Source organism: Pseudomonadota bacterium, assembly GCA_039028935.1.
GTDB lineage: Bacteria > Pseudomonadota > Gammaproteobacteria > Steroidobacterales > SZUA-146 > SZUA-146.
Genome location: JBCCHD010000011.1, coordinates 1 through 115,343, shown reverse-complemented (window position 1 = coordinate 115,343; position 115,343 = coordinate 1). Strand labels below are relative to the sequence as shown.

Sequence of the window (115,343 nt, the reverse complement as noted above, 5' to 3'; positions counted from 1 at the left end):
GCCCGAAATCGGTAGTCGGGCACCCGAACTCAGACTGACGAATACAGAGCTGCGTGATGTCGGGCTTACAGAATGGTCGGGTAAACGCAAACTGCTCAGTATTTTTCCTAGCATCGATACGGGCGTGTGTGCGCTATCAACACGGACCTTTAACGACTATGCACGCGAGAACGACGACATCGTGATGCTCATGATCTCCGGTGATTTGCCCTTCGCACACGAGCGTTTTTGCGGTACCGAAGACATTCAAAACGTCATTCCTCTATCGACGATGCGCAACCAAAATTTTGCCAAGGACTATGGTGTGCTAATGGAGGACGGCCCGCTCGAGGGGCTCACAGCGCGAGCGATTGTGGTGCTCGATGAACACAACACGGTTGTGCATACAGAGCTTGTCGACGAAATTTCCGCCGAACCTAACTATCAGGCTGCGCTACGGGCGCTAGGCATCACGGTCAGCGCATCGGAAACCTAACGGTCGTCGTTCGACTTAGGTTTCACGCCGAACTGACGTTCAGTAAATCAGGCTGTGCAGCCGTGCACGGTCATTAATCGGGAGTATTCACATGGCAGCATTGGTCTGCGGCTCAATGGCGTACGACACTATTATGGTGTTTGAGGGCAAGTTCACCGACCACATTCTCGCCGACAAAATTCATATGTTAAATGTTTCGTTCCTTGTGCCGAATATGAGACGTGAGTTCGGGGGATGTGCCGGCAACATTGTGTATAACATGCATCTACTTGGCGTCGAAGGACACGCAATGGGTGTAGTGGGCCACGATTTTGGTCCCTATCGGGACTGGATGAAGAAATTTTCACTGAGTGAACGCCATGTGTTGGAGCTCGGTGACGAATTTACCGCGCAGGCCTATATCACAACCGATCTAGACGACAATCAGATCACTGCCTTTCACCCTGGCGCAATGAATCAATCCGCGACTGTGCATGTACCGAACGATGGGTCCATTTCGGTTGGCATTGTGGCACCCGATGGACGCGATGGCATGATTCAACATGCCCGCGAGTTCAAGGAAGCCGGCATTCCCTTTATCTTTGACCCCGGCCAGGCCTTGCCGCTTTTTGATAGCGATGACCTCAAGCGGTTTATCGAACAAGCGACTTGGGTCACGGTCAATGATTACGAAATGCAGCTAGTGCAGGAGCGCACCGGATGGTCACCTGGCGAGCTTGCCGACAAAGTGGATGCGCTGATTGTCACGCGTGGATCGAAAGGATCGCACATTTACACGGGCGGCCGCCGTATCGAAATTCCGACTGCCAAGGTTGCTGCGATCTCTGATCCCACGGGTTGTGGGGATGCCTACCGGGCTGGACTGTTATACGGCATCATGCGGGAACTTGATTGGGAGCGCACCGGTCGAATCGCATCGTTACTCGGTGCAATAAAGATCGAGAAACATGGCACGCAAAACCATTATTTCACACAGTCAGAGTTTGCCGAGCGCTATCTCGATAGCTTTGGTGAGGAGATTGATATTTGATTAGCTCGCCGCAGTGTATTCACGTCGGCCGACGGCGACAGCGTTTTGCGCCTGGACGCCACTGGCTGACCGTGCTGCTTGCCGTCGGTGTTCTCGCCGCACCGGTTACTCGGGGCGACACCGATGTTACGCAGTGGAGCCAAACGCTTGAGAAGATTTCGTCGGGTGTGGTGTCGATCCGGGTGGACGTCACTCGCGCGTTCGACACCGAATGGAGTCAATCCACCCAAGCGACCGGCTTTGTGGTGGACGCCAAACGCGGCCTGATCTTGACCAACCGCCATGTGGTAACGGCCAGTCCAGTGGTGGCGCAAGCGGTGTTTCTGAATCACGAAGAAGTCGAATTGCTACCGGTGTATCGAGATCCGGTGCACGACTTTGGGTTTTATCGATACGACCCTGAGCAGCTTCGGTATATTGAACCCTATGAGTTCACGCTCAAAAAAGAGAACGCACGGATCGGCCGCGAAATTCGGGTAGTGGGTAACGACGCTGGTGAGCAATTGTCGATACTGGCGGGCACCATTGCCAAGCTCGACCGCGAGGCACCCGATTACGGCGCCGGAAAATACAACGACTTCAATACGTTTTATTTACAAGCCGCGTCCGGCACGTCAGGTGGCTCCTCTGGATCACCGGTTATCGATATTAATGGGGACGTTGTGGCGCTAAATGCGGGCGCGAACTCCGCGGCCGCGAGCAGTTTCTTTTTGCCCCTCGACCGCATCGAACGGGCGCTCGCGTTGCTACAGGCCGATGAGCCGATTACCCGCGGAACGCTGCAGACGGTTTTTGTACACAAACCGTTTGATGAGCTTCGCCGGCTCGGTCTGTCGGATAACAGTGAGCGTTTGGCCCGGCAGCTTGACCATCATTACAATGGCATGCTCGTAGTGGATCAGGTTGTGCCCGGCGCACTGGCGGCGGACGTCTTACAGTCGGGCGATATTCTGCTTGAGCTTAACGGCGAACCACTCGCATCGTTTATTCCGCTCGAAAAAGTGCTTGACGCGGAAGTGGGCAACGACGTGACGCTCACGATGGAACGTGGCGGTGAGACACTCACGCACACGATTAGAGTGCAAGATCTGCACGCCATATCCCCCAGTGAGTTTATTCAAGTGGGTGACGCGATTCTCCATCGGTTGTCGTATCAGCAGGCGCGACACTTCAATATGCCGCCCGAGGGTGTTTATGTGGCGGACCCCGGCTACATCTTTTCCACTGCGGCCATCCCACGTGCGGCGGTGATCACCGAAGTTGATGGCGAGCCAACGCCCGATGTGGATGCGTTGGGCGATGTGCTGGCGCAGCTGGCCGATGGCGACCGCGCACAGGTGCGTTACTACACCTACGCCGATCCGGCCAATAGTGTTGTGGGCGTAGTGCGCATGGATCGTAAGTGGTTTCCCGCCGCGCACTGTGTGCGCAATGATTCATTGGGCTTTTGGCCTTGCCAAGCGCTCGACCCGGGGCCAGCCAACAGTCAACCGGTTTCTGCCGCCTCCGCGACCTTTCCTGAGAGTGACGATGCCCGAGCAGAACGGCTTGCGCCGAGCCTTGTGCGGGTGAACTTCGATATGCCGTACACCGCTTCGGGAGTCGGCGATCTGCATTATCATGGCACCGGCGTTATTGTCGACGCCGAACGAGGGCTGGTGGTGGTTGACCGCAACACCGTGCCGGTCGCGCTGGGGGATGTCAAAATCACGGTGGCCGGCTCCATCGAGATTCCAGCACGCGTTCGCTATATTCATCCGCTGCATAACCTGTCGGTTATCTCATACGACCCGGATTTACTTGGGGACACGCCTGTCAAGGCTGCGACGTTTGATGTGCGGCCGGTTAAACCCGGCGACAAGCTGTGGGTGGTTGGCTTGAAGATTGACGACAGTGTGCGCAGTGTTGCGACGGAAGTCGCATCGCTCGACCCGGTGTCGTTTCCGTTGTCTCGCACCTTTCGGTTTCGCGACACCAATCTTGAAACCGTATCAGTCGTCAATGCCGCCAACAATGTCGATGGCGTATTGGCCGACAAACGGGGGCGTGTTGTGTCGCTTTGGTCCAGTTTTGCGTATCAGGGCGGACAATCGATCAGTCAGACCAATATGGGCGTGCCGGCCGAAGTGGTGGTGGATCTGGTTGATCACGTGGTCACTGGCGAACCGATTTATTCGCTTGAGGCCGAGTTTGTCAAGATTCCTCTGTCGGCTGCACGTCGACTCGATTTGCCCGATGACTGGGTATCCAAGCTGGAGGGGCACAATCCTCAAAAACGTCAGGTGCTCAAGGTGCAGCGTACGGTAGCCGGATCGGATGCTTCGCGCTTACTGCGCCCGGGCGATCTGATACTTTCGGTCAATGGCAAGATCGTCAATCAGTTTCGCGAAGTGGAGAAAGCCACGCAACGGCCGAGCGTCTCGGTCAGTATCTGGCGAGGGGATGACGTGATGCGCTTCGATGTGCAAACCGCGACGCCAGATACGATCGGCATTCAGAGGGCGTTGCTCTGGGCGGGTGCGTTACTGCAAGAGCCGCATCGAGCGCTTGCCGCGCAGCGCGGTATCGAACCCGACGGCGTCTACGTGGCGTACTTTTCGTATGGATCGCCGTCCACGCGCTACGGTTTATGGGGTGGTCGACGTATCACCGCGGTTGATGGCATGCGTATTGAAAACCTTGACAGCTTCATCGATGCGATTGAGGACAAACAGGACCGCGATTCTGTGCGGCTCAAGACCGTCACTTGGAACAATGTGGTCGAGGTGATCACTCTCAAGCTCGACCACAAATATTGGCCAACGTTTGAGGTCTTTTTTGATGGCGAAACGTGGCAGCGACGACCGTTGAGTGCGGATGCGATGATGCCCGAGGATCGCGTCGTGCGGCAAAAAGAAGGCGGTGATACTACAGCGGGCGGGGCGCCCTGATCGCCACTGACCGTTGGGCTAATCCACTGTGCGCGCGAACTCGCCATCACCACGGGCACTCACCCGAGTTTTTTCACGGCTTGAGCAAGCGTCGCTGGTGATGTAATGGGCGCACTGCAGTGTGTGCCTTCACAAATGTAGGCGACGCCCCCGTCGCGAGCAACGCGCACGCCGATGGCCTCGGGCAAGTTGTCAGCGTCATCCGGAATACCAAAACACAATCGACCCGGTGCGTAGGTGGATTGCACGACCGGCAACCATTGAGCAAGTTCGGACTTCGGTGCGCGAACAATTACACAGGTTACTGGCGTGAGGTGCTCATCCAGCGCGTCGAGAAGCGTGCAATGCCCGTGCGGCACACTGTTGATCGTCGACCAGGCCAGTCGAATAGTGCGCTCGGCTGCTTCGAGGTAACGCGTGTCGGCCAGCATATGACCGAGTCGGTTGAGCGCTTTGGCCGCCACGCCATTGCCGTTTGGAATGGCTTCATCCGCGAACGGTTTCATTCGGTGAATGAGCGTCTCGTGATCATCCGCCGTAAAGAAAAAACCACCATCCAGCGTATCGTAGAATTGTTCAAGCATGGCGTCGGCTAGTTCAACCGCGAAATGTAGCCACGAGGAACGCCAGTTTAGCTGCAAGAGTTCGAGGACGGCATCGAGCAAAAACGCGTAGTCATTGAGGTAGCCACCCAGCGACGGTGAGCCGTCGCTTGAACTTGCGAACAATCGCCCATCCTGCCAGTGCGTCGCGCGCAAAAAGTCGAGTGCATCGGCGGCCGCTTGGCCAAGATCATCGCGCTCCAAATGGCGCGACGCCAGGGCAAGGCCACGAATCGCAAGCGCATTCGACGCGGTGAGACTCTTCGTGTCGCAAAAAGGCGCCTGACGTTGATGGCGTTGATCGAACAGTAACGCCCGGGCGGCGGTCAATTGGTTGCGTAGGTCAGCTGGTGTCTGGTCTAACTCGTTGCTGAGTTGATCGATACTCCGATTGAGATACAAATGCCATGTACCCTCAAAATTGGCATCGTGGTCGAGACCGAAACGCTTGGCAAACACCGTGTAATCGAGTTCGTTGTCCGCCAACGCAATTCGGACGTCTTCGGCGTCCCACGTGTAAAACGCGCCCTCTCGACCATCGGAATCGGCGTCTAGCGCGGTAAAGAAACCACCTCGTGCCGACCGCATTTCTCGCAGCATCCAATCGGCGGTTTCGTGTGCGACTCGGCCGAACAGCCCTTCCCCGGTGGCGCGCCAAGCCTCGCTGTACAAGGCGAGCAGCAACGCACTGTCGTTGAGCATCTTCTCAAAATGGGGAATGCGCCAGGCGTCGTCCACCGCGTAGCGGAAGAATCCGCCGCCAAGCTGATCGTAAAGGCCTCCGCGTGCCATTTGAGTGAGCGTTTGGGTGGCGGCAAAAAGGCTCTGCAAGTCGGGTTTCGGCTCAAAGGCGCTGCGACGCCAAGTCCGCAAGAGGCGCTCGAGGCACGGCGTTTGCGGAAATTTTGGGGCCTGACCGAAACCGCCTTTTTGCGCATCAAACACGCCCAGCAGCGCTCGCGATGCACCGTGTAGGGGCGCGGCAGTGAGCTCAAATTCCCCCTCAGGCTGTGGACTCGAATCGCGAAAGACCTGCATAAGCGAGGCATTCTGTTCGTCAAGTTGCTCGCGCTGTTCATGATAGAACGCGGCCACGCGCTCGAGCAGCTGGGCAAAACCCGGTAGTCCGTGTGCGGGTTTAGGCGGAAAGTAGGTGCCCCCAAAAAACGGCATGTGAGAGGGCGTCAGGAACATGGTGAGTGGCCAGCCGCCGTTGCGTTGCGTAAGCATCTGATGCGCCAACTGATAGATCTGATCAAGATCGGGGCGCTCCTCACGATCGACTTTAATATTGATAAAGTGCTCATTCATCACCGCCGCGATGTCGGGATCGTCGAATGACTCGTGTGCCATGACGTGACACCAATGGCACGCCGAATAGCCGATTGAGAGCAGAATGGGTTTATCCAGCTGTACAGCTAGATCCAGCGCCTGGGGATCCCAGGGTTGCCAATGCACGGGATTATCCGCGTGCTGAAGTAGGTACGGACTGGTTTGTTCGCGAAGGCGGTTTTGCATGTTTGGATCGGAGGTTTGAGCGAGTCCGAACTATAGCAAACCCGCTTCGATCCAGCGACGCGCAATCGCTGGTTCACCGCAACTTTTCCACGCGCTATTGCGGTCACAGTGCTACACTTTGCACCATGGAATTTCCAAATTTCGACCCAAATATTTTCAGTATTGGGCGCTTTGCTATTCGCTGGTACAGCCTCATGTATGTGATCGGCTTCGCGACCGCATGGTGGCTGTTGATACGGCGCGCCGGCCGCACCGACCAAGCCCAATCGTTTCGGTCGTGGAAACGTGCAGACATTGAAGATTTGATTTTCTTTGCGGCGCTCGGCGTGATCATAGGTGGCCGCATCGGCTATGTCTTTTTCTACGCGTTTGATCGGTTCATCGATAGCCCGATTTATCTCTTCAAGATTTATGAAGGCGGCATGTCGTTTCACGGCGGCCTCATCGGCGTCATTCTGGGCATGGCCTATTTTGCCTTGTCACGCGGACGCCACTGGCTTGACGTGACTGACTTTTTGGCGCCGGCGGCACCACTGGGTCTGTTTTTTGGTCGAGTGGGTAACTTCATCAATGGCGAGCTGTGGGGCAAACCTACTGACTTACCCTGGGGCTTTATCGTTGAGGGCGTCAAACGCCATCCCTCTCAGCTGTACGAGGGCATTCTTGAGGGGCTGGTGTTGTTTGTCGTGCTGTGGTGGTTCAGCCGTTCCACGCGACCACGAATGGCGGTGTCCGGGTTATTCTTGCTTGGCTACGGGGCATTTCGATTTCTGGTGGAGTTTGTGCGTCTACCCGACGCGGACAAAGGCTATCTGCTCTTCGACTGGGTGACCATGGGTCAGATCTTGTCGACGCCTATGATTCTGATTGGGCTACTGCTGCTGGTGTTGGCTTATCGACAAAACGTGATTGGTGGTGAGGTGAAACGAATTAAATGAATCAGTACCTGAAGTTAGTTCAGCACATTTTGGAATCGGGCAGCGTAAAGACCGACCGCACGGGCACAGGCACGCGCAGCGTGTTTGGCCATCAAATGCGTTTTGATCTCGACCAAGGTTTTCCACTCGTCACCACCAAGAAACTGCACATTCGATCAATCATTTATGAACTACTGTGGTTTTTAAACGGCGACACCAATATTCGCTATCTGAACGACAATGGCGTAACCATCTGGGATGAATGGGCAGACGAACAAGGTGATCTCGGTCCCGTTTATGGCGCGCAGTGGCGTTCGTGGCCGGCCCGGGATGGTGGCACGATTGATCAAATTAGTGCGGTGGTCGAGCAGCTTAAAACGCAACCTGATTCTCGACGGATCATTGTCAACGCGTGGAATGTCGCCGATCTGGATCGTATGGCATTGTCGCCGTGTCACACCTTATTTCAGTTTTACGTGGCAGACGACAAACTGTCGTGCCAGCTTTATCAACGCAGTGCCGACGTTTTTTTGGGGGTCCCGTTTAACATCGCATCCTACGCGTTGCTCACGCACATGATGGCACAGCAGTGTGATTTGTCGCCGGGTGATTTTGTCTGGACGGGCGGCGATTGTCATTTGTATTCCAATCACTTCGAACAGGCGCGACTGCAGCTTGAACGAACGCCGTTGACACTGCCGAAGCTGGTATTGCGTCGCCATCCTTCTTCATTGTTCGACTATGAATATGACGATTTCGATATCGTCGGCTATGAGCATCACGCGCCGATTAAGGCGCCGGTCGCCGTATGACCGCCAGGGTAATGCGCACGGCGGAGCTAGCGGTGATTGTGGCGGTCTCCAAAAATGGCGTAATTGGTCGTAACAACGCGTTGCCATGGCAGTTGCGCGCCGACCTCAAATGGTTCAAACAGGTCACCACGGGTAATACCATTGTCATGGGGCGTAAAACCTATGAGTCGATCGGCCGTCCATTGCCCAATCGAGACAATATTGTGCTTAGTCGTCGCGGCGGCGAGATTGAAGGTTGCCGTGTGTGCCAGACGCTCGATTCGGCGGTGGCGCAGGCGTCGCGCGGTGACGTGTTTGTCATTGGTGGCGCGCAAATTTATCGATACGCCTTACCTATGGCGACTCGATTGTTTCTGACGGTCGTGGACGCGCAGGTAGAGGGCGATACGTGGTTGCCGTTTATCGATTTGGAGGATTGGGAGCGTGTGGCCGTGCAGTCGGTAGAGGCGGACGCCGAGAATGAGTTCGCGTGTGAGCTTCGCGAGTATCGACGTCGGCGAGTCGATTCACCTGCACGATGAAAATCGCGCGAGTGGATGTTTTCCAACGCGAACTATCCTATGCGGGTGGTACGTATACGATTTCCGGCAAGCGCCACTACACGTCGTTCGATGCGACGTTCGTTCGCATCACAACGGACTGTGGCGTGACTGGATGGGGCGAGTCGACGCCATTCGGATCGACGTATATCGCCGAACACGCTGGCGGAGTGCGGGCAGCCCTGCAAATTGTGGCCCCCTCGCTATTGGGACTCGATCCTCGAACACCGCAGATCATCAACGTTGCAATGGACCAGGTGCTTAAGGGGCATCAAGGGGCCAAAGCGGCACTGGATGTCGCGTGTTGGGACATCTTTGGTCAATACGCGGATATGCCCGTGTGCGCGTTATTGGGTGGGTCGACCGGTGAGATCCTACCCCTTATTTCATCGATTCCCAGCGCGGAGCCAGAGGTCATGCGGAAGAGTGTGGCCGCGTTTCGTGAGCAGGGATACCGTGGGCACTCGATAAAAATTGGTCATAGCGAGGCAGAGGGTGGGCCGTTGTTGGATGCCGAATGCGTAAGGGCATGCCTTAGCGACCGGCTTGCAGGAGAGTTTTTTCTGGTAGATGCCAATGGAGGACTGTCGGTTGAACATGCGCTGCGCTTTTTAACGCTGTTGGGTCCGGCGGATATCGTTTTGGAGGCGCCGTGCGCAACGTGGGCTGAGACGCTGCGTCTGAGGCCTCAGTGTCGCGTGCCGATCTTGCTGGATGAACTGATTGTCGATGATGCCGACGTCGCAATGCTGATTCGCCATGACGCGGCAGACGGCGTAGGCCTAAAGATCACCAAAGCGGGCGGTCTCACCGCTGCTCGACGTCAAGTCGATTTGTGTCGTGCCGCAGGTTTGACGCTCAGTGTACAGGATACAGTGGGATCCGATATTGCATTTGCCGCGATCGTCCACTGCGGACAGACCGTACCCAATCGACTGTTGCGTTGCATTCTTGATACGCGCGATATGGTCTCGATCACGACGGCGTCGGTCGATGTCGAACGGTTCGATGATGGGGTGCGCACAGGTACGGCGCCCGGTCTTGGCCTCACGGTGGATGAGGCGGCAATGGGCGAGCCGATCGCGTCGTTTGTGTAACGGGACCGTCTGACCACGGGGCGGATGCGCAACGTGTGGTTGAGTCGATGAGTCACACGCTTAATTCACGCTTGTACAGACAAGAAATTGCGTTGTCGTGTGCCACAGTCAGGTTCGTTTGAGATCACGACAAGCGTTGATCGACCAAATCTAGAATTGGGTGCAGTAACGTTTAACGTGCTGTTCTGGTTATAAAAAGAAGAACAGAACCGATCGGTCCTAAGAGGCTCACCCGCTGTCATTAACGGATTCGTCCGTCGCCGCATTGCGCCGCGGTCGGTTGGTTGCCGTGGTATCAGTATTTTCCCTGAGTTCGTCTTAGAGGCGTTCCATTATTATGTCACGTTGAGACGCGCTGTCGTTCATGCGCCCGCTCAAGCCAAGCATAGGAACGGATTTCGATGAGTGAAGATCTAGTATCGGCACCGAAACACGCCAGGACGGGCGAGAAAAAATCCTCCGACACAATCCTTCCTGGCGCCGGGTTTCCCGTCGTTGCGATCGGCGCCTCGGCGGGTGGATCGGCGTCGATTGAGCAGTTCTTCCGATCTATTAGTGCACCGCCGGGTGCCGCGTTTGTCGTGATTCAACACCCATCCCCGGGTTCCAAGCGTGTCACGCCCGAGAGTCTGGCCAATACGACGTGTCTAACCGTAACCACCGCCGTGAATGAACGGCGAATTGAGCCCAACACCATCTACTTACCGCCGCCGCGCTCCTTCGTCACCATCAACAAGCAGGTGCTAACGTTCGTCGATACAACGCAGCTGCTCAAACCCCGTCAACCGATCGACGTGTTTTTTACGTCTCTTGCCCAGGACGTCAAAGAATGGGCGACAGCTGTTGTGTTGTCCAACACTGGATCGGATGGCGTCAGCGGCCTTCGCGCGATTGCCGAACACGGTGGGTGTGTTTACGTTGAATCGCCGCAAAACGCAGAGTTCGGTGTCAGGCCAAACGCGGCAAGCGCTACCGAGCTGAGTCATGGCCACGGGTCTCCAGCCGACATCGCGGTGGCGATCTTCGGTGAGCGTATTGCGGGTGGCGTCGAGTCATCCGTTGAGCACGGCCGACCACCGGATGATCACGACGGGCGCGACCGAATTTTTAAAGCCATCGAAGATCGGTATGGCGTTGACTTCTCGCGGTACAACATTGCGACGGTGAATCGACGTATTGATCGACGGTTAACCGAATTAAATCTGGCCGCCATTTGGGAATATTGGATGTATATCCAAGACCATCCGGCGGAAGTGACGACACTCTATTACGAGATTCTCATCGGAGTGACCAAATTTTTTCGTGACCGCGAAGCATTCGAGTCAGTCCGACGTGAGGTCGCGCGCATTATCGACGAAAAACAACCCGGAGACGAGGTGCGCGTATGGAGTGCAGGGTGCGCCTCCGGCGAAGAGACGTATTCGCTTGCGATACTATTCTCGGAGGAGATTAAGCGGTCGGGTAAGCGACTTGAACTTAAGCTGTTCGCCACCGACATTGATGACGAGATGTTGACAGCCGCTGCGGCGGGTGCGTACCGCAAAGAACAAATGGCTGACGTATCCGACCACTACTCAGCACGCTATTTTAAACAAAGCAACGGCGTCTATCGGGTCGTACCGAGTCTACGATCGCTCGTGGTGTTTGCGCGCCACAATGTAATGAACGATCCGCCATTCACGAATCTTGACTTGATCGCCTGTCGAAATTTGCTGATCTATCTCGATGGTGACACTCAGCGGCAAGTCTTAAGTTTGTTTTATTTCAGTCTTAATCCGCGCGCGGTGTTGTTTCTTGGTCCCAGCGAGTCGCTGGGCAGCCACGAAACCGGCTACGATGCCGTTCACTCAAAATGGAGAATATACTCTAAATCCACCCTTGATATCCCCCAGGCGAATCGTGTTATGCCCACGGCCAGTGAGAACGAGACACGTCCTGCACCCGTTCACCCGTCGCTCAAACAATCGGCTCAAGAGCGTGAAACGCCCACCCAGGCTGATGTCGACCGTGTACACCATGCGTTGCTCGAACAATACGTGCCATCCGGTCTCCTGGTGGATGAGCAACAACGGCTGATCCATGTTTATGGCGAACCGCCATTTGATATGGCATTCAGTCCCGGAAAAGTCAGTAACAAATTGAACGCGCTTATGGACAAAAATCTATGCGCGGCTATCTCTGTGTGTATGGAGTGTGTAAAACGCGAGCGTAGACCGGTGGGGTATTCCAATTATCGAATGGAGTACGGTGGGCAGAACCGTTCAATCAGTTTTACAGTGACGCCGGTGCTTCCCGATGCGACAGGCCCAATAACGTTCTTTTTGGTGAGTGTTGGTCATAAAGATTCGGTCAAATCCGAAGGTGGACAGGACCGCATTCTGAGTGATGAGGTTGTCAACATTGAGCAAGTGTCGGTGCTTGAAGACGAATTGCAGGTCACTAAGGAGCGTTTGCAGGTCACAATAAAGGAGCTTGAGAGAACCAACGAAGCGCTACAGTCAGCAAATGAAATGCTGCTTTTCTCGAATGAAGATCTGCAGACGACCAACGAGAAATTGCATGCTGTTAATCAAGAGCTGTATTCCGTTAATGCTGAGTACCAAACTAAGATTTCAGAGCTTAATCGGCTCTCATTGGATGAAGCGCACCTGTTTAGCAGCACGGGCGTTGGAACCATTTTTATTGATGACGAGTTGTGCGTACGCAAATTTACACCCGCTGCGGCCGAACGATTTAACTTACTCGACCAAGATCACGGGCGACCATTCAGTCACGTCACGCATAAATTTGAGGGGGTAAACTTTAACCAGCTCGTCGAGCAATGCCTGCTGTCGAAAGAAGTAATCGAGGCGGAAGTTAAAACAACGGACGGTGAGTCGCACATTGTTAAACTTTCACCATACGAAAACGACGCCACCGAATTTGAGGGAGTCGTGATCTCATTTGTCAGTATTCAAGCGGTCAAACAGGCTGAGCGTTTATACGAGGACATGTTCCACAGTTCACCGGTGGGTATCGTGAGTCTAACCGCCAACCAAGATATTCTGTCGATCAATCCCTCGTTACGGCGTCTTCTCGGCTATACGCACCGGGAGCTTATCGGTCAACCGCTGTCACGCCTATTCACCGCTTCCCAAGAAACGGTGACCTCTGAGGCGGTAGCGTCTTACCTTGATTCTGATATCGCGCCGAACGAGTTCGAGCAAATTGCGACCACGGTTGTGCGCAAAGACGGTGCGGAGATTCCGGTCGAGATCAGTATCACGCTGGTACCGTCTAATAGCGGCATACTCATGCATCTGTTTATTACCGATATGACGGATCGTCAGGCCTATTTGAATGCGGTCGAAGTGCATCGTGATGAACTTGAGCAGCTCGTCGACGCGCGAACGAAGGAGTTGAAACAACGCGATGCTCAATATGAAGACCTCTATGAGCATTCGCCAGTCATGCATGCAACGATTGATGCGGTGACCATGCAGTTAACGCAGTGCAATGCCCGCCTAGCATTGCTAACCGGCTATAGCAAAGACGAGTTAGTGGGCATGTCGTTGTCCGCTTTGTATCACGACGATAGCCGCGGTGAGGCTGAACGAATTTTTCGGGTCACTGAAGAAGCGGGTCAGATTAAGTCGCAACAAACGCAGTTGCGGAGCAAGAATGGCGAGCGCATACCCGTTCTGCTCAATATGGACGCGGTATACGATGACCACCATCGTTTTGTTTACAGCCGTTGCACATGGATCGATGTCCGTGATGTGTGCTTTTTACAAAAAGAGAATCAAACGCTGGTGATGGCAACGCACGGCTCACAGATCGGTGTTTGGGATTGGCATTTTGATACTAACGAACAAACCTGGTCACGCAAGTTTCATGAACTATTAGGATATGATGAAGGCGATACGGTAAATGTGTCGTTTGATTCTAGAGTTGTTCATCCGAATGATCGAATCGCCTTGGCCAACTTATTTCGCGAGCATTTTTCAGGTCAAAAGCGATTTGATGCGCAGGTGAGGCTCGAGACCAAAGGCGGTGAGTACCGCTGGTTTCGACTGCAGGGGAAGGCGGTACGTGACCGAGAGGGAAGAGTCGTGCGTATGGTGGGCACCGCGCAAGATGTGCACGCGGCGCGAACAGCGCAGGAAGAGCTGAAGAGCAACACCGACATTTTGAGTTTTATCAGCCAAGAAACGAATGACGGCTGGTGGGATTGGCGTTTGCAAGACGATCACGAGTACATTTCTCCGCGCTTCTGGGAGACATTCGGTTATGACCCAAAAACCAAACGCCATCACCCGTCAGAATGGCAAGCCATTATTCACCCCAACGATCTGCAGCCCGCCTTGGATGGTTTACGCAAGCATATCCAAACCGGTGGAGAGCATCCGTATTTACAAGAATTGCGCTATCAGCATGCGGATGGGCATTGGGTCACGGTGTTGTGCCGAGGAAGAGTCATTGAGTGGGATGCTAAGGGCGACCCGGTTCGTATGGTCGGTGTACACACGGATTTGTCGCAAATACGGGTTCAGGAGCAGCAGCTTAAGAAAATAAATGAGCAACTCGCGCGCAGCAATCAGGATCTAGAGCAATTTGCCTACATTACGTCTCACGATCTCAAAGCGCCACTACGAGGCATTACAACGCTGGTTGACTTGATCGAGGAGGATCTGTTGCACCTCTCAGCTGAACACAGTCCGGCGTTACTATCAGCTAAAAGCAATCTGCAGCGCGTATCTCGTCAAGCGGCGCGTATGGAGGAACTCATTCGAGGCGTGCTGGATTATTCGCGGGTTGATTCTGTCGATACCAGTGCGGCCGAAGAAGTCAATGTTCGAGAACTGCTGATGGATATGGCGATTGACTACCGACTTGATGTCGGTAGCCAACTCGTGCTCGGCGAACGGCTGCCGATACTGCATACCAACTCAATCATGATTGAACAAGTGTTTGGTAACCTCATTTCCAATTCGATTAAGCATCACTCTGATCCCGACCATTTGGTGATTGATATCGATGCGCGGCAGCAAGGGGGTTTCTATCGATTCTCGGTCCGAGACAATGGTCCTGGTATCGATCCAAAACACCACAAGCGCATTTTCGATATGTTTCAAACCGTGCACAACAAGGATAGCTATGAGAGTACGGGTATTGGCTTGACGATGGTCAAGCGTATTATCGAAAAATTTGATGGGACGATTCGCGTCGATTCGACAGAGGGGAATGGGTCCACGTTTCGATTCGATTGGCCTCTTAGCTAACGTGGGCGAGCGTCGCTTATCCGATTGCGCTATAGCTGGCTGAGAGATCGCGGAACGCCTTTGCGTTGATTCAAACGGTTGGTCGACTGGCCAGAATCGGCACGCCGATTTACTTACGCCAAAGGCGAATACAAGCGTTAGGCGAGAATCATTGAGCGCTGGGCCTTTGTTGGCTTAAGGCATCGACGTCAACCGAAATGTCTAATTCGTGCCCCAGCATACGATCGCCGTCAAAAAGATAGCGGCCATCAAAGGTCTCCTTGGCCAGCAGCAGCGGTAACCATAACCGGTCGTCCTCCCACATTTCGTCGTAGGGTATCGCATCCACGTGTGTCCAAAGCGGAACGGCCTCATCGGTTTCGATAGCTAGGCCCTGGAATTGCGTTGCATAGTAAACATAGACTTCAAGCGCATAGCCATCGGTGAATTGAAATTGATGACGCCCGGACAACACCGGGTTATGGGCCGTAACGCCCAGTTCTTCGTGTGTTTCGCGTATGGCGCACTCAGCTAAACTCTCTCCATGTTCGCGACGTCCACCCGGGCCGTTCACTTTGCCCTCACCAAGGCCGCGCTTTTTACGGATCAGTAGAATTTGATCGCCATCGATTACAAACAAAAGGGTAGCTTGTTCTGTGGGTGTCCACGCCGACCAGTCGATGGCGCTAAAGCTACTCCCCATGCGGCACCTCACCGAGCTCACTCTGGAGTCGCTGCTGGGCAATAGCAAAGTCGATATGAGCTAATGATTCGTGATCGCCGATGAGTTCATCCAACAAGCGTTCTTGGATATGACCTCGTTCGAGTGCTGCCGAGTAGGGCACATGATGGAACATGACCATGGAGTAACGCGGAATAAACAACGTTGGAAATCGTCGTTCGAGCTCCCAGGACAGCTCTTTTTTTAAGTGGAAGCGCGGGTCGCGGACGCTCGATCGCATCACGATATAATTATCGAGTGCAAGATCCGCTATGGCATTGGCATTCGGTCGTCGTCGCGCTTCAAACAGCGCAAATACCGCTCGCCAGTCGGGCGCATCAGGGCGTCCATCACCGAGAATTTGGTCAAAGATGTAGCAGTCCTCAAACGCACAGTTCATGCCTTGCCCATGAAACGGAACGATCGCGTGTGCCGCATCGCCGAGCAAAACGACTTTGTCCTCATGGTGCCAGGGGTTGCAGCGGACGGTGACCAGTTTGCCAGTCGGATTTTCAAAGTACTCCGCCGCGAGTTCAGGCATGAGTGCCAAGGCGTCAGGGAATTGCAATTCGAAAAACGCGTTCACCGCGTCCGGTGAATTTAGGCTTGCGAAACTCGTTTTGCCCTCGCGTGGCATGAACAGCGTAACGGTAAAACTGCCATCGAGATTGGGTAGGGCGATGAGCATATAGCCGCTACGCGGCCAGATATGCAGTGCGTTCTTTTCGATTAAAAACTGTCCATCCGTTCCGGCGGGAATCGTCAGTTCCTTGTAACCATGTTCTAGAAACTCCTCGGTGGACGTGCTGCCTGGCATGAAGCCCAGCGTGCGTCGAGCCAACGAGCCTGAGCCGTCAGTGGCGATGAGAGGGCATGCGTCGTGAGTATAGTCTCGATCGCCATCACGTAACGACAGTTCACCGGTGGACGGATTGAGCTGTGTAAGCGTTTGATTAAACCGGATGTCGACCCCCAATTGTTCGGCAGCATCCAGTAGCAGAGCATTGAGGCCGGGTCGGGAAACGGAGTAAATAACTTCGTGTTCATCTTTGCCATAAGGTTGAAGAACGGGCTGCGCGTCGGGTTCGTGCAGCATACGTCCTTTCATTGGAATGAGTAACGGCGCGACACGATCGGCGAGTCCAACCGCCTCGAGCGCGCGTAAACCGCGGTTGGCCAACGCCAAATTGATTGATCGCCCAGCATCAAGATGTTGACGGCGCATATCGGGGCGGCGTTCGAACACCGTTACGCGATAGCCTCGCTTCGCGAGATAGATGGATAACAGTGAGCCGGCGAGGCCGGCGCCAGCGATAGTAATTGATTCAGTCATGATTGAGCACCTGATGGAGCACACGCAGAAATTGCACCCCGTCGTCGAATCGATTGTAGAGCGGCGCAAACGCAATGCGAATGCAGTCGGGTTCACGCCAGTCGCATATGACGTTCTCCGCAATAAGCGCTTCTTGAACGCGTTTGCCATGATGCGCAATGCGCAGCGATAGTTGGCCACCGCGGCTGGCGTCGTCAATCGGTGTGATCAGGCTCACTTTGTCTTGAAAATGGGCATGAAGATAGTCGATCACCATACGCGACTGTTGGCGCGCTTTGTCGACCAAGGCCGGCATGCCGGCGTCGTCAAATAATTCAAGCGACGCAAGCAGTGGTGCCATGGCGAGGATAGGGGGGTTCGAAAGCTGCCAGCCTTCTGCTGTTGGAATGGGCGAGAAGGTTGGGCCCATTTGGAAGCGGCTCGCTTTGTCCTGGCCCCACCAGCCGGCGAAACGCGGCAAGTCCTCGTGATGATGGCGCGCATGCACGAAGCAGCCGCCGATGGCGCCGGGACCCGCATTCATATATTTGTAGTTGCACCAAACGGCAAAGTCGGCGCCGGAGTCGGTCAGCGACAGCGCGACATTGCCCACGCTGTGCGCCAGATCCCAACCAACCACGCATCCCAGGCGATGAGCATGTTCAGTGATGGTATTAATGTCAAACACCTGACCTGTGTAGTACTGCACGCCAGGAAGCAATACGAGTGCGGTGTCCGCAGCATGTCGCTCGATTGTCTCGAGCATGTCATCCAGGCGTAAATGGTCTTCGCCGTCGCGCGGACTCAGCGTAATGAGTCCGTCGGCCGGATCGAAGCCATGATAGCGAAGCTGTGAGTCGAGGGCGTAGCAGTCAGACGGAAACGCTGCGCTTTCGCGGATAATCTTGTGGCGCGAAGGGGTGGGCCGGTAAAAACTTGCCATCATAAGATGCAGATTCACGGTCAACGAGTTCATGCACACCACTTCGTTTGGCGTTGCACCGACCACTCGTGCCATTTGCGCCGTGAGTAATTCGTGGTAGGGCATCCAAGGACGCTCGGCATGGAAATGCCCTTCAACGCCCAGTCCTTGCCAGTCTCGCAGTTCCTCGTTGATGAGCGCAGGAACACGTTGCGGCTGTAGCCCGAGCGAGTTGCCACACAAATAGGTCTGCTCAACGCCATCGCGCTGTGGAATGAAAAATCGTCCGCGGTAGGCGTGTAGTGGATCTTGAGCATCGAGCGCGCGCGCATGGGCGTGCAGGGCGTCAAGGGTCATAGCGACTCCAGGGCGTAGAGAAGTGGGCGACTTGGCGCCGCGTCAAGACTAAAAGCGGGGATCTGCAGGTTGAGAAGGTACAGACCGTCACGAATCTGGTCGTCAACATAAATCATTTCAGTGAGGGTGGCGTGAGCGCGACGCGCGTTCTCCAGGGCCGGCGACGGGCACTGGTCAAACGTCGGGAGTCCAAACAGCACGCGGTGAGCGGCGAGCCTGCCACCGTCGGAAAAGGGATCGATGGACGGTATATCGACGAGCAAATGATCGAATCCGAGCTCAACCAGGTCGGCGACTGCGGCAGGATCGAAAAAGGGGCTGTCGGCCATGCTGGTATATTGCGCGTGTCGTTTGCTCGGGGGATTGGGTCGAGAGCGCACGACAAGCGCCGTGGGCTGAGCGGCCGCCGCGTCGTCCGCTTGCCGTCGCACTGAATCCAGTGCGGGCCGCAGTGCGTCGGATGTGATAACGGATGTGGGTACACCGTCATACTCACAGGGCGATGTTTCTGTGGAAATCAAAGCCGCTAGGAGCGGTAGCGCGGGGCACACGTCGTGAATGCTGACGCGGCTGGTCGTTAGGTGGCCGACACACTCGGTGTGTGTTCCATTGCAGTGCGGATTGAGCTCCACGCGCATCGCATTGCAGCTGCCGCCTTGCCGAGTGTCGCCAATGAACCCATCGGCGGTCATTGGCTGCGCGCGGGCGGGCGCCGCGCCAAAGTGCGAGGGTTGAGGTCCGTCGAAATCGAGCGTGATTGACAGGTCGTGCACCACACCCGTTAGCGCTAGCGGTGCGTTGGTGAAGCGCAGAACACTCATTGCAAATGGATTCTATTGTGCCGCGTTAATGGCACCGCAATGGGTGCAGGTATACGACTGCGGGTCGCCGTAGAAGCGTTCGAAAACAGGCGGTAAATCGGCGACGATGTCGTCAATGTGTAGATATTCTTCATAAAGCAGCGCATCGCAATTATTGCAATACCAGGAAAAACCATCTTCTTCGTGGCGTTTACGCTTGCGTTCAATCACCAATCCTATGGAGTCAGCAAAGCGCTGGGGGCTGTGCGGCACATTAGCCGGTAGCATAAAAATTTCGCCCGCCTTTATTGGGTAGTCCACGCGTTTGCCTTGTTGCATCGTGCGCAACAGCATTTCGCCTTCAAGTTGATAAAAAAACTCGGGCGCAACGTCATGGTGGTAGTCGGCGCGGGAGTTTGGGCCGCCCACCACCATCACAATGAACTCGCCCTCATCAAACACTTGCGCGTTGCAGACCGGCGGTTTGAGCTGATCTCGGTGTGTGTCGATCCATTGCTGAAAATTGAACGGCGGGAGTAGCGACATATCGTTTTCCAGAGAATGAGCGGTGATCGTGCGTGAAGGGACGGAAAATATGGTGCCTCATCACCCTACCTGACACAAGACTTCGGTCATTCGTGCCGGTTCTATATCGATTTGAGCAGCCACGAGCGTGCCGCCCCAAACGCAACCGCCATCGAGTCCGATGACATGGTCGTTTTGGTGAATGCCCAGTGTTGCCCAGTGGCCGAAAATAACGCGTGCCTCGCCGCGCCAGCGAGCGTGTCGCGCGTCGAACCAGGGTAGGGTGTCGCGGCGCTGGCTGCCCGGCGCGCCTTTATGGGCCATTTCGAGCTTGCCGTTGGGATAGATGTAGCGCATACGCGTGAACGCGCCGAGCGCATAGCAGCGTTTTTCCCACTTGCTCAGCGAATGTGACCATTTGTGCGGAGTAAAACGATAGCTGTGCTTGAGGAGTTTGCGGGCTTGTGGGCCCTGAAGCAGGGTGTCCAGCTTACGAGCTTGGCGCTTGGCCGCTTTAAGGTTCCAGTGACTCGGTATGCCAGCATGCACCATAACCGCATTTAACGAGGGATCATGATGAAGTATCGGGCGGCGTTGTAACCAATCAATGAGTTCATCACGATCGTCGGCCTTAAGCGTTGCGTCGAGTGTATCGCGCTTGCCGGGTTTATGGCGGGCATTCAGATGACGGGCAATAAGATGGAGATCGTGATTCCCTAAAACACTCACGGCTTGCTCACCCAGCGAGCGCACGAAGCGTAACGTTTCGAGCGATTCGGGACCACGGTTGACCAGATCACCCGTTAGCCAAAGCGTGTCGTTGGCCGGATCAAAATCGAGTTTATCGAGCAGGTGGCGCAGCGGCGTATAACAGCCTTGAATGTCGCCAATCGCGTAGACGGCCATAGTGCGTTAGTGAAGGTATCCGGGCACGGCCAGTGTAAAAGGGTCGATGGGTGCTTTGAAGGTGTTGCCATCGTCATCCACCATTGTATACGAGCCCTGCATCGAGCCCACTGGCGTCTTGAGAATCGCGCCACTGGTATAGCGAAAGCCTTCGCCGGGCGCCATGGTGGGCTGCTCGCCCACAACACCATCACCATGCACCTCTTGTTGATTGCCCTCAGCGTCGGTAATGATCCAGTGTCTGGAGAGCAATTTTGCTGTGCGGGCGCCTAAGTTAGTGATTGTGATGGTGTAGCTAAACACGTAACGATGTCGAGTTGGCTCCGATTGCCCTTCGACGTAGTGCGCGCTGACGTTGACGCGAATGCTCTGCTCGGTGGTGTCGCTCATCGATCGACTCGTTTTCCTAAAACACGCCCCTATTGTAGCGCAACACTGGTCGGTTTTGCCGACTTGGGCGGCGAACGGCGCGGGGATTATAGCGGTTAGAGAAGGGCGTCAAGTGTATTTGACAGTGCGACAAACTGCGCGGCGGAAAGGCGTTCGGGCCGCAGCCCGGAATCGATGCCGGCGGCGGCGAAATCGGCCTCGGAACATAGGCCTTTGAGGCTTTTTCGCAGCGTTTTGCGGCGCATTGAAAAGGCGTGTTTGACAAGGAGCGCGAAGCGTGTCGCGTTGTGTAGGTCCGGTGGGGTCTCAAGGGGGCGCATGCTGATGACCGATGAGGTGACTTTGGGTGCAGGCTCGAAGGCGTCGGGCGACACGTCAAAGGCCACATAGCGTTCAAAGTGCAACGCCATCATGACGGTGAGCCGACCGTAGGCTTTGGTGCCCGGTTCTGCACACACGCGGTCAGCCACTTCTTTTTGCAACATCACGTGTATATCGCGCACTTGTTGACGATACTCAATAAAACGAAAGAGCAGTGGCGTCGAGATGTTGTACGGCAAATTGCCGATGATTCTCAACGGTGCGCCGAGCCGGGAAAAGTCAAATTCGAGTGCATCCCCCTCATGCAGCGTCAGATTGGGATGCGACTGCTGACGCCAGTGGGCAATCAGATCGCGGTCAATCTCGACGGCGTGTAGATCGCAACCCGCCGCGAGTATCGGCAGCGTGAGTGCGCCCCGACCGGGTCCAATTTCGACGAGGGTATCAAGGGGATCGGGATCGATCAGCGAAACGATTTGATCGATTACCGAGCTGTCCAACAGAAAATTCTGCCCAAATCGTTTACGCGGACGGTGTTTCATGTCGCGCGGCTGGCCCCCGGCGTGTCAGGGCGCTGACCAGATTCCTCGCGTTCGGGTTCGCACCGCGCCGCTGTGACACTGGGGTTGTCGATGCGATTGTGCGCGCTCGCGATCGCCAGGCGTAGCGCTTCGATCATGCTGCCGCTGTCGCATTCGCCGCGACCGGCCAAATCAAGTGCCGTGCCGTGATCAACGCTTGTGCGCACAATGGGCAGGCCCAGTGTCACGTTGATGGCTCGGCCAAAACCGGCGTACTTCAACGTCGTGAGCCCTTGATCGTGATACATCGCCAATACGGCGTCACACTCGTTTAAATGGCGAGGTGTAAACAGCGTATCCGCCGGTAGCGGGCCCTTTAATGCCATCCCGGTCTCGCGCAGTGTATCGAGCACCGGCGTAATGACGTCGATTTCTTCGCGACCCAGGTGGCCACCTTCGCCCGCGTGCGGATTGAGACCGCATACGCTGATGCGCGGTTGTGCAAAGCCAAACTTTTGTTGCAGATCGGTCTGCAATACCTCAAGTGTTTGGCGTAATCGCTGTGGTGTGATGGCAGCGCTGACCGCACTGAGTGGCAGATGCGTGGTAACCAATGCCACGCGAAGGTCACCGGCACAAAGCAGCATGACCGGTAGCGGTGCGTTGCAGAGCTCGGCAAGAAACTCCGTGTGCCCCGAAAAAGAAATCCCGGCATCGTTAATGACGCCTTTGTGTACCGGAGCGGTCACCATAGCACCGGCTGAACCATCGAGGCACAGCGCGGCGCAGCGCCGGAGTACCCTTAGCACGTAGTCACTGTTTGCGGTATTTAATTCGCCGGGAACACACGGCGCGGCACACGATTCAGGCACTACGTACAGCGTGCCCGCCGCATGTGACGGCACCGCATCGGCCACACCGATCACGATGTTCAATGTGATGCCGAGCAAGCGAGCACGTTGACGCAATAGCTCGGGATCACCGACTACCGCGAGTCGTGCCGGCCAGTCGCGAGCCGCTAAGAGCAGGCACAAATCGGGTCCGATGCCAGCGGGTTCGCCGGCACTGATAACGATCAGTGGAGTGGCAGACACGTTCAGCGCAATCGAGATGCCTTAAAGGCGATACTCGACGAAGGCCTGGTCGCGCATGCGGAGTAACCAACTTTCGGTTTCTTCTTGGGCTTTACGCACACGGATTTGTCCAGCGGCTTCATTGAGACGCGCTTGTTCGGTTTTGTCTGATTCGCGTCGATCGAGAAGCTCGATGATGTGGTAGCCGAATTGACTCTTCACGGGTTCGCTGAGTTCACCGATTTCGAGCTCGAGAATCTTTCGTTCAAAGGGCGGTACGAAGGTGCCCGGACCGGCCCAACCCAACTCACCGCCGCTGGTGGCGCTGCCGCGATCATCGGACTCGTCGCGCGCGAGCTCAACAAAATCCTCGCCGGCGCGCAGTCGGGTATACAGTGTTTGCGCTTTGGCTTCAGCGGCAGCCTCCGTGCGAATTTCATTGGTTTCAATCAAAATATGACGTGACAAAAACTCAGTCACGATGACGGGTGGGCGCGCATCACCCCGTTTGTCGTCAAGCCGCACAATATGAAAGCCGCTATTGCTTCGAATTGGACTGGTAAACGAGCCAGGGCTCAGTGTCGCCACGGAATCGGCAAACAGCTTGGGCAATTCACTGTGCTTGCGCCAGCCAATCTTTCCGCCCGACAGCGCATTTTGTCCGGCCGAATAACTCACTGCCAATCCGCCAAAATCTTGTCCATCTTCCAACTGAGCATGGATGCCGTTTATTTTCTCTTCGAGTTCCGCGATGGTCTCAAGGTCCGCGTCGGCCGATACCGGCAACAGAATCTGTGAAATTTCGTACTCATTGTTGTCCGCCGAGCCTTCGGTGGCCAAGTACTGCTCCGCTTCTTCGCGTGTGACCTGAATGCGGCCCATGAGGTCGCGCTGTCGCAACTGCTCGAGCGTCATTTCACGGCGAATGCTGTTGCGATACGCAATATAGTCGATGCCTTCTGCAGCGAGCGCTTCAGGCAGCTGGCTGAGCGTGATGCCTCCGCCCTGCGCAACCCGCGACAAACCCGCATTGAGACGATCATCGGTCACCTCAATGCCGAGGCGCTCAGCGCGCTGGAGCTGCAGCTCTTCGATCACTAGCCGATCAAGTATCTGTTTTTCCAGTACGTCCTGTGGGGGTAGCTGAACGTCGTTGAGAAGAAGCTGCGTGGATATTGCGTCAACCTGTCGATCGAGTTCGCTGCGCAAAATCACGCCGTCGTTGACGACCGCCACGATGCCGTCCAGCAGTTCACCGCTGTTACTGCCTTGTGCCAGTGCCGACGTCGAGCCGCACAGGCCAACCAGCACCAGAAAGGCGTGCTTAATCGTATTCTTGACCATATCCCAGTATTCCTCGTTCCAAGAAGGCGTCAACACGAGCCCCAATGCTCGTGAGGCCTTTGAGTTCGATTTGCGCAAAAAGTGCCGTGTCCTGGCCGCCGCTGCGGTTGTTCAAAAAGCGCCGAGAGACCAGTCGAGCCGACCAGCAGCAGCGCGAATACTCGACACCGGCGAATCGCTCCAGTGTGCGCTGCTCGTCGAGCGAGTAGTTCCATCGACCGACGATGTTCCAATTGTCGCCGATAGGCCACGCAAAAGACAGATCGGATTGTTCCAGATCGTTACGCTGAAAGCGGTAGGAGATATTAATCACCTTATTGACACCGGGTCGATACTGCAGCCGCACCACGGCTTTCGCCGTGTCGCGATCCTGCGGCTCCCATTGGTATTCGACATCGGCGTTCCACGTGTCACTGAGCCCCAGGCCAACCTGAGCGATGACGTTCGACGAATTGCCCTCGATTTGTTCGTTCGGGAGCCGAACCGACCGGCGTCCAAAAAACAAGGCCTGCCCCAGCGTGGCGTTAAATAGTTCGCGCCCAGACTCCTCGTCAAACAACCGAGTGGTGAGCCCAACGCTCAGCTGATCGGTGTCGCCAATGCGATCGACACTGGTGTAGCGGTTATCACGGAACAGTTGCACGAGGTTGACGTCGGGCGTACCGCTATCGAAGATCGGGATGTCATCTTGCTCAACAAAGGGAATATGCGTGTAGCGCAGGCGCGGCTCGAGCGTTTGACGTTTCATTGTCGCCACATTAAATCGCTCAAAAAACAGCTGGCCGTCAAAGCTGTAGATCGGCACTGTACGCGTAATTCGCTCGGGGCGACCGGCGACATCGGTTTCCTTTAGATCGTACTCGGTATGCGCTAAGCCAACCCGCGTTTCCAGCGCGTAGGCGTTACCGGCGAGCGGCCACGAAACATACGGCTGAAGGTCGGCGCGCCAGCCACGGGCGCCAAGGTCTCGTTCAAAGTTGGTGAGGTCGCCACGAATGCCGGCGTTGAGTTGATTGGGTTGTCCAACATCGCCGGCAAACCAAAACTGAGGCAGGCGTTTGTAGGGCAGATTAATTTCACTGATGGTGTCATCGAGTGTATTGAACGCCTGGCCGCGCAGGCCCGCGTCGAGATAACGGCCTTCGCGCGATATTTCGACAAGACGTTCAAGATGGGTCAACGAGGCGCCGACCAGGGAACCGCTGAGATCTTCAAAATACTCACCGTCACTGACGTCTTCGGCATCGATGTAAATACGCCAGCCATTGTCGTACCGCGACTCATGCAGCCAGCGCCCGCGAATGCGATCACTGTCGGTTAGGTCATCTCCCAGCAGCACTTGAGTTTCAAACTCACCCTGCGTGTTGCGAAATAAATAGCGCGAATCGACACCGAGCTGCACACCGCGTTTTGACATGTAGCGGGTGGTGATGAGTGAATCGTAATTCGGCGCCATGTTCCAGTAGTACGGCACGGCAAAGTCCACGCCGCTACGATCGTTGGAACCAAAATCAGGAAGCAGAAAACCCGACTTTCTCGTGTCGCCAACCGGGAAAGAAATAAAGGGTGTGTACAGTATCGGCACGCCTTTGAATTCAACACGGACGTTGCGCCCGCTGCCAATCTGTCGTTCTCGATCAATGGTGATCTCAGGGGCGACAAATCGCCAGTCGTTCTGGCCTTGCGGGCAGGCGGTGTATCGTACGTCTTCGAGGCGCAACAGATTGTCGTTCTTGACTTCAATCGTGCCGGCGTCGCCGCGACCGTTTCGATCGAGAAGTTCGAAGCGTGCATTGGAAAAGGCGCCCTCGTCGTCAAGCGAAGAAAACGTTGCATTCTCACCGTCGATATCCAGGTTGCGCGAGCGCAAAGCCACGTTTCCCTCGACATCAAACTCCTGGGAGCGCGCATCGTAACGCGCCGAGTCGGCTGAAATCGTGCGGCCCTGATACGAGACCGTTACGTCGCCGCTCAATGTGGAGATGCCTTCTGGCTGTATGTCGGCCGTCTGCGCAGTCAGTTCTACCTGTGCCGACGAGGCGTCGAGCTCAGGCAGCGGCCGCGGTGACGGCGCCTCGCATTCGGCGGGATTGTCTGCCATCGCCGATGGCGCACAAATACTTGCTAGCGCCAGCCAGCAAATCAAGCCAGGGTATCGACAGGGTGGGGTCACAGTGCGCGATTTCCGATCAGTGCTGCGTGCTCGCCTGTAAATCGGTTCCAACGCAGCTACAATACTTTTTATCGACGCTACAATGGCACAGAATATGGTCGCCTTCAATTTAAACGGCATCGCTGTGGAGGGAATTTCTACCGGCCAAACACGACTGGCCCAAGTGGTTGCCTGGCTGGAGGCGGTCATGCCCGAGCCGCCGCTCAAATTGACGGTGGCATCGGCTGACGCCAGCTTCCGTCAATACTATCGAGCGCACACCTCGAGCGCCTCGTACATCGTGATGGATGCGCCGGTGGCGCTTGAGCCAACCCGTCCTTTTTTTGTGCTTGCCAAGCGGCTGCGTGCGGCCGGTGTGAGTGCGCCCAGGGTGTACGAGTGGAACGAAGCCGACGGCATGATGCTGCTCGAGGATTTTGGTCGGACCACGCTATTAACGCATCTGGGCCATCCTGCAGATGGCGCCACACTCAGTGCAGCGGAACGTCGAGTCTATGAGCGCGCGCTGGATGATCTGCTTGTGCTTCAGCGTGCGCCAAGCGCGGATCTACCGCCCTTCGATGAGGCCTACTTGCGCGAGGAGATGGCGTTGTTTCGAATCTGGCTCATCGACCGTCATTTGAGTCTGAGCTGGTCATTGAGTGATGACCGGTTATGGCGCTCGGTACAACGGCAGCTCGTGGACGATGCGCTCAGTCAGCCGCGCGCATTCGTACACCGCGATTACCACAGCCGCAATCTCATGATCCGAAATGCGCGTGAGGACGCGGCCGAACTGAGTATCGGTGTGATTGATTTTCAGGACGCCATGTATGGACCGGTGTTGTACGACTGTGTTTCGCTGCTCAAAGATTGCTACGTGCGTCTAAGTTACGACGATCAGCATCACCTGTTGGACTACTTCGTGTCCCGAGCGCAGCAGGGCCTGCAGGACGACTCTCTCACGCGTAAACAATTCGCCGCAATGGGCATCCAGCGTCATCTGAAGGCCGCCGGCATTTTTGCACGACTTTGGCATCGTGACGGCAAGGCTGGCTATCTCAACGATCTGCCGCGTACCGTGTTTTATCTTCTCGAAGCTGCCCAATCAATACCGACCTATCATCGATTTGGGCAATGGATTGAAGAGCGCGTTTGGCCACGGCTCGATAGGGGGACGCGATGAAAGCCATGATCTTTGCAGCGGGGCGGGGCACGCGTATGGGGGCGCTGACTGAACAAACGCCCAAGCCGATGCTGGATTTAGCGCATATGCCACTCATCGAGTATCACATTCGTGCACTGGCGTCTGCTGGCATTGGGGACATCGTAATTAATGTGGCCTACCTGGCGGAACAGATTACTCAGACACTCGGAGACGGTTCACGATTTGGCGTACGCATTCAGTACTCGCATGAATCTCAGGGTGCACTCGAGACAGCGGGCGGGATTGCGCAGGCTCTGCCGCTGCTGGGCAGTGATCCGTTTTTGGTTGTCAATGGTGACGTTTGGACCGATTTTGGTCTGCACCGTCTCCGGGGAGTTGAACTGGGTGCCTCGATTGATGCGCATTTGGTGATGGTGCCGAATCCACCTCATCATCGACTCGGTGACTTCGCGTTCAGTGCTAAGGCGAGTCCCGTGCACAATGAGCGACAGCGTCTGTTGTGTCCACCGACTCCCGAGCACACACGCACCTTTACGTACAGCGGTATTGGTCTTTATCGACCCTCATTATTTTCTGCGGTACAGGGGAAAGTGCCGCTCGGTCCTTTGCTGCGCACATGGATTGCCGAACAACGGATAACCGCACAGCGCCACACAGGCTATTGGTGGGACGTGGGTACGCCGCAACGCCTTGAGTCGGTGGTGCGCTTTTTAACCGGCGATCACTCCGAGGATGTCGTCGACTCCAGTGCTTCTTGAGCTTCACGTGCTTTTTTTAGTCGATGTTCTTGAGTGACCTTATCGTCGAATAATTCCCAGCTATAGCGATCGTCATCGGGCACGTGAACAAAAAACAGTTTGCCCGAGTCGCGCCAGCCATCGAGCACGATACCGGATTCGAACGGATGGCCCTTGGCCGTTACCACGGCCGATGAGTGTTCAAGTCGAAACCGTTCGGTGGGATAGGCCACGCCCCAATACACGTCAAAGGTCTGCAGATTCTTTGCCAACAGCATCCTCAGTATGTCCTCGGCGAAATGGATGCACAGTCCCCTTGGTCTCAATCCGTAATTGACCAGCACATTATGAAGTACGGGTTGTTTTGTTAGCTCATAGTCTTCAGCCAGCGCCAACGAGTAATTCACCGTAGAGCCAGCGATATTGGCCGCTTCCAATGGATCGACCTGTGGGCTCAATGACAGCAACATCTGCTCGAGCTTGGCGATGCTCGCGAGTTGTTCGATGACAACGGGATCTGACGACACCATTTGACCGAGGCGGGCTTTTTCGACTTCCTCGACCGGGTAGTCAACACTGACGCACCCTGACAGCAGGATTAACCCGATGAAAACGAGTCGGTGTCGCATGATGTTGTGTCCTCTATTCATAAGAAAAGCATAAAAAAACAGCCGCGCCCTGACAAGGACGCGGCTGTCGGATCTAGCATTGTCAGAAGTCGATTAGAACTTCAGACCCAGCGAACGAATGACTTCGATGGTGACGTACTTGTCACCCGAAGGCAGACCTTTGCGGTTCGCGTAGCACTGCGAAGCACGCAGGGTGCATGGACCCATGACACCGTCGATCTTGCACTCGTTGCGGTTAGGACCACACTTGCAGCAACCCGTCTGCTGAAGGGCAGCCTGCAGGGCGCTTACGTTTGCGGCGGTCATGTTGATTTCACACAGAACCGGACGCCACTCAATGCGCTCTTCAGACACTTTGCGGGTGTTCGTCACAGTGCGTGTTTCGGCCGGAACCGGAATACGACGCTCCGAAGCAGGAGTGACCAGTTTAGTGGTTTCAACCGTGCTGTAAACCGCATCGATTGGCACTTCGCGAGTACGCTCAGGTGTATCGATAACGCGCTTGCTCACCGTCTTGTACTCAGCAGGCACTGGAATTTCGCGGGTGCTAGCTGGGGTGTCAATGACGCGCGTCGACACGTTCTTGTATTCAGCAGGCACTGGAATTTCTCGGACGCTTGCTGGCGTGTCGATAACCTGCTTGGTCACGGTTGCGTATTCAGCAGGTACCGTGATTTCGCGGGTGCTAGCAGGCTTGATCACCACAGTGGTGTCAACGTTAGCGAATTTCGCAGGGACCGCAATCTCGCGGGTACCAGCGGGCTTCACCATGACTTCCGTTGAGATGGTCTTGTACTCAGCAGGCACAACCACTGTCTGTGTTGAAGCGGGCTTCACCAGAACCTGCTTGGAAACCGTTTTATAGGTTGCAGGTACTTCAACCAAACACATCACTTCACCGGTGTCATCCACACGGGTTTCGAGAATACGCTGATCGGTGTCGCCATAGCGCTCAACCTGAGCCGCTGCACCACCAAAACCTACGCCAGTGCCCGAACCAATACCGGTAGCCCGTTTCCATTCAGTGTGAGCAGGCTTGTCCAGAACACGCTCGGTAACCGTACGGTATTCAGCTGGTACCGTCACCAGGCGAGTCGCCTCAGGTCGAACCAGCACTTGTTCGGTGCGGGTTTCAAACACAGCAGGAACCGTTTCGAAGCGGGTCGTAGCGGGGCTCACTTCCACACGCTCACTACCTGGGCCGTACTGGGCCGGGATCGTTTCGATGCGAGTTGAAGCTGGCTTGATCAACACACGCTCTTCTACCGTCTTGAAGGTAGCTGGAATGTTCTCCAGTCGGGTTGAGGCCGGCTTAACCAGAACACGCTCTTCAACGCTCTTAAAGGTTGCTGGTACCTGCTCGAGACGAACGGTTGCTGGGCGAACCAGAACGCGTTCTTCAACCGTCTTGTAGGTAGCTGGAATCGTTTCGAGACGCGAAGAGGCGGCTTTAACCAGAACACGTTCCGTTGCGGGAGCGTACTTAGCAGGAATCACTTCGATGCGCTCAGACGCTTCTTTGACCGTGATCACTTCAGACGTGGTTTCGTATTTAGCGGGTACGATCACACGCGCGTAGCACTCACCTGGGCGAGGGTTAGGCGGGAACAGATCGCTGCCGGCAGAACACATGTTGTCGGTGTTGGTTTCGCATACCTGCGCTTCGCGAGCCATTTCGAGCTCTTTGCGCATGCTGGCGATGCTACGGTCACGCTCGGCCAGCTCTTTTTCGAGCATGGCAAGCTTGCGTGCCTGCATATCGTCTTCAGCGTCACCAGCGGGTGCCGAGGCTGATGCGCCTTGGCTGGCCTGACTGGCGGACTGACTGGCGGACTGACTGGCAGAAGACTGACTAGCCGACTGACTAGCCGACGACTGGCTGGCCGACTGGCTAGCAGACGACTGACTGGCCGACTGACCGGCTGCCGATTGGCTGCCCGCCGACTGGCTCGCGCCGCCGGTAGACTGCGCACAACCAGCCAGCGCGAACAGCGCTGCGGATGTCAGCATAACGAAAGTGTTACGTAAGTTCATCGAAGAGTACCTCCAGGTATCCCTAATCTATTGTCACAAAAATACATACCGACGAAGCCGGTATATCCAACCCAAATTTATTGTAGAGATAAAGCGTTCGACGCTGTTTCAGTCGATCGGCAGATTATATGTGAAATACCGGGAGCGCGTAAGCCACGGATGACGAACGTTTACCCCAGTAAGTCCTTGTTAACCCTGCCGCCACAGCGACCGCGTTGCCCCAAACTCGGGCGAATTATAGCGGTGCATCGTTAAATTGCACTATTCGTCATGACTTTTTACAAATTGGGTTAGGCTAGGCTGAGTCTAACTCTAGCCAAAACAATGGCTAACGGAGTTTTTCTAGTGCGAATTGCAGCTTGTGATGAGCGGGATCAGCCCAAATGTAACGCCTGCTGATCCGCGTGGTAGGACGATCGGACGAGTGGCCCGCTGGCCACATGCGTGAAGCCAAGTTCGTAACCAATGCGCTCGAGATCCTTGAATTCGTCAGGGGTGACGAAGCGGCTCACCGGCATATGGTGCTTGCTGGGCTGAAGGTATTGGCCCACGGTCAGCATGTCACACTGATGGGCACGCAGGTCGCGAAACACGTCGACTACCTCATCCAGCTCCTCACCAATACCTACCATCAGGCCGCTCTTGGTGGACACGCCCGGATGCTGCGCTTTGAAGTCAGCGAGCAACTTGAGCGAATGCGCGTAATCCGAGCCGGGTCGAACTTCACGGTAGATGCGTGGCACCGTCTCAATATTATGGTTAAACACGTCGGGTGGCGCCTGTTCCATAATATCCAATGCGCGGTCGTGACGACCACGAAAGTCAGGTACCAGAACTTCGATGCGGCAGTCGGGGCTCGATGTGCGAATGGCCTTGATGCAATCGACAAAGTGCTGCGAGCCGCCATCGCGCAGGTCGTCTCGATCGACGGAAGTAATGACGACATAGTTGAGCTTCATGGCCGCCACCGTCCGAGCGAGATTGGCCGGCTCTTCGGTGTCGAGCGGCTTCGGACGGCCATGTGCCACGTCGCAAAACGTGCAGCGGCGTGTGCAAATATCGCCCATGATCATGAACGTGGCGGTACCGTGGCCAAAGCACTCCGTTAAGTTTGGGCAACTCGCTTCTTCGCATACGGTGTGCAGACGGTTTTCGCGTAAAACGGCCTTGAGAGCCTTAACCTGAGGCGTCGTGGGCGCTTTCACACGAAGCCAAGACGGCTTACGCACCGTGGTGACCGTAGGCTCGATCTTGATGGGGATACGAGCCATTTTTTCTTGCGCCGTGAGCTTTTTGCCTGGTTCTAGCCGAGCCGGGCGAGCGGGCCGCTGATGTGTGGAGTCCATGTTAGCGTTCGTTTACAAAGTTAACCGTAGTGGAATCATAGCGCAGATGCCGCAGGAGGTGCGGGATAAATCGCGCACTGGCCTCATCGAGCGTCTGGGGTCCACCCAGTGTGCGGCATTGTGTGATTTCCATTCCGGCAAAGCCGCAGGGATTGATGCGTGAAAAAGGTTCTAAGTCCATGTCGACGTTGAGTGCTAGGCCGTGAAAACTCCAGTTCCTCTTGATCCGCAGTCCGATGCTGGCCACTTTTTTTTGCTCAACGTAGACACCCGGCGCGTCTTTGCGTGGATAGGCATCGATCGCGTAATCGGCCAGCACATCCACCACTGTTCGTTCGAGTGCGGTCACAAGATCGCGAACACCGAGTCCGGTGCGAGACAGGTAGATGAGCGGATAGACCACCAGTTGTCCGGGCCCGTGATACGTCACTTGCCCACCGCGATCGACCGGCACTACCGGGATATCGCCCGGTGCGAGCACATGCTCTGGTCGTGCATTGCTGCCCAGCGTGAAAACCGGTGGATGTTCGACGATCCAAATCTCGCCGGGCTCGTCGGGCGACCGCCCGCCGACGAACGTCTGCATGGCCTGCCAAATGGGCACGTAATCTTGACGCCCGAGTTCACGTACCGTCAGGCTCACAACACCATGCTCACGCCCTCAATGGCGGTAAAGGCGCGATACATCGCGTCCAATTCGGCTTTGGATTGATAGGTGCAGGTGATCGTGTAGGCGGTGTATTTTCCGGTGCGACTCGAGCGTTCTTGTATATCCACGGGTAGGCTGCTGCAGGCTTGCGTCGCGATTGCCTGATCAATTCCAGCGCGTACCGACGCCGTACTCACGCCCATTACCTTAATCGGAAACGCGCACGGAAACTCAATGAGTGTGTCGTCTTCGCTCATGGTTGCGCGTCCGTATCAGCCAGAGTGGCCAATTTGTACTCTTGAAAAGCCGAATCCAGGGCTGCCCAAATGGGGCCAGGTCGCCCATTGCCCACCGCTTTACCGTCGACCGACGTAACCGGTAGTAGCTCTTTGGTGGCCGCGCTTAGCATCACTTCATCCGCGCGCATAAATACGTCGAGTGCTAACCGTGTCGTTTGGCAGGGAATGCCGGCCGTATCGGCGAGCTCTTCGACCAGGCGGCGGGTCGTGCCTGGCAGGATGGCATTCGAGTTTGGCGGCACAACCAATGTCCCGTCGACAGCCATCATGATCGTGCTGGCCGCGCCTTCGGTGACAAAGCCATCTGCGTGCAGAATCGCTTCCACACAGTCGTCGTCGATGGCTCGCTGTCTGAGTAGTACGTTTGCGAGCAGCGACGTGCTTTTGATATCGCAGCGCGACCATCGCGTGTCGGGCAAAAGTGTGGTGGCGATACCGTGTTCGAGTGCGGCTTTCGCCCGCGGCGGTAGCTTCTGCGACATCGCAAACACCAGAGGATCGATATCGCTGGGCGTGGCGTGGTCTCGGTAATGACTGACACCTCGGGTGACCTGTAAATAGATGTATTGATCGATCGCCCCATTGGCTTTGGCGGTGGTTGCGAACACCGTGCGCCATTCCTGCGCATCGAAAGACGAAGCGATATGGATTTTGGCCAGTCCGTCCATGAGTCGATCGATATGACTGCCGGCACGAAACAGCTGTCCTTGGTAAACAGGGATGACCTCGTATATCGCGTCGCCGAACAAAAAGCCGCGATCGAGCGCCGGAATCTTGGCTTGCTCAATGGGCAAAATGTCGCCGTTCAAGTACGCGAACGGCAGTACGCGCGCATCAATCATATCGCTACTCAAACCACAGCATGACCGAATCGCTGAGGCGGCGAAATACGCTTCCTTCTGGCACGTCGCGCAGCGCAATGAGTGGCACTTGCGCAATCACGTCGTCCTGCAGTTTGATCGTGACGCTGCCTAGTGGTGTGTTGGCCGCGAGCGGTGCGGTGAGCGGCTCCTGCAGATTCATCGATGCCTCTAATGACTCGTATTGTCCCTTAGGTATGGTGATATAGAGCTCGTTTTCAAGCCCTACCGGGAGGCTTTGATTGTCGGCTTTCCACACTTTGGCGGTGCCCAGTTCCGCGCCGCGCTCATAAAGGCGATGCGTGCGATAAAAGCTGAACGCGTAGTTTAACAACGAGCGACTGGCGTTGGCGCGACCTTTTTCGGTGGGCGTGCCAAGAACGACCGAGATGATGCGCATTTCGCCGCGTAACGCCGAGGAGACAAGGCAGTAGCCCGCTTCTTTGGTGTACCCCGTCTTTAAACCGTCCACCGTCTCGTCTGTCCACAGCAAAGTGTTGCGATTGCTTTGTGGAATCGAATTCCAGGTGAACTTTTTCTGGCTATACCAACGATAGTAATCGGGGAATTCATTGATGATGGCGGAGGACAGCGTGGCGATGTCCCACGCTGTTGAATAGTGTCCCTCATCGGGCAGACCCGTGCTGTTCATGAATTGGCTGTTGGTCATGCCCAGTGCGTCGGCGTGGTAATTCATGAGTGTGGCAAACACTTCTTCCGTTCCGCCGAGAAACTCGGCAATAGCGATGCTGGCATCATTTCCGCTTTGTACGATCATGCCCTGAATAAGATCTTCGAGGCTGACCTGACTGTTGATTTCGACAAACATGCGCGATCCCTCAGCATCGTAGGCACGCTTGCTAATCGGGACCATGCTGTCGAGCGTGACGCTGCCTTCGGCAAGCTTTTTGAACGTGACATAGGCGGTCATAAGCTTGGTGATGCTTGCCGGCGCGACGCGGTCGTGCGCATTTTTCTCCGCAATAATCTTGCCACTATTGTGATCGCGCACGAGATAGCTTTTGGCGTTGATCGAGGGCGCCGCGGGTATGGGTGTTTGAGCGAACGTTGTGAACGCCACAATGAAGCTAAGGAAGACGAGTGTCAGTCGGCCGAAAAAATGCATGGGTCGGAATCTCGCGAGGTGTGGGGTTATACGATAGTAAGTTGAGTCATGCTGGGTGCTGCCGCACGGTAAAAACCATTACGGTCTGACCGTTTGAAAACCGAGCAACCCGATGGCCGTCAGTTTGTCGGTGAGCGACTGGTGTTGAGTCGCAGAATTCAGCGGCCCCAATCGCACGCGGTGGACGGTGCGCCCATTCGCGTCGAACGACTGTACAAACACGTTTTCAAATCCGGATTGCTCAAGCTGCGTCTTCATCGCTGTGGCGTTTTCCAGTGAACTGAACGCAGCCACCTGAATAAAACTTCCACTTTGAAATACCTGTGAATCACTTGCCGCCACACGGGGACGCTCGCGCGTTGAGGAGGTGGCAGTAGCGGGTGACGGCGCGGGCATTACGGGTGTTGAGCCATACACTGTATCTGGACTGATGATGCCGGTGGGCGCGGCGTCCGCGGCCGGTTCTTCACTAAAAACCGGTGCGGGCTCAAGAGAAGGGCGGCTCTCGATCACCGCGGGTCGTTCAATCGTGGCGGTGACCACTTCACGTGGCGCAAGACGGGCAGTGGCCGAAATCGCCTCGACTCGAACAGGGGCCGTACCGGGTGCGACCACGTCCAGCGCTTTTGCGGCCGCGAACGACAGATCAATAATGCGATCGTCAACGAACGGACCGCGATCGTTGATGCGCAGTGTGAGTTGTTTTTGATTGTCGAGGTTGGTGACACGCACCCAAGTATCGAGCGGCAGGCTTTTGTGCGCGGCCGACATACCGTGCATGTCATAGGTTTCCCCGTTCGCGGTTTTGCGGCCGTGAAACTTAGGGCCGTACCACGATGCGATGCCTTGCTCGTCGTACCCGTTGGCACTCTTTAAAATGTAGTAGCGCTGGCCAAATACGACATAGGAACGCTCATACTGCGGCGGTAGCACATCGGGCGGTGGAGCTGAGCGCGAGGGCGGAGAAACGGGTCGGCTCAGGCAGCCGCTGAGTCCCACACACAGCAACACGACCCATACGAGCGTGCGCTTATTCATCAACCAACATGCCATCGCGGATTGCCTCGCTGAGTTGGTGCACGGCCATTGCGTACATTTTGCTGCGGTTGTAGCGCGTGATGACGTAAAAATTCTGATAGCCAATCCAGATTTCGGGTTCCGTTTCACCTTCGAAATTAATCACCATCGCCCGGTCATCGGCGCCACTGAGTCGCTCGAACTGAAGTCCCTCTTGCTGCAAAAATTCGGTCCGATAGACGGTTGCCAATCGGCGCAGTTCCAGGCGTTCGGCTAGGCGTGGATCACCGTCCGCGCGTGACACAATCGGCCCCCCTGTTTGCCAGCCGTGTTCGACAAAGTAATTGGCAATACTGGCAAACACATCGTGCCAACTAGTAAACAAATTGCGCCGCCCATCGTCGTCGCCATCGGCGGCGTAGCGTCGGTAGGAGCTGGGAATAAACTGTGGCGCACCCATGGCGCCAGCATAAGAGCCTTTGGCGTTGAGCAACTCAACCGGTTCTTCGCTACTGAGCAAGAAAAAATGTTCGAGTTCTTTGGTAAAAAACGGACTCCGAGGTGGGTAATCGAACGCGAGTGTGGACAGCGCATCCACGACCCGATAGCTGCCTGTGATCCGACCATAATGGGTTTCGACGCCAATAATCGCCACGATGATCTCGGGCGGTACGCCACGCGCATCCGCAACACTCTCGATCGCGTCCCGATGGGTTTTCCAAAATGCCACGCCTTCGCGAATTCGACGTGACGTTAAGAAAATCTTTCGATACGCATGCCAAGGCTTGCTCTTTTCGGCCGGCCGGCGCATCGCCTCGAGAATGGATTCTTTGGTTTCAGCTTGCTTGAGCACCGCTTCGACATCGCCACGAGCGAGCTGATGCTCGTTCACCATGACATTGATGAACGCTTGTACATTGTCGCGTTCGATGTCGAGCGTTTGCGTGCTTGTGGGCAGTGTTATCAGCACACCTGCAATCGCGATCACGAGTTTTTTGAGTGTCATTATCGGGCCATGAATTTGCGGTGAGAATGAATAGACATAAGGATACCGAAACCGGCCATGAGGGTCACCATCGACGTGCCGCCGTAACTCACCAAGGGTAATGGGACGCCGACGACCGGAAGCAGCCCGGTGACCATGCCAGTATTGACAAATACGTACACGAAGAACGTTCCGCTGATGCTGCCAGCGAGTAGGCGTGTGTAAGTGTCCTGCGCCTGTAGCGCAATGACCATACCGCGCGCCACAACCAAGACATACAGCGTGAGCAGGGTTATCAAGCCCAGAAGCCCAAACTCCTCCCCCAACACGGCAAAAATAAAATCAGTGGAACGCTCTGGGAGAAATTCCAGCTGTGATTGGGTGCCGTTCAGCCAGCCTTTGCCGAAAAGCCCACCAGAGCCGATGGCGATTTTTGATTGAATGATGTGGTAGCCCGCGCCCAGTGGATCACTCTCGGGGTTGAACATGGTCAAAATTCGCTGCTTTTGGTACTCGCGAATCAAATCAAAATGCCAAATTGCCGGGGCGGCGCACGCCGCGAGCAGTCCCAATCCTGCGATTAAGCGTTTTGAAAGGCCCGCGAAAAACACCGCCAGTATGCCGGAGCTGGCGATCAGCAAGGCGGTTCCCAAGTCCGGTTGCCGTAGGATTAAGTAAGTCGGTGCGGCGATGATCAAACCGCAAAACGCAAGGGTCTTGAGTGTGGGTGGTAGCGGCACTTTGTGCAGATACCAGGCTACCGCCATCGGCACGGCGAGTTTCATAATCTCAGAGGGTTGAAATGAAAATAAGCCAATGTCGAGCCAGCGCTGAGCACCTTTGCCCACATCACCGGTAAATTCCACAAGCACCAACAGGATGAGGCCAGCGATAAAGAGCAGGGGCGACCACATGCGCAGAAAGTTCGGTGGCATCTGCGCGATGACAATCGCACCGCCAAAGGCGACTACGATGCGCACAAGCTGTTTGTTAACGCGGCCCAAACTTTGGCCATCGGCACTGTATAACACGAAGATGCCGACGGCACAGATCAGCAATAACAAGACGAGCAGCATGCCGTCGATGTGTAATCGCAGAAGCATGCGACCGACCAGATTCAAAGGCGCGCGCTGTTCGCGTTGATCGAGACTGATGTCCAGGTTCATCGACGTCGCTCTTTGTTCAACAAATAGGCGTCCATCACACGGCGCGCGAGTGGCGCCGCCGCGGCGCTGCCGCTGCCCCCGTTTTCGACCAGAACCGCCACGGCTATTTGTGGGTTATCCACTGGCGCAAACGCCACAAACCACGCGTGGTCGCGCTGACGCTCGGTGAGTTCCAATTCGTCATAGACTTCGTCTTGACCCACAGTAAACACCTGGGCTGTGCCAGTTTTGCCAGCGATGCGATAGGCACTGTTTAAGGCGCTGGCGCGCGCACTGCCGAGCGGGCTGTGCATGACATCGGTCATGGCTTGAACAATGTATTCCCAATCCGCTGGATCGCGAATGCTGACCACCTCTTGGGGAACCGTGGGGGTGCGCGTAATTTCTCCCGAGATCGGGTCACGCACGGCCTCAACGAGCCGCGGCTTGAAGCGATGGCCGCGCGTCGCGAGTGTCGCGGTGGCGTAGGCGAGTTGGAGTGGCGTGGCCAGTGTGGATCCTTGACCGATGCCGGTAATCACGGTTTCGCCTGGGAACCAAACTTGTTCGGCGGGTCGATCGAAGCGCAATTTTTTCCACGCGCGTGACGGGTTTATGCCACGCCGTTCCCCGCGGATATCAATTTGGGTTGGCTGACCAAAACCAAACGCGGCCATAAACGTGTGCATTCGGTCGATGCCCAGTTCGAGGGCCATTTCGTAGAAGTACACGTCGCATGACTGAGCGATGGCTGAGGCGAGTGTCACCTCGCCGTGCCCTTCAATTTTCCAGTCGCGATAGCGGTGCTCATTGCCAGGAATCGAGAAATATCCTTGACAGTACGTTCGGTCCCAGGCGTTCGACACACCGAAATGCAATGCCGCCAGACCGAGAATCGGTTTAACGGTCGAACCAGGGGGATACTGTCCGCTCAAGGCCCTATTAAGAAAGGGCGTATCAGGATCGTCACGCAGTAATGCGTATTCGCGTTGGGTCAGGCCCTCGCCGAAGGGGTTGGGGTCATAGCCTGGTGTGCTGACCAACGCCAAAATTTCACCATTATTCGGATCTAGAGCGACCACCGCGCCGCGCTTTTCGCCAAGCGCTTCTTCCGCGGCTTGTTGTGTCGGCACATCCAGAGTGAGATACAGATCATTGCCCGGCGTTGGTGGATTGCCTTCGAGCACCTGCAGGGCACGGCCTTGCGCATTGACCACCACCTGACGATACCCCACGTTACCGTGCAGCAGATTTTCGTATGCGCGCTCGACACCACTTTTGCCGATGTGCGTCGTGCCGGCGTAGAGCGAGGGTTCGACGTTGGCCAGATCATTACTCGACAGGCTGCCAACGTAGCCAATGGCATGAACGCCCGATTGGTTTAACGGGTAGTGGCGCGCCAGGCGGGCGCGAATATCGACGCCAGGAAAACGCGGCCGTTGCACCGCAAACCGAGCCAATTCCTCTTCGGTGAGGCGAAATTTGAGGGGTACTGGTACAAAGCGCCGAGCGCTCTTGGACAAATTCGCACGAAAACGCTCTTCATCTTCAATCGACAGCAGCTCAAGAAGGCGCAAACGCGCCAGGGTCGATTCGAGGTCTTCAACTTGTTCGGGGATCAGTTCGAGCTGATAAGCGGGCAGATTCTCCGCCAGTAACGTGCCGTTTCGGTCGAATATCAGCCCTCGGGTCGGGGGAATCGGCTCGATTCTCACCCGATTGCCTTGCGACAGCGTTTGGTAGTGCTCGTGATCGATTATTTGCAGTGTAAACAACCTAAAAAGCAGCAGGCCGAACAAAATCAGCGCAAAAACCCCGGCAAAAATAACCCGCGCCGAAAACACGACCTGTTCGAAATGAGTGTCTTTTATTGGATCGCGGCCGCTCATGGCGAGTCCAGTTGAGGTGAATGAGTGGTCAGCGGGTTCGACGCGCCAGCGTATTGAGCATGAGAACCCACACTGGCCACACGGCGATACTCGCGGCGAGTTGTGCCAAGTGACTCCAGCCGTAGTTTACCGACTGATTGCCGATACCGTCAGACCAAAACAATAGAAAGTGATAGACACCCAAAAGAATAAAGAGTGCGACGAGTTCCTGCCAAATCGTGAAGACTCGGATGCGCAAATGAAATCGTAGCGTGATAAACGCAAAAACCGTGAGCGCCAACGCGTGTTGTCCGAGCAGGCTGCCGTGAAGTGTGTCGAGTAAGAGTCCACACAGCCAAGCAACGGCCACACCGATCCAATTCGGTACGCTTACCAACCAAAAGAAAAGAGTGAGTGCGACGAAGTCGGGTCGAAACGCATTCAGTGATTCTGGAAGTGGCGCGATGGTCAGCGCGAAGCTAAAAAACGTACTGCCGGCGATCGCGGCCAGAACCCGGCGATGCGTCAGAATCAAGGTGTGCCGCCGGCGGTTTGCGCGACGTTACCTTGCTCTTTTTTCATTGCGTTAGCCAGTTCATCGCGTGCGATTTGTTCGCCGGACCACACCAGTAGTACTTCGCGATTTTGATTGAGTGCGGCGGCCGGTGTGGCATTAATAATGGCAAACTTCTCGTGTGGGTTGCGTTCGACTTTGGCGATCTTTGCAACCGGATAGCCTTTGGGAAATCTTCCGCCTAATCCGGAGGTTACAAGCAAATCGCCGGCTTGAATATCGGCGTTATTCGGCAGGAAAGGCAAGCTCAATTCACCTGGATTTCCGGTCCCGACTGCAATCGTTCGTAAACCATTGCGATTGATTTCAACGGGTACCGCGTGATCCGGATCACTAATCAAAATGGCTTCCGAATTCAAAGGGCCTGTTCGGGTGATTTGCCCCACCACACCATGCGCATCAAGTAACGCTTGTCCGGTGAACGCGCCATGTCGAATGCCTTTATCGAGTGCCACTCGATGACGCAACGGGTCAAGATCGATGGATAATATTTCGGTAACCAACACGCGGTCTGCAACCTTTGCGGTCGATTCCATGAGCGCGCGCAGTCGCGCGTTCTCTGCTTCCAATGCGGCAAAGCGTTGCAAGCGAACACTAGTGATCAGTTGTTCCGACTTAAGCTGCTCGTTTTCGCGCTGCAATGACTCACGATCGCGGCTGGCCTCGCCAATCCACTCGGCCGCGCTAAACGGAAAATCGACGGCTTCACGAACCGGTTGTACGGCCGCCGACAACACTTGTCTGACCGACTGTAAATGATCATCCCGATGATCGAGCACCATCAAACACACCGACAGAATCGCAAACAGCGTGAGGCGCATGCCAAGAGAGGGACCTCTCAAAAACAGCGGCTTGCTCTGTGGTTGTCGAACTACTATCACGTAAAAACTGCGCTCGTTGATTGGGGTGCGTTAACCACGCGCCCGCTTTGTCTGGGTGCCTGACCACCTTCGCGGCGGGAGACTATTCGCCATCCGTGTCAATAGTGTTCCGTAAGTCGTTATTCTGCCGTGAATTGCGTCACACAGCAACGGGCGTATCGAGCGGGGTCGCACCCGGCGAGATCGAGCGGCGCGACATAATATCCGGGCGCTTTGGTGAGGTGATGATGCGCCGCCGCATACTGCCACGCGTGGTTCGGTCAAAAAGGAAGGCATTTTGCACGGTGCGGTCGATAAGAACCGCGATTAATCCAGTCCAAACATGGAAGCGCCGTGCTCATCCATGAGTTCGAGTACCCGACCGCCGCCCCGTGCGACACAGGTGAGCGGGTCGTCGGCGACCACCACCGGTAGGCCGGTTTCTTCCATCAATAGTTTGTCGAGGTCACGCAGCAGCGCGCCGCCGCCGGTGAGCACAATGCCGCGTTCGGCAACATCGGCTCCCAATTCCGGTGGCGTTTGCTCTAACGCGGCCTTTACCGCACCCACGATCACCTGCAGCGGTTCTTGCAAGGCTTCGAGAATTTCATTGCTGTTGAGCGTAAAACTGCGCGGCACACCTTCGGAGAGGTTTCGACCTTTGACCGAGATCTCGCGAACTTCCTGTCCCGGGTAGGCAGAGCCGATTTCATGCTTGATGCGTTCGGCGGTCGCTTCGCCGATGAGAATGCCGTAGTTGCGGCGAACATAGTTAGTGATCGCCTCATCAAAGCGATCGCCACCCACGCGTACCGACGCCGCATACACAATACCGTTCAGTGAGATCACGGCGACTTCCGAGGTACCGCCACCGATATCGAGCACCATAGAGCCCCGGGCTTCATGCACCGGCATACCCGCGCCAATCGCCGCGGCCATCGGTTCGTCGATCAGATAGACCTTTCGTGCCCCAGCGCCTTCGGCCGATTCCTGAATGGCCCGGCGCTCCACCTGCGTGGAGCCATGCGGTACACAAATCAGCACTCGCGGGCTCGGTCGGAAATAGCGACTGTTGTGGGCCTTGCGGATGAAGTGCTGAAGCATTTTCTCGGTGAGCACAAAGTCGGCAATCACGCCGTCTTTGAGCGGTCGGTTCGCGGAAATGTTGCCGGGCGTACGGCCAAGCATGTTCTTCGCTTCGGTTCCCACCGCCTGAATGCTGCGTCCACCATGCGAGGTTTCCTCGCGGACCGCCACGACCGATGGTTCGTTCAGCACGATACCCCGACCCCGAACATAGATAAGCGTGTTGGCGGTGCCCAAATCAATCGACAGGTCTGTCGAGAAATAGCCGCGCAGATTCTTGAACATTATTAAGGATTTCCGAAGGCCGTTTGACCCTGTAATTACAGCGCGTACTCTAGCAACGGGGGGGACATTGAGCAAGCGCAAGTGTATTATCTCAGCGCTTAAATTTCTGTAGGCAAAAAGGCACACCAATGGCGCTTACGCGTGAACAAATCGAAAAATTGGCGACGCTTTCGCGAGTCGAACTCACACCAGAAAGTGAAGATGAAATCACCGACACCGTGTCGCGCATTGTGGACTTCTTTGATGCGTTGAACGCGGTCGACACGGACGGCGTGTTGCCCATGTCGCACCCGCTGGATATGACCCAACGACTCCGACCAGATACGGTAACCGAAACCGATCACCGCGCGGCGTTTCAGCGTGCCGCGCCGCAGGTGGAGGACGGGCTCTATCTCGTGCCAAAGGTTATTGAGTGACTCTAAGATCATGAATAAAAAGGATTTAAACACAGTCTACGGTGGTGAATTATGCACCGCGTAAGCGTTGTCCAACTGTCGAACGGACTGGCGAAGGGCGAGTATTCTAGCGAAGAACTGACCCAATATTTTCTCGAGCAGATCGATGCCAACACGCATTTGAATGCGTTTATCACTGTCGACGAGAACGGCGCAATGGAGCAGGCGCGGGCGGCAGACGAACGTCGTCGAGCCGGTGATGCACACGCGTTGACCGGTGTCCCGATTGCCCACAAAGATATCTTCTGTGTGAAAGGCGGTCGCACAACATGTGGATCGCGCATGCTTGATAATTTTGTCGCGCCGTATAATGCGACGGTGGTTGAGCGTCTCGCACAGTGCGGCACAGTGTTGCTGGGTAAGACCAACATGGATGAGTTCGCCATGGGCTCATCAAACGAAAACAGTTTTTATGGCGACGTCAAAAATCCCTGGGATACAACCCGGGTGCCGGGCGGCTCTTCGGGCGGTTCTGCGGCGGCGGTTGCGGGTGGTTTGTGCCCGATCGCGACCGGTACCGATACCGGCGGCTCGGTGCGCCAGCCGGCGGCCCTCACCGGCACAACCGGCATGAAACCCACGTACGGGCGGGTGTCGCGTTACGGCATGATTGCCTTCGCCTCGAGCCTCGACCAAGCCGGTGTGATCGGCCAGTCGGCCACGGATGTGGCTGTGTTGCTCGAGGCCATGATGGGGTTTGATCCCGCCGATTCCACTAGCACCGATCAGCCGGTGGCGGCGCTCGGCGATGACTTGTCTATAAATATCAGTGACCTAAGAATCGGCGTACCCGACGTGTTTTTTGCCGAAGGGCTTGATCCTCAGGTCGAGGAGCGCGTGAGGGCGGCATTGCGTGTGTTTGCGGATGCGGGGGCCGAGCTGGTGCCCGTCGAGCTGCCTCATCTATCCCTGTCAGTGCCCGCCTATTATGTGATTGCGCCTGCGGAATGTTCGAGCAATTTGTCGCGGTTTGACGGCGTGCGGTTTGGGCATCGCTGTGACGATCCGGCCGACCTTGAGGATTTGTATCGGCGCAGCCGCACCGAAGGCTTTGGTGACGAGGTATTGCGGCGAATTTTAACGGGCACTTTCGTGTTATCGGCCGGCTACTACGATGCGTATTACAAAAAAGCGCAGCAGGTCAGACGTCTGATTACCGATGACTTTAAGCGTGCGTTTAACAAAGTCGACCTGATTATGGGACCCACCTCGCCCACCACCGCGTTTGGCTTAGGCGACAAGGCGGATGATCCGGTCAGCATGTATCTCAATGACATTTACACGATCGGCGTGAGTCTCGCGGGGTTGCCTGCGGCATCCGTGCCCTGTGGATTGGCTGACGGCTTACCCGTCGGGCTGCATATCATCGGCTCTCATTATCGGGAGCAGACGGTGCTGAGTGCGGCGCATGCGTTTCAACAGATCACCGATTGGCATGAGGCGGCGCCACCCAAAGGTGAGCCGTCGTGAGTTGGGAAATGGTTATCGGGCTGGAGATTCACGCGCAGCTAGCCACACGCAGTAAAATTTTCAGCGGCAGCTCCACCGCGTATGGCGCCTCACCCAATACGCAGGCGTCGCTCGTCGATCTGGGGTTCCCGGGCGTACTGCCGGTGCTTAACGAAGAGGCCGTGCGCATGGCCATTCGATTTGGACTGGCGGTCGATGCGCGCATCGATCAGCGATCGGTGTTTGCGCGTAAGAATTATTTTTACCCCGACTTGCCGAAGGGCTATCAAATTTCGCAGTTTGAGGCACCGATTGTTGCTGGCGGTCAACTGACCATCGATGGGGAAAACGGTACCAAGACGATTCGGCTGACTCGCGCCCATTTAGAAGAAGATGCGGGCAAGTCGCTGCATGAGGCCTTTAGCGGCGCCACGGGGATTGATCTCAATCGTGCCGGTACGCCGCTGCTGGAAATTGTCAGTGAGCCCGATCTACGTTCGGCTGGTGAAGCGGTCGCGTACCTCAAAAAAGTGCATGCGCTCGTGCAGTATCTAGAGATCTGCGATGGCAACATGCAGGAAGGTTCGTTTCGTTGTGACGCGAATGTGTCGGTGCGACCCGCCGGTCAGGACGCGTTGGGAACGCGTACCGAGTTGAAGAATCTCAACTCGTTTCGATTTATTGAAAAGGCCATCAATGTCGAGGCCGAGCGGCACATCGACGTGCTCGAAGGTGGCGGTCAGGTTGTGCAAGAAACCCGTCTGTACGACCCGGACAAAAATCAAACGCGCGCCATGCGTTCCAAAGAAGAGGCCAATGACTATCGGTACTTTCCAGACCCTGATCTGTTGCCGGTTTTTATCTCCGATGAACTGATCGACTCACTTCGCGCGTCACTGCCCGAACTGCCCGATGCGCGACGCGAGCGGTATCGCGATGTGTTGGGTTTAAATGACTATGACGCGGATACACTGACAAACAGCAAGCCACATTCGGACTACTTTGAGCGACTTCTCGCGCATCACCCAGCGGACGCGAAACGTTGCGCGAATTGGGTGCTCGGCGAATTAACCGCGGCACTCAATAAAGACAATGTGTCGGTGACGGAGGCGCGTGTGGCGCCTGAGCGGCTCGCGGCACTGCTGGATCGCGTTGAAGACAACACGATCTCAGGATCGATTGCCAAAGAGGTGTTCACGCTCATGTGGCAGGGGGAGGGCGATGCAGACGACATTATCGAGCAACAAGGCCTCAAACAAATTACCGATACAGGCGCTTTGACGGCGACCATACAGGCCGTGCTCGATCAACATCCTGCGCAGCTGGCACAGTACCGCGAGGGTAAGACGAAACTGTTGGGTTTCTTTGTCGGTAAGGTCATGCAGCAAAGTGGCGGCAAGGCGAATCCCGGCCAGGTTAATCAGCTTCTTCGCGACATGTTGTCTGGAGAACCTGAATGAACGATCACGACAGCATCCATGCGTTTGCGTTTCAGGATTTTGGGGTTCGCGGAAAACTGGTGCACCTCAATGCAAGTTGGCAGGCGGTCGTCGCCAATAAAGCCTACCCTGAGCCGATTCGACTCCTGCTAGGTGAAGCGCTGGCGGCGTCGGTGCTCCTTGCCTCCACATTAAAGTTTGATGGCAAGCTTACATTGCAACTACAAACGGAGCGCGCGCTCAGTTTACTGCTTACTCAATGCACGAGTGATTTTCATTTGCGCGGTTTGGCGCACTGGCACGAGGATCGACTCGACGATGACCCTCGGCGATTGTTTGATCAGGGTCGCTTGGCGCTCACGCTGGAACCTTCCGGCGAGGGTCAGCGCTATCAGGGTATCGTGCCACTCGAGCAAACGACGTTGGCCGGCTGCGTCGAGGATTATTTTGCCGCATCAGAGCAGTTGCCCACGCGCTTATGGTTTGCGGCCAGCGCCGACCAGATCGTCGGCATGTTGCTGCAACAAATGCCCCGCGAAGGGGGGCGTCAGACCAGTCGTGCGGATGACGATGGCTGGCCGCGTGTGCAGATGCTTGCCGACACCATTACGCGCGATGAGCTTTTACAGCTTTCCGATCTCGATATTCTTCACCGTTTGTTTCACGAAGAGAATGTGCGTCTTTTCTCCTCATCGCCGGTGTCGTTTCGCTGCACTTGCAGTCAGGCGCGCATCCGAAACATGCTCAGAGGCCTGGGCCAGGCCGAGGTCGACAGTATTATCGCTGAGCAAGGCGTCGTGTCGGTCGATTGTGAATTCTGCGGTCGTTCGTACACGCTCGATGCGATTGATGCCGCGCATCTTTTCGTCGATGAAGCAGTCAACTTGTCGGATCAGAAACACTAGCGGCTCTTTGTGACCGAACGCCGCCCTGAGCGGCGCGAGTCGATGATTCCGCGGCCTTTGAAGCCTAAAAACCGCATGGTTAATCAGTGGGTTCACCATCGTCTGTAACATTTACGGGCAGACTCAGGTCTGATGTTTCGATAGGATCATGAATCCGTCAGGCTGATGAATTCGGCGCGCGATGAGGTGTTTTCACCGCAGGTCGACGCGCGGTGAGGCAGGCTGGCGTTCTGGACTGAGTCAGGAGCATCGCGTGAAATACTCAAGCAGTCACATTAAGCCGTCGGAGATTACGTCGGAGTCGGTCTATTGGAATCGCCGACGTTTTGTTCAAGCGGCCATTGCCAGCGGCACGTTACTGACGGCGGGAGCCGCGTGTTCTCGCAAAGTGGCGACGGCCGACGTGGGCAAGGATGTCGATCCAAATAGCATGACGCCTGATCTGCCCAATGTTGTGCCGAGCCCATATTCGACCGACGCAGAGCCCAATTCGTGGCGCGATATCACGACGTATAACAACTTTTACGAATTTGGTTTGGGTAAAGCCGATCCGCACAAAAATGTCGGCGATTTTCACACTGATCCTTGGACGGTCGAGGTGAGCGGCGAAGCGGATGTTACGGGTAAGTTTGCGCTCGAAGACATTTTAAAACCCCATACTTACGAAGAGCGCATCTATCGTCTGCGCTGTGTTGAAGCCTGGTCAATGGTTGTGCCGTGGGTGGGCATTCAAATGAGCGAGGTGCTCAAGCGATTCAAGCCAACCTCACGTGCCCAGTTTGTCGAATTTCGAACGCTGTTCGATCCGGAACAGATGCCGGGTCAACGCCGCGCGGTGTTGGATTGGCCCTATGTTGAGGGCTTGACCATTGCTGAGGCGATGCACCCACTTACCCTTTTTGGCGTTGGGCTTTATGGCAAAGAAATGCCCAAACAAAACGGCGCACCCTTGCGGCTTGTGGTGCCGTGGAAATATGGCTTTAAGAGCATCAAATCAATCGTCAGCATTCGGTTTACCGAAACCATGCCGCGCAACACGTGGGCCGTATCGGCGCCTCGTGAGTACGGGTTTTACGCCAATGTGAATCCCGAGGTGGATCACCCCAGGTGGAGTCAGGCGCGGGAGCGACCCATCGGCAAAGGACTTTTTGCCGAGAAAATTCCAACACAAATGTTCAATGGCTATGCCGAGGAAGTCGCCTCGTTATATGACGGGCTGGATCTGAGAAAACACTTCTGATTCGCTGTGGCGTCTTCCGCGCCACCGTGAGCCAGAATGACAAAGTCAGCAAAACAATAATGGTGTTCCTAAAACAACTTGGCATCAATGAACGCATCCGATACGTCGGCAAGCCGCTCGTGTTTTTACTGGCGTCCGTGCCGCTCGTATGGATTGTCCTCAAGGCGTTTAACCTCGGCTCAAGCTTTGGCGCCAACCCGATTGAAGAAATGCTGGATCATTTTGGCAACTGGGGATTGCGTTTATTGCTCATCACGCTTTGCGTTACGCCATTGCGTCATCTGATTGGTAAGCCCTGGCCGCTGCGTTTTCGTCGGATGTTGGGTCTGTTCGCGTTCTTCTATGTCGCGCTGCACTTTACCGTTTATGCTTGGCTTGATCAGGGTTGGTCGCTGATTGCTATCGGCGAAGATATCGTAAAGCGGCCGTACATCACGCTCGGGCTGTTAAGCGTGGTGATTCTGTTGGCGTTGGCACTCACCTCACCGCATGCGGCGCGTCGCCGACTCGGCAAAACGTGGCAGAAGCTTCACTACTTGGTGTATCCGGCAGCCATACTGGCGGTCTGGCATTATTGGTGGCAGGTCAAAAAGGACATCACGGAGCCGCTGATCTACGCGGCGATTCTCACAGCGCTACTGGCGTTCCGCGCCGTGAAAAAATGGCGTAAGCCGCCGCGACGCAAACGGCAAACCGCGACAGTTTAACGCCCCCCACCCAGTGACGAGTCGGTTAGGCCGATTTTTGTATTGCGACGAATTTCGCCTTCAGACGAGCCGCTTCCACACCATCACTGTGAATTTGAACAACAATGTGGATCCCCGCTTTGCCGCGAGCGTCCAATGACGCCAAAAAGTCGCTGACCGTGTCGTCTGACGGTGCCTGCGCGGTTCCGATCAGTTCGCCGCGTGCTGGCCGACGATATTGGATGGTGCTCTTGCCCACAACGATGTGTGTCGCTTCTGGATTAGGCAGTAGCATCCATGTTTGGGCCCAACCCGTTAGAGTGGCTAGCGAGGCGATGGCACCGCCAAACGCAGTGCCCATGTGATTGCGATTGGGCTCAAGGGGTGCCTGAAGCGACCAGTCGCCCGACGTTTCTTCAAATCGAATCTCCATCGCTTTTGCCAACGGTATCTGTTCGCTCCACAGCGCGAACAGCGTGTCGAAGCGCGCGCTCATGCCGACGGCCTAACTGCAACGTCGGCGGTATCGTTTTGCCGAGGCTGCCAGCCGGCGACCGCGCGATCCAAACCGGCGAGGTCCTGATACCGTTTGCTATGCGTAAACGCGGCGTTCATCAGCTGCTCAACATCCGGTCCTTGCTGCCAGCCATGTTCGAGCAACAGCACACCGTCGCTGGACAAAAACGCGGGCGCTTCGTGAATAATCGTGGCGATATCGGCAAGACCGTTGTTGTTCGCAAACAGCGCAGACGCGGGCTCATAGCGCCGTACCGATGGCGTCACGTGTGGATCGTCGTGATCGATATACGGTGGATTACTAACGATAAGGTCATAGTGTTGGTGGGGCAGTTGCGCGAACCAATTCGATTGGCAAAAGGACACATTGGCCAGTCCCAACGCGTCGCGGTTGTGGCGAGCGACCCACAGCGCGTCTGAGCTTGTGTCAGTGGCCATGAGACGGTCGCCTCGTCGCTCGCTGGCAAGCGCCAGGGCGATCGCGCCGCTGCCAGTGCCCAGCTCCAGCACGCGTGCGGCCTTTCGACCCTCGAGGTGCGATAAGGCCACTTCGACCAGCCGTTCAGTGTCGGGGCGTGGGATCAACACCGCCGGCGATACCGTAAGCGAGAGACTCCAAAATGCACAGTGGCCGCGGATGTAGGCGAGCGGTTCGTCGTCGATGAGTCGCCCAAGCCATTGTTCGAACAGGGCCCACTGCGGTGGCGTGAGCAGAGTGTCTGGCTCAGCAAACAGGCGCGCGCGCGTTATGTCGAGTGCGTCGCAAAGCAGGGTGTCGACGTCGTGGCGCGCGTCGAGCGTCAGCCTGGCGAGCGCCTGAGCTCGGGCGGTTTGGATCGAAGGCAGTCGGCAAGCGTCGTTCATACCTTCTATTGTCGCCCAGAATAGGTAGTTGAGCGAGCATGGCGTAGAATCCGGCTATCTCAATACAGCGTCGAGCTCGCTGCGATCATTCGATGCACAGGAGAACGTGTGAACATATACAACAATGTCCTTGAAATGGTGGCGCGCACACCGATGCTCAAGGTGAGTCAATTTGATACCGGGCTGTGCTCGCTGTATCTCAAGCTAGAGCTCATGAACCCGGGCGGTTCGATCAAGGATCGCATTGGCATTGCGATGATCGACGAGGCCGAAAAACGTGGCCAGATAAAACCAGGCGATACACTCATTGAAGCCACCGCGGGCAACACCGGCTTGGGCCTGGCGCTCGTTGCAGCACAGCGAGGTTATCATTTGATGCTGGTTTTGCCCGACAAGATGAGCCAAGAGAAGATTTTTAATTTGCGGGCGATGGGTGCCGAAGTCGTGCTGACGCGTTCCGACGTGGAACGCGGTCATCCGGAGTACTACCAGGACTTGGCGCGCAGCATGGCAGCAGAAAGCGGCGCGTATTTTATCAATCAATTTGGCAATCCTGATAACCCCAAAGCGCATGAACTGACGACCGGTCCTGAGCTGCTCGAGCAGCTTGATGGAAAACTCGATGCGGTGGTGCTCGGTGTCGGCAGCAGCGGAACGATTAGCGGCCTAACGTCCTACTTTAAAACGCATGCGCCTCATGTCGAAATCATTATTGCGGATCCGAAGGGGTCGGTGTTGGCCGATTACATTGCGACAGGGGAACTTGGACCGAGCGCAGGCTGGTTGGTCGAGGGCATTGGTGAAGATTTTATCCCCGATATCTGCGACCTAAGTATGGCCAAAGGGGCCTATACGATCACCGATGCCGAATCGTTCGAAGCCGCGCGAGAGCTCTTGCGCAAAGAGGGGCTCCTGGCTGGCTCGTCCTCGGGCACGCTATTGGCGGCGGCCCTCAAATACTGTAAAGACCAGACTGAGCATAAAAATGTCGTGACGTTTGCCTGCGACACGGGCAACAAGTACTTGTCCAAGCTCTATAACGATTTCTGGATGGAGGATCAGGGGTTTATTCAGCGCGAGGAATTCGGTGATGTGCGCGATCTGATCGGTCGACTGCACGGCGAACGCGCCACGGTGACGGTCAGTCCACGTGATGCGCTCACGACCGCACATAATCGACTACGCAACGCCGGCTTTTCGCAGCTGCCTGTCATGGAGGACAACACGCTGGTGGGCGTATTGACCGAGGAGGACATCATGCGCTTTGTGTTCGGCCGCCCCAAACTGATGAACGAGCCCGTTGCCAACGCGATGTCCACTACGTTTTCAGTGATCGATCGACATTTTTCGGTGCAAAATCTGGTCGCATTGTTAGGTGGTGCACGATACACCGCAGTGGTAGACGACGGCGTTTTCTTAGGTTTGATTACGCGCGCCGACGTGCTCAACTATTTCCGCAAACAACTTTAATGAGCGAAGACATCATGACGAATAAAAAAACGCACGCGTTTGCTACCAAAACTATTCATGCGGGTCAGTCGCCGGATCCTTCAACCGGTGCGGTCATGCCGCCGATTTACGCCACGTCAACTTACGCTCAGTCGAGCCCGGGTGTGCACCAAGGCTACGAATATTCGCGCACTCAAAACCCGACGCGAATGGCCTACGAGCGCAACATAGCCGCGCTTGAATCGGGGACGCACGGGTTCGCCTTTGCATCGGGCATGGCGGCGACGAGCACCATTATGGATCTGCTCAATCATGGCGATCACATCGTGGCGATGGACGACTTATACGGCGGTTCGTTTCGACTGTTCGATAAAGTTCGGCGTCACTCCTCCGGATTTGAGTTCTCGTTTGTCGACATGACCGACCTCGATGCGCTGCGCGCGGCCATCACCCCTCGGACCCGCATGCTCTGGATCGAAACCCCTACGAACCCGATGCTGAAGATCGTCGATCTGGCGGCGGTCATCGAGATCGCCAAACAACACAATGTCATCACGGTGGCGGATAACACGTTCGCCTCTCCATTCAACCAGCGGCCGCTCGAATATGGCTTTGATCTGGTGATGCACTCGGCGACCAAATACATCAACGGCCACTCCGATATGGTCGGTGGGGTCATTGTCTGCCAGGACGAAGCGATGGCCGAGCGTTTGGGATTTGTGCAAAATTCGGCGGGCGGTATTGCCGGCCCATTCGATAGTTTTTTGGCGCTGCGCGGGCTCAAGACGTTGGCCATCCGTATGGAACGACACAACAGTAATGGTCAGGCGCTGGCGGAGTGGCTCAGTGAGCATCCCAATATTGAACGCGTGCTCTATCCGGGGCTCGACAGTCACCCGCAGCACGCACTGGCCGCCCGTCAGATGGATGGGTTTACCGGCATGATCAGTGTCTATGTCAAAGGTGGCGCAGAAGGAGCGCGACGCTTTCTCGAAAACACGCAGCTGTTCACCTTAGCTGAGAGCCTCGGCGGTGTGGAAAGTCTGGTCAACCATCCTGCCATCATGACGCATGCCTCGGTGCCCGAAGACATCCGAGCAACGCTTGGCATCGATGAAAATCTCGTGCGGTTGTCGGTCGGTATCGAAGCGCTGGACGATTTGCGCGATGACCTTGACGACGCGCTGCGTCGGTCGGGTTGACGCGCACCCTGTGGCCCGGCCAATGATTGTTCGCTAAACGGTTTGTGGTGACTGCCGATGTTGTACTGCGGTCGGCACGACCGGACGAGGCCGCGCGTCTAACGGCGATTGCGTTTGCTGCCAAAGCGCACTGGGGTTATCCAGCGTCGCAACTCGACGCTTGGGCGCCTGAGTTGACGTACACCGCCGACGTTATCCGCGCGCATTGGGTGGCGGTGGCCTGCCGCGCGCCGGAGTCCGACACCATTGGGACGCACAGTGACGTCATCGGCGTGTGTTCGCTCGAACCCTTTGGTCCGTATTTAGAGATCAGCGGCCTATGGGTCGATCCCCCGCAGATGGGCCAGGGAATCGGACGCGCCTTGACCGACCACGCGTTGAGGCACGGTCGAGAATGCGGCGTCACGACGTTACGCCTGCTGGCGGATCCCTATGCCAAAGCGTTTTATACCGCGCTGGGCGCGTTAGAGGTTGGGTTAGAGCGCGGTTCGCCGAGCGGTCGCCTGCTGCCGCTCATGCACTTTGATTTGACCTAAACGGTGCGTTAGTGCGCCGACAGCTCAGCGAGTTCCTCGGCCTGATGTTCTTGTCGCAACGGTTCCACAACATGATCGAGTGCGCCGGCCAGAATTTCATCGAGTTTGTACAGCGTCAGGTTAATGCGGTGATCGGTCACGCGTCCCTGTGGATAGTTGTACGTGCGAATACGCTCGGATCGATCGCCACTGCCGACCTGAAGCTTGCGCTGCTGCGCCTGTTCAGACGCGCGTTTTTGTTGTTCGTTATCGAGCAGTCGTGCCTGGAGTAGGCTCATCGCCCGAGCACGGTTTTTGTGTTGGGACCGCTCGTCCTGACACTCCACAACAATGCCGCTTGGAAGGTGCGTGAGACGCACAGCCGAATCGGTTTTGTTCACGTGCTGTCCGCCCGCACCCGAGGCGCGGTACGTGTCGACGCGGATATCGGCCGGATTGAGCGCCACTTCATCGACCGCTTCCACTTCCGGCAGCACAGCGACTGTGCAGGCCGACGTGTGAATACGCCCTTGTGATTCGGTTTCTGGAACGCGTTGCACCCGATGGGTGCCCGACTCGAATTTGAAGCGGGCGTATACTCCTTGGCCAAACAAGCGGGCGATGATCTCTTTAAAGCCGCCGTGTTCGCCTTCGGATTGGCTGATCACCTCAACGCTAAATTGCTGCTGGTCGGCATAGCGCGAATACATGCGGAACAGGTCTCCTGCAAAAATCGCCGCTTCATCCCCGCCAGTGCCCGCACGAATTTCCACGAAAATGTTCGCGTCATCGTTGGGGTCCACTGGAATGAGGTGTTGCAGTAGCTCGACGCTCAGCGTGTCGAGCGTGGCGTTAATCGCCTGCAGCTCTTCCTTCCCCATGGCGGCCATGTCGGCATCACCATCTTGGCTGAGTTCTTCGGCGGCAACCTGATCGTTGAGCAGCGTCTGATAGCGCGTCACGTCGTGGGCGACGGGCTCAAGCCTGGCGTACTCTTTGGACAAATCCCGAAACTGGTTCTGATCATTAATGACATCCGGATCCGCGAGCAGCGCCTGCACCTCGTCAAATCGCTCTTGCAGCTGAAACAGTTTGGTCTGAATGGACGCTTTCATACGAGTAGTTTGCCAGATTGCGATCTGTGTCGCTGCGGTTTATTCGCGTTCTTTGGGCTGATTGAACAGACGCTGTGCGGCATCCAACGTCTGCTCGTCGGCGGCTTCGGCCGCCTCGCGCATCACGACACTCGGACGATGCAGTAAGCGACTGGCCAATCGATCGGCTAGCCACTGCAACGTTTCTTCGGGTGACTTGCCAGCCACGAGTTGTTTGGTGGCAAGCTCGACCAGTTCGCGCTTCACATCATTACTGCGCGCGTGCATCGCGCTGATGATAGGCGCGGCCGTTAAACCCTCGGTATGGCGCGCATACTGTTCGATGTGTTCGGCAATAATGCGCTCTGCGTCCGCTGCCGCGGCGCGGCGCGCGTCGAGGTTTTCGTCGACTGCCTGATGCAGATCGTCGATGGTGTACAAAAAGACATCCTGAAACCGCACGCAGTCCGGATCGATATCGCGCGGTACGGCCAGGTCGACGATAAACATTGGTTTCGAGCGTCGAGCGTCGAGCGCGCGTCTGATGGCATCGGCGCTGACCACCGGATCGGGGCTGGCGGTGCTCGAAAAAATCAAATCGGCCTTCGGCAGCAAGGTATCGAGCGTGTCGAGGCCATACGCCCGACCACCCAACCGTTTGGCGAGCGCCCGCGCCCGCTCTTCGCTGCGATTGGCGATCGATATCGCGCCGACATCATGGGCCGCCAAATGATTGGCGGCGATCTCGATCATCTCACCGGCTCCGATCATCAGCGCGTGTTTATCCGAGAACTGTCCAAATACCTGTTGCGCCAACTGAATAGAAGCGCTGGCGGCGGAGGTAGAGGCGACGCCGATCGCCGTTTGCGTGCGAATACGCTTGGCTACCGCAAAGGCGTGCGGGAGTAGGCGGTGCAGCGACGGACCCACCGTGCCGATGCTATTGGCGTCGCGAAAGGCGGTTTTGAGCTGGCCGAGAATCTGAGGCTCGCCCAAAATCAGCGAATCGAGGCCCACCGCCACGCGGCAAACATGCTCCACCACCTCGTCCTGCTCTTTAACATAGAGGCAATCCAGCAGCTCGTCGGAACGATTGGCGTTTTCGCGCATCCAACCAAGAACCGAGCGCTCGGTGTCCGGGCCGCCCTCGCAGTAGATTTCAGTGCGGTTGCAGGTCGATAAGATCAACGCTTCATCGACATCGGGCAAGGTGCATAGGCTATTGAGGCGCGTCGACAGCGTATTGGCGTCAAACGCCACTTGCTCACGCAGCGCGACCGGGGCGGTGTGATGATTGATGCCGAAGACGAATAGACCCATGAATCCTGGTGGGTGCGCTGTGAAGACGATGGAATTGTCCGGCATGGACTCAGCAATAACAAGTGCTGGCCTTTTCATCAGGCGACCTGCCGAGGGCAGGCATGAACCGGATGCCGCGGGCGAGACCCCCGGGTGTTTGCTATAGTGGACGAGACAGGCGGCGAGGCCGCTGGATGGAATGTATATGAATCAACAACTCTTGCGAGGCCTGTGGCTTGCGGCCTTTCTCGCTCTAAGCGGCTGCGCGTCGGGCCCGTCTGACGAGTCGGCGACGACAACCAGTCGCGATGTGGGCGAAGTCGGCGACATCGACGCCACACCCGGATCGATCGAGTATCACTTGTTGTTGGCTGAGACAGCCCGGCAAAAACAACTCTACGACATCGCGTCTGAGCACTATTTGAAGGCGGCCCAGTTGAGTGATGATCCGGAAGTGGCGAAGCGTTCAACCGAAGTGGCCTTTGAGTTAGGCCGCGACGAAGAGGCGCTGGCTAGCGCGCTGCGCTGGCAATCGCTCGCGGGCAAAGAGCGAAAGTACGCTCAGGTGCACACCTATCTGGCTCGACTCTATACTCGCAAGGGTGACACCAAGGCGGTCGTGTCCAATCTCCACGCGCTGATCAAGGCCTCCGAGTCGGAAATTGGGGATTCGCTGCTGGCGTTGTCTGGCGTGTTGGCCGAAGAGGAGAATGAAGACCTGGCATTGGCGGCCTACAAGAAAATTGCCGCCAAGCACAAGCGCGTGCCGCAGGCGCACTACACTGTCGGGCTTCAGGCTTTGCGCAGCGGTGAGTACGATCAGGCGCAACGCAGCGCCAGCCGCGCGGCTGAGTTAGATCAAGACTGGGGTCCGGCGCATTTGTTGTATGCGCGGTCACTTATGGCCAGCGGCCAAGTCGATGAAGGCATCGACTACGCGGGCGAGCACATCGGTGGCAACAACTCGCCAGGAGAGCGCCTCGAATACGGCATGTTGTTAGCCGCCGTGGATCGCGATCTGGAAGCGGGCGTGGTGTTGACACAGGTGCTTAACGACGACCCGACCAATGGCCAGGCGGCCCGAGCACTGGGCATTCTCGCGATGAAATCGGGTGACCTAGACGAAGCAGACCGCCTGTTTACATTGCTTTTGCAAAGTGGTCAGGCGACGTTTGACGCCCTGTACTTTTTGGGTGGCATCGCGGAGACCAACGAAAACAATCAGCGCGCCTATCGACTCTATAGTGAGGTGCGCGGCGGCGACAATGTCGTCACCGCACAGTTGCGCGCAGCCTACATCTTATTTCGCGAAGACAAGCTTGACGAAGCGCTTCAACACTTAGAGCGCTTCGCCACGCAGAATCCGCGCTACACGCTCGACATGGCGCTGGGGCAGGGAGAACTGCTGGCACGCGGTGATCGCGGCGATGAAGCGATGATGCTGTACGACAATATGCTCGACCAAAACCCTGAAGAACTGCGCACGCAATACGCGCGTGCCTTTTTGCTCGAACAGCTCGATCGTGTCGATGAAGCCATTCATCAAATGCGTCTCATTCTCGCTCGCGATCCAACCGACCCGACCGCGCTCAACGCGCTCGGCTACACGCTCGCGGACCGGACCGATCAGATTGACGAGGCGTATGAGCTGATTGAGATGGCGTACAACAAAGCGCCGATGAGTGGACCGATCACGGACAGTCTGGGTTGGGTTGAATACAAGCGCGGCAACCTCGATCGCGCCGATGAGCTGCTGACCAAAGCCTATGAACTGCTGCCCGACCCCGAAGTCGCGGCTCATCTTATCGAGGTGCTGTACGTCAAAGGGGAGACCGAGCGTATGCAGGAAATGCTCGAGCTGGCCGAGTCGGAGTTCGAAGACAACGAGCTCATCGATGAGGTGAAGCAGCGTCTGGGTCTTTGACCAACGTCACTCAGCACGCGGCGATCGGTCGTTGCGATCCGCGCTTCATTCAACCCATCACGCGCAGGCCCGGACCGACCTGGGTCTCGCGGCGCCGATGGTATGGCTGGCTAACGGTAGGCGTTGTTCTGCTACTGGGCGCCGGGGGCTGTCAGTCCCTCCCTGCTGATCCCGATACGCCGCTGAGTTATGCGCAGCGGGCACGCCTGCTCGATTCGTTAGCGGCCTACGAGGCGTCGGGCCGCCTGAGCTTCACGACCCAAACGGAACGCCAGTCGGCCAGCTTCTCACTGGTGGTTGATGGCAAGACGCAGCGTTTGCAGTTGTCCGGTCCGTTCGGTGTGGGTGCTGTGCGCATCGAGACAGCGAATGGCCGAGGTCGGTTGATCAGTGCTCGACACGGCGACATTGTGCTCGACAACGTCGAGCGTGAGCTCAACAATCTATTGGGCTATCCGGTGCCGATCGACGCGATTCGATACTGGGCGCTGGGTTTGCCGCAGCCAGGCGTGCCGGCGGATCCAGTTCGCGCGGAAGCGGGGCGGCTGCTCCAAACACTGACGCAAGCCGGCTGGCGGGTCGAGTTTGAGCAGTACCAACCGGTCTACGTTGAGGCGAGTGTTTCGAACAGGCCAAGATCGCGCGTCGATATGCCACGAAAGGTCCGTCTGCATTCGGCCGATGTGCGCATTCTGATGGTATTTCGCGACTGGGCGTTGTAGGCAAAAGCCGGGCTACTGAGCATGTGTGGGGGAGGCAAACGAGCAAAACGCTGGCCCAGCTCGGTGCCTGACTCAGCGACTTCCCAAGCCCCCACCGATCGCCCAACGGTATCGGCACCAGCAGTCGGGTTGCGCATTGACACACCCGGCTTTGCACCGCAAAATACCGCCCTCGCGGATTGCCAGGCGTCGGTTTTTCCGCAACTTTCTTGAGATTGGGGTGTAGCCAAGCGGTAAGGCAACGGGTTTTGATCCCGTGATGCGCAGGTTCGAATCCTGCCACCCCAGCCATTCTTCACGCTAAGAGGTCGAACGGTGGACATAGGGCGAGGGTCGATGGTGGTGTTCGCGGGCAACGCGAATCCGCCTCTGGCGCAAAATATAGCGCGCTGTCTCATGTTACCGTTGGGTCGCGCGAACGTGAGCCGATTCTCCGACGGCGAAATCAACGTCGAGATTATGGAAAATGTGCGTGGTCGCGATGTGTTTTTGGTGCAAAGCACCTGCCCGCCGACGAACGACAATTTGATGGAACTGCTCATTATGGCAGACGCCTGTCGACGCGCCTCCGCTCGCAGCATTACCGCCGTGATCCCCTATTTTGGCTACGCGCGGCAGGATCGACGACCACGAGCCAGTCGCGTGCCGATCACCTCAAAACTCATTGCCGATATGATCGTGACGGCCGGAATCGATCGGGTTTTGACGCTCGATTTGCATGCCGATCAGATCCAGGGCTTTTTCTCCATTCCGGTCGACAATGTCTACGCCTCGCCAGTACTGCTCGGCGATGCCTGGAAGCAAAAGTACGAAAACACCGTGGTGGTGTCCCCGGATGTGGGTGGTGTTGTACGCGCAAGAGCGCTGGCTAAGCGTTTGGATGATGCCGACTTGGCCATTATCGACAAACGTCGTCCCCGCGCCAACGAATCGAAAGTAATGAACATAATCGGTGAGGTGTCGGGCAAAGTCTGCATTCTGATCGACGATTTGGTCGACACGGCCGGCACGTTGTGTCAGGCTGCGGCCGCGCTCAAGGAAGAGGGAGCAAAAAAGGTGGTGGCGTACATCACCCATCCGGTGCTGTCGGGCCCGGCCGTTGGTCGCATCCAGGAGTCGTCAATTGACGAGCTGGTGGTGACCGATACGATCCCGCTCGATTCGGCCGCAGCCGCCTGCGACCGCATTCGTCAGCTCAGCACTGCCGAGCTCCTCGCCGAAACGATGCGTCGCATCGTCAACGACGAGTCAGTGAGTTCGCTGTACCTGGACTAAGCCAGGCAAAACAGATTTAGGTAAGCAGCGCATCTGGTCGCGGATGCGCTGTGTTGTATAAACGAGGAGAAAAGCATGTCTACTGCAACATTTAAGTTGGAAGCAGAACTGCGTGAGGACGAGGGGAAGGGTGCGAGCCGCCGCCTTCGTCGTCAAGGCAAAGTTCCTGCTGTGTTATATGGTGGTGAGCGCAAACCGCGTTCAATCAGCCTGCTCGAAAACGAGCTCATGAATAACGCGCGTTACGAAGCGTTTTTTTCACAGGTTCTGACCATTCAAGTTGGCGATATTAAGCAAAGCGCGATTGTAAAAGATGTGCAGGTGCATCCGGCCAAGCAGCGCATCTTGCACGTGGATTTTCAGCGCGTGATGGATGACGTCCAAATCCGTATGTCTGTGCCGCTGCACTTTGTCAACGAAGACGTTGCGCCGGGCATCAAGCTCAAAGGCGGCGTGGCGTCTCACCTTAAGAACGAGGTTGAGATCTCATGTCTGCCAGGCGATTTGCCCGAGTACATCGAAGTCAATTGCGAGAAGCTCGACATTGACGAAATGATGCATTTGTCTGACATCGTCCTGCCCAAAGGTGTTGAGATCCCAGAACTTGCGCAAGGGCCAGAATACGATCAGCCGATTATTTCTGTGACAGTGCCTAAGAAGGTGACGGAACCGGCACCGACCGAAGAAGGTGGCGATGCCGCCGCCGCGGACGGTGACGCCGACGAAGACACGTCGTCGGAATAAACCGCATCGCACAGTGGCGAACAAGAAGCCGCTGCGCCTGCGCAGCGGCTTTTTTCGTCATACTGAGCACTTTGTTTGATGTGCCGATACAATCTCGATAACACCCTTTACGCCAGTATCCATGAGTGATTCGTCTCTACAGCTAATAGTCGGTCTCGGTAATCCAGGCGCAAAATATGAAGCCACGCGTCACAACGCCGGCTTTTGGTTTGTGGACGAACTGGTGCGTCGGCATGGTGGTCGCTTCGTGCAGCAGGATAAGTTTCATGGTCAGGTGTGTCGTCTGAGTATTGATGGGACGGATGTGTGGGTGCTGCGCCCCGATACCTATATGAATGAGAGCGGACGGGCCGTGCGAGCCTTGATGCAGTACTACAAAATTCCGATCGACAACGTGCTTGTGGCCTACGATGAAATTGACCTGCCGCCTGGCAAAGTCAAACTCAAGTTGGGTGGCGGTCACGGCGGACACAACGGCATTCGCGATATTATTTCACATGAGAGTGCAGGGTTTATGCGCTTGCGTCTCGGCGTCGGACATCCGGGTGACAAATCGTTAGTGGTCAATTATGTGTTGGGTGTGCCCGGCCGCAAAGAGGCCGAGCTTGTCGACCAAACCATTGAGCGTGGGTTGGATGTGGTGCCGCTGTTGGTCACCGACGGTGTGCAAAAAGCCACTCATGTTCTACACAGTAATCGCGCGAGTGCCACAGTAAACGATGACATTCCGCGTAAACGCAAGGCGCGCGATAAAGGGGAGACACCCGCGCCAACGCCGAAGCGCAAACCCAAATCGACCAAAACGGTCAAACCCTCGCGGCGCGACGGAGAAGATTTGTCCAACGAATCCGAGAGTCTTAAAGACCAGCTATTGGCGCTGTTTAAACGAAAGTCTTAACCGTCGCCTGGAGAACTGTTCACCATGCCTATTCAATGCGGAATCGTCGGACTGCCCAACGTGGGTAAATCGACGCTGTTTAACTCACTCACCGCCGGCGAAATTGCCGCCGAAAATTATCCTTTTTGCACGATTGAGCCCAATACCGGCATCGTATTGGTGCCTGATCCTCGACTGCAGGCGCTCGCCGATATTGTGCAGCCCGAGAAAATCTTGCCGACGACCGTCGAATTTGTCGACATCGCGGGCCTGGTTGAGGGTGCGGCCAAAGGAGAAGGACTGGGTAACAAATTCTTGGCCAATATCCGAGAAACAGACGCGATTGCGCACGTGGTCCGCTGTTTCGAAAACGACGATGTGACGCATGTTGCTGGGCGCATCGATCCAATCAGTGATATTGAGACCATCAATACCGAGCTGGCGCTCGCCGATCTTGAGAGCGTGGACAAGGCATTGATTAAAGCGACGCGCAATGCCAAGACCAACAAAAAGGAAGACTTGTACATCAAACAGGTGCTGGAAAAAGCCAAGGCGCACCTTGATGAAGCCAAGCCAATGCGAGCGCTGGCGCTTGACGACAACGAACGCGCGGTGCTCTATCCGTACCATCTATTAACCGCCAAGCGTACGATGTATGTCGCTAATGTGTCGGAAGACGGGTTTGATGATAATCCGCATCTGGAGGCCGTGCAGCAATACGCCGAGCGCGAAGGGGCGGAGGTCGTCGCGATTTGCGCCTCCATTGAAGCCGAAATATCGCAGCTTGATGATGACGATAAAGCGGCCTTTCTCGAGGATCTGGGTCTGTCTGAGCCCGGGCTCGATCGCGTCATTCGCGCGGCCTACACGCTGCTTGGCCTGCAAACTTATTTCACTGCGGGGCCGAAGGAAGTCAGGGCCTGGACGACGCGGGTCGGTGCGACTGCACCGCAGGCCGCTGGCGAAATTCATACCGATTTTGAGAAGGGCTTTATTCGGGCCGAAGTGATTGCGTATGATGATTACATCGCCGGGCAGGGCGAAAAAGGCGCGAAGGAGGCGGGCAAGATGCGTCTCGAAGGCAAGGAGTACATTGTCCAAGAAGGCGATGTCATGCATTTTCGTTTTAACGTTTAGACGCTAGAACCCATCGGAGGATTCCACGTGGACGCAGTGTTCATTGGCCTTAAGACCGTGGTGTACGGCGGCATTGTGCTGGCGGGCGCGTACTTCGTGCACAAAATGCTCACCGGCCGATTGGTCGAACCGGCCGGACGCAACTATCGCGTTCAGCTTATGAATCTTGGCATTGCGCTCGCCACGATCATTGTGTTGCTAATCGTTCTGCCCTTTAACGACACGCTACGCGGGCAACTTCTGAGTCTCACCGGTATTTTGCTGAGTGCCGTGATCGCGCTGTCCTCGACAACTTTTGTGGGTAACGTGATGGCCGGCGCCATGTTGCGCTCAATCAAATGCTGCTCACCTGGAGACTATGTGCATATCGGCGAATACTTCGGCCGTATTTCGGAAATGGACTTGCTGCATGTCGAAGTACAAACCGAAGACCGAGATTTGGTCACGTTACCAAACCTGTATACGGTGACCAATCCCATGCGGGTGTTGCGAACGTCGGGTACGCTCGTGAGCGCCACACTGTCGCTGGGTTACGATGTTGATCGAAAAACGATTGAGAAAAACCTCATTATCGCCGCCGAGGCGGCGGGCCTGGAAAAACCGTTTGTGCACATCAAAGAGCTCGGCGATTTCTCCGTGGTTTATCGCATTAGCGGCGTGCTCAGGGACCTCAACATTCTACTGTCCACCCGCTCCAGGCTGCGCGCTAAAGTCATGGATCAGCTACACGAAGCGGGCATCGAGATCGTCTCGCCGACGTTTATGAATCAGCGCCAGTACCGCACCGAACGTACGTTTATGCCAGCCAAAGTGTTTGGTCAACAAGTCGAGCTCGAAGAGCGCGCATCCGACTCGGTGGTGTTTGATAAGGCAGCCAAAGCCGAATCACTCAAAGAAGTCAAAGACCGACACGCCAAAATCGTGGAACATATTCGCGAGCTTGAGGCCATGAAAAAAAATGCCTCCAAAGAGGCGGTTATTCAAGAGCTGCAGGAGCGCATCGACAGGCAGGTGGCCCAGGCATTGCGCTGGGAGCAAGTCATTGTCAAACGCGAGGAAAAACTGCACAGCGAAGACTAAAAAGGCGCGCGGTTGGCTTGACAGCCGACAGCAGAGTGCGCAGAATCGCATGTCCCAAGGGGCCGCCCGGCCCACACAAAATGGCTATGTAGCTCAGCTGGTTAGAGCGCGGGACTCATAATCTCGAGGTCGGTGGTTCAAGTCCACCCATAGCCACCATTTCAGTATTCATCAGATTGATTGTCGACCGCAAGCGCCACGCACCACCGCGTGTATAGCGAGCGCGTGATAGCGTTAAGGCGGCGCACACGCACCAACGTCTATCCACACATCGCCATGGCTGCTGTAAACTCGACAGCGAGGATAGGCGTAATATTTTACGTGCTCACCGGGTCATTGTGGATGTCCGTGTGATTTCTAAGCCGAACGGTTGGTCGGCGGGTCCCTACAAGCGAGGAGTTCGACATGGGTTTCATGAGTCGGAAAGGAGTCAAACTGCTGGCTATCTTGTTCATTTCGTCAGCGAGCGTCGCATGGGCGTTCACCGCCGAAGAGTCCGCATCCGATGAAATGACCGTCGCCAAAATGGCGGCGATTATCGGCCAAATCGATGAAGACGCCCAAGCCGGCACTAATCGCATCACGTTTGCGGTCGGCGAGCGCGAGTTGGTGCTCGTATATGACGAATCGGCTGATCGCATGCGTTTGATGGTGCCAATTGCTAAGGCTTCTGATCTGAGCGATGAGGCGCTGATGCGACTCATGCAGGCAAATTTCGACAGTGCGCTCGATGCACGCTATGCCGTTGCGCAGGGCATTGTCTGGGGAGCCTTTATTCATCCATTGAGTTCGCTCACTGAAAAGGATTTTCTGCTCGGCATCTATCAGACGGTGAGCGTCGCTGAGACCTTTGGCTCGTCGTACTCGTCGGGCATTATGATGTTTGGCGGTGGCGACAGTGGCGAGTTGGATAAAAAGAAACTGCTCGATCGATTAAAAGACCTCGCGACCTAATCGCGATCGGCCGTCGTCTCTCGAACGGATTCAGGCGTTGTGTATAGAGCTGGTCATTGGCGCTTCTTCGCTACCAAGAAATGGCACGAGGGTCGAGACACGACATGTCGCTCCACTCAACACACTCCCAACGGGCATGGTATGCGGAACCTGACTCCGGAAATGGATGTTGAGTCCGAAGAGGTCTAGTACGTGAAGCGTCGAGCAGTGGCGGCACTCACTTTTGTGTTAGGGGGGAGTGAGGTGTTCTTGATCGGCGTCGACAATACCGATTCGTAAAATGAAGATCCCGATGAGGAAAAAACATCAGTCACAGAGTGGGCGAACTGTTTTTGAGTGGGTAGCGTAGGTTCTGTGCGAGGCCCTGTGCCGCGTTAGCCAGAGCGAATGACACGGCACATCGGGTACTACCTCGCGACCAATCCAGTCTATGAGTGGCGCTAAAGAATGCCGGCGCGTTTGATTGCCATGTACTGATCGGTGAGAACGCTGGGCAATGAGCCACAGTCCGTGTCATGCATATACACACCACGTTGACTAATTCCCGAGCGCGCCGCGCGGCGCCGAATCACGTAGTCCTGGGTCGCGGCAAAGTTGAGCGCCTCATCAAAGTCGGTGACCGGTTGGTCGAGCACGTCGGCAATGGCATTTTCGGTCAGGCTTGCCACGACCACCAAATGCCGCTGTTTGAGCAAACGGATGGCTTGATGCAAGTCATGCGTGTCTTCGTCTCGAACGTTGGTCACCAACACGACGAGTGCGCGACGGCGTTGTCGTTTGGCTAACTCCGTCGCGGCGTGAAGATAATCGGTGGCTTCTGGTCGGGGCTGCATATCAAAAAGATTGCGACTCAGTGTGCTAATCGTAGAGCGTCCTTTGCGCGCGGGCAGCCATTTGGGGTCGGGTTCACACGTCATGTAGCCCACCGCATCGCCCTGGCGCAAGGCGATGTAACCCAGCAGCATGACCGTGTTGAGGACATGATCGAAATGACTCAGATCTCCGTCTCGTGCGAGCATACGCCGCCCACTGTCCAGGAGGAATATAACTTGTTGGTCACGTTCTTCTTGAAAGTCCTTGCTGATGAGCTTTTGCGCTCGGGCCGTTGCCTTCCAATCCATCTGACGAAACGTATCGCCGATACGGTATTCACGCAGCTGATGAAAATCGAGGCCCTCACCCCGTCGCTGAGCGAAGTGCGAGGCCGCCAGTGACTGCAGCGAATCGGCGCCCTGTAGCGCGTATTTGCTCACAGCGGTGAAATTTGGGAAGACGTTCGTGAGGTGCGGTTCGCCAAGATCGAGCCGCGTGCTCCAAAAGCCCCATGGTGAATAACGGCGGATTTGCGCTCGATCAAATTTGTGTTGCCCACGTTCCGTCGGGCGTACCGAATAGCGAACCTCGCGTTGCTCTTCCGCACGCAGCATGAGCGTGGTGAGTTTGGCATCACTTTGAAACGAAGCCGGGTGGTGGTCGATCACATCGATCTTTTCCGTGCTGCGGCCGGGGTTGGTGATGACGACGTGCACTTTGTGCCACGCGCCGAGCGACAGCGTGTCGCTGGCCACGCGCTCGACCTTGAGTGCTCGAGGCTGGAGCAGCGATGCCATCGCGTCGAAACTGGCTGCGAGTATCACGAACGCCGCAATGGAGGACCAGGCGGCCATGGCAACGGGTTGCCAGAGCGTGACAAAGCCGATGACGAGCACAATCGCCACCAACCAGATCAACCGACGGGTTGGATTCACGTGCGCGGCGCCTCGATGGTGGCCAGCAGTTCGGTGAGCATCGTGTCGGTGTTGATGCCTTCGATCTCCATTTCAGGGGCGAGAATAACGCGATGCCGAAGGGCTGGCAGTGTGACGCGTTTGATGTCGTCGGGCGTGACAAAGTCCCGTTCATCGATAAACGCACTGGCACGCGCCGCGCGCAACAGTGCGATGCTGCCTCTTGGTCCACAGCCAACACTGAAGCCCTGCCAGGTGCGAGTGGCCTGTGCGATTTGTACTGCATACCCATGTACTGCCGCGTCGATGGCTACGCCCGCGGCGTGTTGCTGAAGCGCCAGCAGGTCCTCGGCATTGAGTACCTTTTCGACCCGGCTCAAATCAAAGTCGTGTCCAATGGCATTATCGAGCACGCTTTGCGTGAGCGCGGTTTCTTCTTCCAGACTCGGGTAGTCGATTAACACTTTGCATAGGAACCGATCAAGCTGTGCTTCAGGGAGCGGATAGGTGCCTTCGCTTTCGATCGGGTTTTGCGTGGCCAAGACAATAAAGGGCGGTGGCAAAACAAACGACTTACCCTCGATCGTCACCTGTCGTTCTTGCATTGCTTCAAGCAGCGAGGCCTGAGTTTTGGCCGGCGCGCGGTTGATTTCGTCTCCCAAAAGAAGATTGGTAAAGATGGGTCCTTTACGAATTTTGAACGTGCTGCTTTGGCTGTCGAACATCGCGTGACCCGTCACGTCGCTGGGCATCAGGTCGGGCGTGAACTGGATACGGCCAAACTGCACGTCGAGCGCTTTGGAGAATGCTCGCGCCAACAGGGTTTTACCTAGACCAGGTACGCCCTCAAGTAGGGCGTGACCACCCGCCACAATAGTGATGAGCACTTCCTCGATTACGCGGTCCTGACCGATCACGGCTTGCTTGACTGCGGCCACCACGTTTGCGGTTGGGTTGTTATTCGATGAACTGTCTAGAGTCGTTTCCATAGTGATTGAATCGCTTTTATTTGTTCGAGAAATTGGGGTTTAGAAAACTGTTCGGTATCGCGCATGGCAAACACCCACAGATCGTAGTCGCGGTCGAGCAGGGTTTTTAGCTGCTGGTCGGCCTGTGTTTTGTTCAGGGCGTGGAGTCTTGGGAAGCGGGCCAATGCACGATCTCTCAGTGCCGATTGCGCGGCCCTCAACAGCTCTGTTCGATGATTCTGCTGCCATAAGAATCGACCGCTCGCACTCAGATGCTCATTAAACTCGCGACGCTTTAAACTGGGATTGGGTAACACACGTCCCAGGCGTTGGCCTGCCCACCAGAAAAACAGTATCGTGCCGAGCGCAAACCACATAATCAGATGCGCACCATTGCTCCACACTCGCTCCCAAAAACTGGTGCTCATGATGGTTTGTACGAACCAGACTTTGCCAGGGTCACGCGTCTGTGTCAGAAGCGCTAAAGAGAGCAAGGCATTGTCCCCGCGATAGAAATTGGCGTTACGGAACGTGGATAAATCGCTGACTAAACTCACGCTGCCAAGTCCATAGCGAAAGCCCAGTGCGTAGGTTCGTTGGTCTACGCCACCTTCTGACCGTTCTCGCTCAATATCCATGGTCCAGATCGTGTCACGATTGCTATACAGATCGTCGTCAATCGGGAAATCGGCCGCGAATTCGCCAATTGACTGATCGTTGATGCGTGCCGTGTAAAGGTAGCGTGCCGCTTCCGGATCGAATGGGGTGTCGGTTTCGGTATCGACTTCCTCGAAGTTCTCAAAATCAAACGCGGGCGTGTCCGATTCAGGCGTCTCGTCATCGAGGCTTTCGTCGTTTTCCTCGCCGTTGTCGACCGGGTCGTTGTCCTCGACGTCTTCAGACACGATGTTGAAGTACTCGAGCACCGTACCGTCTGTGTCATAAGGAAAGGGCAGCATAAGATGACCGCCGCTGCTCACCCAACTCGCTAACCGACGGGTGTTTAGTTCAGACAGATACAGCGCCGCAAAGCCCAGTACGAGTGTGTCGCCCGAGTCGGGGAGCTGATACTGTGGATTGAGTGTCGACAGCGGTTGGCTGGCAATCTCATAGCGTTCCAGAAAACGACCAATTCCATAAAACGAATTGGCGTCCACGACCGTGTTGGGTGGGCCGCGTTCGTCCACATCCACGCGCTCGAAGTTGTGCAGAAACCAGGCGCTAGCACCGGCGAACACCAGCACCGCCAATGCGGCAAACAGCAGCTTACTGCGCACGTGCTGCTCCCTGAGTCGGCCTGATGTCTGATAAGTCGGACCATCGGTCGCATAACTCATTCACCTGCGTATCGGCAGGAAGTCGCTTGCCGTAGGCCAAGAGACGCCACTGTCGTGTGATGTCCGAAAAGTACTGGCTCACCGTGCTGCTGGCGTTCGCGCACACAAGCTGCAGGCAATCTTCTTCTGTCGCGTGATCGCCGATGATGAATTGGTGGCGACTAGTGAGGTACGACAATGCGCTGCGGTACAGATAACTCAAGCTTTCTCGATGGAGGCCTTCATCCCAAAGGCGTCGCACCACCGACGGCACATCGGCGTCGGGCACGAAGACTTCGGGTTCCGCTATCGTCTCTACCTCACCTTGGGGCGCGGCGACCTTACGCACTCGCTGTTTACCAAACAGTCGATGCCGTTCGCGATACAACCAGATCACCAAGCCCAATACGACAATTGCGGCAATGACATACTTCAGAACACTGGCTAACAGCAGCACAAATCCACCGATTTCGGCCCAGGACTCGTCGATTTCGTTTTCGTCATCGATCTCGTCGGACTCACGGGCTTTCGGACGCCATTTTTTGCCGGTAATCGGTTCGCCAAACTCGTCACCCGCGTATATTTTGTCGGCCGCTTCACGCGCAGCCTCGGCCGTGGGCAGCGTTGGACTGTCGACCGCGCTCTGTGCTGTTGCTGGACTGGGTGAGATCAGTACGGTCAGCGCAACCAACGCGATCATCGGGATGACACGATGCAGTCGTTCGGCCAATCGGCGAAACGACAGCTCAATATCCCAGGCTTCTAAGTGCGTGCGTCGATTTAAATACAGCGCAAAACCCGCACCGACGAAAAACATTTCGAAGATGCCGCTGAACAGGTAGAAAAACGCAAACTGTAACCACAGCTCGATGCCAGTGGCGGTTTGTTCAGCTTCGATCATCGCATCCCAAAAAGACGCCGAATCGCTGCCCACGACGGGCGCTGGACTGAACCACTGCGCGAGCTGATAGGCGGCGACGACGACGAGCACCGAACTCAGCAGGTAGAACAAAATCGTCAATACCATTGATGCGCCGTAGTCTCGAGAGACCAGCGTTCGAATGCGCTTTCCACTGTTACTGGCCGAGCCTTCAAGCTGATAAACCGGAAGCGCAAAGGTACGCACGGCACTTAATCGCAAATAGGTTAGGTGACGCCACGCGCCGAACGAAAACGGCAGTTTGAACCACAGGCTGATCAGGTTCGGCGTCGATACACGGTCGCTGAACAGGCGTTGACTTAAATAATCGAGCAACACGCGGTCAAACGCTGGCTTGAGAAACCAAAAAAGCAGTACAGCCAAACTCACATCACCTAACCAGTGGCCAACCCCAATGCACAGGGCGAACCATGGCAGTGTGGAAATGAGCCAGCGTCTCGATAAGGGGAGGAGGTCGCGCTGCACGAGGCGAAAGCCCAAATCGATCGCTTCCCAACCACTGCGCGGTCGAATAACGGCCGTGGAATCAGACAGCTTCATGCGCGCGGTTCGCCCCGACCGGCGAACAGGAGATAGCCGATCACCAACACCCACAGCGCCGTGCCAACCCCATATTTTACGTTGTTGGGTATCAGCGCGCTCGGCGACCAAAACGCTTCAATGGCCGCGGCGATGACCAGCATGAGTACAAAGCCATACAGCATCGGACTGATGTCGACTGCCGCCTGTCGTAGCGCCTCCCCGCGCCGTCGTTGACCCGGTAGCAACATAGCAAAGCCTAATTTCATGCCGGTTGCGCCGGCCAGCACAATGGCAGTGAGTTCGAAACTGCCGTGGCCAATGACGAATGACCAAAACGTATCGCCATAGCCAGAAGACGCGATCAGGCCCGCTGCGGCGCCGATGTTGATGCCGTTGAACAGTAAGATATAAATCGCCCCGATACCCAACACTAGGCCAGATGCAAAGGTGCGCAAGGCGATGCTGACATTGTTCCAGATGTAGTAGCCAAACATAATGACGTCATCGGCTGCGGTTCGATCGTTTTCTTGATGCGTTTCGCTGTACATCTGCGTGTATTGTTCGGCAGTGGCCGTGTCGATGATCGAGTACGCGAAACTGGGGTCTTTGAGGATGGTTAATACAATCCAAATGAGCGGTCCGAAAAACAGGATCGCGGACGCCAGCACGTAGTAGCGGTTGTCGCGCACACAGCGTGGAAAATCGCGCACAAATACTTTGCTCAGGTCGGTCGCGGAATCGTTGCGGCCTGCGTACAGCCGATCATGCCCGCGCAATGCAATGTGATTCAGCCGCTGCTGCAAAGCGGGGCTGTAGTTGCGCAATTTGGCCAAGGACAGATGGTGGCAAATAGTGCGGTAGCTGGCGGGCAAGTCGGCATCCGCACCACCCGCCTCCAGTGACAATTCAAACGCCGTCCACAGGCGCTCATAGCGTCGAATAAACTCATTCTGCTTCACGATTGCGCACCATTGAGCCAACGCGCATGGGCGCGCAATCGATCACGAATGTCGGCGGGGGAGCCCTCCATCACGTCGCTGAGTTGCCCGGCCAGCTCGACCGCGCGTTCGTCGGTGAGCGTGTCGAGCCGTTCCGCGTAAAGCAGTACCGCGCGGTGATCGGCGGCTTTTAACGCCAGAGGCAGCCGTTCCTCTCTATCGAACTCCAGTGGGCGTGTTGACGAGAGGGGCGCGTCGTACGCCACGACCGTGTCCGCCACGATGTCGCCGAGGCGTTTGAATCGCGGCGAGAACATCATCGAGCCGATGCCAAGCAGATAGGCGAAGGGTAAGAAGTCCACCACACGCAAAAGATTGCGCAGTACCGATGCCGTGAGTCGCACCGGCGACCCGTTGGTGCGCATAACGCGCAGTCCGAGCAGTTTCTTTCCCGGTGTTTGGCCGTTGAAAACCACTTCGAATACCACGTTGTAAAGCCAATACAAGGCGAACGAAACAAGAAAGAAGAGGGCGAAGCCGACCTCGCCGAAGATCCAAACAAACAGCAGATAGCCCACCCACCACACGATGAGGCGAATAAAAAAATCGAGCACCCACGCGACACTGCGCGGTAAGAGGCCCGCGGGTGTGAGCGAGAGCTCGATGCCCTCGGGTGTTTGGACTTGAATACGGGTGTCTAGCATGCGGCCTATGGATGGGCACCGCCGACCATCGGCAGCGTGTTCTTTAGTCTTGATGGTAGCAGAACTGGCCCACTTGGTCGGGTGCAAAAACGTGGAAAGCGGGCTTTCTTGAGGCAGATCGGGCGCAATACGGAGGGTGCTCGGACTGCCTATGGAGCCGGGTTTGGTCGATTTGGATCCGCTCCTGGGCCATGGTCGGCTCCGTAATCCAGACACCGCTTTTTGAGTGCGCCGATCCGATTCGTCAACGGCGATTGGCGGTGGGTGCCACACGATCCGGTGAGCGTGGTCATTTGACGCAGTGCCTTGGGCTGGCGACTGCACACGAGCGGTCGATGAGAAGGGGCGGCGATGGCCCATGCGCATCGTGAAACGCAATCGTTGCAGAGGAGGCCTATACGTCCGCTCGGCCGCGAGGCGGCCGGGTCTCAGGGTCAATACTCAGGTTAAAAGGCCAACATAAATCGCTGTAATAATTAACAAAAGCTATATTTTTCCGCGCCTTATTGACGCGGTAGGCGCCGACGGCTGTTGCCGTTCCGCCCCATCCCAAATCGATATCGAAACAGTACGTTAATCACAAGCGGCTGCGGAGCGTAGCGTCGGGGCCGCGATAAAGGCATTGTTTTGGACCTGCCATTTTCCATAACCTTCTGAATTTTATGAAAAAGTGGACTCTGGCATAGATCTTGGACTGATTGGAACGAGCCCGTTTTGGGCTCGTTTTCATCAACGCCACTTGGGCGTTAAGGAGAGATCATGAAAAAGCAGTTCCTGACAATACCAACCAGTTTGTTGTTAACCGGCGCCGTATGGCCAGTAGTGACGACGGCAGGGGAAGCGGATACCACACCGCTCGATCGCAATCAGGATGGCCTCATCTCGATTGCAGAAGCCGATGCGGATGCGTATCTCGCGGAACATTTTGCCGCGCTCGATACTAACGGCGATGGTCAACTCGACAAAAAAGAGCTTGCTGCTAAGCACGCCGGACGCGAGAACAGCGAAGACTGACTAACGATGTTTGGGGGATGACGACAGCGACGGCTGTCGTCATGCCACCACCAACAGGAGAGTGGTAGTTATGACAGGTCGAGCATATAGTGGCGGAGTGTTAGGCAACGCGGCAAACAAGGCGGCGCATAGCCCCTCGGTGTCCCTTTTGAAACCCATGAAAGAACTAAGCGGGCGAGTCCTTCTGGTCGATGACGACCCAGGCTTGCTCAAACTGTTGAGTTATCGGCTGCGATCGGCCGGTTTTGAGGTCAAGGCGGTCGATTCGGGTAAGGCCGCACTGGACGCGCTTGATTCGTATCAGCCGCGCTTGGTGATCAGCGACCTTCGTATGGACGGCATGGACGGCATGGCGCTGTTCGACAGCATTCATGCCCAGCGTCCTGCCCTGCCGGTCATTATTCTCACCGCACACGGCACGATTCCGGATGCGGTGGACGCAACGCGTCGTGGGCTATTCGGATTTTTAACGAAACCGTTTGATAGCGATCAGCTGCTCGATTGCGTACGTCGTGCCGTGTCGCTCAATGCGACCGCCGCCGATCCGCTGGATTCGGATGAATGGCAAAAAGACATCATTACACGCAGCCCGCAAATGCTCGCGTTGCTCGAGCGTGCACGTCTGGCCGCGCGTACGCCAACGCCGGTCTTTATTCGCGGTGACAGCGGTACGGGTAAAGAACTGCTGGCCAACGCCATTCATAATGCCAGTGATCGCAAAGATCAGCCGTTTGTGCCGATCAACTGCACGGCGATACCTGAAAACCTGCTTGAGTCTGAATTGTTCGGACACACAAAGGGCGCCTTTACCGGGGCCAACGAGGCGCGCGCCGGATTGTTTCGCGCGGCCAATGGCGGCACGTTGTTTTTGGACGAAATCGGCGACATGTCGATGGCATTCCAAGGCAAGCTGTTGCGTGCGCTGCAGGAAAAAGAAATCCGTCCAGTCGGCAGCAATCAATCGGTATCGGTCGATGTGCGCGTGATTTCCGCTACCCATCGTGATCTCGATGCAGCGGTCGCGGCCGGCGAATTTCGTGAGGACCTCTTTTACCGGCTTAAAGTGGTCGATCTGGAGTTGCCGCCGCTGAGTCAACGACGTGAAGACATCGCGCTGCTCGCCGCGCATTTTTTAGATCGAATCCGCGAGTCCTACGAGACTCCGGTGACCGGCTTTGCGCCAAAAGCGATGGAAACCTTGCTCGAGGCGAGCTGGCCCGGCAATGTGCGTCAGCTTCAAAATGTGGTGGAGCAAACCGCCGCATTGTCCACCACGCCTGTGATTCCACAAACGCTTGTGCAGGCGGCACTACACGAAGACGACATTGGGTTTACCACGCTAACCGAGGCGCGAAATCGCTTCGAACGGCAGTATTTGGTTCGCCTGCTGCGTGCAACACGCGGCAACGTGAGCCGCGCCGCGCGATTAGCCGGACGTGATCGCAGCAAGTTTTATCAGCTGCTGCGTCGCCATCACGTCGATCCAGCGCAGTTTCGGGAGTGACCGTACCGCCGTGCATTCGCTAAACTCGCCAATAAATGGCCGCATTGATTGCGGCCATTTTTTTTGCGTGTTGCCTTATCGGGTTTGCCCAAGCACTCCCTCTTTTGTGCGCGTCACCAACGGTACGTGCGTACGTCGACATCTCATTCGCGACGGTGTGTGACGATTCGCGGTGCCTTAATTCGTCACAGTTGTCCGGCGCTTCGTCATTTGCTGCCTCATCATCGCCTCAAACCGTTGTTTAACTGTACGCACTGAATTTGAGCGAACAGGAGATCTGATATGACGTACTCAAAACTATGGCTGGCGACAATCGCCATCAGCTTTATGGTCGGTGCACCAAGCGCACTGGCTGATGAACATCGCAACGCCTCAAAAAGTGAAGCGGTGGGTGTCGGTACCGGGGCGGTGATCGGCGGTGCGGTCGGTGGGCCGGTCGGCGCGATTATTGGTGCGGCAATTGGTGGTCATTATGGCCATACGGTCAATGAATCAAACGAACAGATGGCGCGTGCCGATGATGCGTTAGACCAGCTTGCGAGTAGTCGTCGACAGCTCGATCAAACATTGACAGAGCAGGAGCGACTCGACCTTGAGCTGTTAGCGGCTCACGATGAACTCGATGCGCTCAACGCGCGAATTGAAACACTCTTTGTCGAGCGAGCGCTGGTCGATGGATTGCAGTTTGATGTGCATTTTGACACGGACCAGTCCACGTTGTCCGACGATGATCGCCAGCGGCTAGTGCGACTATCGGCGTTAATCAAAGCGCTGCCTGACGCCGAGATCGCGGTGCATGGTTTCGCGGACAGTCGCGGCGATGATGCGCACAACGAAGTGCTGTCGATGGATCGGGCGTATACGGTTGCCGACACGCTCAACGCGTTAGGCATTCCCGGTGAGCAGATTTCAACGGCGGCCTCGGGCGAGAGCCAAGCCACCTACAGCGGCGAGAATACAGACGCCTACTCGCACGATCGACGCGTCAGTATTCGTCTTGATATACCCGAAAAAACCAACGTCGATGTCAAAACCATCGCAGAGAAACGCCTATCGAGTGTTGCGGAACGCACCACAGGTGGCCAGTAACGAAAAAAGCGGCTGCTCTCGCAGCCGCTTTGGACGTGTTGATGTCCCCAGCGCGCCAAGGACGGCGCGCATTTTTTTGCCCCGTTCGATCACACGTTGTGCGGCGCTTCCTTTACGCCGTTCAGGTGCTGGGCACGCCTCGTGATCTAGGGAATGGCGGCGATCAAATCGTTGTCACCCAGGTCGTACAGGGCGTCTTCGGACCATTCACCTTTCGCACAAAACCCTTCGGCGTCGGCGCGACCGACGAACTGGGGAATTTCAATGCCGCCAGGGGTCTGGCCGTCGAGCGCATTGGGTCGCGCACGGTACTGCACGTAGCCGCCAACGGCATACTGACCGCTTTTATACTGATCGAGTGTCGAGTTGTTTTGTGTGATGCGGCCCGACAACCAGATGCGGCGTTCAGCGCTGTCGATCCGTACACAGGCCATCTCACCACTCACATCCATCTTCCCGCCGTCTTCAAAGGAGTAAAATCGAAATCGTCCGTACCCCGACTGATCAGACAGAACCGAGCCTTCCATGGTGAACGTGTAGTTCACACCGTTATCGCTTTCAAAGGTGCCTTTGCCAAACGAGCTTGCAATCGTGTCCTCGAGTCGCGCTTTGTCTTCCTCAGTCAGGACGCCCAATGCCTTTGGCGGGCTGGCCGGTGCTGCCGCGGTTTCGGGTGCCACGGCCGCGGCGGCCTCAGTGACGGACTGCTTGCTTTCGGCGTCGGCCGGCGGGGCCTCTTCCTTGGCGCAGCCGGTGAGGGCGAGGGTAAAGCTCAATGCCAATAACGATAAAGCGTGGCGCATGGGTCTATCTCCATTTTATTCTGTGTGCCGCAACGGCGAAAAGTCGCTAGTTTAAAGAGCCAGATGCCCGAAGGAAAGGCCGGCATGACCACAAAGGGTGTATTTAACCGTTGTTATCCGACGCTCTGGCACGTGGCGGGTCGGTCGTTTCGATGCAGTGCAGTATCCGGTTGGCCCCGGTCGCTCGACGTCTTGCCGATTAACTGGGCGTCAGCCCGTGAGTGCTGGCGTCGGGTTTGCGCGGCACGTACGGCAGGATGTCGATCACTTCACCGGCCAGATGACGCGCTTTGAGTTCATTCCAATAGGCTGCGGTCAAAATGTCACCGTGGTGGGCCACCAGTACCGCCATCAGATCGTCATCGAGCCCCAGAAATTCGGGGAACTGTTCTGGGAAGACGTCAGACTCGCCGACATAAAACCACGCGCCGGCATTCATCTCCTCCTCGTGGGTGCGCGCTTTCGGAATGTCGCGGAAATGGCACTCGGTGACTAGGCACAGTTCGTCATAGTCGTAAAAAATCACGCGCCCGTGGCGAGTAACACCAAAGTTTTTGAGCAACAGATCGCCGGGGAAAATATTCGATGCCGCCAGATCTCGCAGCGCGTGGCCATAATCGATTACGGCTCGGCGGGCGGTTTCGCGATCAACTTCGCGCAAGTACTGATTGAGCGGCCGGATTTTGCGTTCCACATACAGATGATCGATTACCACATCATCGCCTTCGAGTCGCACCGTGTTTTCCGTTTCGTCGAGCAGCTCCTGGAGCAGCGCTGGGTCGAATTGATTCTTATGGAACTTCAAATGCTGGAATTCTTGTGCGTCGATCAGCCGTCCGGCGCGGTCGCGTTTGAACACGAGTTTGTACGCGTCAATGACGTCTTTGCGTACGGTGGTTTTCGGAAAGGCAAATTTGTCGCGAATCACCTTAAACACGACCGGGTAGTTGGGTAGCGAAAACACCACCATCACCATGCCGCGGTCAAAGGCGGCATCTTCAAATCGATCGGTGCTCGATTGCAGATGCATAAACATATCGCGGTAGCGCTCGGTCTTGCCCTGTTTAGCGCGCCCCAATAGCGTGTAGATTTCGCTGAGCGGTTTGCGTGGCAAAACCGACTTGATGAAGGCGACAGCGTCGCGCACAACGTCCAAGTCCACATGGATATACGATCGCGAAAAACTAAAAATGATGCTCACATCATCTTCGTCGGTGATCACGGCGTCGATGATATTGCCTCTGTCCGTGTTTTTAATCGCGATCACCAATGGCAATAGATAGTCGCTGCCATGAATGCGCCCAACAAGGTACGCGCGGTTGTCGCGATAAAATACCTGCTTGATGACGTCGAGCGATTCCAATGAAAAATTGCCGCCTGCGTTGATACAGGCGTGATTGAGTTCCGCCGCGACTTGGTTGCTCGCTTCGATGATGTCCCGAAACTCGCCCAGTTGCACGTAGTCGCTCAACACACGGTTGGCCATTTTCCACATGGAGCCTTGGTTGGTGTACGAGCGATAGCCGCCATATTCACGCTGGTGGCCCAGTGGTGTTTCGTCCCGGGCGGCAAACTCAACGGCCGGATTGACGCCGACTATGTCCAGAACGCGTCGCGAGATAGAACTAAAGAACGTGCGCGTAAATTCGGCGTCAAGGTAAGGACTAATGAGTTCTTCGTAATGCGCTTTGATGTGTGACCACGTGTCGACGGATGTCGCGTGCGCGCCCAGTCTTTCGTGCAGCTGCGCTACCGCCTGGTCGACACAGTGGCCGTAAATTTCGATCCGCTGCACCGCGTCGCGACGGGAGCCGTGCTGATCGCGCTCAAGAAACCGAATGCGCGCGCGCTGTGTGATGGCATGAAAATACAGGTTGTAACGCGAGAACGCCGTGTAGATGTACGCGGCGCACTCGCGTGCCAGGGCACTAGAAAGCGTGCGGTCTGGCCCTGCCTCATTCACCTACATTTTCTCGATCATGGCGTCCGCGAACTCGCTGCATTTTACTTCGGTTGCGTCGTCCATGAGGCGCGCAAAGTCGTACGTGACGGTGCGCGTCGCGATGGTATCGTTCATCGCATTGATGATTTTATCCGCGGCTTCTTTCCACCCCATGTAGCGCAGCATCATTTCGCCCGACAAGATTAGAGAACCAGGGTTGACCTTGTCCAAGTTGGCGTACTTGGGCGCTGTGCCGTGCGTGGCTTCGAACACCGCATGTCCGGAGTCGTAATTGATGTTGCCGCCCGGCGCGATGCCAATGCCGCCCACTTGCGCGGCCAACGCATCGGACAGGTAGTCGCCATTGAGGTTCATCGTGGCAATCACGTCAAATTCGGTAGGGCGAGTGAGTACCTGTTGAAGGGTGATGTCCGCAATCACGTCTTTCACCAGGATTTTGCCGTCGGCGAGCGCGGCGGATTGCTCTGCATTGGCGGCGTCTTTACCTTTCTCTGCAGCCGTTGCATCGTATTGATCCCAGCTGTAGGTGTGATCGGCAAATTCTTCTGCCGCAACTTGATAGCCCCAATTGCGAAAGGCGCCCTCGGTGAACTTCATGATGTTGCCTTTGTGTACGAGCGTCAGGCTTTTACGGTCATTGTCGATCGCGTAACGCAGCGCGGCACGAATCAGGCGGCTGGTGCCTTCTTCTGACACGGGCTTGATGCCGATGCCCGAGGTGAGCGGAAAACGAATCTTGCTGTATTCCTTCGGAAAGTGCTCTTTGAAGAGGTTTAAAAACTGGCGATTGGTGTCGGAGCCGGATTCGAATTCGACGCCCGCATAGATGTCTTCGGTGTTTTCTCGGAAGATCACCATGTCGACCTCGTTGGGTTTGCGCACCGGCGACGGCACGCCAGCAAACCAGCGCACCGGTCGTAGGCAGACATAGAGATCAAGGAGCTGGCGCAGTGCGACGTTTAAGGAGCGGATGCCACCCCCGATCGGTGTGGTTAGGGGTCCTTTGATCGACACCAGATAGTCGCGGCAGGCCTGCACGGTTTCGTCCGGTAACCAGGAATTGAAGTTGTCATTGGCTTTTTGGCCGGCATAAATTTCCATCCAATGAATCTTGCGCGCGCCCCCGTAAGCGGTGTCGACAGCGGCGTCGAGTACGCGCACGGCCGCCCGCCAGATATCCGGGCCGGTACCGTCGCCTTCAATAAAGGGCACGATCGGGTTGTCGGGCACGACCAGTCGGCCGTTCTCAAGCGTAATTTTCTGTCCATCGGATGGGATGTTGATCATGGTGTACCTCAGAAGAAAAAGAATGCTGTGCGACCGGACGTCGCAGCGATAGCGCCATAATACCGCTGCGCACCGGGCGGACGCCAGCCGGTTTCCTCCCGCACGTGCACGGACACGGCGGCTGTTTCAGGTCGGCAATGAGCCCGGGCGGTGTTTTCGCCGGCGAAACGGTCGTTGCCAAACGCCGGTCGTGTCAAAGTGGCTGGCGCGCGGTGCCGGCATCGACCGATAAACGGATCGCACCGCGCTGCGCGATCGCACTTGATCCAACGGATTCAAAGATCCGCTCGACCCGTCGTGTCGTCGGGGCGATAGACCCCCGGGCGCGCTAGCTTTTTTCGAGGGCCTCGATGCTCGCGACGACGCTGTCCGGCAAATCGCAGCGCTTACCGTTGGCGTAGTCATAGCAGACGATTTTGCCCGTGCCACAGGCGGCGAGCCGCGCTTGACCATCGGCGGAGAAAAACAAGCCGTAGTCCATGGTTAGCCAATCGCGATCGAGGTGGCTAACGCGCGTGCCAATTTGGAGCGCCTGCGGATACGTCAGCGGTTTTAGAAAATGGCACTCGGTGTGCGCCAAAATCGGGCCGATCTGATCGTTGTCGCCGGGCGAGCTGAAGTGGATGCGTTCGAAGTAAGCCATTCGAGCCTGCTCAAAGAGCCGAAAAAACAGGGTGTTGTTCAGATGCTGATAGGCATCCATGTCCCCCCAGCGGACGTGGTCGCTGACCACCACGGGTAGCGCCTCTAGGGTCAGATTGAACAGCGCTGGTCGAGCCATCGTCAATTTTCGCCGACGCCGTCGCGATCAACAGCTCGGTAGATCACAGCCGGTGCGTCACCAATGCGAGAAAACGCGTGCCGTTGGCCAATGGTGGCCAATACACGGTCGCGTTCTTGGGCGGTGGCGTACCAGCGTGTGGTCTCCCAGTCTGCGCCCATCAGCGCGTCAAAGCCGTCGTGGGCTTTGAGTGAGGCGCGAATGCCATAACGGCGATCGCTCGAAGCACAAATACGGGAAGGGTCGAAATTCTCAGAGGAGGGCATAGTGGGGGTTCCTGTGTAACTACCCGATAAATCGCGTGAATTTTGCGATAAAAAACAAAAAAAGAGCTAAAAACAAGGGTATACCCGGAGGGCAAACGCTGGCCTGCATGCTTAGAATCAACCATTAGCTCCTATCAGTGTTTGGATTAATCGAAGCGATTAGTCGGATGACAGTATAAAACCGCAGAACGTGGAGGAAAAGCGAGGGGTCATAGCCATTGATCGGGTGGACAGCACGCGAATTTCATCGCAAGCTCATCTTTCCGAGGTAACGTCGATCTACACAGGCCAGTTGGTCACGTGGTCGGTTTGCTACAGGCACACACTCAATACGAAGAGTGAGCACAATGGATATGTACAGCGGGAAAAACCCTTGCTGAATCTGCTTTCTGTTGTTTCCGATCCGATTGTCGTGATCAGCGATACGGGAACGATACGATACGTTAACGATGCCATGCTCAGTTTGCTGCGCATCGATACTTTTTCTGAGAACCGTAATATTCGCCGCTACTTATCGGCGGAAACGTACGCGGCACTCATGAACGTCGGTCTTCCTGAAGCGCGCAATAACGTGTATCGCGTGCCGGTTGAGCTCATCGATGCGCGCCATCAGGGCCATCGCACCGAAGCGCGGCTCGTGAGTCTCGGCGATAGCAATGAGTTTGCCGGGTGCTACGCGTTATTGCTGGATGATCGACCGTTTGTTGTGCACCGCGCCTATGGCGGGGACAGTAGCGACTTACCGCTGCGTGTGCGAGTTCGTGAGCACGGCGCGGGGTTGCTGATTCGATTTGACGGTGGTGGGGTCATTAGGGAAATCGATGACCCCGGACGATTGATGACTGGATGTGCCGAGCCCGCCCAACTGGGGCGTGTGGTCTGGTCATTATCGGGTTGGTCTGAACAGGCTGAGTTTGAAAGGGAACTAAAACGCTGTATGCAATCGCTGGCGAGCACGGAAAAGCAATACATGCCCGGTCGTTTGAATCATTCAAACGGTGAGAGCGTGTGGATGGAGCTCTGTTTGTCCAAGCAGGACAACGACTACCTCATTGAAGGATACGACGTGACGTCGCGCGTCGTCTCCGAACTCAGCCGTCAACAGTACACCGAGCGATTAGCGAGGCTCTCTCGCAAGCTCATTCGCGCTCAAGAATCCGAACGTCGGCGCATCGCACAAGAACTGCACGACCAGATCGGTCAACTTCTCACCGCCTTACGACTCGGTTTGCACGGCGTTCGGCATAGTGCCGAGACCGACGATATTCGTTCGCGACTCGATGTCTCGATGGATACCGTCGACAAAGTCTTGGCGCATTTGCGATCGCTGTCATTGGACTTACGCCCGGCGATGCTCGAAGACCTGGGTCTTCCGGCGGCACTCAACTGGTTTGGGGCACGGCAGTCGGAGCTGACGGGCCTGCGTGTGGAAGTCTTTGCCCAGGAGCTGGAGCAGCGTTTGCCTAGCATCGTCGAAGTCGAGTGTTTTCGAATTGTTCAGGAGGCTGTGGCCAACGCTATGCGTCACAGTCAGTCAGAAGAAATACACATCTCGATGAGCCATCGTAACGATACGTTGGAACTCGTGGTGGAGGATTTTGGCGTCGGTTTCGATGCGCAAAAGGTGTTGCGGTCGGCTTCGGGCGAAAGCAGCGTCGGGCTAGAAAACATGCAGCAGCGAGTCGCGCTGGTGGGTGGTGAGTTCAATTTGGACTCAATTGAAGGACGCGGATGCCGAGTCCGCATAAGGATACCAACAAACCAATAATTGGAAGAGGTCAAGGAAATGTCAGTAACAGTTTTACTTGCAGAAGATCATGCCATGGTTCGATCCGGATTGAAGTCACTACTAGCGGATACACCGCATATTGAGGTGGTGGGCGAAGCGAGCAACGGTCGTCAGGCGCTACAGTTTGTGCGACAAACACCGGTTGATGTGGTGGTGATGGACATTACGATGCCAGGTCTGAACGGTCTTGAGGCGACGTCCCGGCTCAGTAAATCGCATCCGGATGTGAAGGTGCTCATGCTGTCGATGTTTGCAAATGAAGAACACATTGTGCAGGCGTTGAGACATGGTGCCTGTGGATATCTGGTCAAAGATGCGGCGGCCTCCGAGCTCGAGCTGGCGATCAATACCGTCGCACGTGGCGATCGCTATCTGGGCAACAATATCGACGCGATGCGCGTCTTGCGACATCTCGAGTCGCCAGGTGGCGGCACCAGCTCGCTCGATCGACTCACGCCTCGCCAACGCGAAATATTGCAACTGGTTGTTGAGGGCAATAAGACGCGTGAAATCGCCGATATGCTTGCGGTGAGTGTCAAAACGGTCGAAACGCATCGGGCTCAACTGATGGATCGGCTCGGCATACGCGATGTCGCCGGTTTAGTGAAGTATTCGATACGCGTGGGATTGCTGTCGGCGCACAGTTAACGGGCCCTCACGCCCACCGAATCAATACCGGTTTGCGCATTTGGCTCTGGGGACTTTTTCCCAGTTCTCCAAAGGAGTTTTAACTGACTGTAAAATAAACAAATTGATACCTTAAGAAGGGGAATCTATTCCCAAACAAATCAAACGCTGTCATTTAACGTTTGCGCTTTTACACTGCAATTAAGAAGCATTCTCATGTGATGTTTCTGTTGTGGAGAGGCGTCGCAAGGAGCGACGTCGGGTTCAAGGCGAATCGCTAAGCACGGGTTGCGACGCGAGCGAACAATAAAAAAGTGCATGACGACCATACGATTACTCGTGGTAGATGAGAACGATCATTTTCTTCTGCCACTAACACATTTTGCGCACACCCTACCGGCACTCGAGCTGACGGGCGTACTCACAAATATCGATGAGCTCACGGACTTCGATGGCGAGTCGCCGGACATCGTGCTGATGGCGTCGGCGCTGCTCAAACAAGACGGTGTTGAGATATTGCGATCGCTCAAAGCGCGCTGGCCCTCCACACGCTGTTATCGACTCACCGTGTTTGATGAATCCCAATACGATGAGAATGCTGGGCTTCGAGGTCTGGATGGATCCATGCCACGCTCGGAAATTGAGCGTCATCTCAAAGCGATCGTTTCGCAGTTGCAGTCAGGCTCGAGTAAGACCACACAACCGGACGACACCGACGAGAAGGGGGATGCCTTAACCGATCAGGATATCGGTGACCACGAGCGCAAGGGAGACGATCAGTAAGGGCGTGTGAGGGCGTTAGAGTTGTCGATCATTTGCACCCTCCCGATCGCGCCATTTCAGCAGGCGTCGAGTGATAAACAAATACAGTCGCTTGCCCGTCTGGCGCCAAAGCCTGGAATGCCAGGCGGGTGTGGCGAGGATGCGCTGCTCACGGGCGGTGAGCGCATGGGGCACATAGCTGCGTTTGTGTTTGAGTAGGTGGCGAATGTCTTCCATGGCGAGCTGACGAAACCATTGTGTGCGTTGAGCAAAGACGCCCGCGAGCTGGAAATCAACCAATCCGGCAGTGCCGTCGGGCCGCACCAGCCAGTTAGGCTCCTTGGCGCTGTCGTTATGAACAACGCCCGCTCTGTGGAGCGCGCGAAGCAGTACGCGCGCGCTTTTAAAGTACCTTGCGTCGTGCGGTTTGGCGGCCTGTAGCGGTTGGCCGTCGACAAACGATCGGGTGAGGCGAATGCCGTCCCAGTCGAGCAAACTCGGGAGCGCCGAGGAGTTTGGCAGAGCGGCCAACGCCCGCGCTTCGCGAGCCGCTAAACGACGAGCCAAGGGGCGCAGCCACCATCGTGCGGTGCTGAGGTCTCGCACGATGACGGTGTCGCCGTTCGCGCTGTTCGACGGATGAACGCGATAGACGGCGCCGAACAGATCGGTTTTAAGGACAACGCGGTCCGCCTTGGCGTCACGCGAATAGGTGGTAAAGGACATGATTCTCAAATACGCAAGCAATCTCACTCTGGAGCACGGACCGGCAACATGAGCATGCACACCACAGACCCGCACACGACGGCGAGCGCACCGGCCCCGGCCGCGCAACGGATGGTATCACCGATGAAACTCTCGACGTTACATTCGCTTAATTCGACCTTCTTCAGCGATGCGGCACTGTTTGATGCCGTCACGCCCGATAGTGTGGCCCATTACCTCAACGGGTGTGAGATTCAATCCGTGCCGGCCGGAGAAGTGCTGCTCACGCCGGATGCGGCCAATAACCGTCTGTTTGTCTTGATTAATGGTTCACTTGAAGTGCGGCTTGATTCGCTTGAACGTGCCCCGTTAACACGCCTTGCTCCGGGCGAGTGTGCGGGCGAGATGTCCATGATCGAGGGCCGCACACCCTCGGCGTATGTGGTTGCCGCCGAGGCATCACACGTGCTGGTTATCTCGCACGACATTCTTTGGGCGATGGTTGGTGCGAGTCACGCCATCGCGCGGAATTTGCTCGTGATTTTGAGCGGGCGATTGCGTTCCGACAACGCCATTATCGCCGACAGTGCCGTGATCATTCGCCACTTTCAAAAGAAGTCATTTACCGACGCGCTGACCGGGCTCAACAATCGCCGATGGATGGAAGACTTCTTTACCCGCGAACTTGCCCGGGCGCAGATCAACGGCCAACCGGCTGCGTTTGCCGTCGTTGACATCGACCATTTCAGTGCCTTCAACAATCAGTACGGTCATCTGGTGGGGGATCTGGCCCTGGGCGCGGTCGCCGAGTCGCTGATCGATCATTTTCGTAGCGACGACCTCATCGCGCGGTATGGCGGTGACGAGTTTGTGGTGCTACTGCCGGGCGTCAGCATTGATGAAGCCCGTGACATTGCCAGCCGCGTACGGGCGGGCTTGCACCAGGCGAGCAAAAAGTTGGCCACAACCGTCAACAACTGTCCCGGTGTGAGCGTGTCGATCGGCTTGGCGTCGCTCGACGATGACGACACGCTCGAGAGTTTGATGGCCAAGGCGGATAGAGCCCTATACCGAGCGAAGGAAAAAGGGCGCGATCAAGTTTCGGACTAGCCCCCAATAGTCGCCCGTTCTGCGGCGCTCAGCGCATTGATGCGCCGCCGATTAGTGTTCCGATGACGCCGTTGAAACTACGCTTTGATCACCGACAGTGGTATTCTCTTACCGCGCTGCACGAGGAGCGCCTGTCTCCCATCCTGACCATCGAACGGGACACTCTGAATGTTATTGAGAATCAGTATCTTAGCGGTATTGCTAGCGGCCACAATGGGCGCTCCTCCGGTCGCTTTGGCCGAGGGTGACGCGCAGGCCGGCAGAATCAAAGCCGAAACATGTATTGGCTGCCACGGCATCGAGGGCTACAAGAACACGTATCCGACGTTTCGCGTGCCGAAACTCAAAGGCCAACACGGAAGTTACATCGCGCTGTCACTGCGTGCCTATCGTTCCGGTGAACGTAAGCACCCCACCATGCATTCCCAGGCCAGCGCGCTGTCCGATCAGGACATTGATGACATCGCTGCCTATATCGAGTCACTGAAATGAGGGGATATAACGTGAACCGTCCGTCAATTCGTCTCAAATCGTTGATCGCGGTCTTCTTACTCGCCTACGCCGGTGCCGCCTGGAGTGCCGACAGCGCCGATACGGATGACGCACAACCGGTCAAGCCCGCGCGTTCCGGTGAAGAGTTGGCCAAAACTTGTGCGGCCTGCCATGGTGCCGAAGGCATCTCGATTTCGCCTGATTTTCCCAATCTGGCCGGTCAATACCGCAGTTACTTACTTCATGCGCTGAAGGACTATCGCTCAGGCGAGCGTGCGAATGCGATTATGATGCCGCTGGTGAAAGATCTGAGTGACCAGGAGCTCAAAAACCTCGCGGACTATTACGCCAATATGTCGGGACTTGATACGTTACCCACCGACTAGCGCTGTGCGGGGTGCGTGGACAATCGGGGCGATGAGAGTCTGTACGGACCGACGCGCAATCTACTGACCTAAATCGCGGTCGAGCGGCGTGTCGCAATCACGGATACCAGGAAGTCATGGCGCGCGACACTGACCCTACTATTCAACAGCACGGCCACACGTTGACGCTCGAGGGCCATTGGCGAGCCGAGTCGTTACCCTCGCTCACCCGTGCACTTGACGCTTTTCGCAATGACGATGCGCTGATCATCGACGCATCGGGGATTGCCTCGTTGGATACCGCCGGCGCGTGGTACCTCACCCGCTCAATACAAGTCTTAGAGCAGCACCAGACGGTATCGCTCGTGGGTCTGTCGGCAAATCACGCCGGACTGATGGAGCTGGTAGCGTCGCATGGCGTGCATCAATCCGATATCCCGCACGAAGAGCACCCCGGTTTTCTGGAGCATATTGGACGCGATACCTACTCGACCGCCAACGGCTATCTGGCGTTTCTGGCCTTCATCGGGCGGCTCACCATGTCATCACTGCGTATTGCGCTAACGCCCGCTCAGTTGCGTTGGTCTTCGGTGGTCAAACACATCGAGGAGGGTGGATTTGACGCGCTGCCGATCGTGGGTCTACTCACATTTTTGCTGGGTATTGTTATCGCCTACCAAGGGGGTATCGCGCTGTCGACTTACGGGGCTAGCATTTATACCGCTGATTTTGTCGGCCTGGCCATGGTGCGTGAACTGTCGCCCCTGATCACAGCGATCATTGTGGCGGGGCGAACCGGGTCGGCGTACACCGCTCAAATCGCCACGATGAAAGTCACCGAAGAGATTGATGCATTGCGCACGATGGGCATTTCACCGGTCGAAGAGTTGGCTTTGCCCAAATTTTTTGCGTTGCTCGTAGCGCTGCCACTGCTCACTGTGTTTGGCGATATCATGGGTCTTCTGGGCGGCATGGTGATGGCCAATAGTCTGCTTGATGTCAGCTTTGCCATTTTTGTTGACCGCGTGACACAGACCGTGTCGCCCACGGACGTCATCGTAGGCGTAGGAAAAGCGCCGGTATTTGCATTGATGATCGCCGCGGTGGGTTGTTATCAAGGCTTTGAAGTTCAGGCGGGTGCCGAGCAAGTGGGGCATCAAACCACGATCAGTGTGGTGCAAGCCATTTTTCTGGTGCTCGTCACCGACGCGCTGTTCTCGGTTGTCTTCAGCAAGCTTGGGATATAACCATGTCCAGTAACGACAATCTGGTCGAAGTTAGCGATGTTGTGACCCGTTTTGGCGATAAAGTCGTGCACGACCGCGTGACGTTCAACATTCGACGAGGCGAAGTGTTTGCGATTGTCGGCGGCAGCGGTAGCGGTAAGTCGACCGTTATGCGTCATATCGTGATGCTGTCGCAGCCCACCGCTGGATCCATCAAAGTGTTCGGCGAAGAGGTGACCCGTCTTGGCGAAATCGAATCACTGCGCTTGCGTAAACGCATTGGCGTAATGTTTCAATATGGTGCGCTGTTTTCCGATAAATCGGTGCTTGAAAACGTCGGTGTTCCGCTTCGCGAACACACCAAACTCGACGACGCCTTCATTGACGAACTCGCCGCGATCAAACTCAAGTTGTCCAACCTCGATGTCAGCGTGGCGCCGCTTATGCCGGCTGAGCTCAGCGGTGGCATGAAAAAACGGGCGGCATTAGCACGGGCTATTGCGCTCGATCCGGAGCTTCTGGTCCTCGACGAACCAGGCTCCGGACTGGATCCGGTGAGTGCCCGCGCACTCGATGAACTAATTTTGCAGCTCAAAGAGCTGCTTGGCCTGACAATTGTTATGATTACGCACGATATGAACTCACTAATGAACGTAGCGGACCGCGCGGTCTTTCTCGGACGGAAAATAGCGCTCGCCTGTGATACGCCGTCACGTCTGGCGCAATCCGAGTATCCCGAGGTCGCCGAGTTTTTCGCGCCGGCGGGGCTGACATCATGACGCCTCGTTCTAGCTACATACTGGTTGGTGTCTTTGTCCTGTTGTTGGGCGCGGCGCTTATCGCCGGTCTTTTGTGGCTCACAACCGGTGGCCCCCCGCGCGACTACGCAGGCTATTTGGTGTACATGACCGAGTCGGTATCAGGATTAAATGTCGATGCTGACGTTAAATACAAAGGGGTGAGTGTCGGACGGGTGAGCGAGGTCGGACTCGATCCTGATAATCCGGAGCGTGTGCGAATTGTGCTGTTGGTGCTTGAGGACACACCGGTCAAGACCGACACCGTGGCGACGCTCGAGCTGCAGGGTATCACCGGCATCGCCAACATTAATCTGACTGGAGGGTCGCAAGCGGCTGGGCTGCTCTTGCCACAAGATGATGCGGACGATTACCCGATCATCGCGAGTCGGCCGTCACTACTCATGCGACTGGATGACAGCGTATCGGAGTTGTTTGCCAGCATCATCGCCACGAGTGATCGACTGGGTCTGCTGCTCAACGAACAGAACCAGGCCAGTGTGGCCGCTACCCTTGCTAATACCGAGCAGCTGACTGCCACACTGAATGCGCGCGCCAATGAGCTGTCGGCGTTGATGAACGATACCGCGCGTTTGATCAATAAAGTTGACGCTGCGACCACCGACTTACCGATTTTGGTTGACCAGTTTGTACGCTCCGCGACGGCGCTCGAACAGATGGCGCTGAGTTTGGCGCAAACCGGTGAGACGCTGCAGGCGACGAGTGCCGATTTGCAAAATACGGTGGCCGCGAGCGGTGGCGACGTGCGTGCCTTTACGGCCAGCGCGTTTCCTCAGGCCACACAGCTCATTCAGGAGCTGAAAATGACGGCGGCCAACCTTCGCGAAGTCAGTGAATCGCTTCAAGATGATCCCAGTCGCGTGCTGTTTGGCGGTCCTACCCCTGAACCCGGACCTGGAGAGGAGTGATGAGACGATTCGAATGGCTGGTGCTCGCGACGGCGGTGATGACGGTGTCCGGCTGTGCGTTATTGCCAACGTTTGGTGCCAAAGACGATTCGCGCGAGCAGATTTACACACTCGACCCTATGATTCGTGACGACGTTGCCAGCGATACGGTGTGTCAGAGTCTGGAGGTGGGGGACGCGTTTGGCGCGCCCGGCTTTCGAACGTCGCGTATGGCCTACAGCACGGCACCCTTTGAAATCGATTATTTTGCGTATGCACGTTGGGCTGATGCCGTGCCGCGACTGTTGCGACAACCGTTGCATCGTGCCTTTGCGTCGCACAGAGGATTTGGCGACGTGATTACCGCACCGGCTCTGGCGCCCACACGGTTTCGCGTCGAAGTCAACGACGTGCGTTTAATACAACGCTTCGAATCGCGTGATGCGACTCAGTCGCGCGTGGAATTCGATGCCAATGTGCGGGTTTTTTCGGTCAATCCCAATCGTGTGCTGGCCACCCAGCAATTCACGCTCACACGGGCCGCGTCAGGCGATCCGGCCAGCGGAGTAGAGGCGGCTAACCGGCTGGTGTCCGACTGGATTCGCGAGGTGGTGTCGTTCACCTACGACGCCTGCCGGTCGTCCGAGGTATCCTAACGTTTTTGTCATGTCGCAGCGCGCCACACGGCCGTTCGTGTTGCGCCGTCGTGAGTGGGCGCGTATAAACTAAAGGCCTGTGCACGGAGTCCATGATGAGTTTGGGAAAAGCGATTAAAGACCGAATCTTGCCGCCGGAAATGGCTGAACAGTTGGCGAGCATTCCTCGCGCGCCCGGTGAGTTCAAGCGCGACCCATGGGGCATGGACAAAGAGCGATCCTGGCTCAGTTTCGCCGTCTGCAAACGTCTATACGATGACTATTTTCGTGTGCAAGCCAATGGGCTTGAAAATGTGCCGACGAAAGGTCGTTTATTGGTGATTGCCAACCACAGCGGGCAGCTACCGATGGATGGCTTGCTCATCGGCATGGCGCTGTCGACCAATCCGCATGGTGCGCGGGCGCCTCGCGCCATGATCGAGCGTTTTTTTCCAACGGTGCCGTTTGTCGGCAATGCGCTCAATCATATGGGTGCGGTGATCGGTGATCCGGTCAATTGCTCGCGCATGCTCGAACACGAGGCCTGCATCGTTGTCTTTCCAGAAGGCATTCGAGGTTCGGGCAAACCGTATGCGGACCGCTATCAATTGCAGCGTTTTGGCACAGGGTTTATGCATCTGGCACTCAAACACAACACACCCATCCTGCCGGTTGGCGTAGTGGGGTGTGAGGAAACCATGCCGAGCGCCGGCAACATAAAGCCGCTGGCCAAACTACTGGGCATTCCCTATTTTCCGCTCGCCTTTCCACTACCGCTTCCGGCGCGCGTCACGCTTAACTTTGGCAAACCGCTCACCTTTGAAGGATCGGTCGACAGTGAGGACGAGGTGGTGGCGCACGTCGAAACGGTCAAGTCGCACATCAATGCACTGATCGAAGACGGTTTGAACGATCGTACGAGCGTCTACTGATGAGCGCCACTAACGCCGACACGCCCGAAAAAAAACGCGACCGAAAACCCGCGAAGCAAACGAAGCCGTCGAGGAAAAAGAAGCGGGCGCCGGCGAAAAAGGCCGCGTCACGTAAGACGGAAAAGGCTACTGTCATGGTGACCGGTGCAGCGGGATCGCTGGCGCGTGAAGTAATCGGTCGTCTGAAAGATCAGTACCACATCGTCGCGGTGGACTTTCGGCGACCTCCAGAACTGGGCGATGACATACCGGCATACGTTGGCGATTTTAATAAGCGGCAGTTTGAAGATATTTTTCGTCAGCATTCGGTGAACGGCGTTATCCATTTGGGCCGCATGGAGTCTGACGAAACGACCCCTGAACGCCGGTACAACGCCAATGTGTTAGGCACACAACGCCTGCTCAACTTGTGCGTCAAGTATGACATTGAGCGTGTCATCGTCCTCTCAACTTTTTTCGTTTATGGCGCCAGTCCCTATAACCCGGTGCTGTTAGACGAAAGCGCGCCGCTCAAAGCGGTGGGTTTGACCAAAGACCTGGTCGATTCTGTTGAACTGGAAAATTTGGCCAACGTGTTTTTGTGGAAACACCGCGAATTGAACATGACCATATTGCGGCCGTGTCACATCACGGGACCGGAAGTGAACAACACCATGAGTCTGTTGTTGGCGCGACCCGTCGCACCGGTGTTAGCCGGCTTTTCGCCAATGATGCAGTTTGTTCACATCTATGACATGGCGCGTGCTGTGACCTTGGCGTTTGAAAAAAACGTACCGGGTATTTATAACGTCGCGCCAAAAGAGTGGTCGGACTATGCGGCCGTACTCAAGGAAGCGGGTTGCCGGCCGTTGTATCTTCCGTCTATTCCACCCGTTTTGCCGCAAACCATCAGCCGCTTTATGCGATGGAAGGCGTTTCCAGCGTTTTTGATCAACTATTTTAAATACTCGGTCATTATCGACGGTTCGTCGTTCGAGAAGACGTTCGGTTACACGCCCGAATATTCACTGGAAGACATTTTGGCCCACTACCGAGAGAGTAAAGTGGCACAAAACAACGGTGAACGTTACTAGGCTTTTTTCGTGTCGACCCATACCGCGTCAATTCAATGGTCCCTCTCTGGCGACTCGTTTGCTTACGATGATTATTCGCGCAATCACGATTGGGTGTTGAGCGAACAACCGATCCGCGCGTCTTCGGCGCCGGAATACCTCGGAGAGCGTAAGCTCGCGGATCCCGAGCAGGCGCTCGTCGCGGCCATCGCGTCGTGTCATATGCTCACGTTTTTGGCCATCGCGTCACGCAAGCGATTGCGCGTGTTGGCCTATACGGACGAGGCGGTCGGCACCATGAGCAAGAACGATCAGGGCCGGCTAGCTGTCACGCACGTGGCGCTGCGCCCGCAGATCACCTTCGCACCGGAGGTGTCGGTGACGCCGGAACAGATTGAGAAAATGCACCATCTGTCGCACGAAGAGTGCTTTATCGCCAATTCGGTCACCACGCACATTGAGGTCATCGCACCCTGAGCTCGCCTGGTCGATGATGCCCACTTCCGATTGCCCACACCGGGAACTCACTCCCAGCCGCTTTATCAAACGCTTGAGCCGCAACGATACGAGGACCCGCCGCATCGGTTACGGGTGAGGGTCTTGGCCTTAGGCGCACACTGCATTACACTGTGCGTAGTTTTTTATTAGCGAATAATTATGCAACAAATACAAGAACTTAAGAGTTACATTTCGCGTTTCATTCTGGGTCAAGAACAGCTGGTCGATCGTCTGCTGATCGCGCTGCTCTGTGATGGACACCTGTTGGTTGAGGGCGCCCCAGGTTTGGCCAAAACCCGCGCGATCAAAGTGATGGGTAACGGACTTGAAGGCGACTTTCAGCGCATCCAATTCACCCCGGACCTGCTACCTGCGGACCTGACCGGTACGGAGATCTACCGGCCGAATGAAGGGCGTTTCCAGTTCGAATCCGGACCGCTTTTTCACAATCTGATCCTTGCCGATGAAATCAACCGTGCCCCGGCAAAAGTACAGTCTGCGCTGCTGGAGGCGATGGAAGAGCGGCAGATTACCGTCGGTTCGGAGACGTACCCTCTGCCCAGATTGTATCTGGTGATGGCCACGCAAAACCCGATAGAACAGGAAGGCACCTATCCGTTGCCGGAGGCGCAAATGGATCGTTTTTTGATCCATGTTCGAATTGGCTACCCCGATGGCGATGCCGAGCGTGAGATTCTGCGCCTGAATCGACTCGAGGCCATTGCGGCCCATGAAGGAACGGAAGCTGAGTCACTCACCGTGAGCCAGGACGTCATTTTTACGGCTCGGCAGGCGGTTCTTGGGCTGCATATGTCCGATGAGCTTGAGGATTACATTCTCAATATTGTGCTGGCAACACGCGATGCCAGCGCCTATGGCGATGACATCAAGCGGGCCATACAGTTTGGCGCAAGCCCTCGCGCGACCATCGCGCTCGATCGTTGCGCGCGTGCACATGCTTGGCTCGAAGGGCGTGATTTTGTGACGCCGGAAGATGTGCAGGCGATGGCGCCCGATGTGCTGCGCCATCGTGTGATTCTAAACTTCGAGGCCGAGGCCGAAGGCATTACCACCGACGACATGATCCACGCCATTCTCGAGCGTGTGGGTGTGCCATAACGTGATGCAATCGGCGAGCAAAGAAGACACGGCTCTGTCACGGGTTCGCGTAAGTAGCGCGGACCTGATCCATCTTCGGCATTTTGCTGGAGGTATCGACATGTCTTCAGGGCTCGTGCGCAGCAAGCAAACGGGAAATCGCCTATCCACGTTCAAAGGTCGTGGTATGGACTACGAAGAATCGCGGCGCTATCAGCATGGGGACGATCGACGCAATCTGGATTGGCGGGTCATGGCGCGAACTGGCACCCCGTACACCAAGTTGTTCCGCGAGGAGCGTGAACGCCCGGTCTATTTGTGCCTCGACGTGCGGGCGGCCATGCAGTTTGCGACACAGGGACGTTTTAAAGCAGTGGTTGCGGCGCACGCGCTCGCGATGGTGGGTTGGGCGGCGTTTGCCCACGGTGATCGCGTAGGTGGCGTCGTATTCGGTGGGCGACAGCGACTCGAGCGACGGCCTGCACGCGGTAAGCGCGCCATTCTCAATTGGATTCACGATGTCAGTCGCGCCGACAATTGGACGGTCGATCAGTCGGGCGAACGACGACCGCCATCGGCTTTGCAAGGCGAACACCTGCGCGACAAACTCCAGCGGATATTTCGCGTGAGTCGGCCCGGTAGTTTGCTGGTGATTGCGACGGACTGGCGCGATTTCGATGAGGCGACCGAACGTCAATTAATGAAGCTGGCGCAACACAACACGTTGTTGTTGTTTTTTGTGTACGACCCCCTCGAAGCTGAGTTACCGCCGCCCGGTGTTTACGCGGTGACGTCGGGCGACGACGTGCTGGCGATGGACAGCCGCGGTCGTGCGCGCCGATCCGACTACCAGGCCTCATTCAACGCGCGCCGCGCGCATGTGCATCGTGCGGCTGCAAAAATTCAAGCCACATGCATTGACGTGTGCACGCGTGATGAGGTGTCGTCCGTCGTGCTGCGCGCCCTGCGGTAAGCCAACATGAGCGATCCGCTGGAAGCCTTGCGCGACATTCATCTTCCTGATGCGATCAGCTGGTGGCCGTTGGCCTGGGGTTACTGGGTGGTGATGCTTTTACTGCTGGCAACCGGCTGGTTCATGTGGCGTCGGTATCGACAATATGCTGTGCATCGCGCCGCGATGAAGACGTTGCGAGAGTTGGATAGGCGCTATCAGTCGCATGGTGATTCGCATCGCCTTGCTCGAGAGATCAATGTGTTGCTAAAACGTACCTTGCTCACACTGCAGCCGCGAACGCAGGTCGCGAAGTTGGCGGGAGACGCCTGGCTGGATCGATTGCAGTCGACTGGTAGCGGTTTTTCCTTTAGTGATGCGATGCGCGAGGTGTTGGCGCGCGATATCTATCGACAGACAGCCCAACTCGATGCGTGCGAGTTAGTCAACGAATGTCGCCGATGGATTCGCGCCTTGCCGCGGGTGAAAGGATGACGCTGCAGTTCGAATGGTGGTGGGTATTTGCTCTGTTGCCGCTGCCGCTGCTAGCGCGGTGGTTGCTCAAAGGCCGCACGCCGCTCACCGAGTCGGCGCTGCGCACCGCATTCGCCGAGCAACTGCATGGTGAGGGCGAAACCTGGTCGCCGGCGCGCAATCTGTTTTTCCTTCTGTTGGCGTCGCTCATCTGGCTACTGTTGGTGGTGTCGGCGAGCCGGCCCCAACTGCTTGGCGATCCGCGGCCGCTGCCGGTGGCCGGCCGTGATCTGATGATGGCCGTTGATGTGTCTGGCAGTATGCGGTTGCGCGATTTCCGTCTGAGTGGACGCCAAGTTACACGGCTAGCCGCGACGAAAAGCGTAGCGGGCGATTTTATTGAGCGACGCGTTGGCGATCGGATGGGTTTGATCCTGTTCGGCCGACGCGCCTATCTGCAGACGCCGCTCACCTTTGATCGCCGCACGGTTGCGCAACTGCTCGATGAGTCGTTTGTTGGAATGGCCGGCAGTGAAACGGCGATTGGCGATGCCATCGGTCTGGCCATCAAACGCTTGCGCGAGAACGATGTTCAAAAGAAAACCCTCATTCTGCTGACAGATGGGGCCAACACGGCGGGCGCTGTCGATCCGCTCAAAGCCGCGCAACTCGCCGCCGTGGAGGGCTTAACCATTTATACGGTGGGCATCGGCGCGGATCCTCGCTCATTTGCGAGTATTTTCGGAGGTCAGGGAGCGCGCACCTCTAGCCTCGATGAGCGCACGCTGCAGACGATCGCGAACACCACGGGCGGTCGCTATTTTCGAGCGCGCGATGCGCAGGAGTTGGCGGACATCTATGCCTTGCTCGACGAGCTGGAGCCGGTCAGTCATGAAACGGCGGGCTTTCGTCCATCTCGTTCGTTGTTTCACTACCCGCTTACCGCAGCGTTGCTGTTGACGGCACTGTTGTTTCTATTGCGTCAGAGTTGGCATGGTTTTCCGAGGAGGCAGTCCGCGTGAGCCTCTTCGATTTGTCGACCCTAAGCGCCTTTCACTTTTTGCGTCCTTGGGTACTGCTCGCTTTGTTGTTGTTGCCGGCGCTGTATTGGCTTGGACGGCGTGCACAGGCGCAACGCGGTGCCTGGGCACGGCTGGTAGACCCGGCGCTTCAGCGTTTCGTTCTCACCACGTCTGTTGACGGCGAAACGCGTCGTCGGTGGCCGGCATACTGGCTTACCGGGTTGCTGATTGTTGCTCTCGCCGGACCGGCTTGGGAGCAGCTCCCTCAGCCGGTTTTTACGCAGCAGCACCCGGTGGTGATCGCGCTCGATTTATCACAGTCGATGACGGCCCAGGATATCCTGCCGACACGTCTGCAGGTCGCGAAAATTAAATTGCGGGATGTGTTGCGACAGCGCCGCGACGGCCAAACCGCACTTGTGGCGTTTGCTGGGGACGCGTTTTTAGTAACACCGCTTACCGACGACACGCGCACCATCGTCTCAATGCTACCGAGTCTTACGCCGCGCACAATGCCCAGTCAGGGCAGTCGTCTGGCACCGCCCATTCAAATGGCGACGCGGTTGCTGGATCAAGCTGGCGGTGAACCGGGCGAAATTGTGGTGATTACCGATGGCGTGTCCGACGAGAGTGATGCGCGTACTGCGTCGCGTGAGGCGCGCGAGGTGGGGCATCGTGTGTCGCTGATCGCAGTCGGTACCGCTCAGGGTGGGCTAGTGCGGGATACCCGCGGTGAATTTCTGCGCGATCGACGTGGCGAAATGGTCATGGCGTCGGTCAACCGCGCGTTGCTCGAGGACATCGCCGCCGACGGTGGCGGCACCTTATTCGACACGACACTCAGTGATGCGGAGATTGAATCGTTGTTATCCCGTCCACTGGGTGACTATTCGGCGGCGTTAAATGAACAACAGTTTGCCACCGACCTATGGCACGAGCAGGGGCCACTACTGGTGCTTCTGTGTCTGCCATTTGTGGCGCTTTGGTTTCGACGCGGCACGTTGTTTTGTGCGGTGTTGGCGTCGGTGTTACTGACACCACCGCCGGCACAGGCCGGTCTGTGGGACGATCTGTGGGAACGACCGGATCAACAAGGTCAAACGGCCTTCGACGACGAGCGCTATGCTCGAGCCTCCTCCCTATTTGAGCATCAGCGTTGGAAGGCCGCTTCGCTGTACCGGGCTCAGGAGTATGCGCAAAGTGCCGAGGCGCTGTCGGGCTTGGATACGCCGGCCGACAATTACAATCGCGGCAACGCGCTGGCCAAGGCGCAGAATATTGACGACGCGATCAAAGCCTATGAGCGCACACTCACACAACAGCCCGACCATGACGACGCGCGCTTCAATCTGGAGTTGCTAAAACAGCTTCAGGACTCTCAAGAAAACGAACAAGAGCAGCAAGAAGACGGTGAAGAATCGTCCGATGGCGACCAAAGCGATGGCGAGAGTCAAGACAATGGCGACGGTCAGGACAGCGACGCGGACAGTGGCGAATCGCAAGACGGCGAACCGGAAGGCGAACAGAATGAAGAGCCGAAAAACGCGGAGTCGCAAACCGAAGAAGAGCGGGAGGCCGAGCAGCGTGAAATGCAGGCGCAACTGTCCGAACAGATGACCGAGGAAGAACAGCAGCAAGCGGTGGAACAATGGCTGCAGCGAATCCCGGATGATCCGGGTGGTCTGTTGCGGCGTAAATTCAAGCGTCAGTATCGAGATCGCGGGGAACCGCGTAGGTCAGGTGAACAATGGTAAGACAGCAGGGCGTTATATTGGGTGTGTTCTTTTTGTTGACCACCGCGGTTTTTGCGAACAATGCGTCACTGACCGTTGATCAGACTAACGTCGAAAAAGATCAGACTTTTACGGCGGTGTTTACGTACAAAGGTCAGCTTGAAACCGAACCGGATTTCTCAGCGCTTGAAGAGGACTTCGCGATTCTGAGCCAAGGACTGAGCAATAGCGTGGAGATCATCAACGGTAACTACCGTGAGCAAAAAAGCTGGAACATGGTGTTGTTACCCAAAAAAGAGGGCGCACTCACGTTGCCGCCCATTACTTTTGGCAACGATCAGTCTAATGCGGTCACCATTAATGTGTCGCCGCCTAAACCGCGCAGCAATGAGGATTTAGGCGATCTGTTTCTTGAGACCGAGCTTACGCCGGAAGGGGGCGGTTACGTGCAGCAACAGCATCTGTTCACCGTCCGCATTTTTTATCGCGGCTGGTTGCTGGACGGACAGCTGTCGGATCCCCAGCTTGACGATCAGGATGTGGTGGTGCAGTCGATGGGCGAACCAAGGCGATATTCGGTGACGCGCAACGGCGAGCGATACCAGGTGTATGAGCGGCGCCACGCGCTATTCCCTCAGGCCAGTGGCGACATGCTGCTCGGCGAAACGACTTTCTCAGGACGCATCCGTTTGCCCGAAGGCGGCAATCGACTTAAAAGCGTGGCGTCACCGGCTATACAACGCACGGTGAAACCGGTGCCTGCTGCGTTTACTGGCGACACCTGGTTGCCCGCTGAAGCGGTGTCGATCACCGATATCTGGCCGAACGACAATTTGGCATTCGAGCAAGGTGTACCCATCTCACGCACCATTACGCTCGCGGCAACGGGGCTCACATCCGCTCAGCTTCCCGCGCTCAAGCTCGAGGGCAGCGAGGCCTTGCGCGTGTATCCAGATCAGCCAACCGCGGGCGATCGAGTCGGTGAGAAGGGGGTGCTCGGCTCTCGCACAACCACGGTGGCGTTGGTGCCACAAACCGCGGGCGATGTGGCACTCGCGCCAATAACAATCAAGTGGTGGGATACCGTCGACGACCGTGAGCGTACGGCGACGTTGGCTGCCCGCACACTGTCCGTGTTGGCGGCACCCGGTGTCGCTCAGTCCAGCGATGCGCCCGTGACCACTCGTGCCGTGCCGCTGCACCGCAACCACTGGTTCTATGCCACGGTGGCGTGTGCGTTAGGCTGGTTGCTGACGCTGATGGTGACACGAAAACGCCGCACTTCGGATACGGTGCAGACCTTAGTGCCGGCCCCCGACGCTTTTGAACAGCAGCTCAAGCGTGCTTGTGACGCCCACGATGCCAAGACTTGCCTTGCTCTGCTCAATACGCGTTTGCGCGCGTCACCGGATTCAGAACGCGGCCTGACGCGTGCACAACGCGACGCCCTGCGTGCACCGCTGAAAGCGCTCAATGAGTTCCTCTACGGGCCTCAAGCGGATCGGTCGCGTCATAACTGGCAAGGCGGTGCCGATATATGGGCCGCGTTTCAAGCCGTTAATCCGACGCGCAGCAAACCAGCGGCACCGCTGGCGTCACTCGCGGCCGGATAGGGATCGCGCCGCGCGTTCGGTACTCGGCTAATCGCTTAAAAGGTCGTACCCAATTGGAAGTACGTTGCCGATCGACCGTTCTCGGCAAATCCGTGCGACAGATACAACGGGCCGATAAAGGTGTCGAGTCCGATAAACAGACTGCCGGCTAAGCGCAACCCGTTAATGCTGATGTCGTCCGAATCATCCCATACATTACCCGCCTCGAATGAGGCCCCAATATACAAGGGCGTTTGAAAGGTCGATGAGCCGAGGCCCACGCGTCGATAGTAGGCCAGCGCCATCAAGGCGTAATGTTGACCACGCAATTCGTTGAGTTGGTAGCCGGAGAGTGAGAACAAGCCGCCAAGTCCGAACAGGTCTTCGATTTCACCATCGCCGTTTAGGTTGGATCCCGCGTTCAGTGCGGTCAATACCGTGTGAGGTCCTCGGCTCATGGCATTGAGAAACTCAAACGATACGCGGTCGTTGTCGGATGTGTCGCCGAGTCCTTCGCGAAATCCAACCCACTCGATGCTGCTTTCAATTCCTTGCCGCGTAAAACGCACGTTGTCGCGCGAGTCATAGCGCCAGCCAAGCGAAAAGGCACCCCCCTCGAAGCGCAAACTGTCCAGCTCCCCGGAGCTGCCGATTCGGGGTGATAGTCGACCCGAAGACCGGTTAAAACCTACCCGAAACTCAGCGTTTTGCCCGAACGTGCGTCCAACATCCAGCTGCAGCTGCGAAAACGTCAGGGACAGCGAAGCTTGCTCAGAGCCGTCATCGTTAAACGTCGATACTGAGCGCTTTTCAACGCGCACGCGGGGCGCAACAAAATAGCGCGAGGCATAATTGAGCGGCTGGTAGAACTCCGACTCCAACAATGGGTTATCGCCCACCTGTAAATCCGTGCGCCACTCAGCGCCAAGCGGATTGACTTGCGTCTTGGTGTATCGCGCCGCAAGGTTATAACCGCTCGAACCGTCAAAGTCGTCGATAAGGTTGATACCGAAGTTAATAAAATTCGGTCCCCAACTTTTTTTCGACGTCTTGATTGTGATATCGGCCAGCGCCTCGTCAACGTGCTCCACGTGATAATCAACCAGTTCGAAGGTGTCGAGTCCGTAGAGTCTCGACACATCTTCACGCACGACATCCACTTGCAGGTCCTCATCCGGTTTGAGCGTTAAATTGCCCTCGAGCACTTTGTCGGACCACTGCGAATTGTCTTCGATTGTGAGGTTGCGCACGGTGCGTGTTGAGAAATCACGGCGTGTTTGCCGCGCCGCTTGATGCGCCAGAAAGTGCGCCTCGTCGACCGTCAACGCGGTCAGCGCGCGATATTCATCGCGTGCCGCCTGTTCACCCAGTGGCACCGCTTCAGCCGAACGGTGAAAGTCGGTGGAGCCGATGTCGCCGAGATCTGGCAATATGGCGATGTCTGTGGCGTTGAGTGATGCGAGTTGTTGCTCTGCTTTTCGGCGAATGAGAATGGTCAGCATCTGGTTGGTGAGCGCCAAGGCAGAATCAAGCTGCTCACGCTCGAGCAACGGAAATCCGATGTCCACCACAATCAGCACGTCGGCGCCCATCTCGCGCGCCACGTCAACGGGCAAGTTATTCGCCACGCCTCCATCAATCAGCAAGCGATCCTCAATGTCAACCGGGGCGAAAACCCCGGGCGCGGACATACTGGCTTTAATCGCGCTGACCAGATCACCCCGGTCAAGCACGACCATCTCACCGGTTTCCACATCGGTGGCGACTGAACGAAACGGTATGGGCAACGCATCAAACTCGCTTATGCCTTCTACGGGCGCGACAAAACCACGCAGCAGGGCATTGAGTTTTTGACCATGGACCAGCCCTTTGGGTAACCGCAGCTTGCCGTTGCGAAAACCGACATCGAAGTTGATCAGAAAGTTCACGTCGTCCTGCTTGCGTCGGAACGAGCGATTGCGCCGACTGGGCGAATCCTGCAGGGCATCGACCCAATCAAGGCCGTAGAGAATGTCCTCGAGCTCGGCGGCCGACAGTCCCGAGGCGTATAAACCGCCAACGATGGCGCCCATGCTGGTTCCGGCAATGCAGTCGACGGGTATGCGCAGCTCTTCAAGTACCTTGATGGCGCCGACGTGCGCCGCTCCGCGCGCGCCGCCTCCGCTGAGCACCAGGCCGACGCTTGGTCGATCGCCGTCCGCGCGGCAGGGCGCTGTCGACGCGTGGCTGCCGGTGGTTGCCAGAAGCATGAGTGTTAAGGCGATGAGGCCTAATAGTTTGTTCACGACCTTCCCCCTGCGATGTCGCGCAAAGCTTAGCAGGTCGCTCGGGGATTATTAAGCGTCCACCCTCGTGCGTGCCGTCACCTCAGTGGGGCATCGTTATCCAAACGGATGGGGGTGCGAGTTTAGGTGGTGGGGCAGTTCGCTGGATTGATGGCGTCTCGATGGTGTTGAACCACGGGACGGCCGGTTGGCGATAGCGTGACCACGCGCGCGTGTTTATTCCCCGATGGGCCGCATAACATGAGGGTGCCAGAGATCGCGTCGCCATTGATCGCTCGGGTCACACCTTGAGGGGTAAACGTCACATAGCCGGGCAAATCGGGTGCGGTGACCGACATGTCATCTTGTAGCCACGGGGTGGATCGAATCAATGTGTCGGTGCCATTGTCGAAACTTGAATCGTTGGCATCGTTAATAAAGACAATCAGCGCATCACCGTTGTTATCGCACGCCGGATTCGCACCGGAGGTATCGCCTCGGCATACCGTGACACGACTCCTGGCCTTCACCGACTCGGATCGTGCGGCGTGCACTGCGCCCACAAACGTGTTGGCCGCCGCCGACATGTCGGAGTTGCGCATGCTGCCGATAAAACCAGGGATGCCCACACTAATTAGGATGCCGGCAATGCTGATGGCAAAGATCAGCTCAATGAAAGTGACGCCACGTTGAGTTTTCATGGCGCAAGTGTAGCGAGAGATCGTCGATGGTCGCTGTGTACTGTTTCACAGTTATGTTAGCGCCTCGATGGCTATGTTATTGATCGACATATTCGTTGACGTTATGTCATGACATTAAGACAAATTGTCGATGCAGCCTCAAGTCGCGATGGCCCACGCGGCCGATACACGATTGAGCAAAAAAAAGCCCCGCCGAAGCGGGGCTTTCTTGTCTTACTCGTGTTGACTAGATCTTAGTTACCCAGACCCACAACACAGTCATTGGCGCTAGGACCAGGTGCCATACCAAAGTTGCTGGTATAGGTGATGTAGTCCACGAAGTTGATCGCACCACTGCTATCGATATCGAAATCGGGATCGTAAGCAGGATCGCCATCGGCGCTGTTGAACTTAGGTCCAAACTGCGAGATGTCGACAAAGTTCACGATGCAGTCATTGTTGATGTCTGCATCACAACGGTTACCAATGCCGTCACCATTGGTGTCTTCCTGACCAGGGTTCGAGACGTTGGTGCAGTTGTCGGTGCTGTCGAACACGCCGTCGCCATCGGTGTCAACCGGTGCCAGGGCACAGTCTTCACCGCGCAGACCCGCGTTGTCGATTTGAGCGAACCAGGCGAACGTACCGCGGTAGCGGAAGCAGACGTAACCTTCAGCCTGACCTTCAAGCTCAGTACCTTCGAGGTTAGCGCTCAGCTCCTGCGCACCGGTGAGTACCAGGTTGCCGTCTTCGTGATCGTTCACGCCACCCAGTCGGGTGTAACCGCCAATCGTCAGCGCGTTTGGTGCGTTGGTACCGATCAACACTTCCAGCAGATCTTCATCGAAGTCATCGGCGAAGTCGTCTGGCGTACCATTGTCGTTGAACTGGTTGTTCGCGGACTGGTAGTACGTGTTGAAGCTGTACGACGGACCGGTGATGGTGCTCAGGTCAAGCGCTGGTGAACACAGGTAGGTGTCCATCTCGAGCGCTGAACCAGCTGCCACGTCTTCGTCAACCTGTCCGGTGGCGTCACTGTCCGCACACGCGGCGTTGCCGGTGCCCGAGGTCAGGTTTTCGCTGCCGGTGTTGTCGACAAGACCCGCTGCGTTTTGCGCCAAACAGGTGCCGTCACCAATGGTGCCCCAGCCGTCAGCTGGATCAGGACCGAGGTTGATGACGGTCCAGGTACCTGGGATGCCCGCATCAAACGTTTCGATGGTGTCGCAAGCGGTGTCGCGCAAGAAGCACTCACTGGCGTTAGCCAGCGGATCGCCTGCAGCACCGGTTGGGATGCTGATGTTGTCAACAAAGAAGTTGGTGTTCTGACCGTTCGTTGCCACGGTGACACCGCGGATGACGATTTCATGATCAGCACCATCGGCGTAGGCCGAAATGTCGACAGTCTGCGTCTCGTAGGTATCGATGATCGTCGTACAATCGTAGGTGTACTCGACGTTACCGTCCACGGTGACTTCGAGGAAATCGTCAGTGCTGTCACAAGGACCTGGATCGGCCGGTGACGCAACGAAGAAGTCGAAGGTCAAGTCAGTAGCGCCCACCGGAATGGTCGCCGTCTGTGAGATCTGCGTGTCGCTTGGATCCAAACTTGCACCGAACAGCGCATAGAAGATGCCATCTGAACCGAGGTTGATGCTGATGAACGAGCAGAACACTTCCGTACAGATCGGCAGCAGGCCGTCGGCGCTGTTGACCGTTTCGGTCCAGGCAAACGACTGACGACCGCGAGCGTCTTCGAGGCTGCCTTCGGTCACTGCATCACCGGTTGGTGCTGCACCAGCAGGCAGGAAGTCAGCGGCGGTGTACAGCGGATCAGAGCAGACAAAGTCCACGCCTTCGATCGCACAGCTTGAAGAACAGCCGTCGCCGTCGATGCTGTTGCCATCGTCACAGGCTTCGCCGCTGCTCAAGATGCCGTCACCACACACGCCGACCAAGCATGAGCTGGGTACAGGTGGGATGGGCGGATCGACAGGAACCAGAAGCTGCACATTGTCAACGAAGAAGTTGGTCAGTGTGCCAGGATCACCTGGGTTATCGACGTTAAAGCCCTGGAAAGTGATCGTGTGAGATGCACCATCGGCAACACCTGCTGCCGCCAGGTCAATCGACTCAGTGATGTATGGGAACTGGCCGATACAGGGGTTTGGTGTACGGAACACCTGAACGCCGTCGATCAGTACTTCCATAAAGTCGTCAGCCGGTGACTCACAGTCAGCCAGCGTGGCGTTGGAACCGGAAGCCCACTCGAACGTCAGCGCCGTCGCCGTCGCGGGAATCACGAGTGTCTGTGTAGCGACACCGCCATTACCGTTATCGAGGAAGCCGCCGCCTAGCCACAGGTAGTTTGAACCGTCGGTGGCAAGATCAGGACCACAAAATGTGGGGCTACACAGCGGATTGAACGCGGTGCCTGAGAAGGTCCACGAACCGTCGTTGGCTTCGAAGCTGCCGTCGGCAATGTCGTTCGTGACAGACGAACCGGCAATCGCAGCGGTACAGTTGCTGCCGGCTTCGATCGTACAGGTTGAGCTACAGCCGTCGCCGTCGACCAGGTTGCCGTCGTCGCACTCTTCGCCGTCATCAGGCTCGGAGTCGCCACAAACGAGTTGTTTGGATGAAGTGCTGCGCTGTCCCATAAGGTTGAGCAGCGTTTTTTGTGCAGCAGGACCGGCGCTACTTCCTTCGGCCGACGCAACTGCGGGTGTTGAGCGTTCAACGGCCAGAGCTGAGGCGTCAAAAGCAAATGCAGCGGAGCTGCTAAGTGCTGACAAACCCAGGCTTCCGACTGCCAAAAGCAATTTCGGATACGCGTGAAGTTTCACGTTCTTTCCCCCTTGTTTTGATGTGATGAGAATCGTTGGGTGTTGCGACGCAGCACAACTCCCTGAGCGTTAAAGTATTTTTTCTCGTCACTGAGAATATAAGTCTGATCGGCAATTGCAAGGTCGATTTAACATGTTGCAAATTCATCGATCTTTGCTCAGAGCGGCCCTGAAGGGCGCGCGCACTTCATGCGTTGCCGCTTAAGTTTAATCAACATAAAAAACAATCGCCTAGCAAATGTTACTCAACATAAGTTTGAACAAGTTGGAGTAAGTTTTTCGTGGAGTAAAATCAGCCTTACGATTAGTTCATCGTCCAAAGTGCGCGACTTTCGCTCACATTCAACATCCCTTAACGCATCGAATCGTCGTGACGTTCCTCCGCGCGTGTTCGCCTCACCGCTGTGAGTCGCTAAACCATTTAGGATGCTTAAACAGTACGCGAAGCGCATCGCCAAGTGATGAGGTCGCCGCCGCATCCCTCACCATCGCGGCCCATTCGTGAAAAGCGATACGCAACGGGTTATACGTTTTAATGTTGTTGGTTAATCCGTATTCGACTTTTTCCCCTTCGGGTTCGAACGTACCGAACAACCGATCCCAGACAATAAAAATGCCGCCGTAGTTGCGATCGATGTATTGCGGGTTGCTGCCATGATGCACGCGATGATGCGAGGGGGTGTTCATAATCCATTCAAACGGGCCGAGCCGATGGATGGTCTGCGTGTGGATCCAAAACTGGTAAATCAAACTGACGGCCTGCTGGGCGAGTATCATCAGAGGATGAAAGCCCAGTAACGCCAGCGGTAGCCAGAACACCACACCGGTAAATCGCGTCGTCCAGCTTTGTCGAAGGGCAACCGCGAGATTGTAGTGTGTGCTGGAATGATGGTTGACGTGGCCCGCCCAGCCGATTCGACTTTCGTGGTGCACGCGATGAAACCAGTAGTAGCAAAAATCTTCGGCAAACAACAGCAACGCCCACGTGCTCAGTGCAAAGGGGGCAAGGTCAAACACGCGGAATTGGTAAACAACCGTATAGAGTCCGAGCACAGCGGCGGCGGTGGCGGCGTTAATGGCCACATTGCCAAGGCCCATGCTCAAGCACGCCATGGTGTCTTTCAGTGAGTACACGTGCTGACCGGCTTTTTGACTGTACGCCCATTCTAATAGAATTAGCAGCACGAACGCCGGAATGGCGAAGTAGATCAACGTCTCCATCGACGCATGATATCAAACCTTCGGACGCTGCTCGGTCGAGACACAGTGGATGCGAGCGGGTTATGTGACATTCATGATCCGAACGGTCAGCTCAGCGAAAGGGCGAACGCCGGTGTCTATTGCCAGATTACGGTAAGTAGAAACCCCTTTTTTGCTGAATGTGTGAACCAGTTCCGTGCTGTTGATCATTATGTCGATTAGCGTATGTGTCCCGTTTCACACAATCCGGAGAAAACCATGGCCGCACACAAACCCCTTATCGGTAAAGCCCCTCGCGGAATTCCTGCCAAGAGCGGCGCCGTCAACTTCTTCTTTCAACAGGATTCCGGTCATCTGAAGCGTCAATGGCAAAAACGCAGTGACGATTTTTGGAGCGCCACTCGCCCGAGCGTGAGCAACCAGGCTCCGTCTTGGCGCGAATTTGAAAACTGGCAATCCGGTAAGAAAGCCAAAAGCTAATTCTATTCGCCCGCCGTCGAGACAAACCGCGCCATGGTTTCCGACTTGACGGGACCGGCGGGCCGACTACCGAAAAAACTCTCCTCCGGGAGAGTTTTTTTTTGGGGCTTATCCCTGTCGCGCGGAGCGATGGCCAAGCGGCAGCAAGCCGATCATTCGATACGGCGGATTAATCGGACTGGCGGTTAACCAGCTGGGCCGCCAGCGCGTCGTGTACTTCGCCACAGGTCTTTGGTAACGTCGCGATTTACCGACGGAAGCGAGCCTGTGCACCCTAACAACCAACACATTGTGATAACCGGCGCCGCACACGGCATTGGCCAAGGACTCAGTCGGCGTTTTGCCGCCGAAGGCGCGAAGAAAATCGCTCTGATTGATTTGGATGAAGCCGCTGTTCAGGCGGTTGCCAGCGACATCGGCGCGCGAGCCTATGCGGTCGATGTGGCGGACGCAGACGCCTTTGCTCACACCTTGCGCACCATCGAGTCGGATCTTGGTCATATCGATCTCTTTTGCTCCAACGCCGGCGTTGGCTATGCGGATGGCGAACACGTCGCGGCGGCCAGTGACGCACTGTGGGAAAAAACCTGGCGCATTAATGTGCACGCGCATGTGGTCGCGGCCCGCGAACTGCTGCCTGCTATGCTCAAGCGCCAGCAGGGTCACTTTTTAATTACAGCGTCGGCCGCGGGTCTTCTGAGCCAAATCGGTTCAGCTTCTTATTCCACGAGCAAGCACGCCGCGGTGGGGTTTGCCGAATCGCTGGCGATTATGCATGGCGATCAGGGGATCGGCGTGTCGCTGTTGTGCCCGCAGGGTGTGGACACGCGAATGATGGCCGCCGTGGCAGGCGGTGGGCCTCAAGGCGCGGATGGCATTATGCCGATCGAAACACTCTGCGACGCGGTAATGCAAGGCCTGGACGCTGAGACGTTTTTGATTTTGCCCCATCCGCAGGTCGGCGATTACATGCAGTTTAAAGTGGCGAACTACGACAAATGGTTGGGCGGCATGCGCAAGCTGCGCGACCAATTCGCGTAGCCGACGCGCTACCACACCACTCAATTTAAAGGACACAACGTATGGCATCCAATCGTTTTTCACTGGAAGGCAAGGTGGCGCTGGTCAGCGGCGGTAGCCGCGGCATCGGCGAAGCCATTGCTCATGGCCTGGCAGAACAGGGCGCGCGGGTGATCGTATCCAGTCGCGATGTGGCGGCGTGCCAAACCGTCGCGGATGCCATCAATGACAAGGGCGGGGAGGCGGTGGCCATGCGTTGCCATGCGGGTGTCGCGGCCGACATTGAGGCGGTGTTCGACGCCATTGACGAACAGTTTGGGCGCATCGACATTCTCATTAATAACGGTGCCACCAACCCGTATTACGGTCCGATCGCGGACACACCGGTCGAAGCGATGGACAAAACGTACGAAGTGAACGTCAAGGGTCCGTTCATGATGACTTCTGCAGCGGTAAAACGCATGGCCAAACAAGGCGGCGGGGCGGTGGTTACCGTGTCGTCCATCACGGCGTTCAATCCCGGCACCTACATGGGCATCTACGCGATGACAAAGGCGGCGCTAGTAAGTATGACTAAGACATTCGCAAACGAATATTCCAAGCATAACGTGCGAGTTAATGCCTTGGCGCCGGGTCTTACCGACACTAAGTTTACTGAAGCACTCAAGTCTAACGATGCGTTGCGCGAGTCGGTGCTCAAGACGATTCCGGCCAAACGGATGGGCGTGCCGGAAGATATGGTGGGCGGTGTGCTCTATTTGGTGTCGGACGCTGCGGCCTACACGTCCGGTACGACGCTCGTCATCGACGGCGCCATGATCAGCTAAGAGAAAATTAATGAATCTTGAAATCAGTGAACAGTCTGCGGCGCTATTAACGCGTGCAACCAACTTTATCAACGAGCGCGTGATCCCCGTGGAAGACGAGTTTGTGGCGGAAATCGATGTCGGTGATCGATGGACACACACCGATCGTCAGACCGACATTCTCGAGACGCTCAAACGCGAGGCGCGCGCTCAGGGGTTGTGGAATTTTTTCTTGCCAGAAGAGGGGCCTGGTATCAGCGCCGTCGATTACGCCTACATCGCGGAGCAAACCGGTCGCACGTATTTGGCGGCTGAGGCGTTCAACTGCAGCGCACCCGACACCGGCAATATGGAAGTGTTGCATCGCTATGGCTCCGAGGCACAAAAGGAGCGCTGGCTCAAGCCGTTGCTTGACGGCACGATTCGGTCGGCGTTTGCTATGACCGAACCGGGTGTGGCGTCGAGTGACGCCACTAATATTTCGATGTCGGCGGTGGAAGATGGCGACGAGTGGGTGATCAACGGCGAGAAGTTTTATATTTCCGGTGCTGGCGATCCGCGCTGCAAAATTCTAATTTGTATGGTCAATACCGACCCGGACGCGGGTCGTCATCAACAACATTCGCAAATATTGGTGCCGATGGGCACGCCTGGGCTTGAAGTGGTGCGGCCCATGCACGTATTTTCATTGGACGATGCGCCGCATGGGCACATGCATTTGAAATTTAATAACGTGCGCGTGCCGCTTGAGAATTTGATTCTTGGTCGCGGTCGAGGCTTTGAGATTTCACAAGGTCGTTTAGGGCCTGGGCGCATTCATCACTGTATGCGCGCCATCGGTGCCGCAGAGAAAGCGTTGCAGCTGATGTGTGAGCGAGCAGTATCGCGCAAAGCGTTTGGTAAACCGCTGGCCGATTTGGGTGGCAACTACGACATTATTGCGAATGCGCGGATGGACATCGACATGGCGCGCTTGCTCACCTTGCAAACCGCGTACATTATTGATCACCACGGTGTGAAAGCCGCGCGAACGATGATCTCGAAGATCAAGGTCGTCGCCCCGACGGTGGCGTTGCGCGTGATTGATGAAGCCATACAAATGTTCGGCGCAACAGGTGTGTCACAAGATACGCCGCTGGCCCATATGTATATGCAAATGCGCACGCTTCGGCTCGCCGATGGCCCGGACGCGGTACATCGGCGTGTGGTGGCGCGCGAAGAGCTAGGTCGGTATGCGCGCCCATAACGCGTAATCAACAGCGACACGCAAACACAGGACTAGGTAGCGAAACGCATGCCCACACAAACCATCGAAGAACTGCAGGCTCGAATTGGCGAAGAGCTCGGTGTGTCCAACTGGATTGAAGTCAGTCAGGCGCGCATTAATGAATTTGCCGAGGTAACAGAGGATCGGCAGTTTATTCACACCGACCCAGAAGCCGCGGCCAAGACGCCATTTGGCGGTACGATTGCACATGGCTATTTGACGCTCTCGCTATTGCCGGTGTTGTTGCAGGACATTCAATTTGCGCCGGCTAACACGGTAATGGCGATCAATTACGGTGCCGATAAGCTACGCTTTCTCGCGCCGGTGCCGAGTGGCAGTCGCATTCGGGCGCGCCTGACCCTGATCGATATCACGAAGAAACGGGCCGGTCAGTTCATGGTTCGCGGCGGCGTTACCGTCGACATCGAAGGAAGCGATAAGCCCGCTTTGAGCGTTGAAGCGCTCACCCTTTTGATCGTACCGGCCTGAACGGATAACGGCCCACCTATTAGTCTGCCACCCATCGATACGGAGACGGCGAATGCGCGCACTGTTGTGTAAAGAACATGGTCCTGCCAACAAACTGGTTGTTGAAACGGTTGATGATCCGACGCCGGGTAAAGGCGAGGTGCTCATTGAGGTGGCTGCAGCAGGCATCAATTTCCCCGATACGCTAATTATCGAGGGCAAGTATCAAATGCAGCCACCGATGCCGTTTACACCGGGCGGGGAAGCGGCCGGGACGGTCGTGGCGGTGGGGGAAGGCGTCAAACGCGTGACCGTTGGCCAGCGTGTGATTGCGTTATGCATGATCGGCGCGTTTGCCGAAAAGCTGGTGGCGCCGGAAGTGGCGGTCGTGCCGATGCCCGATGAAATGGATTTTGTCACCGCGGCTGGTTTCACGCTCACGTACGCGACGTCGTACTACGCGCTGAAACAGCGCGCGCAACTTGCCGACGGCGATTCGTTACTGGTGCTCGGTGCAGCGGGCGGTGTCGGCTTGGCGGCGGTTGAGCTCGGTCGCATCATGGGTGCCACGGTCATTGCCGCGGCCAGTAATGATGAGAAACTCGCGGCCACGAAAGAAGCTGGCGCGACACACTTACTGAACTACACGCAAGACGACGTTAAGAAAACCGTCAAAGCCTTAACGGATGGTCGTGGGGTTGACGTGGTGTACGATCCGGTTGGCGGTGAGCTGTCGGAACAAGCACTGCGCGCGACGGCATGGGATGGACGCTTTCTTGTGATCGGATTTGCCAGTGGTGACATTCCTAAAATTCCGCTCAATCTGCCTCTGCTCAAAGGCCTGCATATTGTCGGCGTATTCTGGGGCTCCTGGGTGACGCAGTTTCCGAAAGAATCGATGGGCAACATGGCCGAACTGTTTGGTTTTTATACCGCGGGCCAGCTCAAACCACGCGTCACCCAAACGTATTCGTTGGACCAGTACGAAGAAGCCTTTGGCGTGCTCACAGGACGCCGCGCGATTGGCAAAGTGGTCTTTACGCTTTAGTCGCCGATTGCCGACGCCCGATGGCGACGTCGGTACTTTTTGATGCTGGCGTAATGCGTGCTAGCGACGACGCAACGCGCCCATGATGCCGAGCGCACTTATTAGAAGCCAAGCCGCCCCCGGCAAAGGCACCGCCGTAAAACGGAAGTTGGGACCAAAGTAAATCTCATCGGTGTCTTCGCCTGGAAAGCCCAACGAGCCGGTCAGCGCGCGGCCGCCTAAAATGGTGAGCGCTGGATCCAGTACGTAATCCGAGGCGGAGGTGGCCACGGCAACGCTGTCGCCATTGCCCCCAAAGTAGTACGCCCCGATGACAAATTTGGTGTCGGCCGTGAGCACCAGCGGATTGATGTCCAGATACCGAAAGCCGTTATCGAGTTCGCCACCACCGGCGGGTACCAGCAGCTGAATAACCACATTGCCCAGATCATCCCAAATGGCCAGGGTGTGTGGACTGGACAAGCCATTGCTGCCTGCGTCCAAAATGCCAATGGCGGTGACCGTCAGATCGGTTGCGGCTACAAATTCATAGCCCAACACGGCCGTACCGGTCGGTTGCTGTAAGAGATTATCGGTGCCAATGACTGTGACGGCGGTGTTGGCGTTGGCGGACCAGCCGGCGGCAAGCGCGGCGGCCAGCATCAGTGCTTGAGTCAGTGAAGCGAGGCGTGTTCTGTTCATCTTCTTGTACCCTGTTGGATGAATACGTACACAAAGCCTACCTCAGGGATTGCCCTGACATCCACAAAAGACCGTAAATCAGGGTAAAACTTGACATAATTTCCACTCCGAGGCTCAATTCAGGCGCGCCGCGTAGCGGTTGTCGATCGCATGGCAGACCAACGCGCAGTGAGCGTGATCGGGTTTGGGGTCCAGTCAATCCACACCGAGTGTTTGGGTACCGCCGCCGTTCAATACGCGTCTTTAATAGAGTGCGTGTTCGGCCTATCATGGCGAACTTGCACACCGCGACGGCGGTGAGTCGGTCCGACATGGGCCGCGCCAACGCCCAAGCCATTCTCTACGCGATTCGCCGCTTTGCGCGGTCGCCAACACAGGAGCCACACGTGGACAAACTGAGTCAACTTCGAGAAATGACCGACGTCGTTGCCGATACCGGTGATATTGAAGCGATTGCCAAGTATCAGCCTGTGGATGCGACCACCAACCCCTCGCTGCTGCTGAAGGCGGCGCAGATGCCTCAATACGCGGCGTTGATCGATGCCGAAGCCAGCGCCGTGGCAGCGCAAAATGTGTCGGAAGCCGAGGCGGTTACACTGCTTGGCGATCGCTTTGCAGTGGCGATTGGTCGCGAAATCACCCGCATCATTCCGGGTCGTATTTCAACCGAAGTCGATGCGAGACTGTCGTTCGATCGCGATGCGTCCGTCGCGACCGCACGTCGCATTATCGCCCTTTACAATGAGGCCGGTATCGGACGCGAACGCGTGTTGATTAAACTCGCCTCGACCTGGGAGGGGATTGAAGCGGCCCGCGTGCTGGAAGCCGAAGGGATCAACTGCAATCTAACCCTGATGTTTGCCGATATTCAGGCCGTCGCGGCGGCCGAGGCCGGGGCGTTTTTGATTTCACCGTTTGTCGGTCGCATTTTGGACTGGCATAAGAAAGACACCGGCCGCGATAGTTATCCAGCCGAGGAGGATCCAGGTGTCCTGTCGGTCCGCAACATTTATCAGCTGTATAAAGACCGTGGCTACAAAACCGTGGTGATGGGCGCCAGTTTTCGCAATGCCGGTGAAATTGAGGCGTTGGCCGGGTGCGATCGCCTGACCATCGGGCCTAACTTTCTGGAGGAGTTGTCCAATGATACGGGCCACTTAGCCCGTGTCCTAAGTCCCGACGAGCGCAAGCCATATACGGACTACACGCTCGAAGGTGAGGCCGATTTTCGATTTCAAATGAACAGTAATGCCATGGCAACGGAGAAATTGGCCGAAGGCATTCGGTCGTTTGTGGCTGATCAGATCACGCTCGAGACGTTACTCGCCGGTAAACTTGCCGCGGCCGCTTGATGGCGGTGTCAGTGCACTCAATCTATCACACGAAGACGTCTCAATTCGCGCGTCGGACGTCGGCTAAAAAGGGTGTCATCCTTGGAAGCCGGGCGTTACAATAGCCGCGCTTGCACCGAATCAATCGTTTTAAACTGCGCCCGTAGCTCAGCTGGATAGAGTAACTGGCTTCGAACCAGTTGGTCGGGAGTTCGAATCTCTCCGGGCGCGCCAATTAAGAAAAGGGTCCTGATGGACCCTTTTTCATTGCCTGATTGCACTGTGGGTAACGTCGCGTGTTGATGGCCTTGATGTCGATCTCGACGGCGTCATCCTAAGAAGAGCTACTAGCGCTGCCACAAACCGTGCATCAAACTCCCCAATCGGTAGATGGCAAATTGACCTAGACCGGCTAACTCTAGTGGTGGGTGGGCCACGTCCGCACCGAGTTGTACAGCCTCGTTTAACGCGCGTTCAATGTTGTCCACGAGCACATAGGTGCGTGTTTCCGGTTCTTCGGCGTCGTGCATGGGTGCGCGAACGCCCACTTGCCCGCCATTGGGCAGCGGCGCGGTGCGCGCGCCACCGAGTAGTGCGACGGGCTCGCTAAACGTGCAGTTATACAGCTGTTGATAGGTTGCGCACACCGCGTCGACATCCGGTGTGACTACCTCTAAATAGTGAATATTCATGCGCGCTCCCTTGTTCATGCGGAAACGACATTCAATGCCATTCAAGGGTGCTTTGCAAATAGGGTCGCGACGTCGGCTGACTGCGCCATGGTGTCGGAGGGTTAGCGGCGTTAGGTGCGCTTTGATTTTTTGGCGCGCGCTTTTCGTTTGCGGCGTTTTTTGGGATTGGCCGACTCGCGATACGTGTTGTCAAAATCACCACCCCACTGATCGCGATGGGCGGTGGCTGCCGCGCTTTGCACGGATGAATGGCGGCGGGTCAGGTACAGATCATCGGGCGAGCACACCTGGGCTTTGATGACGCCTAAATCAACGGCGGCATCAAATAGACTCGGATACCAGCTCTCCCATCCGGGCAGTAATTGTTCCACTTGTTCACGCAAGCTCATGACTAGATTGTACTGTTAAAGGGTCGATCGGACACGCCCGATTTCACATTTTTCGCTGGCGATTGTGTCGCCCTGGTCAGATATTGAGCGTTAGGCTTTCCTTTACGGCATCCATCGCCACAATCGAGGTTGACTCCTGCACGCCTTCGATGCTCAGTAACGAGTCTTCCAGTAAATTTCGATACGAGGCCATGTCGCGCACGCGAGCCTTAATGAGATAGTCGAAGCTGCCGGTCGTCAGGTAGCACTCCTGTACCTCCGGTAGCAAACGGGCCGAACGCCTGAATTTGTCGAAATTGCTTTTGGAGCTGCGGTCCATACGAATCATGACGAACACCACAAGCCCCGCGTCGAGCTTGTCCGCATCGAGTCGCGCCGAATAGTGTTTGATGTAGCCCAGTCGCTCCAGTTTGCGCACGCGCTCGATACACGGCGATGTCGACAATCCCACCTGTTTGGCCAAGTCTGAGTAGGTAATGCGGCCATCTGACTGCAGAATACGTAAAATAGAGCGGTCAATTGCGGATATGTCCATAAATATTACTTATATAATTATTTATAACAGAATAATATACTTTATAT

The 115,343-nt window shown here is 56.3% G+C and carries 106 protein-coding genes and 3 tRNA genes (1 of these 109 running past the window's edge); 59 read left to right on the top strand and 50 right to left on the bottom strand.

The window, feature by feature from the left end; translation table 11 throughout:
- The 3 genes from tpx to AAF465_07695 form a co-directional block, all read left to right on the top strand.
- Positions 1 to 475, top strand: partial view of a thiol peroxidase gene (gene tpx, locus AAF465_07705; GenBank protein MEM7082604.1) — the 3' portion only. It extends 50 nt beyond the left edge of the window; only the last 475 of its 525 coding nucleotides appear in the window; its start codon lies off the left edge, out of view; the stop codon is at positions 473 to 475.
- 91 nt (positions 476 to 566) lie between these two features.
- Positions 567 to 1,505 (top strand): carbohydrate kinase family protein, encoded by a 939-nt coding sequence (locus AAF465_07700; protein ID MEM7082603.1) that lies wholly within the window; start codon positions 567 to 569, stop codon positions 1,503 to 1,505.
- Positions 1,502 to 4,435, top strand: coding sequence for a trypsin-like peptidase domain-containing protein (locus tag AAF465_07695; protein ID MEM7082602.1), 2,934 nt, complete (start codon positions 1,502 to 1,504; stop codon positions 4,433 to 4,435). The genes AAF465_07700 and AAF465_07695 overlap by 4 nt, the downstream gene beginning before the upstream one ends.
- A gap of 59 nt (positions 4,436 to 4,494) precedes the next feature.
- On the opposite strand, the gene AAF465_07690 is transcribed toward AAF465_07695, so the two are convergent.
- The gene (locus AAF465_07690) at positions 4,495 to 6,555 is read right to left on the bottom strand and encodes a thioredoxin domain-containing protein (GenBank protein ID MEM7082601.1); all 2,061 of its coding nucleotides are present in this window, start codon (positions 6,553 to 6,555) and stop codon (positions 4,495 to 4,497) included.
- Positions 6,556 to 6,680: 125 nt separating this feature from the next.
- Between AAF465_07690 and lgt the strand changes: the two genes are divergently transcribed.
- The 5 genes from lgt (at position 6,681) to AAF465_07665 (ending at position 15,181) form a co-directional block, all read left to right on the top strand.
- A complete protein-coding gene (gene lgt, locus AAF465_07685) occupies positions 6,681 to 7,493 on the top strand; it encodes a prolipoprotein diacylglyceryl transferase (GenBank protein MEM7082600.1) in 813 nt (270 codons plus the stop codon).
- The gene (gene thyA, locus AAF465_07680) at positions 7,490 to 8,284 is read left to right on the top strand and encodes a thymidylate synthase (GenBank protein MEM7082599.1); all 795 of its coding nucleotides are present in this window, start codon (positions 7,490 to 7,492) and stop codon (positions 8,282 to 8,284) included. Before lgt ends, thyA begins: the two co-directional genes overlap by 4 nt.
- Positions 8,281 to 8,805: a dihydrofolate reductase gene (locus AAF465_07675; GenBank protein MEM7082598.1), complete on the top strand. Its 525-nt coding sequence runs from the start codon at positions 8,281 to 8,283 to the stop codon at positions 8,803 to 8,805. Before thyA ends, AAF465_07675 begins: the two co-directional genes overlap by 4 nt.
- A complete protein-coding gene (locus AAF465_07670) occupies positions 8,802 to 9,920 on the top strand; it encodes an enolase C-terminal domain-like protein (protein MEM7082597.1) in 1,119 nt (372 codons plus the stop codon). Before AAF465_07675 ends, AAF465_07670 begins: the two co-directional genes overlap by 4 nt.
- Before the next feature lie 401 nt (positions 9,921 to 10,321).
- Positions 10,322 to 15,181, top strand: a complete 4,860-nt coding sequence (locus tag AAF465_07665; protein MEM7082596.1) for a PAS domain S-box protein — start codon at positions 10,322 to 10,324, stop codon at positions 15,179 to 15,181.
- A gap of 148 nt (positions 15,182 to 15,329) precedes the next feature.
- Here the strand turns inward: AAF465_07665 and AAF465_07660 are convergent, their stop codons facing one another.
- From AAF465_07660 to lptD, 11 genes are all read right to left on the bottom strand, one after another.
- A complete protein-coding gene (locus tag AAF465_07660; protein ID MEM7082595.1) occupies positions 15,330 to 15,863 on the bottom strand; it encodes an 8-oxo-dGTP diphosphatase in 534 nt (177 codons plus the stop codon).
- Entirely contained in the window at positions 15,853 to 17,214 is a 1,362-nt protein-coding gene (locus tag AAF465_07655; protein ID MEM7082594.1) for an NAD(P)/FAD-dependent oxidoreductase, read from the bottom strand. Before AAF465_07655 ends, AAF465_07660 begins: the two co-directional genes overlap by 11 nt.
- A complete protein-coding gene (gene kynU / locus AAF465_07650; protein ID MEM7082593.1) occupies positions 17,207 to 18,472 on the bottom strand; it encodes a kynureninase in 1,266 nt (421 codons plus the stop codon). The genes AAF465_07655 and kynU overlap by 8 nt, the downstream gene beginning before the upstream one ends.
- The gene (locus AAF465_07645; GenBank protein MEM7082592.1) at positions 18,469 to 19,293 is read right to left on the bottom strand and encodes a cyclase family protein; all 825 of its coding nucleotides are present in this window, start codon (positions 19,291 to 19,293) and stop codon (positions 18,469 to 18,471) included. Before AAF465_07645 ends, kynU begins: the two co-directional genes overlap by 4 nt.
- A gap of 12 nt (positions 19,294 to 19,305) precedes the next feature.
- A complete protein-coding gene (locus AAF465_07640) occupies positions 19,306 to 19,818 on the bottom strand; it encodes a 3-hydroxyanthranilate 3,4-dioxygenase (protein ID MEM7082591.1) in 513 nt (170 codons plus the stop codon).
- A gap of 60 nt (positions 19,819 to 19,878) precedes the next feature.
- Positions 19,879 to 20,703, bottom strand: a complete 825-nt coding sequence (locus AAF465_07635) for a symmetrical bis(5'-nucleosyl)-tetraphosphatase (protein MEM7082590.1) — start codon at positions 20,701 to 20,703, stop codon at positions 19,879 to 19,881.
- A gap of 6 nt (positions 20,704 to 20,709) precedes the next feature.
- Positions 20,710 to 21,093 (bottom strand): Co2+/Mg2+ efflux protein ApaG, encoded by a 384-nt coding sequence (gene apaG, locus AAF465_07630; protein ID MEM7082589.1) that lies wholly within the window; start codon positions 21,091 to 21,093, stop codon positions 20,710 to 20,712.
- 95 nt (positions 21,094 to 21,188) lie between these two features.
- Entirely contained in the window at positions 21,189 to 21,956 is a 768-nt protein-coding gene (gene rsmA / locus AAF465_07625; GenBank protein MEM7082588.1) for a 16S rRNA (adenine(1518)-N(6)/adenine(1519)-N(6))-dimethyltransferase RsmA, read from the bottom strand.
- Entirely contained in the window at positions 21,953 to 23,029 is a 1,077-nt protein-coding gene (gene pdxA, locus AAF465_07620) for a 4-hydroxythreonine-4-phosphate dehydrogenase PdxA (GenBank protein MEM7082587.1), read from the bottom strand. The genes rsmA and pdxA overlap by 4 nt, the downstream gene beginning before the upstream one ends.
- Before the next feature lie 21 nt (positions 23,030 to 23,050).
- Complete coding sequence (locus tag AAF465_07615; protein ID MEM7082586.1) at positions 23,051 to 24,352, bottom strand: peptidylprolyl isomerase; 1,302 nt, start codon at positions 24,350 to 24,352, stop codon at positions 23,051 to 23,053.
- Entirely contained in the window at positions 24,333 to 26,453 is a 2,121-nt protein-coding gene (gene lptD / locus AAF465_07610; GenBank protein MEM7082585.1) for an LPS assembly protein LptD, read from the bottom strand. The genes AAF465_07615 and lptD overlap by 20 nt, the downstream gene beginning before the upstream one ends.
- Positions 26,454 to 26,607: 154 nt before the next feature.
- Here lptD and AAF465_07605 point away from each other — a divergent pair, with 154 nt between their 5' ends.
- On the top strand, positions 26,608 to 27,690 hold the full coding sequence (locus AAF465_07605; protein ID MEM7082584.1) for a phosphotransferase: 1,083 nt from the start codon (positions 26,608 to 26,610) through the stop codon (positions 27,688 to 27,690).
- Complete coding sequence (murU, locus tag AAF465_07600) at positions 27,687 to 28,430, top strand: N-acetylmuramate alpha-1-phosphate uridylyltransferase MurU (protein ID MEM7082583.1); 744 nt, start codon at positions 27,687 to 27,689, stop codon at positions 28,428 to 28,430. Before AAF465_07605 ends, murU begins: the two co-directional genes overlap by 4 nt.
- Here the strand turns inward: murU and AAF465_07595 are convergent.
- From AAF465_07595 to AAF465_07530, 14 genes are all read right to left on the bottom strand, one after another.
- Complete coding sequence (locus tag AAF465_07595) at positions 28,394 to 29,038, bottom strand: hypothetical protein (protein ID MEM7082582.1); 645 nt, start codon at positions 29,036 to 29,038, stop codon at positions 28,394 to 28,396. The genes murU and AAF465_07595 overlap by 37 nt on opposite strands.
- Positions 29,039 to 29,131: 93 nt before the next feature.
- Positions 29,132 to 31,072, bottom strand: a complete 1,941-nt coding sequence (locus AAF465_07590) for a hypothetical protein (protein MEM7082581.1) — start codon at positions 31,070 to 31,072, stop codon at positions 29,132 to 29,134.
- Between the two features lie 374 nt (positions 31,073 to 31,446).
- On the bottom strand, positions 31,447 to 32,418 hold the full coding sequence (gene lipA / locus AAF465_07585) for a lipoyl synthase (GenBank protein ID MEM7082580.1): 972 nt from the start codon (positions 32,416 to 32,418) through the stop codon (positions 31,447 to 31,449).
- Position 32,419: 1 nt separating this feature from the next.
- Positions 32,420 to 33,061 (bottom strand): lipoyl(octanoyl) transferase LipB, encoded by a 642-nt coding sequence (gene lipB / locus AAF465_07580; protein ID MEM7082579.1) that lies wholly within the window; start codon positions 33,059 to 33,061, stop codon positions 32,420 to 32,422.
- Positions 33,058 to 33,324 (bottom strand): DUF493 domain-containing protein, encoded by a 267-nt coding sequence (locus AAF465_07575; GenBank protein MEM7082578.1) that lies wholly within the window; start codon positions 33,322 to 33,324, stop codon positions 33,058 to 33,060. Before AAF465_07575 ends, lipB begins: the two co-directional genes overlap by 4 nt.
- Positions 33,321 to 34,208 (bottom strand): aminotransferase class IV, encoded by an 888-nt coding sequence (locus AAF465_07570; GenBank protein ID MEM7082577.1) that lies wholly within the window; start codon positions 34,206 to 34,208, stop codon positions 33,321 to 33,323. Before AAF465_07570 ends, AAF465_07575 begins: the two co-directional genes overlap by 4 nt.
- A gap of 4 nt (positions 34,209 to 34,212) precedes the next feature.
- Positions 34,213 to 35,352, bottom strand: a complete 1,140-nt coding sequence (locus AAF465_07565; protein ID MEM7082576.1) for a D-alanyl-D-alanine carboxypeptidase family protein — start codon at positions 35,350 to 35,352, stop codon at positions 34,213 to 34,215.
- Positions 35,353 to 35,430: 78 nt separating this feature from the next.
- Positions 35,431 to 36,390, bottom strand: coding sequence for a septal ring lytic transglycosylase RlpA family protein (locus AAF465_07560; GenBank protein ID MEM7082575.1), 960 nt, complete (start codon positions 36,388 to 36,390; stop codon positions 35,431 to 35,433).
- Positions 36,383 to 37,375, bottom strand: coding sequence for a lytic murein transglycosylase B (mltB, locus tag AAF465_07555; protein MEM7082574.1), 993 nt, complete (start codon positions 37,373 to 37,375; stop codon positions 36,383 to 36,385). The genes AAF465_07560 and mltB overlap by 8 nt, the downstream gene beginning before the upstream one ends.
- Positions 37,375 to 38,520 carry a rod shape-determining protein RodA gene (gene rodA / locus AAF465_07550; GenBank protein ID MEM7082573.1) on the bottom strand — a complete coding sequence of 382 codons (1,146 nt, stop codon included), beginning with the start codon at positions 38,518 to 38,520 and terminating at the stop codon, positions 37,375 to 37,377. The genes mltB and rodA overlap by 1 nt, the downstream gene beginning before the upstream one ends.
- A complete protein-coding gene (mrdA, locus tag AAF465_07545; GenBank protein ID MEM7082572.1) occupies positions 38,517 to 40,388 on the bottom strand; it encodes a penicillin-binding protein 2 in 1,872 nt (623 codons plus the stop codon). Before mrdA ends, rodA begins: the two co-directional genes overlap by 4 nt.
- Before the next feature lie 28 nt (positions 40,389 to 40,416).
- The gene (mreD, locus tag AAF465_07540) at positions 40,417 to 40,902 is read right to left on the bottom strand and encodes a rod shape-determining protein MreD (protein MEM7082571.1); all 486 of its coding nucleotides are present in this window, start codon (positions 40,900 to 40,902) and stop codon (positions 40,417 to 40,419) included.
- Positions 40,899 to 41,822 carry a rod shape-determining protein MreC gene (mreC, locus tag AAF465_07535; GenBank protein MEM7082570.1) on the bottom strand — a complete coding sequence of 308 codons (924 nt, stop codon included), beginning with the start codon at positions 41,820 to 41,822 and terminating at the stop codon, positions 40,899 to 40,901. The genes mreD and mreC overlap by 4 nt, the downstream gene beginning before the upstream one ends.
- Before the next feature lie 306 nt (positions 41,823 to 42,128).
- Entirely contained in the window at positions 42,129 to 43,172 is a 1,044-nt protein-coding gene (locus tag AAF465_07530) for a rod shape-determining protein (GenBank protein MEM7082569.1), read from the bottom strand.
- A 128-nt stretch (positions 43,173 to 43,300) separates the two neighbouring features.
- On the opposite strand from AAF465_07530, the gene gatC reads away from it, so the two are divergent.
- From gatC to AAF465_07500, 6 genes are all read left to right on the top strand, one after another.
- Positions 43,301 to 43,588, top strand: a complete 288-nt coding sequence (gene gatC / locus AAF465_07525; GenBank protein MEM7082568.1) for an Asp-tRNA(Asn)/Glu-tRNA(Gln) amidotransferase subunit GatC — start codon at positions 43,301 to 43,303, stop codon at positions 43,586 to 43,588.
- A 51-nt stretch (positions 43,589 to 43,639) separates the two neighbouring features.
- The gene (gene gatA / locus AAF465_07520; protein MEM7082567.1) at positions 43,640 to 45,097 is read left to right on the top strand and encodes an Asp-tRNA(Asn)/Glu-tRNA(Gln) amidotransferase subunit GatA; all 1,458 of its coding nucleotides are present in this window, start codon (positions 43,640 to 43,642) and stop codon (positions 45,095 to 45,097) included.
- Positions 45,094 to 46,536, top strand: coding sequence for an Asp-tRNA(Asn)/Glu-tRNA(Gln) amidotransferase subunit GatB (gene gatB / locus AAF465_07515; protein ID MEM7082566.1), 1,443 nt, complete (start codon positions 45,094 to 45,096; stop codon positions 46,534 to 46,536). Before gatA ends, gatB begins: the two co-directional genes overlap by 4 nt.
- On the top strand, positions 46,533 to 47,420 hold the full coding sequence (locus AAF465_07510) for an Hsp33 family molecular chaperone HslO (protein ID MEM7082565.1): 888 nt from the start codon (positions 46,533 to 46,535) through the stop codon (positions 47,418 to 47,420). The genes gatB and AAF465_07510 overlap by 4 nt, the downstream gene beginning before the upstream one ends.
- Positions 47,421 to 47,673: 253 nt before the next feature.
- Positions 47,674 to 48,660: a protein-methionine-sulfoxide reductase catalytic subunit MsrP gene (gene msrP / locus AAF465_07505; GenBank protein ID MEM7082564.1), complete on the top strand. Its 987-nt coding sequence runs from the start codon at positions 47,674 to 47,676 to the stop codon at positions 48,658 to 48,660.
- Positions 48,661 to 48,686: 26 nt separating this feature from the next.
- A complete protein-coding gene (locus AAF465_07500) occupies positions 48,687 to 49,367 on the top strand; it encodes a protein-methionine-sulfoxide reductase heme-binding subunit MsrQ (protein MEM7082563.1) in 681 nt (226 codons plus the stop codon).
- 25 nt (positions 49,368 to 49,392) lie between these two features.
- On the opposite strand, the gene AAF465_07495 is transcribed toward AAF465_07500, so the two are convergent.
- Both AAF465_07495 and prmC read right to left on the bottom strand, forming a co-directional pair.
- Complete coding sequence (locus tag AAF465_07495) at positions 49,393 to 49,842, bottom strand: YiiD C-terminal domain-containing protein (GenBank protein MEM7082562.1); 450 nt, start codon at positions 49,840 to 49,842, stop codon at positions 49,393 to 49,395.
- Positions 49,839 to 50,726 (bottom strand): peptide chain release factor N(5)-glutamine methyltransferase, encoded by an 888-nt coding sequence (prmC, locus tag AAF465_07490; GenBank protein MEM7082561.1) that lies wholly within the window; start codon positions 50,724 to 50,726, stop codon positions 49,839 to 49,841. The genes AAF465_07495 and prmC overlap by 4 nt, the downstream gene beginning before the upstream one ends.
- Before the next feature lie 108 nt (positions 50,727 to 50,834).
- Here prmC and AAF465_07485 point away from each other — a divergent pair, with 108 nt between their 5' ends.
- Genes AAF465_07485 through AAF465_07475 form a run of 3 tightly spaced genes read left to right on the top strand, consistent with a single transcriptional unit; the run spans position 50,835 to position 53,913 of the window.
- Positions 50,835 to 52,196, top strand: coding sequence for a pyridoxal-phosphate dependent enzyme (locus AAF465_07485; protein MEM7082560.1), 1,362 nt, complete (start codon positions 50,835 to 50,837; stop codon positions 52,194 to 52,196).
- Positions 52,197 to 52,210: 14 nt separating this feature from the next.
- Positions 52,211 to 53,377: a cystathionine gamma-synthase gene (locus AAF465_07480; protein ID MEM7082559.1), complete on the top strand. Its 1,167-nt coding sequence runs from the start codon at positions 52,211 to 52,213 to the stop codon at positions 53,375 to 53,377.
- A 47-nt stretch (positions 53,378 to 53,424) separates the two neighbouring features.
- Entirely contained in the window at positions 53,425 to 53,913 is a 489-nt protein-coding gene (locus AAF465_07475; protein ID MEM7082558.1) for a GNAT family N-acetyltransferase, read from the top strand.
- Positions 53,914 to 53,921: 8 nt separating this feature from the next.
- On the opposite strand, the gene prfA is transcribed toward AAF465_07475, so the two are convergent.
- Together prfA and hemA are read right to left on the bottom strand one after the other, a co-directional pair.
- On the bottom strand, positions 53,922 to 55,007 hold the full coding sequence (prfA, locus tag AAF465_07470) for a peptide chain release factor 1 (protein ID MEM7082557.1): 1,086 nt from the start codon (positions 55,005 to 55,007) through the stop codon (positions 53,922 to 53,924).
- Positions 55,008 to 55,046: 39 nt separating this feature from the next.
- Positions 55,047 to 56,384, bottom strand: a complete 1,338-nt coding sequence (hemA, locus tag AAF465_07465; GenBank protein MEM7082556.1) for a glutamyl-tRNA reductase — start codon at positions 56,382 to 56,384, stop codon at positions 55,047 to 55,049.
- A 106-nt stretch (positions 56,385 to 56,490) separates the two neighbouring features.
- Here hemA and AAF465_07460 point away from each other — a divergent pair, with 106 nt between their 5' ends.
- The 10 genes from AAF465_07460 (at position 56,491) to AAF465_07415 (ending at position 64,998) form a co-directional block, all read left to right on the top strand.
- Positions 56,491 to 58,209 (top strand): tetratricopeptide repeat protein, encoded by a 1,719-nt coding sequence (locus tag AAF465_07460; GenBank protein MEM7082555.1) that lies wholly within the window; start codon positions 56,491 to 56,493, stop codon positions 58,207 to 58,209.
- Positions 58,206 to 58,931 (top strand): lipoprotein insertase outer membrane protein LolB, encoded by a 726-nt coding sequence (lolB, locus tag AAF465_07455; GenBank protein MEM7082554.1) that lies wholly within the window; start codon positions 58,206 to 58,208, stop codon positions 58,929 to 58,931. Before AAF465_07460 ends, lolB begins: the two co-directional genes overlap by 4 nt.
- A 216-nt stretch (positions 58,932 to 59,147) precedes the next feature.
- Positions 59,148 to 59,222 (top strand) — tRNA-Gln (locus tag AAF465_07450).
- A 45-nt stretch (positions 59,223 to 59,267) separates the two neighbouring features.
- A complete protein-coding gene (locus tag AAF465_07445; GenBank protein MEM7082553.1) occupies positions 59,268 to 60,206 on the top strand; it encodes a ribose-phosphate diphosphokinase in 939 nt (312 codons plus the stop codon).
- A 75-nt stretch (positions 60,207 to 60,281) separates the two neighbouring features.
- Positions 60,282 to 60,950 carry a 50S ribosomal protein L25/general stress protein Ctc gene (locus AAF465_07440; protein ID MEM7082552.1) on the top strand — a complete coding sequence of 223 codons (669 nt, stop codon included), beginning with the start codon at positions 60,282 to 60,284 and terminating at the stop codon, positions 60,948 to 60,950.
- 121 nt (positions 60,951 to 61,071) lie between these two features.
- Positions 61,072 to 61,848, top strand: a complete 777-nt coding sequence (pth, locus tag AAF465_07435; GenBank protein MEM7082551.1) for an aminoacyl-tRNA hydrolase — start codon at positions 61,072 to 61,074, stop codon at positions 61,846 to 61,848.
- 24 nt (positions 61,849 to 61,872) lie between these two features.
- Entirely contained in the window at positions 61,873 to 62,964 is a 1,092-nt protein-coding gene (gene ychF / locus AAF465_07430; GenBank protein MEM7082550.1) for a redox-regulated ATPase YchF, read from the top strand.
- 27 nt (positions 62,965 to 62,991) lie between these two features.
- On the top strand, positions 62,992 to 64,044 hold the full coding sequence (locus AAF465_07425) for a mechanosensitive ion channel domain-containing protein (protein ID MEM7082549.1): 1,053 nt from the start codon (positions 62,992 to 62,994) through the stop codon (positions 64,042 to 64,044).
- 82 nt (positions 64,045 to 64,126) lie between these two features.
- Positions 64,127 to 64,203 (top strand) — tRNA-Met (locus AAF465_07420).
- Positions 64,204 to 64,458: 255 nt separating this feature from the next.
- A complete protein-coding gene (locus AAF465_07415) occupies positions 64,459 to 64,998 on the top strand; it encodes a hypothetical protein (GenBank protein ID MEM7082548.1) in 540 nt (179 codons plus the stop codon).
- A 440-nt stretch (positions 64,999 to 65,438) separates the two neighbouring features.
- On the opposite strand, the gene AAF465_07410 is transcribed toward AAF465_07415, so the two are convergent.
- Genes AAF465_07410 through AAF465_07385 form a run of 6 tightly spaced genes read right to left on the bottom strand, consistent with a single transcriptional unit; the run spans position 65,439 to position 72,113 of the window.
- A complete protein-coding gene (locus tag AAF465_07410; GenBank protein MEM7082547.1) occupies positions 65,439 to 66,746 on the bottom strand; it encodes a DUF58 domain-containing protein in 1,308 nt (435 codons plus the stop codon).
- Entirely contained in the window at positions 66,743 to 67,714 is a 972-nt protein-coding gene (locus AAF465_07405) for a MoxR family ATPase (protein MEM7082546.1), read from the bottom strand. The genes AAF465_07410 and AAF465_07405 overlap by 4 nt, the downstream gene beginning before the upstream one ends.
- The gene (locus AAF465_07400) at positions 67,699 to 68,970 is read right to left on the bottom strand and encodes a DUF4350 domain-containing protein (protein MEM7082545.1); all 1,272 of its coding nucleotides are present in this window, start codon (positions 68,968 to 68,970) and stop codon (positions 67,699 to 67,701) included. Before AAF465_07400 ends, AAF465_07405 begins: the two co-directional genes overlap by 16 nt.
- Positions 68,960 to 70,489: a hypothetical protein gene (locus AAF465_07395; protein ID MEM7082544.1), complete on the bottom strand. Its 1,530-nt coding sequence runs from the start codon at positions 70,487 to 70,489 to the stop codon at positions 68,960 to 68,962. The genes AAF465_07400 and AAF465_07395 overlap by 11 nt, the downstream gene beginning before the upstream one ends.
- A complete protein-coding gene (locus tag AAF465_07390; protein ID MEM7082543.1) occupies positions 70,486 to 71,430 on the bottom strand; it encodes a stage II sporulation protein M in 945 nt (314 codons plus the stop codon). The genes AAF465_07395 and AAF465_07390 overlap by 4 nt, the downstream gene beginning before the upstream one ends.
- Positions 71,427 to 72,113 (bottom strand): RDD family protein, encoded by a 687-nt coding sequence (locus tag AAF465_07385; GenBank protein ID MEM7082542.1) that lies wholly within the window; start codon positions 72,111 to 72,113, stop codon positions 71,427 to 71,429. The genes AAF465_07390 and AAF465_07385 overlap by 4 nt, the downstream gene beginning before the upstream one ends.
- Positions 72,114 to 72,872: 759 nt before the next feature.
- On the opposite strand from AAF465_07385, the gene AAF465_07380 reads away from it, so the two are divergent.
- The 3 genes from AAF465_07380 (at position 72,873) to AAF465_07370 (ending at position 75,720) form a co-directional block, all read left to right on the top strand.
- A complete protein-coding gene (locus tag AAF465_07380) occupies positions 72,873 to 73,127 on the top strand; it encodes a hypothetical protein (protein MEM7082541.1) in 255 nt (84 codons plus the stop codon).
- 157 nt (positions 73,128 to 73,284) lie between these two features.
- A complete protein-coding gene (locus AAF465_07375; GenBank protein ID MEM7082540.1) occupies positions 73,285 to 74,631 on the top strand; it encodes a sigma 54-interacting transcriptional regulator in 1,347 nt (448 codons plus the stop codon).
- Between the two features lie 282 nt (positions 74,632 to 74,913).
- Complete coding sequence (locus tag AAF465_07370) at positions 74,914 to 75,720, top strand: OmpA family protein (protein MEM7082539.1); 807 nt, start codon at positions 74,914 to 74,916, stop codon at positions 75,718 to 75,720.
- Positions 75,721 to 75,866: 146 nt separating this feature from the next.
- Here AAF465_07370 and AAF465_07365 read toward each other — a convergent pair whose 3' ends face one another.
- The 5 genes from AAF465_07365 to AAF465_07345 all read right to left on the bottom strand — a co-directional run bounded on the left by AAF465_07365 (position 75,867) and on the right by AAF465_07345 (position 80,820).
- Positions 75,867 to 76,523 carry a hypothetical protein gene (locus AAF465_07365; GenBank protein ID MEM7082538.1) on the bottom strand — a complete coding sequence of 219 codons (657 nt, stop codon included), beginning with the start codon at positions 76,521 to 76,523 and terminating at the stop codon, positions 75,867 to 75,869.
- 199 nt (positions 76,524 to 76,722) lie between these two features.
- Complete coding sequence (aceK, locus tag AAF465_07360) at positions 76,723 to 78,486, bottom strand: bifunctional isocitrate dehydrogenase kinase/phosphatase (protein MEM7082537.1); 1,764 nt, start codon at positions 78,484 to 78,486, stop codon at positions 76,723 to 76,725.
- The gene (icd, locus tag AAF465_07355) at positions 78,487 to 79,773 is read right to left on the bottom strand and encodes an NADP-dependent isocitrate dehydrogenase (protein ID MEM7082536.1); all 1,287 of its coding nucleotides are present in this window, start codon (positions 79,771 to 79,773) and stop codon (positions 78,487 to 78,489) included. It lies immediately after the preceding gene.
- Between the two features lie 328 nt (positions 79,774 to 80,101).
- The gene (locus tag AAF465_07350) at positions 80,102 to 80,554 is read right to left on the bottom strand and encodes a thioesterase family protein (protein ID MEM7082535.1); all 453 of its coding nucleotides are present in this window, start codon (positions 80,552 to 80,554) and stop codon (positions 80,102 to 80,104) included.
- A gap of 2 nt (positions 80,555 to 80,556) precedes the next feature.
- Positions 80,557 to 80,820, bottom strand: coding sequence for a hypothetical protein (locus tag AAF465_07345; GenBank protein MEM7082534.1), 264 nt, complete (start codon positions 80,818 to 80,820; stop codon positions 80,557 to 80,559).
- 373 nt (positions 80,821 to 81,193) lie between these two features.
- On the opposite strand from AAF465_07345, the gene AAF465_07340 reads away from it, so the two are divergent.
- From AAF465_07340 to AAF465_07330, 3 genes are all read left to right on the top strand, one after another.
- Positions 81,194 to 82,588 (top strand): sensor histidine kinase, encoded by a 1,395-nt coding sequence (locus AAF465_07340; protein MEM7082533.1) that lies wholly within the window; start codon positions 81,194 to 81,196, stop codon positions 82,586 to 82,588.
- An 18-nt stretch (positions 82,589 to 82,606) separates the two neighbouring features.
- Entirely contained in the window at positions 82,607 to 83,257 is a 651-nt protein-coding gene (locus AAF465_07335) for a response regulator transcription factor (protein MEM7082532.1), read from the top strand.
- Positions 83,258 to 83,554: 297 nt separating this feature from the next.
- Positions 83,555 to 84,019: a hypothetical protein gene (locus AAF465_07330; GenBank protein ID MEM7082531.1), complete on the top strand. Its 465-nt coding sequence runs from the start codon at positions 83,555 to 83,557 to the stop codon at positions 84,017 to 84,019.
- Positions 84,020 to 84,034: 15 nt separating this feature from the next.
- On the opposite strand, the gene AAF465_07325 is transcribed toward AAF465_07330, so the two are convergent.
- Entirely contained in the window at positions 84,035 to 84,724 is a 690-nt protein-coding gene (locus AAF465_07325; protein ID MEM7082530.1) for a serine/threonine protein kinase, read from the bottom strand.
- Between the two features lie 48 nt (positions 84,725 to 84,772).
- Here AAF465_07325 and AAF465_07320 point away from each other — a divergent pair, with 48 nt between their 5' ends.
- The 16 genes from AAF465_07320 to AAF465_07245 all read left to right on the top strand — a co-directional run bounded on the left by AAF465_07320 (position 84,773) and on the right by AAF465_07245 (position 99,610).
- The gene (locus tag AAF465_07320) at positions 84,773 to 85,813 is read left to right on the top strand and encodes a GGDEF domain-containing protein (protein ID MEM7082529.1); all 1,041 of its coding nucleotides are present in this window, start codon (positions 84,773 to 84,775) and stop codon (positions 85,811 to 85,813) included.
- Between the two features lie 168 nt (positions 85,814 to 85,981).
- Positions 85,982 to 86,305: a cytochrome c gene (locus tag AAF465_07315; protein ID MEM7082528.1), complete on the top strand. Its 324-nt coding sequence runs from the start codon at positions 85,982 to 85,984 to the stop codon at positions 86,303 to 86,305.
- Positions 86,306 to 86,316: 11 nt separating this feature from the next.
- Positions 86,317 to 86,691, top strand: a complete 375-nt coding sequence (locus tag AAF465_07310; GenBank protein ID MEM7082527.1) for a cytochrome c — start codon at positions 86,317 to 86,319, stop codon at positions 86,689 to 86,691.
- Between the two features lie 116 nt (positions 86,692 to 86,807).
- Entirely contained in the window at positions 86,808 to 87,917 is a 1,110-nt protein-coding gene (locus AAF465_07305) for an MlaE family lipid ABC transporter permease subunit (GenBank protein ID MEM7082526.1), read from the top strand.
- Between the two features lie 2 nt (positions 87,918 to 87,919).
- Positions 87,920 to 88,675: an ATP-binding cassette domain-containing protein gene (locus AAF465_07300; GenBank protein ID MEM7082525.1), complete on the top strand. Its 756-nt coding sequence runs from the start codon at positions 87,920 to 87,922 to the stop codon at positions 88,673 to 88,675.
- A complete protein-coding gene (locus AAF465_07295; protein MEM7082524.1) occupies positions 88,672 to 89,622 on the top strand; it encodes an MlaD family protein in 951 nt (316 codons plus the stop codon). The genes AAF465_07300 and AAF465_07295 overlap by 4 nt, the downstream gene beginning before the upstream one ends.
- Positions 89,622 to 90,257 (top strand): ABC-type transport auxiliary lipoprotein family protein, encoded by a 636-nt coding sequence (locus AAF465_07290; GenBank protein ID MEM7082523.1) that lies wholly within the window; start codon positions 89,622 to 89,624, stop codon positions 90,255 to 90,257. Before AAF465_07295 ends, AAF465_07290 begins: the two co-directional genes overlap by 1 nt.
- Positions 90,258 to 90,352: 95 nt before the next feature.
- A complete protein-coding gene (locus tag AAF465_07285; GenBank protein ID MEM7082522.1) occupies positions 90,353 to 91,168 on the top strand; it encodes a lysophospholipid acyltransferase family protein in 816 nt (271 codons plus the stop codon).
- Positions 91,169 to 91,302: 134 nt separating this feature from the next.
- Complete coding sequence (locus AAF465_07280; GenBank protein ID MEM7082521.1) at positions 91,303 to 92,241, top strand: SDR family oxidoreductase; 939 nt, start codon at positions 91,303 to 91,305, stop codon at positions 92,239 to 92,241.
- A gap of 9 nt (positions 92,242 to 92,250) precedes the next feature.
- A complete protein-coding gene (locus tag AAF465_07275) occupies positions 92,251 to 92,697 on the top strand; it encodes an OsmC family protein (protein ID MEM7082520.1) in 447 nt (148 codons plus the stop codon).
- Between the two features lie 180 nt (positions 92,698 to 92,877).
- Positions 92,878 to 93,837, top strand: coding sequence for a MoxR family ATPase (locus AAF465_07270; protein ID MEM7082519.1), 960 nt, complete (start codon positions 92,878 to 92,880; stop codon positions 93,835 to 93,837).
- Positions 93,838 to 93,937: 100 nt separating this feature from the next.
- Entirely contained in the window at positions 93,938 to 94,789 is an 852-nt protein-coding gene (locus AAF465_07265) for a DUF58 domain-containing protein (GenBank protein MEM7082518.1), read from the top strand.
- A 6-nt stretch (positions 94,790 to 94,795) separates the two neighbouring features.
- Complete coding sequence (locus tag AAF465_07260) at positions 94,796 to 95,263, top strand: DUF4381 domain-containing protein (protein MEM7082517.1); 468 nt, start codon at positions 94,796 to 94,798, stop codon at positions 95,261 to 95,263.
- A complete protein-coding gene (locus AAF465_07255; protein ID MEM7082516.1) occupies positions 95,230 to 96,264 on the top strand; it encodes a VWA domain-containing protein in 1,035 nt (344 codons plus the stop codon). The genes AAF465_07260 and AAF465_07255 overlap by 34 nt, the downstream gene beginning before the upstream one ends.
- Positions 96,261 to 98,018 (top strand): VWA domain-containing protein, encoded by a 1,758-nt coding sequence (locus AAF465_07250; GenBank protein ID MEM7082515.1) that lies wholly within the window; start codon positions 96,261 to 96,263, stop codon positions 98,016 to 98,018. The genes AAF465_07255 and AAF465_07250 overlap by 4 nt, the downstream gene beginning before the upstream one ends.
- Positions 98,012 to 99,610 carry a BatD family protein gene (locus tag AAF465_07245; GenBank protein ID MEM7082514.1) on the top strand — a complete coding sequence of 533 codons (1,599 nt, stop codon included), beginning with the start codon at positions 98,012 to 98,014 and terminating at the stop codon, positions 99,608 to 99,610. Before AAF465_07250 ends, AAF465_07245 begins: the two co-directional genes overlap by 7 nt.
- 35 nt (positions 99,611 to 99,645) lie before the next feature.
- On the opposite strand, the gene AAF465_07240 is transcribed toward AAF465_07245, so the two are convergent.
- The 4 genes from AAF465_07240 to AAF465_07225 form a co-directional block, all read right to left on the bottom strand.
- The gene (locus AAF465_07240) at positions 99,646 to 101,874 is read right to left on the bottom strand and encodes a patatin-like phospholipase family protein (GenBank protein MEM7082513.1); all 2,229 of its coding nucleotides are present in this window, start codon (positions 101,872 to 101,874) and stop codon (positions 99,646 to 99,648) included.
- A gap of 122 nt (positions 101,875 to 101,996) precedes the next feature.
- Entirely contained in the window at positions 101,997 to 102,554 is a 558-nt protein-coding gene (locus AAF465_07235; protein ID MEM7082512.1) for a GspH/FimT family pseudopilin, read from the bottom strand.
- A 233-nt stretch (positions 102,555 to 102,787) separates the two neighbouring features.
- Positions 102,788 to 105,379 carry a DUF4215 domain-containing protein gene (locus AAF465_07230; protein MEM7082511.1) on the bottom strand — a complete coding sequence of 864 codons (2,592 nt, stop codon included), beginning with the start codon at positions 105,377 to 105,379 and terminating at the stop codon, positions 102,788 to 102,790.
- 396 nt (positions 105,380 to 105,775) lie between these two features.
- Positions 105,776 to 106,600, bottom strand: a complete 825-nt coding sequence (locus tag AAF465_07225) for a sterol desaturase family protein (GenBank protein ID MEM7082510.1) — start codon at positions 106,598 to 106,600, stop codon at positions 105,776 to 105,778.
- A gap of 237 nt (positions 106,601 to 106,837) precedes the next feature.
- On the opposite strand from AAF465_07225, the gene AAF465_07220 reads away from it, so the two are divergent.
- The 6 genes from AAF465_07220 to AAF465_07195 all read left to right on the top strand — a co-directional run bounded on the left by AAF465_07220 (position 106,838) and on the right by AAF465_07195 (position 111,668).
- Positions 106,838 to 107,059, top strand: coding sequence for a hypothetical protein (locus tag AAF465_07220; protein MEM7082509.1), 222 nt, complete (start codon positions 106,838 to 106,840; stop codon positions 107,057 to 107,059).
- Between the two features lie 267 nt (positions 107,060 to 107,326).
- Positions 107,327 to 108,100 (top strand): SDR family NAD(P)-dependent oxidoreductase, encoded by a 774-nt coding sequence (locus AAF465_07215; GenBank protein MEM7082508.1) that lies wholly within the window; start codon positions 107,327 to 107,329, stop codon positions 108,098 to 108,100.
- 41 nt (positions 108,101 to 108,141) lie between these two features.
- Complete coding sequence (locus tag AAF465_07210; protein MEM7082507.1) at positions 108,142 to 108,906, top strand: glucose 1-dehydrogenase; 765 nt, start codon at positions 108,142 to 108,144, stop codon at positions 108,904 to 108,906.
- 10 nt (positions 108,907 to 108,916) lie between these two features.
- Complete coding sequence (locus AAF465_07205; protein ID MEM7082506.1) at positions 108,917 to 110,131, top strand: acyl-CoA dehydrogenase family protein; 1,215 nt, start codon at positions 108,917 to 108,919, stop codon at positions 110,129 to 110,131.
- Between the two features lie 48 nt (positions 110,132 to 110,179).
- Positions 110,180 to 110,641, top strand: coding sequence for a MaoC family dehydratase (locus AAF465_07200; protein MEM7082505.1), 462 nt, complete (start codon positions 110,180 to 110,182; stop codon positions 110,639 to 110,641).
- Between the two features lie 52 nt (positions 110,642 to 110,693).
- Positions 110,694 to 111,668: an NADPH:quinone oxidoreductase family protein gene (locus AAF465_07195; GenBank protein MEM7082504.1), complete on the top strand. Its 975-nt coding sequence runs from the start codon at positions 110,694 to 110,696 to the stop codon at positions 111,666 to 111,668.
- A 60-nt stretch (positions 111,669 to 111,728) separates the two neighbouring features.
- Here AAF465_07195 and AAF465_07190 read toward each other — a convergent pair whose 3' ends face one another.
- Entirely contained in the window at positions 111,729 to 112,349 is a 621-nt protein-coding gene (locus AAF465_07190; protein MEM7082503.1) for a VPLPA-CTERM sorting domain-containing protein, read from the bottom strand.
- Between the two features lie 386 nt (positions 112,350 to 112,735).
- Here AAF465_07190 and tal point away from each other — a divergent pair, with 386 nt between their 5' ends.
- Together tal and AAF465_07180 are read left to right on the top strand one after the other, a co-directional pair.
- Positions 112,736 to 113,701 carry a transaldolase gene (gene tal / locus AAF465_07185; protein ID MEM7082502.1) on the top strand — a complete coding sequence of 322 codons (966 nt, stop codon included), beginning with the start codon at positions 112,736 to 112,738 and terminating at the stop codon, positions 113,699 to 113,701.
- 136 nt (positions 113,702 to 113,837) lie between these two features.
- Positions 113,838 to 113,914, top strand: a tRNA-Arg gene (locus tag AAF465_07180).
- 113 nt (positions 113,915 to 114,027) lie between these two features.
- On the opposite strand, the gene AAF465_07175 is transcribed toward AAF465_07180, so the two are convergent.
- From AAF465_07175 to AAF465_07165, 3 genes are all read right to left on the bottom strand, one after another.
- A complete protein-coding gene (locus AAF465_07175; protein MEM7082501.1) occupies positions 114,028 to 114,372 on the bottom strand; it encodes a hydroxylase in 345 nt (114 codons plus the stop codon).
- 110 nt (positions 114,373 to 114,482) lie between these two features.
- On the bottom strand, positions 114,483 to 114,761 hold the full coding sequence (locus tag AAF465_07170; protein MEM7082500.1) for a hypothetical protein: 279 nt from the start codon (positions 114,759 to 114,761) through the stop codon (positions 114,483 to 114,485).
- Between the two features lie 76 nt (positions 114,762 to 114,837).
- Positions 114,838 to 115,296, bottom strand: a complete 459-nt coding sequence (locus AAF465_07165; protein MEM7082499.1) for an Lrp/AsnC ligand binding domain-containing protein — start codon at positions 115,294 to 115,296, stop codon at positions 114,838 to 114,840.
- Between the last annotated feature and the right edge of the window lie 47 nt (positions 115,297 to 115,343).

Coding starts and splice junctions, on each gene's coding strand:
- AAF465_07415 (MEM7082548.1), top strand. CDS start 64,459: ATGAGTCGGAAAGGAGTCAAACTGCTGGCTATCTTGTTCATTTCGTCA.
- AAF465_07445 (MEM7082553.1), top strand. CDS start 59,268: ATGGTGGTGTTCGCGGGCAACGCGAATCCGCCTCTGGCGCAAAATATA.
- AAF465_07460 (MEM7082555.1), top strand. CDS start 56,491: ATGAATCAACAACTCTTGCGAGGCCTGTGGCTTGCGGCCTTTCTCGCT.
- pth (MEM7082551.1), top strand. CDS start 61,072: ATGAGTGATTCGTCTCTACAGCTAATAGTCGGTCTCGGTAATCCAGGC.
- AAF465_07280 (MEM7082521.1), top strand. CDS start 91,303: ATGGTGACCGGTGCAGCGGGATCGCTGGCGCGTGAAGTAATCGGTCGT.
- AAF465_07210 (MEM7082507.1), top strand. CDS start 108,142: ATGGCATCCAATCGTTTTTCACTGGAAGGCAAGGTGGCGCTGGTCAGC.
- AAF465_07345 (MEM7082534.1), bottom strand. CDS start 80,820: ATGCCCTCCTCTGAGAATTTCGACCCTTCCCGTATTTGTGCTTCGAGC.
- AAF465_07670 (MEM7082597.1), top strand. CDS start 8,802: ATGAAAATCGCGCGAGTGGATGTTTTCCAACGCGAACTATCCTATGCG.
- lipA (MEM7082580.1), bottom strand. CDS start 32,418: ATGGACTCCACACATCAGCGGCCCGCTCGCCCGGCTCGGCTAGAACCA.
- AAF465_07190 (MEM7082503.1), bottom strand. CDS start 112,349: ATGAACAGAACACGCCTCGCTTCACTGACTCAAGCACTGATGCTGGCC.
- AAF465_07265 (MEM7082518.1), top strand. CDS start 93,938: ATGTCTTCAGGGCTCGTGCGCAGCAAGCAAACGGGAAATCGCCTATCC.
- rsmA (MEM7082588.1), bottom strand. CDS start 21,956: ATGAAACACCGTCCGCGTAAACGATTTGGGCAGAATTTTCTGTTGGAC.
- AAF465_07295 (MEM7082524.1), top strand. CDS start 88,672: ATGACGCCTCGTTCTAGCTACATACTGGTTGGTGTCTTTGTCCTGTTG.
- AAF465_07200 (MEM7082505.1), top strand. CDS start 110,180: ATGCCCACACAAACCATCGAAGAACTGCAGGCTCGAATTGGCGAAGAG.
- mltB (MEM7082574.1), bottom strand. CDS start 37,375: ATGACACTCAAAAAACTCGTGATCGCGATTGCAGGTGTGCTGATAACA.
- AAF465_07640 (MEM7082591.1), bottom strand. CDS start 19,818: ATGTCGCTACTCCCGCCGTTCAATTTTCAGCAATGGATCGACACACAC.
- lptD (MEM7082585.1), bottom strand. CDS start 26,453: ATGGCAGACAATCCCGCCGAATGCGAGGCGCCGTCACCGCGGCCGCTG.
- AAF465_07330 (MEM7082531.1), top strand. CDS start 83,555: ATGACGACCATACGATTACTCGTGGTAGATGAGAACGATCATTTTCTT.
- AAF465_07530 (MEM7082569.1), bottom strand. CDS start 43,172: ATGTTCAAGAATCTGCGCGGCTATTTCTCGACAGACCTGTCGATTGAT.
- AAF465_07335 (MEM7082532.1), top strand. CDS start 82,607: ATGTCAGTAACAGTTTTACTTGCAGAAGATCATGCCATGGTTCGATCC.
- apaG (MEM7082589.1), bottom strand. CDS start 21,093: ATGAGCGACACCACCGAGCAGAGCATTCGCGTCAACGTCAGCGCGCAC.
- AAF465_07655 (MEM7082594.1), bottom strand. CDS start 17,214: ATGACTGAATCAATTACTATCGCTGGCGCCGGCCTCGCCGGCTCACTG.
- AAF465_07225 (MEM7082510.1), bottom strand. CDS start 106,600: ATGGAGACGTTGATCTACTTCGCCATTCCGGCGTTCGTGCTGCTAATT.
- AAF465_07315 (MEM7082528.1), top strand. CDS start 85,982: ATGTTATTGAGAATCAGTATCTTAGCGGTATTGCTAGCGGCCACAATG.
- AAF465_07495 (MEM7082562.1), bottom strand. CDS start 49,842: ATGAGCGCGCGCTTCGACACGCTGTTCGCGCTGTGGAGCGAACAGATA.
- AAF465_07365 (MEM7082538.1), bottom strand. CDS start 76,523: ATGCGCCACGCTTTATCGTTATTGGCATTGAGCTTTACCCTCGCCCTC.
- rodA (MEM7082573.1), bottom strand. CDS start 38,520: ATGAACCTGGACATCAGTCTCGATCAACGCGAACAGCGCGCGCCTTTG.
- AAF465_07605 (MEM7082584.1), top strand. CDS start 26,608: ATGGCACAGAATATGGTCGCCTTCAATTTAAACGGCATCGCTGTGGAG.
- AAF465_07560 (MEM7082575.1), bottom strand. CDS start 36,390: ATGAATAAGCGCACGCTCGTATGGGTCGTGTTGCTGTGTGTGGGACTC.
- AAF465_07370 (MEM7082539.1), top strand. CDS start 74,914: ATGACGTACTCAAAACTATGGCTGGCGACAATCGCCATCAGCTTTATG.
- gatC (MEM7082568.1), top strand. CDS start 43,301: ATGGCGCTTACGCGTGAACAAATCGAAAAATTGGCGACGCTTTCGCGA.
- thyA (MEM7082599.1), top strand. CDS start 7,490: ATGAATCAGTACCTGAAGTTAGTTCAGCACATTTTGGAATCGGGCAGC.
- ychF (MEM7082550.1), top strand. CDS start 61,873: ATGCCTATTCAATGCGGAATCGTCGGACTGCCCAACGTGGGTAAATCG.
- AAF465_07440 (MEM7082552.1), top strand. CDS start 60,282: ATGTCTACTGCAACATTTAAGTTGGAAGCAGAACTGCGTGAGGACGAG.
- icd (MEM7082536.1), bottom strand. CDS start 79,773: ATGATCAACATCCCATCCGATGGACAGAAAATTACGCTTGAGAACGGC.
- hemA (MEM7082556.1), bottom strand. CDS start 56,384: ATGAAAAGGCCAGCACTTGTTATTGCTGAGTCCATGCCGGACAATTCC.
- AAF465_07380 (MEM7082541.1), top strand. CDS start 72,873: ATGAAAAAGCAGTTCCTGACAATACCAACCAGTTTGTTGTTAACCGGC.
- AAF465_07165 (MEM7082499.1), bottom strand. CDS start 115,296: ATGGACATATCCGCAATTGACCGCTCTATTTTACGTATTCTGCAGTCA.
- AAF465_07660 (MEM7082595.1), bottom strand. CDS start 15,863: ATGGGGAGTAGCTTTAGCGCCATCGACTGGTCGGCGTGGACACCCACA.
- AAF465_07700 (MEM7082603.1), top strand. CDS start 567: ATGGCAGCATTGGTCTGCGGCTCAATGGCGTACGACACTATTATGGTG.
- AAF465_07285 (MEM7082522.1), top strand. CDS start 90,353: ATGAGTTTGGGAAAAGCGATTAAAGACCGAATCTTGCCGCCGGAAATG.
- AAF465_07510 (MEM7082565.1), top strand. CDS start 46,533: ATGAACGATCACGACAGCATCCATGCGTTTGCGTTTCAGGATTTTGGG.
- AAF465_07235 (MEM7082512.1), bottom strand. CDS start 102,554: ATGAAAACTCAACGTGGCGTCACTTTCATTGAGCTGATCTTTGCCATC.
- AAF465_07175 (MEM7082501.1), bottom strand. CDS start 114,372: ATGAATATTCACTATTTAGAGGTAGTCACACCGGATGTCGACGCGGTG.
- AAF465_07300 (MEM7082525.1), top strand. CDS start 87,920: ATGTCCAGTAACGACAATCTGGTCGAAGTTAGCGATGTTGTGACCCGT.
- AAF465_07245 (MEM7082514.1), top strand. CDS start 98,012: ATGGTAAGACAGCAGGGCGTTATATTGGGTGTGTTCTTTTTGTTGACC.
- AAF465_07665 (MEM7082596.1), top strand. CDS start 10,322: ATGAGTGAAGATCTAGTATCGGCACCGAAACACGCCAGGACGGGCGAG.
- AAF465_07375 (MEM7082540.1), top strand. CDS start 73,285: ATGAAAGAACTAAGCGGGCGAGTCCTTCTGGTCGATGACGACCCAGGC.
- AAF465_07675 (MEM7082598.1), top strand. CDS start 8,281: ATGACCGCCAGGGTAATGCGCACGGCGGAGCTAGCGGTGATTGTGGCG.
- gatA (MEM7082567.1), top strand. CDS start 43,640: ATGCACCGCGTAAGCGTTGTCCAACTGTCGAACGGACTGGCGAAGGGC.
- AAF465_07645 (MEM7082592.1), bottom strand. CDS start 19,293: ATGAGTGTTCTGCGCTTCACCAACGCACCGCTAGCGCTAACGGGTGTG.
- lgt (MEM7082600.1), top strand. CDS start 6,681: ATGGAATTTCCAAATTTCGACCCAAATATTTTCAGTATTGGGCGCTTT.
- AAF465_07205 (MEM7082506.1), top strand. CDS start 108,917: ATGAATCTTGAAATCAGTGAACAGTCTGCGGCGCTATTAACGCGTGCA.
- AAF465_07260 (MEM7082517.1), top strand. CDS start 94,796: ATGAGCGATCCGCTGGAAGCCTTGCGCGACATTCATCTTCCTGATGCG.
- AAF465_07395 (MEM7082544.1), bottom strand. CDS start 70,489: ATGAAGCTGTCTGATTCCACGGCCGTTATTCGACCGCGCAGTGGTTGG.
- AAF465_07270 (MEM7082519.1), top strand. CDS start 92,878: ATGCAACAAATACAAGAACTTAAGAGTTACATTTCGCGTTTCATTCTG.
- AAF465_07480 (MEM7082559.1), top strand. CDS start 52,211: ATGACGAATAAAAAAACGCACGCGTTTGCTACCAAAACTATTCATGCG.
- AAF465_07595 (MEM7082582.1), bottom strand. CDS start 29,038: ATGCGACACCGACTCGTTTTCATCGGGTTAATCCTGCTGTCAGGGTGC.
- mrdA (MEM7082572.1), bottom strand. CDS start 40,388: ATGAGCGGCCGCGATCCAATAAAAGACACTCATTTCGAACAGGTCGTG.
- AAF465_07635 (MEM7082590.1), bottom strand. CDS start 20,703: ATGGCCGTCTACGCGATTGGCGACATTCAAGGCTGTTATACGCCGCTG.
- murU (MEM7082583.1), top strand. CDS start 27,687: ATGAAAGCCATGATCTTTGCAGCGGGGCGGGGCACGCGTATGGGGGCG.
- AAF465_07590 (MEM7082581.1), bottom strand. CDS start 31,072: ATGAACTTACGTAACACTTTCGTTATGCTGACATCCGCAGCGCTGTTC.
- AAF465_07220 (MEM7082509.1), top strand. CDS start 106,838: ATGGCCGCACACAAACCCCTTATCGGTAAAGCCCCTCGCGGAATTCCT.
- AAF465_07290 (MEM7082523.1), top strand. CDS start 89,622: ATGAGACGATTCGAATGGCTGGTGCTCGCGACGGCGGTGATGACGGTG.
- prmC (MEM7082561.1), bottom strand. CDS start 50,726: ATGAACGACGCTTGCCGACTGCCTTCGATCCAAACCGCCCGAGCTCAG.
- kynU (MEM7082593.1), bottom strand. CDS start 18,472: ATGACCCTTGACGCCCTGCACGCCCATGCGCGCGCGCTCGATGCTCAA.
- AAF465_07325 (MEM7082530.1), bottom strand. CDS start 84,724: ATGTCCTTTACCACCTATTCGCGTGACGCCAAGGCGGACCGCGTTGTC.
- AAF465_07195 (MEM7082504.1), top strand. CDS start 110,694: ATGCGCGCACTGTTGTGTAAAGAACATGGTCCTGCCAACAAACTGGTT.
- AAF465_07350 (MEM7082535.1), bottom strand. CDS start 80,554: ATGGCTCGACCAGCGCTGTTCAATCTGACCCTAGAGGCGCTACCCGTG.
- AAF465_07305 (MEM7082526.1), top strand. CDS start 86,808: ATGGCGCGCGACACTGACCCTACTATTCAACAGCACGGCCACACGTTG.
- prfA (MEM7082557.1), bottom strand. CDS start 55,007: ATGAAAGCGTCCATTCAGACCAAACTGTTTCAGCTGCAAGAGCGATTT.
- AAF465_07615 (MEM7082586.1), bottom strand. CDS start 24,352: ATGGTCAAGAATACGATTAAGCACGCCTTTCTGGTGCTGGTTGGCCTG.
- AAF465_07575 (MEM7082578.1), bottom strand. CDS start 33,324: ATGAGCGAAGACGACACACTCATTGAGTTTCCGTGCGCGTTTCCGATT.
- AAF465_07565 (MEM7082576.1), bottom strand. CDS start 35,352: ATGCATTTTTTCGGCCGACTGACACTCGTCTTCCTTAGCTTCATTGTG.
- AAF465_07320 (MEM7082529.1), top strand. CDS start 84,773: ATGAGCATGCACACCACAGACCCGCACACGACGGCGAGCGCACCGGCC.
- AAF465_07405 (MEM7082546.1), bottom strand. CDS start 67,714: ATGGAAACGACTCTAGACAGTTCATCGAATAACAACCCAACCGCAAAC.
- AAF465_07255 (MEM7082516.1), top strand. CDS start 95,230: ATGGATTCGCGCCTTGCCGCGGGTGAAAGGATGACGCTGCAGTTCGAA.
- AAF465_07385 (MEM7082542.1), bottom strand. CDS start 72,113: ATGCTAGACACCCGTATTCAAGTCCAAACACCCGAGGGCATCGAGCTC.
- AAF465_07690 (MEM7082601.1), bottom strand. CDS start 6,555: ATGCAAAACCGCCTTCGCGAACAAACCAGTCCGTACCTACTTCAGCAC.
- AAF465_07170 (MEM7082500.1), bottom strand. CDS start 114,761: ATGAGCTTGCGTGAACAAGTGGAACAATTACTGCCCGGATGGGAGAGC.
- AAF465_07570 (MEM7082577.1), bottom strand. CDS start 34,208: ATGATTGATGCGCGCGTACTGCCGTTCGCGTACTTGAACGGCGACATT.